Origin of the sequence: Pantoea sp. BJFS-204 (assembly GCF_049310725.1) — a bacterium.
Classification (GTDB): domain Bacteria; phylum Pseudomonadota; class Gammaproteobacteria; order Enterobacterales; family Enterobacteriaceae; genus Pantoea; species Pantoea agglomerans.
Genome location: NZ_JBMOWE010000007.1, coordinates 57,672 through 173,014 on the forward strand (window position 1 = coordinate 57,672; position 115,343 = coordinate 173,014).

Here is a 115,343-nt window from a genome sequence, read left to right on the forward strand (position 1 = left end):
GTTGCAGGCGCTGCTGGCGGATCTGCCGTTTCAGCTGACGGTAGAAAACGACCAGACTGAGCATGGCCGACTGGCTCCGTCAGTCGCCTTTTTCACGGCGGTCAGGGAAGCGGATCTGCCGATCAGCATGACCTTTGATATGGGTAACTGGTGCTGGACCGGTGAGGATGCCGATCAGGCGGCGCAGCAGCTGGCTGCGCAGGTGGGCTATGTGCATGTCAAAGCCGCCGTGGCGCACCAGGATAGCTACCGCGCGATTGCGCTGGATGAGGCTGATGACCACTGGCGCACACTGCTGCAACAGTTGCCCGCACAGGCACCGCGCGGTATTGAATTTCCGCTGGAAGGCGACGATCTGACTGCGGTGACACGCCACTACGTGTCGCTGCTGCGTAACGTGTAAGGAGTGAAGATGACCACGCATCACACTATGCATCACAACGGTCCGCTTGATGTTGTCACTATCGGTGAAGCGATGGCGATGTTCATCGCCCGTGAAACCGGCGACCTGGCCGCAGCAGAGACCTTTGTTAAACGCGCGGCGGGCGCTGAACTCAATGTGGCGACCGGCCTGGCTCGTCTTGGCCTGAAAGTGGGCTGGGTCAGTCGTATTGGCGATGACGCTTTTGGCCGGTTTATCTGCCAGCAGCTGGAAAAAGAGGGTATCGACCACGCCCGGGTGACGGTCGATAAGCGCTATCCCACCGGTTTTCAGCTCAAGTCCAAAGTCGATGACGGCTCTGATCCACTGGTGGAATATTTTCGTAAAGGCTCGGCGGCCAGCCATCTGTCGGTCGACGATTTTGACGCGGACTATTTTGGTTCGGCGCGACATCTGCACCTGAGCGGTGTGGCGGCGGCGCTGTCAGAGAGTTCGCTGGAGTTGCTGAAGCACACCGCCAAAGAGATGCGTGCGCGCGGTAAAACTATCTCGTTTGACCCTAACCTGCGGCCGGTACTGTGGCGCAGCGAAGAGGAGATGCGTAAGCAGCTCAATCTGCTGGCGGAGTATGCCGACTGGGTACTGCCGGGCGAAAAAGAGGGGCTGATTCTGACCGGCTATCGTCAGCCAGAAGCGATCGCGGATTTCTATCTCGATAAGGGCGTGAAAGCGGTCGTGATTAAAACCGGTTGTGACGGTGCCTGGTATAAAACGGCGCAGGGCGAGCAGGGCCAGGTTGAGGCGATAAAAGTCGACAACGTGGTGGATACGGTAGGCGCCGGAGACGGCTTTGCCGTTGGCGTCATCAGCGCCCTGCTGGAAGGTCAGTCGCTGCCGCAGGCGATTCGTCGCGGCAACAAAATTGGTTCGATGGCGATTCAGGTCATTGGTGACAGCGAAGGTCTGCCGACGCGTCAGCAACTGGGCGACGTGTAGTTCGCGCCCCTCTACAGTCACAGGAGTTCCCGATGAAAAAGCAGACAATCGCGCCAAAACGCTGGTGGTTCATCATGCCCATCGTGTTTATCACCTACAGCCTGGCGTATCTCGATCGTGCAAATTTTAGCTTCGCTTCTGCTGCCGGGATTAATGACGATCTCGGCATCACCAAAGGCATGTCCTCGCTGCTGGGTGCGCTGTTCTTCCTGGGTTACTTCTTTTTCCAGATCCCGGGTGCAATTTACGCCGAACGCCGCAGCGTCAAGAAACTGATCTTCTGGTGCCTGATCCTGTGGGGCGGCTGTGCCTCACTGACCGGCGTGGTCAGCAACATTCCGATGCTGGCGGCCATTCGCTTTATTCTGGGCGTGGTGGAAGCCGCGGTGATGCCCGCGATGCTGATCTACATCAGCAACTGGTTTACCAGGTCGGAACGTTCACGCGCCAACACCTTCCTGATCCTGGGTAATCCGGTCACGGTGTTGTGGATGTCGGTCGTGTCAGGCTATCTGATCGAATCGTTTGGCTGGCGTGAGATGTTTATCTTCGAAGGGATTCCGGCGGTGGTCTGGGCGATCGCCTGGTGGTTCCTCGTGCAGGATAAGCCGGCGCAGGCGCGCTGGATGAGCGATGCCGAGAAAGCGGCATTGCAGGCTGAACTGCAGAAAGAGCAGGAAAATATTAAAGCGGTGCGCAACTACAGCGAAGCGTTCCGCAACCGCAACGTGATCATTCTCTGCCTGCAATATTTTGCCTGGAGCATCGGCGTCTATGGCTTTGTGCTGTGGCTGCCGTCGATTCTGCGTAACGGCACGCAGATGGGCATGGTAGAGGCGGGCTGGCTCTCCGCAGTGCCTTATCTGGCGGCGACCATTGCGATGGTGGTGGTCTCCTGGGCGTCGGATAAAACCCAGAACCGTAAGCTGTTCGTCTGGCCGCTGCTGCTGGTGGGCGCGCTGGCGTTCCTGGGCTCTTATCTGGTGGGATCGAACAATTTCTGGATGTCCTACACCCTGTTAGTGATTGCCGGTGCCGCGATGTATGCGCCTTACGGGCCGTTCTTCGCCATTATTCCTGAGATGCTGCCACGCAATGTCGCCGGTGGCGCAATGGCGCTGATCAACAGTATGGGTGCGCTGGGGTCGTTTATCGGTTCATGGATTGTCGGCTATCTTAATGGAGCCACCGGCAGCCCGTCCGCGTCCTACATCTTTATGGGATCGGCCCTGCTGGTTTCGGTGTGGCTGACGCTGATTGTGAAACCGGCGCAGAACAAAGCGCCGCCGCTGCAGGGTGCAAAACCCGCCTGAAAGCGTAAACGTTAGCCTCTATTTCTCCGGGCGGCCTGCAAGCCGCCCGCTACTTATTGACCGGGAGCCACCGAATGAAACCCGCTGTAATTCTCTATAAAAAACTGCCCGACGATCTCTATGCTCGCCTGGCTGAACAGTGTGACGTGACGGAAATCAGCGATCTCTCGCCGGAAAGCCAGCAGGAACATGCTACGGCGTTTCAGCAGGCAGAAGGTCTGCTGGGATCGGGCGGTAAAGTGAATGGTGAGCTGCTGGCGAAGATGCCCAATCTGCGCGTCTGCTCCAGCGTCTCTGTAGGCTATGACAATTTTGATGTGGATGCGCTGAATCAGCGTCACGTGGTGCTGATGCACACGCCGACCGTGCTGACCGAAACCGTGGCGGACACCATGATGGCGCTGGTACTGAGCACCGCGCGTCGGGTACCGGAACTGGATGCCTGGGTCAAAGCGGGCAACTGGCAGAAGAGCATCGGTCCGGCACAGTTCGGCATCGACGTGCATCATAAAACGCTGGGTATTCTCGGCATGGGACGTATCGGGATGGCGCTGGCGCAGCGCGCCCACTTTGGCTTCGGTATGAAAATCCTCTACAACGCCCGCCGCGAGCATGAAGAGGCGCAGTCGCGCTTTGGCGCACAGCGCTGTGAGCTGGAGGCGCTGCTGAAGCAGAGTGATTTCGTCTGCATCAGTTTGCCGCTGACTGAAGAGACGCACCATCTGATCGGTGCCGCCGAGCTTGAACTGATGAAGCCGGATGCGGTGCTGATCAACGCCGGTCGCGGGCCGGTGGTGGATGAGAATGCGCTGATCGCCGCATTGCAGGCGGGCAAACTGCATGCCGCCGGGCTGGATGTGTTTGAGCAGGAGCCGGTCTCTGCCGACTCTCCGCTGCTGTCGCTGCCCAATGTGGTGACGCTGCCGCATATCGGTTCTGCCACCCATGAAACCCGCTACGGCATGATGCAGGATGCGGTAGAGAATCTCCTCGCTGCACTCGGTGGAAGCGTCGAGAAAAACTGCGTGAACCCGCAGGCGCTGAAGTAATCCCCTCGCCTTTCCATTGCGCCCGCCCATGGCGGGCGTTATGGTGGACCCCCGATTCGCTATCACAAATATTTAACCGCTATGTCTTTTTCTCAGTTCGGCGACAAATTTACCCAACATTCCGGCATCTCACGTCTGATGGAAGATATGGGCGCGGGCCTGCGAACGCCCGGCACCATCATGCTGGGCGGCGGTAATCCGGCGCAGATCCCGGCCATGAACGACTACTTTCAGCAACTGCTCCAGCAGATGCATGAGGAAGGCAAACTCAGCGAGGCGCTGTGCAATTACGACGGCCCGCGCGGAAAAGCGACGCTGCTGGCGTCGCTGGCCGGGCTGCTGAGCGATCAGCTTGGCTGGCCCATCACCGCACAGAACATTGCGCTGACTAACGGCAGCCAGAGCGCCTTCTTCTATCTGTTCAATCTGTTCGCCGGTCGTCGGGCCGATGGCAGCAAAAAGCGGGTGCTGTTCCCGCTGGCGCCTGAGTATCTGGGCTATGCGGATGCCGGCCTGGAAGAGGGGCTGTTTGTGTCGGCGAAGCCGAACATTGAGCTGCTGCCGGAAGGTCAGTTTAAATATCATGTCGATTTTGAGCATCTGCCGATGAACGAAGAGGTCGGGCTGATCTGCGTATCGCGCCCGACCAACCCCACCGGCAACGTGATCACCGATGATGAACTGATGCAGCTCGATGCGCTGGCACAGCAGCATGACGTGCCGCTGCTGATCGACAATGCCTATGGCGTGCCGTTCCCCGGCATCATCTTCAGCGAGGTGCGCCCGCTGTGGAACCCCAACATCATTCTCTGCATGAGTCTGTCGAAGCTCGGCCTGCCGGGTGCGCGTTGCGGCATCATTATCGCTGACGAGAAGACCATCACCGCGCTGAGCAATATGAACGGCATCATCAGTCTGGCGCCCGGCAGTATCGGTCCGGCCATTGCCAATGAGATGATCCGTCGCGGCGATCTGTTACGGCTCTCCGAAGAGGTGATTAAGCCGTTCTATCAGCAGAAGGTGCAGCAGACCATTGCGATCCTGCGGCGCTATCTGCCGGAAGACCGCTGCCTGATCCACAAGCCGGAAGGGGCGATTTTCCTCTGGCTCTGGTTCCGCGATCTGCCGATCACCACCGAATTGCTTTATCAGCGGCTGAAAACGCGCGGCGTGTTGATGGTGCCGGGCCACTTCTTCTTCCCGGGACTGGAACAGGCGTGGCCGCACACCCATCAATGTATGCGGATGAATTACGTGCCGGATGCAGAGAACATTGAGCGGGCGGTGCAGATTCTGGCGGAAGAGGTTGAGAACGCCTGGCGCGACAGCTAATCCTGCGTATCGGTTAACGACAGCTGGCACCACTGTGCCAGCTGCTGAATTGCCTGTTCCACTTCCGCATTCCAGCCAAAACCGGCATTCAGCCGGAAACAGTGATCGTAGCGCTGGTCGGTGGCAAAAATGTGGCCCGGCGCAATGCCGATGCCCGCGTTGCGCGCTTTCAGAAACAGCTCGCGCACGTTCAGCGCCTGTCGGGGCATCTCAACCCACAGCACATAGCCTCCTTCCGGATCGGACACCCGGGTCCCCGCCGGAAATTCCCGCAGCACTGACTGACGCATTTCACGGATTTGTCGTGCCAGCTCACGCCGCAGCTTACGCAGGTGAGCATCATAGCCGCCGCTGCGCAGCAGCTCCGCCACCGCCGCCTGCGACAGCACCGAGGTGCCCATGGTTGAGGTATATTTCAGTGAGGCGATTTTGCGCATGTAGTTGACGCTGTGAACCCAGCCGATACGAATGCCTGGCGCCACGGTTTTAGAGAAGCCGCTGCAGAGAATGGCGTTGGGGCTGAAGGCGCGCATCGGGAAAGGGCGGCGTTCACCAAAGGCAGTATCGCCAAAAATATCATCCTCAATAATCACCACGTCGTTTTCATCCGCCTGCCGCGCAATATAGGCCTTATGCTCGTTGGGAATGCTTTTTCCCAGCGGATTGTTGACGTTGCACAGGGTGAGAAAGACCCGCACCGCCTTGCGCTGAAACAGCCCGGTGAGCTTCGCGACATCGACATACCCTTCCGGCCCGGCTTCCACTTCAATCACCCGTAAATTGAGGTTATGCAGCATCTGCAGCAGCACGAAATAGCAGGGTGATTCCACGGCGACCACATCGCCCGGCTGGGTCGTGGCGCGCAGCGACAGCGAGATCGCCTCAATGCAGCCGTTGGTGATCAGAATATCGTCAGCGCTGATATTGCAGCCGTAACCCACTGCCCGGCGGGCAATCTCTGTTTTCAGCGGCGCATAGCCGGTGCCCTTCACCGTATTCCCGAGCAGGGCCGGTTTGCTGTAGCCCATCTGACGCATCAGCAGGCCGATGCGCTTGACCGGATAGAGTGCACTGTCACCGTTGGCCAGATCGAGACGCACCCGGCAGTCTGAGCCAAGCATCGCCAGATGGAGTTCTGTCTGCTCATCAAGCGGCGCGATGGCGCGCGGCTGTTCACTGACGGCGGGCAGCTGACGCGAAGAGGGCCGCTGCGGGGCAACAAAAAAGCCCGATTTGGGGCGGGCAACGGCGTAGCGCTCATCTTCCAGCGTGCGCAGTGTCTTCAGAGCGGTGGTGAGGCTGACATTGTACTGCGTCGCCAGCGTGCGCACCGACGGCAGACGGCTGTCAGGTGCCAGCGAACCGGCATGAATGGCCTGCTTGATCTGTTCTGCGATCTGGCGGTAACGACTGTTCTGACTCTCCTGTTCCCCGATAATATCGGCCATCTGTTCCACCCCATATCGCGCTGATCTGTGCATATTCAACAGAGTACATTCAAAGTACTTTAGGCTGCATCTCTTAATTATTCATAACGCTAAACGGCCCGGCGACCCCGTCAGCCCCGGGCTTCAGACCATAAAGTGATTCTGTTCACCTGAGGAAAACGTGAGAAATGAATAATCTGCCCGCCATGATGAAGGAGATGGAAGCGTATCTGTCACCCGCCATCATTGAGTCCGCTCAGCGCTGCTCTCTTCGCCTGCTGGCAGCGTTGCCGGATCAGCAGCAGCTGGAGAATAACCGTGTGCTGCTCGCCTATGGCGGGGGAAAAGACAGCAGCTACATGGTGGCTTACGTGCGTTACATTCAGGGACTGATCTGGCAGCAGCAGGGCAGCACCTTTCATCTGCGGATCAGCACCAATCGCCATGCGGCGATGAATCAGAGCGTAATGGAGAATATCCACCGCGTTTATCAGTCGCTGGCGATGCATGACGATGAACGGGTGGAGTGCCTGGTGGTGGATGGCCTGCTTATCCGGCCGTTTGACCGCGACCTGCCGATGCCGGAGAGCGTGCGGCAGCAGAACCGTAATGATGTGCTGATGAATGGCCACCGGTTTCGCGCCGACGCGCGCTCGACCTTCTGCAACGCCTGTAATCTCAGCATGGTGAACTCCTTTGGCCTGGCGGCAGACTACAACGGTGGCGTGGATCTGATTGTTACCGGCGACTCGCCACAGGAGCAGGCCGCCTATGTCGCCTGGGCGCGGCACCTCTCACGGCTGTTTGATGCGCCAGTGGCGGACAAAACCCGGGGCTTCAGCGGGTTTCTGCAGACGCTGGATGGCGTGGCAGAGCGCTACTTCAGCGATGTTTATGGCGCCGATCAGCTGACGCCTGCGCACCGCATCACCCACCAGCTGGCGCGCAATCCACTGTTCTTCAACATCTATCAGGACACCGCCTATGAAGCGGGCGCGCACTGGGCACTGCTCAGCGAATTTATGCGCTTCCGTTTTGATGCGCTGATGTTCAGTTTTTCCGAATCCGACTGCGGTAATCCGACGCTGATGGCGCACCTGCGCGGATTGCGGGCAGAAACGCTGCTGCAGCGCCACTATGCCGAAGGGATCCGCGAATATGTGCGCTTTGCGCTGGGACTGATGGTGAAGAAAGATTTTCCGCCCGCGCTAATCGATGAGATGGCAGCACGCTATCAGGATGACGCCGCGATCCAGCGGCAGCGGCAGCGCGCGGCGGACTTCGCCATACAGGCGTTTGACCTCAGTGAAGATCAGCTGATCTGCATGATCTACTCCCCGTTCCTGGCGCAGGGAGAGCAGCTCGGACACTGGCTGATGCAGCAGCAGATTACGCTGGATGAGGCGGCCATCCGCGATCTGCTTGAGCAACGCAGTGAAGATCGCGCGCTGGCACAGCAGTTAACCCGGCTCTCCGGCATGACGCTGACGCAGATGCGACACTGCTGGCAGAGCAAGCCGGTCAGTTCGCTGCTGGAGGGCAAAAGCGCCGATCCGCTGTCGCGCGTGCTGCGTTTTGATCCCCACAAAGCGGTGATTCAGGTCAATAACGGTGTGCTCAATGACATCGTGACAGAAATCATTTCCGGGCGATAACCCGGTAAGGCGAGGCGATGAAAAAGATTTTTCTGCAAATTGGCGCCACCCGCGACGGGCAAAATCCTTACTGCGCGGTGGCGAAGCGCGACGGCTATTTTACCGTGCTGGCTGAAATGGGTGATTTCGTCGATTACCAGTCGTTAAGCCTGGCTCTGCCGTTTGATCTGATCATTCGCCTCGATCGCCCTGAGAATCCCTGGGAGGTGATGCAGGCCTATCTGCACGCCGGTTTACTGGCGCATCCGCTGGTGGTGCTGGCGGGCTTTGAAGCCTACAACGCCAGCGCCGGACGACTGCGCGAGATGCTGGCCGGGCCGGATGCGCCCGCCGCCTTTATTCCGCTGGATAAATATGCGCAGCGCATGGCGCTGAAAAAAGCGTGGCCGCGCTTCCCGCAGCCGGAGTTCCGCTTTTTCGCCTCGCCGCTCAGCATTCTGGATGCCGGACAGGCGCTGATCTATCCCTGCGTCGTGAAGCCGGTGGATGGCGGCGGCGGCCTGGGCATCTGGCTGATTGAGCATGCCGATCAGCTGCATAGCGTAGTGAAACAGCTGGTGCAGACCATGAATTACGGCGGACGCGGCTTCAGCGGCTTTATTGTGGAAAGCGCGCTGATCGGCGATGAGTTTTCATTACAGGGCGTGGTGCATCAGGGACATCCCCAGGCGCTGACCTGCTGCCAGAAGGTGATTGAGCAGCACCGGGATGCTGAGGGCTGCGTCAGCTTTTATGAGTCGGGGCATGTGGCGATGGCGGCAGCGGCCCTGCCGGTCTCGTTCAGCAGCCTGATGACCTTCTGTTGCGAAACCTTTGGCTACCGTCAGGGTGCATTTCATATCGATTTTATTGTGGTCAACGGCGTGCCGCATTTCCTGGAGATGGGGTTCCGGCTCTCCGGCATGGGTGTGGCGACGCTGGTGCAGGAGGCGACCGGCATCAACTGGGCGGAAGTCACCTTCCGGCTGGAGGCGGGTGGCGCATTGCCCGCGTTTGCCTTCACCACACCCGGTGCGGTCGGCCAGCTGCGGTTACGGCAACCGGCGCAGCTGCAGGCTGCCGAACGCTGGATCGATCAGCATCAGCAGGGCGCGCTGTTACCGCCACTCAGATTGCCTGCGTTACAGGTTTCGTCACGCTCATCGCTCTATGCCGACCTGACGCGTCACGCGGGCATTCTGGCCACTTTCAGCCTGACGGCCACAGCGCGTGAGCCGATTATGACCACTTTTCAGCAGGTGATTACCGCGCAGCCGGTGGCGGCCGGGAGAGATAAAGTATGTGCAGGATGATTCTGGCGCATGGCCGGTTCGACAGCGCAGAGATTCTGGAGGCGGCGCGCGCCATGAGCTGCGGTGAAAGCGCCGAACACGATGGCCCGATCAAATCACACCCTAACGGCTGGGGCTGTCTGTGGCTCGAAGAGGGTGAGATTCGTACCCTGCACGGCACCGGCGCGTTCGCAGAAGCGCTGCCCGGTATCGATGTAGATCGCCTGCGCAGCCGGTTTCTGGCGGTGCATGTGCGGCACGCCACGCTGAGTAAAAATCAGGGACTGGCGTTTTCTCATCCGCTGTGGCGCAACAGCGCCGGACATCAGTGGTACATGATGCATAACGGCTTTCTGCCGACGATTTACCGCCAGCTCGGTCTGGCCGAATCGCGCTTCGATTCAGAAGAGTATCTGCGTTATCTGGTGGATCAGACCACGCCTGCCGATTTCACCCGCGACTATCTGCGCGCAAAGATGGCGCAGGTAGAGCCGGGCGGCAGCGCAGGGAATGCCATTTTCGTCACCCGTGACAAAGCCTGGGCGTGGCAGTGGTATCCGCACGACACGCCCTGGCCCGACTATTTTACGATGCATTTTCAGCAACAGGATGGTTGCACGCTGATCGCCTCTGAACCCGTGGCAATACCAGGCAGCGCTGGCAACTGGCGGCGAATGAACAATCATGAACTCTATGAAATACCGTTTAGGGAGTGATAAACATGGCAATTTTCAATCAGTTCCGCGTGATTAATCCCAACATGTTTGTGGAATCGACCTGGCTGGATGACATCGTTACCGCACGGGTGCCGCTGCTGGTGCTGCGTAATTTCCTGACGCCAGAGGTGCGGGAAGCGGTGGTGACTGACCTGCAGAGCTGCCGGGAAAAGATCCGTGTCTCCCACTATCCCAATGGCGCGCTGACCACGCTCGGCCCCTATCTGGCGCGTCATACTGCGGCTCCCGATAACTACTTTACCGAGCTGCGCGATATCCAGCCGGCGTTGCCGCCCTCACTGAATACGCTGCGCGAACAGATTTACCGCTGGGTTCAGCATGCGCTGCGGCTGGAAAGCTTACGCATCGCCCACGAACCGGGTTGTGGAGACTACGCCGGTTCTATCGTGCGCTTTCATGCCATTGGCGTCGCGAACCCGCTGCACAACGACAATATCGTGCGCGACGCCGCAGAGACTTCGCTGGTGGTGACGCAAATCCTGCATCAGCTCAGCTGCGTGGTCTGCCTGCAGGAGTGCAACGCGGGTGGGGCACTGCGCATCTACAACAAAAAGTGGTCGCCAGAGGATGAGCAGTTCAAAACCGCCGGGGAGCTGGGTTATCGCAGTGGGGTGATTGAAAACAGCGAGATCTGCGAATTTTCACCACGCAGTGGCGATATCTATCTGTTTAATCCTGCGTTTTATCATGAGATCGATCGGGTCGAAGGCGATACCCGTATCACCATGGGTTTCTTTTTCGGGCTGACCGATAAAAAAATGAAACACGCTATCGCCTGGAGTTAAGCCGGGCTGTGCCAGAACAGGAGAAGGGAATGACGACGTTTGAAAAAATCACTGCGCTGCTGGATCAGCAGCAGGCCAGCTACCGCGTGGTGGAACATGAGGCGATAGGGCAGACCGAACAGATCAGCCAGATACGCGGTAACCTGCTGGGTCAGGCGGCCAAAGCGATGGTGCTGGAGGTCAGCATGCCGGACGGTGCGCCATCGCGTCAGCTGCTGGCGATAGTGCCGGGCGACTGCCGGATCAATTTCAAAAGTGCGGCGCGCGCCATCGGCGGCAAAAAATCCTCTTTTGCTGCTCCGGAGCTGGCGCAGGCGCTGACGGGCTGTGTGATGGGCGCGGTACCGCCGTTTAGTTTTGATGACCGGCTGGCGCTGCGGGTGGATACCCGACTGCAACAGGTCGGAACGTTATGGTTTAACGCGGGCGAACTGGATAAGTCGATCGCGCTGGCTGTAGATGATTATTTTCGCATCGTGGGTGAAGGCTGCTGTGCCGATATCGCGACCCCGATTGCGGTCACCGCCTGACGGCAGGACAAGGAGTTTCTGATGTCGGTAAAAGATATGCTGTTAGCGCTGTGCGTGGTGGTGGCGTGGGGCGTCAATTTTGTGGTGATCAAGCTGGGACTGCAGGGTATGCCGCCTTTTTTGCTCGCCGGGCTGCGTTTTACCCTGGTCGCCTTTCCCGCCATTTTCTTTGTGCGTCGCCCGCCGATTCCGCTGCGCTGGCTGGTGGTTTATGGCATGACCATCAGTTTTGGTCAGTTCGCCTTTCTGTTCCTGGCGATCAAGCTCGGCATGCCTGCCGGTCTGGCCTCGCTGGTGCTGCAGGCGCAGGCATTCTTTACCCTGTTGCTGGGCGCGCTGTTGCTGGCGGAGAGGCTGCGCTGGAATCATATTGTCGGGATTATCATCGCTACGCTGGGGATGTTTTTGCTGGCGACGGCAGGCATGGAAGGGCAGACCAGCGCCGGTATCACGCTGACCACCATGATGCTGACGCTGTCGGCGGCGCTCTCCTGGGGACTGGGTAATATCACCAATAAGATTATTATGCGGAACCGCAGCGTGCCGATCATGTCACTGGTGGTCTGGAGTGCGCTGGTGCCGATCGTTCCTTTCTTTGCCTGTTCGCTGCTGTTTGATGGTCAGGCCGCCATCGTTTACAGCCTGCTGCATATCGGCCTGCAGACCGTGCTGGCGCTGTTCTATCTGGCGTTTGTCGCCACCATTGTGGGTTACGCTATCTGGGGGAATCTGCTGAGTCGCTACGAAACCTGGCGCGTCGCGCCGCTGTCGCTGCTGGTGCCGGTGGTGGGGATTATTACCGCCGCGCTGGTGCTGGATGAGCATCTCTCCGGGCAGCAGATGCTGGGTGCGGTGGTGATTATACTGGGGCTGCTGGTCAATGTGTTTGGTGGCGTGCTGGGTCAGCGTTTAGCGATGCGAACGCAGCCGTAAGGACAAGTCTGCCTTCAGATATAAGGGCAAAAAAAACGCCGCTAACGCGGCGTTTGTCATGGTTACTTCAGAATCTCAATACGGCGTGGTTTCGCCTCTTCCGGCACCAGTCGTTCAAGATCGATGCTCAGCAGACCATTTTCGAGACGGGCATCGCGCACCACAATGTGGTCGGCGAGCTGGAATTTACGCTCGAAGTTACGCTCGGCGATACCCTGATACAGGTATTTACGCTCGGTCTGCTCTTCAGGATGGGCACCCCGCACGATCAGCACGTTATCGTGCGCCGTGATATCCAGTTCGCTCTGAGCAAAACCGGCCACCGCAATAGTAATGCGATAGTGATTTTCATCGACCAGTTCAACGTTATAGGGAGGATAGCCGCCATTGCTCTGATTCTGATTAGATTCGAGCAGGTTAAACAGGCGATCAAAACCGATAGCAGAGCGATAAAGTGGGGTGAGATCAAAATTACGCATATTAAGACTCCTGAATTTCAGCAAGTTTTGGCAACCTTCCACTACTGGACAGGCTGGATACGGCACCCCACTGTCCCTTGCGGCAACGGTGAGTGCGTCCGTAAACTAAAAATGGGTGCCACAAGACCATTTTCAAGAGGGTGAAATGCAATTTTTTTCGCCAATTTGAGGAAATGACATACACTCAGGACTACATTTGCCAGACCCAGACGGACTTCGCCCCAGAGTGTTGACGTTGTCTGGCAAGCAAACTCAGCCAGGCTTATGCCATGACTGAAGGGATGATGATGATGAAATTGATGAAGACCTTACCTCTGGCTGGAGTGGTGTGCTGCGCAATGGCAACAACCGGCTGTTCCAGCGTGATGTCTCACACAGGTGCGAGTCAGGGCTACTATCCAGGCACCCGTGCCAGCGCTGATATGCTGTCCGATGGTGATACCAGCTGGGCGCTGAAGCCGCTGGCGTTAATCGATCTTCCTTTCTCTGCCGTGCTGGATACGCTGCTGCTGCCGTGGGACTACTACCGCAGCGACAAAGATAAATCTCTCGACTCTCCACGTGAACGCATCCTGCAGAGCGAAAGGCTGGCGCATACGCAGGAAAGCCTGGCGCAGGCGCAGCCTATGCCTCCTATGCGGTCACTGCCGCAACCGTAAAGAGTTGCCGCCAGCCATTCACCTCACGCATATAAGCAATCTGTGTACCATCAGGTGACCAGACCACCGCGTCACCTGATGGCGCCTCTTCTGTTCTGCGGGTCAGACGCTGACACGCGCCGCTCTCAACGTCACATCGCATCACGCTGTTATCGCAGACAAAAGCGATCGCCTGGCCGTCAGGATGCCAGCTAAAGGCGGACTGAATGCTGTGGCTGAGTCGGGTGATCTGACGCGGTTCGCCGCCGTTGGGGGAGACCGTCCAGAGCTGGATCACCTCTGCGGCATCCGCCATCAGAAACGCTATCTGGCTGCCATCCGGTGCGGCGCGCAGCCAGTGGCGAGGTTGCAGAGCCACACCACGGCTGTGCGTCAGGCGACGCTGCTGCACGCCAGCCGGTGGCGCAGGTAACTGCTGGCTGCTGCCCTCCAGCGGCGTCTCTCCGGCGCGGGCGTAATCCTCCAGTGCATCAGGCAGATCAACAATAAAAACTTCAGGCCTTTTTTCGCCCTGCGCCGTCAGCGTGTCGCCAATAAAGGCGATCGCCCAGCGCTGCCAGCTGCCGTCCGGCTTCTGGTAGCCACGCTCACCGACCCAGCACTCCTCACAGGCACGATTAATCTGGTCACTGCCTGGCAGCGGTTCCGCATGCGTCTGGCTCACCAGCAGGCAAAAAAAGGTGCCGTCATATTCGCGCGGATGCTGCTTTTCGGGCGTTACAGCGCAAAGGGGCACCGCGATGCCGACGTTGCGCAGATCGAGCCGGCTATCCAGTTCGTGCATTACGTGGTCATTGTAGGTAAAGCTCAGGCGAGAACCGTCGGGACTGAAGACATGTACATGCGAGCCGCCACGCAGCGCGCCAGGAGTAAACGGTGGCGTGATATCGCAGGCATCCAGATTCACCGCCGCACCGTTCTGAACGATCACCCCGCGCCGGTGGTGGAAGTCATACTGCCAGCTGGCATCGGGATGTTCCGGGCCATGAATGCAGACGTAGCGCGGTGGCAGGTCGGGACTGACCGTCACGACGCCGACATGGGCACCATGCCGGGCCTGATAGAGCACCTCCACCTCACCGGTCATCACATTGACCCGCTCAATGGTCTGACTGGTAAACGATGCGCCCGATGGACGAACGTCAAACGCCAGCCACTGGCTATCGGCAGTCCAGACATTAATATTGGTGAGCTGATGCTGACGGGCAGCAAAGGTGATCTGTTTTTCTGACATGATGAAACCCACGGAGAAAGAGTTGCCCGACAAATTACGCGATTCTGTTTTGCGGTGCAGCAATTTTGCCGGGTTAGGGGATCCGGGCCGAAGTGGCCCGGCAGAGAACAGGCCGTTACAGCACTAACTCTTCGATGGCATGCGCGACGCCATCTTCCATATTGGTTTTGGTGATGAACTGAGCAATTTTCTTAACAGAGTCAATGGCATTCCCCATTGCGACACCCGTTCCTGCGTATTCGATCATCGCCAGGTCATTCTCCTGATCGCCAATCGCCATCACTTCTTCCTGCTTCAGGCCGAGCTTCTCAGCCAGCATTTTGACGCCCTGGCCTTTATTCACCCGACGATCGAGGATTTCGAGGTAATAAGGCGCGCTCTTCAGGATGGTGTAGGTCTGCTGAGCATGCCCGGGCAGGCGGGCAATCGCCGCGTCGAGAAGAGCGGGCCGGTCGATCATCATCAGTTTCGGGAAGCGCATGGCACGATCCATCTCCTCCACCGCGCGGTAGCGCACCGGAATGCCGGTCAGGCTCGCTTCATGGATGGTGTATTCGCTGATGTCTTTGTTAGGGGTATAGAGATGGGTTTTGTCGAATGCCTGGAAATGTACGCCAAGCTCACGTGCCAGGTTCTCAATGTAGAGGTAGTCGTCAAAGGTCAGCGTCACTTCCGCCACGCACTCACCATCTTCGGCCTGATGAACCAGCGCACCGTTGTTGCTGATCGCGTACTGGCCGGGCGTCTGCATATCCAGTTCCATGAGATAGCGCTGGATACCCACAAACGGCCGGCCGGTGGTCAGAACAATCGACACCCCTTGCTGACGGGCGCGATCCAGGGCGGATTTCACCGCCGGTGTGATCTCATGTTGCGGGTTGAGCAGGGTGCCATCCATGTCGATAGCGATCAATTTAATAGCCATAGAGTCCTCGTAGCGTCTGGGTTTTGTTCAATGCTAGCGCGATTCAGCGCACATTGACCAGTTTCATGGCAGGCGAGAACGGCCAGCTGACCGCCAGCTTCAGGCGGTAAAGAGATCGCGGTGGATTTTAATCACGGCTTTTCGGATTGTTGCGGGTTCGCCAGGGGCGCAGCAGGGACGATGAATATCGTGCGGGAAAAAGAGCGCGAACATGCCGGGCATCAGCGTAATCACAGACTCATTCAATATCTTCTGATAAAAAACGACGTCTCGCTGCTGGGCAAAATCTTCGGTGATGTGCTGGTCGGGATGGGCGCGGGCCACGCCAATATTTTCGGTGCCTGCCAGCAGATACTGAATATCGATGTAGTTGAAGTGGGACTCCGCTTTGCGTGCGCTGGCCGGTTCGGTCATCATCTCCTGCACCAGACAGAACATTTTGTTGTCGGGCAGGATCTCATATTTGCCGGTTTCCAGCTGGCTGAAATCTGTGCTGGCAATCCAGCTTATCGCCTGATCGACTACCGGATGAAAGGCGTGACGTTCTCTGTCCCAGTCGTGACGATCGCAAACAATCATGGTGTAACTCCCTGTGTGGAATAGTGCGCGGTAAATGCGCAAAGAGGGGCAAGAGTAAGGGAGCTGACCGGGTTAAAACGTGATCGGGATCGCAGCATGCGGGCAGGAAGGCACGCCCTGGCGGGTTTTCCGCCCGGACGGCACAAAAAAAAGGCCATCACCTGGGTGATGGCCTTTCATCTCTGATGCCGGTTAAATATCGATATTGGCGGCTTTCAGCGCATTTTCTTCGATGAAGGCGCGGCGCGGTTCAACCGCATCGCCCATCAGGGTAGTGAACAGCTGGTCAGCGCCAATCGCATCTTTAATGGTGACGCGCAGCATGCGACGGCTGTCTGGATCCATGGTGGTTTCCCACAGCTGCTCCGGGTTCATCTCGCCCAGACCTTTGTAGCGCTGGACCGAGAGGCCGCGACGCGACTCTTTAATCAGCCACTCAATCGCCTGTTCGAAGCTTGCCACTGGCTGACGACGCTCGCCACGTTCGATGTAAGCATCTTCTTCCAGCAGACCACGCAGTTTGCTGCCCAGGGCGCAGATTTTGCGATACTCAGGACCCTGAATGAAATCAGCATCCAGCGGATAGTCAGTATCTACACCGTGGGTACGGACGCGCAGTACCGGCTCGAACAGGTTTGATTCGCGGTTTTCACGCACCTGTGCCAGATAGGTGCTGCCGTGCGCTTCGCGTTCAGTCAGATAGCTCACCAGACCATTCAGCCAGGTTGTAACCTCTGCTTCGCTGGTCAGGTCGCTCAGCGTGTCGTGATAAATCATCGCACGCAGCATGGCCATCGGATAACGGCGCTCCATACGCTTGATCATCTTCTGGGTGCTGTTGAAGTCAGTGACCAGCGTCTCCAGCGGCTCACCGCCCAGCGCCGGCGCGCTGGCATTGGTGTGCAGCGTCGCGCCATCAAGCGCGATAGCGATCTGGTATTGATCCATCGCTTCATCATCTTTGATGTACTGCTCCTGCTTGCCTTTCTTCACTTTGTAGAGTGGCGGCTGGGCGATATAAACGTGGCCGCGCTCAATGATTTCAGGCATCTGACGATAGAAGAAGGTCAGCAGCAGGGTACGGATGTGCGAACCATCGACGTCGGCATCGGTCATGATGATGATGCTGTGATAGCGCAGCTTGTCCGGGTTGTACTCGTCGCGACCAATACCGCAGCCCAGCGCGGTGATCAGCGTGGCCACTTCCTGGGAGGCGAGCATCTTGTCGAAACGCGCTTTCTCAACGTTAAGAATCTTACCTTTCAGCGGCAGAATCGCCTGGTTTTTACGGTTACGGCCCTGTTTGGCCGAGCCGCCTGCGGAGTCACCCTCCACCAGGTAGATTTCAGACAGCGCCGGGTCGCGCTCCTGGCAATCCGCCAGTTTGCCTGGCAGACCCGCCAGGTCCAGCGCGCCTTTACGGCGAGTCATTTCACGGGCGCGGCGTGCCGCTTCACGGGCACGGGCAGCGTCAATAATTTTGCCGACTACAATTTTGGCGTCTGATGGATTTTCCAGCAGGTATTCAGCCAGCAGCTCATTCATCTGCTGCTCAACCGCTGTTTTCACCTCGGAGGAGACCAGTTTATCTTTGGTCTGCGAGGAGAATTTAGGATCCGGCACTTTCACCGAAACCACAGCGATCAGACCTTCACGGGCATCATCACCGGTGGCGCTGACTTTGGCCTTCTTGCTGTAACCCTCTTTTTCCATGTAGGCATTCAGGGTACGGGTCATCGCTGAACGGAAACCGGCGAGGTGTGTACCGCCGTCGCGCTGTGGGATGTTGTTGGTAAAGCAGTAGATATTTTCCTGGAAGCCGTCGTTCCACTGCAGCGCCACTTCCACACCAATGCCATCTTTCTCGGTAGAGAAATAGAACACGGTAGGGTGAATCGGGGTTTTGTTTTTGTTGAGGTACTCAACAAACGCCCGGATGCCGCCTTCATAGTGGAAGTGATCGCTTTTGCCATCACGCTTATCATCCAGACGAATCGACACGCCGGAGTTCAGGAATGAGAGTTCACGCAGGCGTTTCGCCAGGATGTCATACTCAAAATCGCGCACGTTGGTAAAGGTTTCGTGGCTCGGCCAGAAACGCACACGGGTCCCGGTAATGTCGGTCTCACCCGTCACCGCCAGCGGTGCCTGCGGTACGCCATGGACGTAAATCTGCTGATGCACTTTGCCTTCGCGACGGATGGTCAGCTCCAGCTTCTGCGACAGGGCGTTAACCACGGAGACGCCCACGCCGTGCAGGCCGCCGGAGACTTTATAGGAGTTATCATCGAACTTACCGCCAGCATGCAGCACGGTCATGATCACTTCAGCGGCAGAGATGCCCTCTTCTTCGTGAATACCGGTAGGAATGCCGCGTCCATCATCCTGCACCGATACGGAGTTATCGGCATGGATGGTGACCACAATGTCACTACAGTGACCAGCGAGCGCTTCGTCGATTGCGTTATCCACGACCTCGAATACCATGTGATGCAGACCGGTACCGTCATCGGTATCGCCGATATACATGCCCGGGCGTTTGCGTACCGCATCAAGTCCTTTCAGGACTTTAATACTTGAGGAGTCATAAGAATTCGACATCAACGTTTCTCGCTCATTTTAATCTTCAGGTTGAACCGCTATTTTACCCTGTTCCACGCGGAACATCTTGCCCTTTTCGTCGGTCATGTCGATTACATGTCCGGCAGAAATTGCGCTGACAAACACCTGAGCCTGAGTGGCTTTTAACCGTTCCGCCAACAGGCGTCGGCGGCTCTCATCCAGCTCAGAAGCAAAGTCATCAATGAGGTAAATACAGCGGCGTCCGCTCTGGCTTGTCAGGAACTCGCCCTGTGCCAGACGCAATGCACACATCAGCAGTTTTAACTGCCCGCGTGAGAGTAAATCTTCTACCGGCGTCCCTTCAGCCCGAATACGAAAATCCGCTTTATGGGGGCCGCTGGCGGTATAGGTCAGTGCGCGATCGCGCTCGAAGTTACGTTCCAGCAGTTCGGCGTAGTCGCTCTCTTTGTCCCAGCCACGCTGGAATGAGAAGCGCAGCTCAAATTCCGGCAGAAACTGGCCACAGGTGGCGGTGATCTCCGCTGAAATCGCCGCACTGTATTCCGCCCGCCACTGGCTGATCTGTTCAGCCAGCGGAACCAGCTCCTGATCCCAGGGACGAATCTGGCTGTAGCGTGAGACCTGGCGCAGCGCCGCGTTCCGCTGTTTAAGCAGGCGGCGCATGTTGTTCCAGGCGTTAAAAAAGCCGGGGGTGTTATGAAAGCAGCCCCAGTCGACATAGGCTCTGCGATATTTGGGGCCGCCATTCAGCAAACTAAAGCCTTCAGGGGTGATTAACTGCATCGGCAACAGCTGCGCCAGCTCCGCGACCTTGTGACCATCGCTGCCATCAATGCGCACTTTGCTGTCACCTGCACGGTTTTTGGTCAGCCCGACTGAAATTTCCCGCTCTTTGTTTTCCAGACGCCCATGCAGCACAAACGCCGCCTCGTCGTGACGAATCACGCGTCCCGCCTGCAGGCTGCGAAACGAACGGCCATGCCCCAGAGTATGAATCGCTTCTAAAACGCTGGTTTTACCACTGCCGTTGGCGCCGACCAGGAAATTAAAGCCGGGTGCCAGCTGCAGGTCAGCCTGCTCAATATTACGAAAATCTTTGATAAGAAGGCGGGTTAAAGCCATGAATCAGTCCAGCGTGAAGGGCAATAAAATTTTGGGCCTGGCGATCCAGGGCGTCAACGGCAAAGCAGGTTTGCCCGATACCTCAGTCACCAGGCCGTCGGCGTCGCAGCTACGTTGCGCCCCGCCAGCGCACAGCCACCGGAGCGTACTGAAGTACGTGAGGATGGCGAGCACTGCCGGGGCACAACGTAGCAAGTAAGCCAGGCCGATATATTCTACAAGAAGCGCGCAGGCCCTGGGAGCATACTGAAGTATGTGACCAGGGGCGAGCACTGCCCGGAATCAGAATGGCAAGTAAGCCAGGCCGATATATTCTACAAGCGCATGGGCATCACGACATAGGCCGCTGCCGGACTCGCCACATCCTCAATCTGCACGCTCGACACCGAATCGGTCAGCAGCAGACGGACGTTTTCGCACTTCAGCGCATTCAGCACATCCAGCACGTAACTGACGTTGAAGCCAATCTCCAGTTCCGTGCCGTTATAGCTGACATCCAGCATCTCTTCCGCTTCTTCCTGTTCAGGGTTATTGGCGGTGATCTTCAGCTGATTTTCGGTGATATAGAGGCGAACACCGCGGAACTTCTCGTTAGAGAGGATAGCGGCGCGGGCAAAGGCCTGTTTGAGCAGATCGCAGCCCGCTTCCAGTGCTTTGTCCGGATTCTTCGGCAATACGCGACGATAATCGGGGAAACGGCCATCAACCAGCTTAGAGGTAAAGATGTAGTCGCCGACATGCGCACGGATATTGCTGCCGCCAATCTGAACCTGCAGAGGTGTATCGCCGCCATCCAACAGACGCAGCAGTTCAATCACGCCTTTACGCGGCACAATCACCGAATGACTCGGCAGCGCCTGACCAATCGGCATGGAGCAGACGGCCAGACGGTGACCGTCAGTGGCCACGGTGCGCAGCTCTTCCCCTTCGGTTTCAAACATCATGCCGTTGAGGTAGTAACGCACATCCTGATGCGCCATCGAAAACTGAGTCGCTTCAATCAGCCGTTTCAGCGTTGCCTGCGGCAGGGTAAATTCAACTTCACTCTGCCAGTCGTCAAGATTCGGGAAGTCACTGGCGGGCAGGGTCGACAGCGAAAAACGGCTGCGGCCAGAGCGCACCAGCATGCGATCGCCTTCCAGTGCCAGAGTAATTTCTGCGCCATCCGGCAATCCGCGACAGATATCGAGGAATTTACGCGCCGGAACGGTGGTGGATCCAGGCTCATGTGCCTGAGTCAGCGCCACGCGTGCGACCATCTCCATTTCCAGATCGGTACCGGTCAGCAACAGCGAACCTTCAGTTACCTGCAGCAGCAGGTTTCCGAGGATCGGCAGCGTCGGACGACCACCCAGGGGGCCACTTACTTGTTGCAGCGGCTTCAGCAACTGCTCACGTTCAACAATAAATTTCATAGCGTCAGGAAGATAATGTTCTGATGAGATTAGAGAAATCTTCTTTGATATCGTGGCTCTCTTCACGCAGCTGCTCAATCTTGCGGCAGGCATGAAGCACCGTTGTATGGTCGCGCCCCCCAAAAGCATCGCCAATTTCTGGCAAGCTATGGTTGGTTAACTCTTTCGCCATCGCCATCGCCATCTGGCGCGGACGTGCCACCGAGCGCGAACGGCGCTTGGAAAGCAGATCCGCCACCTTAATTTTGTAGTACTCAGCCACGGTCTTCTGAATATTATCAATGGTGACCAGCTTTTCCTGCAGCGCCAGCAGATCGCGCAGCGCTTCGCGCACGAAGTCGATGGTAATCGCCCGGCCAGTGAAGTTGGCATTGGCGATCACGCGATTCAGCGCGCCTTCCAGCTCACGCACGTTAGAGCGTAACCGCTTGGCAATAAAGAAGGCGACTTCACCAGGCAGACGGATGTCGTTCTCATCCGCTTTTTTCATCAGGATCGCCACACGCGTTTCCAGCTCAGGCGGCTCGATCGCCACCGTTAAACCCCAGCCGAAACGTGATTTAAGACGATCTTCCACCCCGTTGATCTCTTTTGGATAGCGATCCGAGGTGAGGATGATCTGCTGATTGCCCTCTAATAAGGCATTAAAGGTGTGGAAGAACTCTTCCTGCGATCGCTCTTTATTAGCAAAGAACTGAATGTCATCGATCAGCAGCGCATCTACCGAACGGTAGTAGCGTTTGAACTCTTCAATCGCATTGTTCTGTAGTGCTTTAACCATGTCCTGCACGAAGCGCTCGGAGTGCATATAAACCACTTTTGCATTGGGTTTTCGGGCAATGATGCCGTTGCCCACCGCATGCAACAGGTGCGTTTTACCGAGACCGGTGCCGCCATACAGAAACAGCGGGTTGTAAGCGCCGCCTGGATTATCCGCCACCTGACGTGCCGCCGCGCGCGCCAGCTGGTTAGATTTACCCTCGACGAAGTTATCGAAGTTATGACGGTTGTTCACATTTGAGCGATAGGTGACGTCGGCCGGAGCCGGGACATTATCCCAGCTGGGACGCATGATCTGCGTCGGGGCCGGACGAATATGGCTCTGTACGGGCATCACGGGCGCGCTGACGCTGGCCATTACAGGCTGGCTGACCGCTGCCGCCTGCTGCTGAACCGGGCGCGTTCCCACTTCAAAACGCAGCGTGGGCACGTTTGGACCGCAGAATTCATTCAGCAGTGCATTGATACTATTAAGGTATTTGTCCCGAACCCAGTCGAGTACGAAGCGATTTGGAGCATACAAGGCAAGCGTATTGTCGTTTAACTCAGCCTGCAGTGGACGGATCCACATGCTGAATTCGGTGGCAGGAAGCTCATCCTGCAAACGGGCAAGACACTGTTGCCAAAGCGTAAGTGACACGGCGGACTCCACTCGTACAAATTCGAAAAGAATAGTAGGCGTTACTCTAAGAAACGTTCATTTTTGACACAGACGCTAAGAAAGCGCCTGCGACCGCTATCAGCGGTTTTCCGTCCTGCAATCACCGGAGGATCGTCAGCGGAAGGGCGGATCATAGCGCAAAGCGAGGCAGAGATCTTCCCTTTCTACACAGTTTTGATCCTTTTTATCCACAGGCCAGAGGCGCGCAAAGAAGTTTACGCCAGTTGCGGGAAAAACCAGCAGGGATCTGACGCAATCCATTAAAATTTCGGGCGACATCTCATTTTATCCCCAGGATCCGGCAAGCCGATCGCAATAAGATCCCGTGCGATCCTTGCGCTTTAGTGCGGAGCCCGTATAATTCTCCACCCGACATTGAGCCATCAGGCGCAAAGTCGGGACTCTGCGGGCTGTATGCGGGTTTTCAGGCACTATGACACGCGAAGTAAATTGACTCGGGACTGTACAATTATTACAATCCCGCCTCTTTATTAAAGACACATTGAGGCGTAGGTCGATTTTCTGGCCCGAAACGCGTCACCCAGTGAAAATTTTCAAGTTTAGGTAGAAACCGCCATGAAACGCACTTTTCAACCGTCCGTACTGAAGCGCAACCGTTCACACGGTTTCCGTGCTCGTATGGCAACAAAAAATGGTCGTCAGGTTCTGGCACGTCGTCGTGCTAAAGGCCGTTCTCGTCTGACCGTTTCTAAGTAATAAAGCAAGCCCTGATGGGTAAGCTCGCATTTCCCAGGGAGTTACGTTTGTTAACTCCCACTCATTTCACTTTCGTCTTCCAGCAGCCACAACGGGCTGGCACGCCGCAAATTACTATTCTCGGCCGCCTTAACGCGCTGGGGCATCCCCGCATCGGTCTCACCGTCGCTAAAAAACATGTGAAACGCGCTCATGAACGCAACCGGATCAAGCGATTGACCCGCGAAAGCTTTCGTCTGCGTCAACATGAACTGCCGTCGATGGACTTCGTGGTGGTCGCGAAGAAGGGGGTTGCCGATCTGGATAACCGTATGCTGGCGGAAGCGTTGGAGAAATTATGGCGTCGTCACTGTCGCCTGGCGCGCGGCTCCTGATCGTCCTGATACGCGTCTATCAACGCGGCATCAGTCCATTACTGGGACCACACTGTCGGTTTCACCCGACCTGCTCTCATTACGGAATTGAGGCATTACGCAGGTTCGGCCTGATAAAAGGCAGTTGGTTGACATTAAAACGCGTATTAAAATGCCACCCCTTGAACCCGGGTGGTGACGATCCTGTGCCGCCAAAAACCTTTGATACCAGAGAACATTAACGATGGATTCGCAACGCAATCTCTTTCTCATCGCTTTTCTGTTCGTGACCTTTATGATCTGGCAAGCCTGGCAGACGGACCACGCTCCGCAGCCACAGCAGACGCAGACCACACAAGGCACAAACAGCGTAGCGGGTGATACCGCCAGTCAGGGTGTACCGGCCAGCGGTCAGGGCCAGACGATCACCGTTAAGACTGATGTCCTGTCATTGAATATCAACACCCGAGGCGGTGATGTTGAACAAGCACAGCTGCTGACTTTCCCGGACAAACTGGGTTCTAACCAGCCGTTCCAGCTGCTTGAAACAACGCCAGCGTTCCTTTATCAGGCACAGAGTGGTTTGACCGGTCGTAATGGCCCGGATAACCCGAACAACGGCGCGCGTCCGCTGTTCAACGCTGCGCAGGATCACTTCGAGATGGCTGATGGCCAGTCCGAACTGCGTGTGCCGATGACCTACACCGCTGAAAATGGCGTGGTTTACACCAAAACCTTCATCTTCAAGCGTGGCGAATATGCCGTTAATGTCGATTATCATGTCAACAACACCACCCAGCAGCCGCTGGAAGTGTCGCTGTTTGGCCAGCTGAAGCAGACCATCGATCTGCCTAAGCATCGTGATACCGGCAGCAACAACTTTGCTCTGCACACCTTCCGTGGCGCGGCCTACTCCACCAGCGAGTCGAAATATGAGAAGTATAAATTCGACACCATCGCGGATAACGAGAACCTGAACGCCACCACCAGCAATGGCTGGGTTGCGATGCTGCAGCAGTACTTTGCAACGGCATGGGTTCCGCGTACTGAAGGCACCAACACCCTTTACACCAGCAACCTGGGTAATGGCGTGGCGGCGATTGGCTATAAATCTGCACCGGTCACCATTGCCGCGGGCGCACAGCAGAATCTGGGTGCAACGCTGTGGGTCGGCCCGGAAATTCAGGACAAGATGGCAGCGATTGCGCCGCACCTTGATCTGACCGTAGATTACGGCTGGTTGTGGTTTATCTCTCAGCCGCTGTTCAAACTGCTGAAATTTATCCACAGCTTCATCGGTAACTGGGGCTTCTCCATTATCGTGATCACCTTCATCGTGCGCGGCATTATGTACCCGCTGACCAAAGCGCAGTACACCTCGATGGCGAAGATGCGCATGCTGCAGCCGAAAATTCAGGCGATGCGTGAGCGTCTGGGTGATGACAAGCAGAAGCAGAGCCAGGAAATGATGGCGCTGTATAAAGCAGAGAAAGTGAATCCGCTGGGTGGCTGTCTGCCGCTGGTGATTCAGATGCCAATCTTCCTGGCGCTTTACTACATGCTGTCAGGCTCGGTTGAACTGCGTCATGCGCCATTTATTCTGTGGATCCATGACCTGTCAGCGCAGGACCCGTACTACATCCTGCCGATTCTGATGGGCATCACCATGTTCTTCATTCAGAAGATGTCACCGACCACCGTGACCGATCCGATGCAGCAGAAGATCATGACGTACATGCCGGTGATTTTCACCGTGTTCTTCCTGTGGTTCCCGTCAGGTCTGGTGCTGTACTACATCGTCAGCAACCTGGTCACCATTCTCCAGCAGCAGCTGATTTATCGCGGCCTGGAAAAACGTGGTCTGCATAGCCGCGACAAGAAGAAAGCGTAAGCGATCCAGAGCGGGAGCAATCCCGCCCTAAAATAGTCTATTCTCAGGCGGTCAAAGCGACCGCCTGTGTTTTTTGTAGCGAGAGAAAATTTATGAGCCACAGCGATACCATTGTTGCCCAGGCGACGCCGCCCGGACGCGGCGGCGTAGGCATTCTGCGCGTCTCTGGCGCGCAGGCGGCAGAGGTCGCCCGCCAGCTGCTGGGCAAACTGCCTAAGCCGCGTTACGCCGATTATCTGCCGTTCACCGATAGCGATGGCCGCGTGCTGGATCAGGGCATTGCGCTGTGGTTTCCTGGTCCTAACTCCTTTACTGGTGAAGATGTGCTGGAGCTGCAGGGCCACGGCGGCCCGGTGATCCTCGACCTGCTGCTGAAGCGCATCGTGGCGCTGCCTGGCGTGCGTATCGCTCAGCCGGGTGAGTTTTCAGAGCGTGCGTTTCTGAATGACAAGCTCGATCTGGCGCAGGCCGAAGCGATTGCTGACCTGATTGATGCCAGCTCTGAGCAGGCGGCGCGTTCGGCCGTGAACTCCCTGCAGGGCGTTTTCTCCACCCGTATCAATCATCTTGTGGAAGCACTCACTCACCTGCGGATCTATGTCGAAGCCGCTATCGACTTCCCGGATGAGGAGATCGATTTCCTCTCTGACGGCAGAATCGAAGCGCAGCTGAATACGGTGATCGGCGACCTGGATGCCGTCCGTGCCGAAGCGCGTCAGGGCAGCCTGCTGCGTGAAGGGATGAAAGTGGTGATTGCGGGCCGGCCTAATGCGGGCAAATCGAGCCTGCTGAATGCGCTGGCGGGCCGTGACGCCGCCATCGTCACGGATATCGCAGGCACCACCCGTGACGTACTGCGTGAGCATATTCATATTGATGGCATGCCGCTGCATATCATCGACACCGCCGGTCTGCGTGAAGCCAGCGACGAAGTGGAGCGCATCGGGATTGAGCGCGCCTGGCAGGAGATCGAACAGGCTGACCGCGTGCTGTTTATGGTGGACGGCACGACGACCGATGCCACCGAAGCGGCGGCGATCTGGCCCGATTTCGTCTCCCGTCTGCCGCCCGTACTGCCGATTACCGTGGTCCGCAACAAGGCGGATGTCACCGGGGAGTCTCTCGGTCTGACAGAAGTAAATGGTCACTCACTGATTCGCCTGTCGGCACGCACCAGCGCGGGCGTGGACGAGCTGCGCGATCACCTGAAGCAGAGCATGGGCTTCGCCGGCAATATGGAAGGCGGCTTCCTGGCGCGTCGCCGTCATCTGCAGGCGCTGGAGCTGGCGGCAACGCACTTACAGCAGGGTAAAGCGCAGCTGCTCGGTGCCTGGGCCGGTGAGCTACTGGCGGAAGAGTTACGTCTTGCCCAGCAGGCGTTGAGCGAGATCACCGGCGAGTTCACTTCTGACGATTTGCTGGGTCGCATCTTCTCCAGCTTCTGTATCGGTAAATAACCTTACAGGAGCGCTAACTGCGGAGGAGAGCGTCATCCTGCTACGTGTTATCTACATTCCAATATGAACCGCGCCACAATCTGCATCTACTGATTGTGTGCGTAATACGTAAATCAGAGATGATTGAAGCGGCATGAGAGGTTAACTTCAAAGTGCTGTAATGGCATATATACGGCGAAAAAAATGAAGGTGGCTAATCCACATCTTGTTCCGTCGTCATAGCAGATACTAGCAATGGTCAGGCAGCTAAAATTCTTTGTTTACAATCAGTATGTTACTTTTTGTAAAAGTTTTATAGTCCAGACTGAGTGAAAAAATGCTAATTGCATAAGATAGGCAACCTTTGAGATTTCTACAATCGATGTGGAGTGCCTGCATAGCGCCAAGATGCATCAATTAGGGACAGATTTATCTATGCTTAGATTGAGGCTGAAAGAAAGGTGATCATCGGAAACTTTGAGAAGGCCTACGAGGTTAAATAAAGAATAAACGTTGATTATAATGGGATGTAAGTAGTTTAATACCCTACTCTCCGCACTGGTTTTTCTGAATAAAACTGCAATAAATCAAATGGTTATAGTGTATTTCTTATGAGCAAAGTTGAACAATAATGTGACATGAGCAGGCTAATAAGTTACTATCATATTTGTTATATAACTCACTGAAAGTAACTAAGAATATGAGAGATAGTTACTATTAAGTATAGATATTGTCAGGATACATGTGATGAATCCTACGCAACTCTCAGCGCTATCAAGGATGTTTTCTCCATCAGTAATTTCCGAGATAGCCAAAAAAGGTCAGTCACCGCTATTTTCAAGGTTGCTGTCTGAGACATCTGTTTTTGAAATTGATGATCCGGCCGACGTGACTATTGGTGATGCCTTTGATAGAGCATTTTCTTTACTCAGACGCTCAGGTTTGAGAAATGAGTATGTTTATCGTTCTGCATTAATTCGAAATGTATTGTTAGGCCGTCATTCTTTGCGCACCGCTAGTATGCTTACCGAATTCAGAATTAGCTCCAGCAAAGCAGATATGGTTATTCTCAACGGTTATGGAACTGTATACGAAATAAAATCAGATAGAGATTCTTTGGCTAGACTTGAGAGTCAAATAGAAAATTATAGAAAAGCATTTAGTAAAATATACGTCGTTGCAGGGACTGGGCATATTCAAGATGTTTTAGACAAAACATCTGAAGATGTAGGAGTAATGAATTTAATACGCTGGAATAGAATTAGCATTGTAAGAGAGGCAAAAGAGAATTTTGATTATATTTGCCCTGCAACTATCTTTGATTCATTAAGACTTGGTGAAGCGATAGATATTTTAAAAGATCTAAATGTCGATATTCCAGACTTACCTAATACATTAATGCGTAATGCACTAAGGAGTATTTTTATTGAGCTAGATCCAATTGATGTACAATACTGCATGATTAAAACTTTAAAAAGGACGCGTAACCTTGCGCCATTGAGCACTTTAATTGCAAATTTACCCTATGCATTGCAAAGTATAGCCCTAATGGTTCAGTTACGTAATAAGGATCACGATCGCTTAGTTGAGACGTTGAATAAACCTCTAAACGAAGCATTTAAATGGGTTTAATAAATTATGTACTATCCATATTTTAGAGGTAAGCAGTTTGAATTAATAGCAATTCGAGAAACAGCATATACAATGGCTCAGGCTGGTTTCGTGCCAATCATTGAACCGGTTAAAGAAACTTTGAATGGATTGGAGAAAACATTAAAGGCTATCTGTGAAGCCCAGGGTAAAGCTATTGTAATAGTAAATCCTTCATACGGTGACCATTCAGCGAATGGACATAATATTTCTCAACTATTGAAAGATAGTTTTCAAGAACATAAAAATGTTTTTGCAGGGATATTATTGAAAGAAGGAATGGATGAAGAAGATATAATAGAATTGCTTGATGAACATGCCCAACACCAACCGTGTTTCATTCATTGTGGTTTTTCTGAACCCCGTTCTTTATCACAAAAAACAAACGGACGAGTATCCAAACATATTTTCTTGGAACTTTACTGCGGTAAACTGTACCGGAAACATTTCAGTGACTGTGAAAAGATATTAATACGCGATGGTTTTAAAAAGAGAAAAAATGCTGATTATCCTCCTATTGAAGAATTTTCTGATCTTCATATAACCTTTGGAGAAGAAGGTATGGACGGATTTGGCGATTTTTTAATCGTTGGGGACGATTACACTGAAGGGGGCGGTCCAGCATATGCAGTAGCTATACATCTCACGTTCTTAGATTCTAAAAAAGAAAATGTAATGTATATTTATCACTTTGTTTCAACAACAAGAGATACTCCAACGGATCCAGCTGGAAAATTCGGTCAAGCACTCGAAAAAGTCATTACAACAATTAATAAGAGTGACTCTCCTGTATTGGAAACCTCAGCTATTGCAGAACTTAGAGCTTTGCATACTAAAGGTCATTTTCCAGGATTGGGAACAGTTAAGAAAATATCATTGAGGCATCATGTTGAAACATTAGCTAATTATTTTAGGGGCTAAAAATGATTAGAATGTGTTGTACAGAATGTTTCGACGATAACGGATTAAAAAATAATATAATCCCCACATTGATGCCTCAAAAAGGAAATTGTTCATTTTGTAATAGTCAGAATATTGATATTATCGAACCTAAGTTTCTATTAGACTATTTTGAATTACTTATAAATATATATGAAATAGATCCTGACGGGAAAAGTCTTGTTGAATGGTTAAAAGAAGATTGGTGTTTGTTTTCTAATCCGACAATGGATAATGCGCATGCTAAAGATTTATTAGGTGAGATTCTCGATGATGGAGATATAGTGCGCAGGAATTTTTCGCCATCTGAAAATTACAAAAGTACTGGCCTTGCTCAGTGGGATACGTTACGAGATGAAATTCTTCACAAAAACAGGTACTTTCTTGATGAGAAAATCGATACTGAAAGGTTACAGGAACTATTAAATCATCTTAAAGCCTTCAATTTTCCTAGCCAATGGTTTAGAGCTAGGATAAATCAAACCGATACTCCATATGATATTAAAGATATGGGGGCTCCGCCAAGTCAATATGCCAGTCATGGGCGAGCAAACCCTACAGGTATTCCCTATTTATACTTAGGTTCACTACCAGATACAGCAATCTCTGAAATCAGACCTCATACGGGAGAGACAGTAACCGTAGCTGAGTTTAAAATACCTGAAAACCTTGTAATTGCTGATTTAAGGGAGCCTAGAAAACATGTATCCCCTTTTGTTCTGTCCGATGCGCAAGAGATAGGAAAAATGAGAGCAGATATACCTTTCTTGGAAAAATTAGGTGAGGAGTTGACTCGTCCTGTGTTGCCAAGGAGTGCTGCCATTGATTATATTCCCAGCCAGTATTTATGCGAGTTTATTAAAAAGATTGGTTTTCATGGTGTAATTTACAGGAGTTCTGTAAGTGAAGGAATAAATCTAGCCTTATTTAATCCAACGTTAGCAAACCCTATTTCAACAACCCAGTATGAAGTTTCTCGCGTAAGTGTTGTAGTACAACCAAAGTAGTGATAATGGATTTTAAAAACTGGCGCCAGTAACATCAACTTTAAATTTTTGTTCCTGGAATCAATATGGTAGACAATTTCTACATAAAAAATAAACCACACTGAGATATTGAAAATATTTATATCTCCATAAAAATCCAAAGCTTTCGTCTTTACCAACCTTGACTCATCTAAAATTCATAGAAGTATTTCGATAAGCTTTTTGTTCTCAGACGAACTGCGACCCGTTAGACGCACCTTTAACCGACAGCTTCCCGTCAACCAAACAAAGCTGCGTATTAGACACTTATCGCTAATAGTTGATACTTACGACCACATTATTTATCAATTCTTTGTTGCTGGCAACGTTAGAGGTAAACGACTGTAGATAAGACGTATGACATTAATGAAGACTATGCGTTCGAAATCGCTTCTTGCAGCGTAGAGCTAACAATGAGCTCAAGAGATTTAAACTGTACGTAGCATCACAGACTAATAGATTAGTAAATTCCGGTGCGGGTAAGCTGTTATTGCCAATTTGGAATACAGACATGCAACTGATAGGTGAACAGTTCATTTATCTGGGTGATTTGAAAGTACCTGCTGCTTGATAATCGGACGATTCTTGCTGATATGTTATTTTGCGGCGGCACGGCATTGCCGTATAACGGTTGAAGCGCCGATATGACATGCGGCGACGGATTGCGGTGAATAATCCCCGCCTCATCCCGCCGCGCCGGACCGGACGCAAACCCACTACGTGAACACCGTTGGGCGAATCTTTTCGCCTGAAACAGGAGAGTTGCATGAGTACACCGCTCGACACTGCCGCACTGGACACGCTGTTTAATGATGCCCGCACCCACAGTTACTGGCAGGCTAAGCCCGTCGATAACGCCCTGCTGGAGCAGCTCTATGCCCTGACGGCACTGGGCCCGACCTCGGCAAACTGCTCGCCTGCGCGATTTGTTTTCGTGACCTCGGCGGAAGGCAAAGAGAAGCTGAAACCGGCACTCTCTTCCGGCAATCTGGAAAAAACCATGAGCGCGCCGGTCACGGTGATTGTGGCCTGGGACCGCGAGTTCTATGAGCAGCTGCCCGCCCTGTTCCCGCATGCTGATGCGCGCAGCTGGTTTACCGGCAGCCCGGAAGCGGCAAAAGAGACCGCTTTCCGTAACAGCAGCCTGCAGGCGGGCTACCTGATTCTGGCGGCTCGTTCGCTGGGTCTGGATGCCGGTCCGATGTCCGGGTTTGATCCGGCCAAAATCAATGACGCCTTTTTCCCCGACGGTCAGTATCAGGTTAACCTGCTGATTAACCTCGGCTACGGTGATGCATCAAAACTGCATCCGCGCCTGCCGCGACTGAGCTTTGAGCAGGCGAGCCGTTTCGCCTGATGCTGCCCGCGTCGCGAGTCGAATCGCGACGCGGATGACCTTAAACAGCGTGTCACCCTCCGAACCGTTCAGCGGCGCAGCATTTTTTGCAGGCGCTTTTGCTGCCAGCGCTGCGTCAGGCCATGAAAAACAAAGGTCCTCAATGCCCGGACAAACAGCACCGCTCCCCAGATCGCTGCGACCCAGAGCGACCAGTGATCATCCGGTGCCGTCACATGATTAAGCACAAACAGCAGTCCGCAAACCACTACTGCGGTAATCAGTGAACGGTAAAAGCGCGCCTCACCGAGGAGCCTGCTGCGTGCATCAACAATCCGCTGATCCAGCGCCTGATCCTCCCCGTTCTGTGGACCGGTCAGATCAGCAACGTTCACTTCAAAGACGGCAGCCAGCGCACTCAGTGTTTCCAGCCCCGGTCGCTCGCCATTTTCAATCCGCTGCACGGTGCGGGTGCTCAGTCCCGCCATTTCTGCCAGTTGTTCCTGTGACCACGCCCGGGCCAGTCGATGTTCTTTGAATCTGTTGATGCTGCTCATTCGTATTCTCCGTAGTAACAGACAGGAAGGAAAAGTGTGCGGCGAAACGTCCGGCAGTAACACGATCCTGACCCGACAGCAGCCTGACACTCGCATGACAGCAGTGTCACAGCCTGCTCGTTGTCAGTAATGAGGCTCGCGGATAAAACCCGGTTCCGCTGCAGGCGTCCCCTGATGAAACACCATTCGCCAGTTCTGATCCTCGCACAGCCAGTGTGAGGCGCGCAGTGCGGCCCGACTGCCATCGGCGTCACAGCTCTGGTAGTGCAGTATCAGACTCATCTCGCCCGTGCTCACCAGCTGAAAGTTACTACTAAGCATATCGGGCATCGCATCTTCTTTTATCAGCGCCGCGATGGTCTGCGCGCGAGTCACAAAGCGTCCTGAACGGGTTATCTCACAAAAGTCAGGATGGAGTATCTGCTCCAGCCACGCCAGTTCCCGTCGCCTGGCACTGTGCAGGCTGCGCTCTCGTTTCACCATTTCGTCCAGCAACATGGCTGACCCTCCTGTTATTCTGTGCTGACAGGCAGCGGCAATAATTCTTTTAAGCTGTTGAAGGTGGGCCTCGTGACGTTCCTGGCCGGTCAGCTCTCCCTCGCGACTCTGCTCATCCTAATCCGAATTTACCCCAATCTGTGCGTTGCCAGGTGCATTAAGGTAAGAAAATTCCTACAATGCTTCTGATGATTATCTGACCATTTTCACGGAGCGACAGATGGCTGGTCATTTTGTACGCTGGACGGGCGATCCCGGCTTCCCGGCTAATGATTTACGCATTCCCCAGGCTATCACCGACACGGCACAGCAGTTTGCTGACAAACGCCGTGGGCGATTTCTTGCCGCCCGTACCCTGCTGGCACAACTGATGCTACGGGTTTATGGCATTGGTGAGCTGCCGCGCCTGCTTATCCAGAGCAACGGACGCCCCGTTTTTGCTGACAGCGATCTGCCCGATTTCAGCATCGCCTATGCGGGCAATACGGTGGGTGTGCTGCTGGCCGAAGAGGGTGGACGTGCCGGTCTGGATATGGAGATTGTGCATGCCAGAAGCCGTCAGACTCAGGAGCAGCTGATTCAGGGATTAACCTCGGGCGAGATCGCCTGGATCAATGCCCAGCAGGATGCCATGGAGGCGGTGACGCAGATCTGGACATTACGCCAGAGCATTCTCAAGCTGACGGGAGAGGGCGATCGGGGACTGGATTCGCTGCGCCTGTTGCCCGGTGCGGGTCGGCTGCGATCTTCACTCTATCCCGATATTCAGGTGGTGTGTGATGCGGAGCCCATGCTGGTCTGGTCGTGTGCGCTGTCGTCTGCGACTCAGCGTCTGCATCTGTGGGAGATGGATAACGCCTTTCAGTGGCACGCATTACGCGAAATAGAGATGGGTAAGCCCAACATCGGGCCTCATGCTCTGCGGCTGACCAGCCTGCCCAGCGAGCGCAGCCTGCATCCTGAAATGTAAAAAGCCGCAACCCGGAGGTTGCGGCCCTGAATGCGCTTAGTGCGCGTCTACAAAGACAATCTTCAGCACAAACAGCAGAGCAACAATTACTACGCAGGGGCTGATTTCACGCCAGCGGCCAGTACCCAGCTTCATGACGCAGTAAGCGATGAATCCCAGCGCAATGCCTTCGGTGATGGAAAAACTAAAGGGCATCATGGCGGCGGTCACAAACGCCGGAACGGCTTCGGTCAAATCATCCCAGCGTACGCGCGACAGGCTGGCGGTCATTAACACCCCAACGTAAATCAGCGCGCCCGCAGCGGCGTAGGATGGCACCATCGCGGCCAGCGGTGACAGGAAGGTCACCAGCAGGAACAGCAGGCCGGTCACCACTGCCATCAGGCCGGTACGACCACCAATCGCCACGCCCGAGGTGCTTTCGATATAGGCGGTCACGGATGAGGTGCCCGCCAGCGCACCACTCACTGAACTGATGCTGTCGACATAGAGCGCCTGCTGCATGCGCGGGAAAGTGCCGGTTTCATCGGTCAGTCCCGCTTTGTCGGTGACGCCGATCAGCGTGCCGGAGGAGTCGAACAGATTGACCAGCATAAAGGAGAAGATTACGCCTGCCATGCCGATGTTGAAGGCGCCTTTGATATCCACCTGGCCAACCACAGAAGTAATGGAAGGCGGCGCAGAAAACAGGCCGACAAACTTCACGTCGCCCAGCATCCAGCCGATAGCGGTGGTAACCACCATCGAGATCAGCACTGCCGCGTGGATATTGCGTGATGCCAGAATAGCGATGATAAAGAAGCCCAGCGCGCCCAGCAGTACGCTGTGCGAGGTCAGGTTCCCCACGGCCACCAGGGTATCGGGATTCGGCACGATAATACCGGCATTCTTCAGCCCCATCATGGCGATAAACAGGCCGATACCGGCGGTAATGCCGACGCGCAGGCTCAGCGGGATATTGGCAATCATCCAGTAGCGAACCCGCAGCAGCGTCAGGATCAGCAGGCCGACCGCACCCCAGAAGATCGCGCCCATACCCACCTGCCACGAATAGCCCATCGCACCGACCACCACAAAGGCGAAAAAGGCGTTCAGCCCCATTGCGGGCGCCAGCGCCACCGGCAGATTGGCAAACAGTCCCATCAGAATGCTGCCGAAAGCGGCAATCAGACAGGTGGTCACAAACACCGCCTGGGTATCCATGCCGGCGACGCCGAGGATCTGCGGATTGACGAAGACGATGTAGACCATCGTCAGAAAGGTGGTGATACCCGCGATCACTTCGGTGCGCACCGTGGTGCCATGTTCCTGCAGCCTGAAGATGCGCTGCAAAACGCCTTGCTTGCTCATGCCATCCATCCAGAAGAAAAAATCATCGGCGCGTATCCTGGCGATTTTACCGGGGCAATACAATGATTTTTCGCAACCGATTGCCAGTCTCGCAATCTGCGCTGAGTGCGGTAGAGTGTGGAGCACACCCCTGAATCGAAGGATAGAGTCTGATGTCAGTAGAATGCGTCTTTTTTGATTGCGATGGCACGCTGGTGGACAGTGAGTTGCTCTGTACCCAGGCCTACGTCAACACCTTTGCCCGTTACGGCCTGGAACTGTCGCTGCAGCAGATGTTTGAAAAGTATAAGGGCGTCAAACTCTACGACATTATTCGTGACGTCGGCGACGCGCATCAGGTGACGCTGCCGATGGAAGAGGTGGAGACCGCCTATCGCGCAGAGGTCGCGCGGCTGTTTGATCAGCAACTGCAGCCCATCCCGGGCGCGAAAGCGCTGGTTGAGCAGATCAAGGTGCCGATGTGCGTGGTTTCAAACGGGACGGTAAAAAAGATGCAGCACTCGCTGGGCTTAACCGGCATGCTGCCGCTGTTTGCGGAGCACCTCTACAGCGGCTATGACATTCTGCACTGGAAGCCCGATCCGGAACTGATGTACCACGCTGCGGAACAGATGCAGGTGCCGATTGAGCGCTGCATTCTGGTGGATGACTCCGAAGCGGGCGCCCGCGCCGGTATCGCTGCCGGCATTCCGGTCTACTACTACTGCGCTGACCCGCACAACCCTGAACTGGATCACCCGCTGGTGACGCGCTTCGACGATATGGCGCAACTGCCTGCGCTGTGGCGCGCCCGTGGCTGGGATCTGGTGTAGCGCGGGCCAGCATGACACACACCGTCTGTTTTTTAACCCTGCCCGGCGTGATGGCGCTGGATCTCACCGGCCCGGCCGAGACGCTGAAGCTGGCGGGCGAGCACTTTACGCTGCGCTACATCGGCCCGCAGCCGGAGGTGGTCTGCTCCACCGGCATGACCATTGGCGGCATCGAACCGTTACCTGATCAGTTGCCCGCCGGGAGTCTGCTGGTGGTGCCTGGCGTCTATGACTCGCAGGTCTGTTACGCCACGCCGCAGGCCGGAGAGGCTCGCGACTGGCTGATGCGCCAGCACGCCGCGCTGCGCGCGCAGACCTTTATGCTGGTCTGCGTCTGCTCGGGTGCGCTGCTGGCGGCGCAGGCAGGCATGCTGGATGACGTGCTCTGCACCACCCATCACGATGTAATTGCCCGCCTGAAAGCCGCGGCCCCGCGCGCACGGGTGCAGGAGAACCGGGTGTTTGTCGGGCATGAGAATATCTGGACCAGCGCAGGCATCACGGCGGGAATCGATCTGGCGCTGCATCTGATTAATCAGCTCTGCGATACGCAAACCGCGCTGGCGGTAGCGCGGGAGATGGTGGTCTGGTTCCGCCGTGCCGGTGACGATCCGCAACTTTCGCCGTGGCTGCGTTACCGCAACCACATGCATCCGGCCATTCACCGGGCGCAGGATCTGATGATTGCCCATCCTGAGCACGGCTGGACCCTGACCGAGCTGGCTGGACGCACGCATGTCAGCAGCCGCCATCTGGCGCGGCTGTTTCGCCAGCATCTGGGGATTAGCGTGCGTGAATACCATGAGCAGCTGCGGGTTGGCGTGGCGCGCCAGCGTCAGCAGCAGGGTGAATCTGCCGAAAAAGCGGCGCTGGCGGCGGGGTTTTCATCGGCGCGCCAGCTACGGCGCGCCCGCCAGCGTGAAGCCAATCAGCTGACAAAGTGACGGGTATCGACGCGTTTCAATGCCATACCCAGCAGCAGGCTGCCGCCCAGCGTCAGCCCGAACACCCAGGGCAGGTCGAGCCACGGACGCGACATATCATCGTAATGATGCGTTCGCAGGTAGTGAATGAACAGCGCATGAAAGCCGTAGATCGGCAGTGAATAGCGCGCAATCACCGTTAAACCGGGCAGGGTGCGCTGGTTCAGGCTGTTTTTAAACACGATCAGCAGGCTGATCGCGGCGATAAACACCAGCGGTCCGCAGTAGAGATACCAGGTGTCATTAAACGCCCCGTTAACGATCAGCGCCTGTTTCGTCCCTAACGTAATGCCAATCACACAGGCGATAAACAGCCCGGCAGCCAGCGGCGTCAGGCCGCGCCGGGTCGTTTCCATCGTGCCGATAGCCCGTCCCAGCAGCGCATAGAGCAGGTAGTAGATACTGTCACCGCTGACATAGAGATTAACCGGCAGAAAGTGAAATGGCCCCAGCGACTGGCTGACCGTATTGGGATTGGCGAGCACCGCCAGCACCAGCACCAGCAGCGCCACGTAGCGCGCCTGCACGGTTTTTACCTGGATCAGGGGCGACAGCAGATAGATGCCGATCAGCGCAAAGAAGAACCACAGGTGATAAAACACCGGCTTCTGCAGCATCTTCAGGATTGATCGCCCTTCGCTGATGGGGGTCAGCCAGGTGATATAGGCCAGCGATACCGCGCTGTAGAACAACAGACAGAGCACCAGCCGGAGCATATGGCGCGGCTGGGCGCTGCGTTCGCCGAAAAACAGATAGCCGGAGATCATAAAGAACAGCGGAACACAGACGCGTGATGCTGAGTTCAGCAGATTAGCCGCATCCCAGGTGATGCCAGTCACCGCCATCGGCCCGGTGATATACCAGGTGGTGGTATGAATCACGATCACCATCAGACAGGCAACCGCGCGTAAATTATCGATCCAGTAAATCTTCTGCGGCATGGCATCCTCTTGCGCATCGCGTCCGTGCGCAAAAGGGTAGCCAAATGCGACCAGAGCAACAACTGCTGCCAGCAGGATTCGGAGCCATCTGTATGCCAGCGCCCTGAATCACCGCGAAAACGCGCCGGTAGCGCCTGGGATTTACGGCTGCACATCGCGCGGTCAAAGGGTATACTGTCGGCCTCTTTTTTTAATCTAACCGAAGCGCGTGCACACTCAACATGCAAAAGTTTGATACCAAAACCTTTCAGGGGCTGATCCTGACCTTGCAGGATTACTGGGCGCGTCAGGGCTGCACCATTGTCCAACCGCTGGACATGGAAGTGGGCGCTGGCACTTCACACCCGATGACCTGCCTGCGCGCACTCGGCCCGGAGCCGATCGCCGCCGCTTACGTGCAGCCATCACGCCGTCCTACCGATGGCCGCTACGGTGAAAACCCGAACCGCCTGCAACACTATTACCAGTTCCAGGTGATCATCAAACCCTCACCGGACAACATTCAGGAGCTCTATCTTGGCTCGCTGAAAGAGCTGGGTATGGACCCGACGGTGCATGACATTCGCTTCGTGGAAGATAACTGGGAAAACCCGACGCTGGGTGCCTGGGGACTCGGCTGGGAAGTGTGGCTCAACGGCATGGAAGTGACGCAGTTCACCTACTTCCAGCAGGTTGGCGGCATGGAGTGTAAGCCGGTGACCGGCGAGATCACCTACGGTCTGGAGCGTCTGGCGATGTACATCCAGGGCGTCGACAGCGTTTACGATCTGGTGTGGAGCGACGGTCCGCTGGGCAAAACCACCTACGGCGACGTGTTCCATCAGAACGAAGTGGAGCAATCCACCTATAACTTCGAATACGCCGACGTTGATTTCCTCTTTACCTGCTTCGAGCAGTATGAGAAAGAGGCGCAGCATCTGCTGGCGCTGGAAAAACCGCTGCCACTGCCCGCCTACGAACGCATTCTTAAAGCGGCACACAGCTTCAACCTGCTGGATGCCCGCAAAGCGATCTCGGTAACAGAGCGTCAGCGCTATATTCTGCGCATTCGTACCCTGACCAAAGCCGTGGCTGAAGCTTACTACGCCTCTCGCGAGGCAATGGGCTTCCCGATGTGCAATAACAAAAAGTAAGAGGCAGCCATGACTGAACAAACCTTCCTGGTGGAGATCGGCACCGAAGAGCTGCCACCAAAAGCCCTGCGCAGCCTGGCAGAAGCCTTTGCCGCGCAGGTCACTGCTGAACTGGATGCCGCTAACCTGAGCCACGGCGAGGTCAGCTGGTTTGCTGCGCCGCGTCGTCTGGCGCTGAAAGTCGCAAACCTGAGCGCCTCACAACCCGATCGGGAAGTAGAGAAGCGTGGACCGGCGATCTCTGCTGCGTTTGACGCTGACGGCAACGCCACCAAAGCCGCCGAAGGCTGGGCGCGTGGCAACGGCATTACCGTCGATCAGGCTGAACGTCTCGCCACCGATAAAGGCGAATGGCTGGTTTATCGCGCTCAGGTCAAAGGCGAAGCGGCCCAGGCGCTGCTGCCCGCAATGATCGCTACCGCGCTCAGCAAGCTGCCGGTGCCAAAACTGATGCGCTGGGGCAACAGCGATGTGCAGTTCGTTCGTCCGGTTCACACCGTGACGATGCTGCTGGGCGATGAGCTGATCCCAGGCACCATTCTGGGCATTAAGTCAGATCGGGTTATTCGTGGTCACCGCTTTATGGGTGAAAGCGAAATCACGCTCGACAACGCCGATCAGTACCCTGATGTGCTGGAAAAACGCGGCCAGGTCATTGCCGACTATCAGGTCCGCAAAGCGATGATTAAAGCCGATGCTGAAGCAGCAGCACGCCGTTTAGGCGGCAACGCTGATATCAGCGACAGCCTGCTGGAAGAGGTGACATCGCTGGTGGAGTGGCCGGTGGTCCTGACCGCGACCTTTGAAGAGAAATTCCTCAAGGTACCTGCGGAAGCGCTGGTCTACACCATGAAAGGCGATCAGAAGTATTTCCCGGTGTATGACAATGACGGCAACCTGATGCCGAACTTCATTTTCGTCACCAACATCGAATCCAGCGATCCGCGCCAGATTATCTCCGGCAACGAAAAAGTGGTACGTCCACGCCTGGCCGATGCGGAGTTCTTCTTTAATACCGACCGCAAAAAGCGTCTGGAAGATCACCTGCCGCGTCTGGAGACGGTGCTGTTCCAGAAAGAGCTGGGCACGCTGCGCGATAAAACCGATCGCATTCAGGCCCTGGCGGGCTGGATTGCCGGTGAAATTGGCGCAGATGTGAATCACGCCACCCGCGCGGGCCTGCTGTCGAAGTGTGACCTGATGACCAACATGGTCTTCGAGTTCACCGACACCCAGGGCGTGATGGGCATGCACTACGCGCGTCACGACGGCGAAGCCGAAGATGTGGCGGTGGCGCTGAATGAGCAGTATCAGCCGCGCTTTGCCGGTGACGATCTGCCGTCCAGCCCTGTCGCCTGTGCACTGGCGATTGCCGATAAAATGGATACGCTGGCCGGTATTTTCGGCATTGGTCAGCATCCAAAAGGCGACAAAGATCCGTTCGCACTGCGTCGTGCGGCGCTGGGCGTGCTGCGTATCATCGTTGAGAAGAACCTGCCGCTTGACCTGCAGACTCTGACCGAAGAAGCGGTGCGCCTGTATGGCAGCAAGCTGAGCAACGCCCGCGTGGTGGATGATGTGATCGACTTTATGCTGGGTCGCTTCCGCGCCTGGTATCAGGAAGAGGGTCACAGCATCGACACGCTGCAGGCGGTTCTGGCGCGTCGTCCGACCCGTCCGGCTGACTTTGATGCACGCATGAAAGCGGTGTCGCACTTCCGTACGCTGGAAGCAGCCGCAGCACTGGCGGCGGCGAACAAGCGCGTCTCTAACATTCTGGCAAAATCGACTGAAACGCTGAATGAGAGCGTGCAGGCGTCGCTGCTGAAAGAGAATGAAGAGATCCAGCTGGCGACCTTTGTCACTGCGCTGAGCAGCAAGCTGCAGCCTTACTTCGCTGAAGGTCGTTATCAGGATGCGCTGGTCGAACTGGCACAGCTGCGTACTGCGGTAGACAACTTCTTCGATAAAGTGATGGTTAACGCCGACGATCAGGCGGTGCGGGTTAATCGCCTGACGCTGCTGTCAAAACTGCGTGAGCTGTTCCTGCAGGTCGCGGATATCTCACTGCTACAGTAATGCTATTTGTTGTGCGGAAAAGGGACGAGCAATCGTCCCTTTTTTTATGGGATTTTTTGGCCTGATGTTTTCAACTCATACCTGAGTGTGACCGCTATAGCGGCCATTTTTTAGGATGCAAATGAATACGCTAAAGTGCCTAAACTGCCATTGCCGGTCATCAGAAATCGGCTGTGGTGATGCGCCAGGTTATAAATATTATGTCTATATATCAAAAGTTTAATTGTTAATTTTTCTCCTGTCATACTCTAAGGTTTTTCATCAATGCGGAGGTTAAGAAACCGCCCTAAAAATAGCCAGCCCTCTTGTTTTTCCCCTCTCCTGATGGATAATTCGCCAGAATTTACACCCGGTTACATTTAGTGAAATGGAATTTTCATGAAAAGGATTTGTTTATCGCTCTGGCATCCGCCAGTGCGTCTGCTCACCATGGTGGCAGGCGCGCTGCTCTGCTCTGCTTCCCCGCTGATGGCAGCCCCGCCAGCCGATAATCCCCGCGAAGAAGGCCAGGCGATTGATGCCCGCGAGCAACTGCGTCAGCAGATGCGCGAGCGCGTGCTGCAACAGCAGAATGCGCCGCAGGCGAATGAACATCTTCCCCGTCCTGATAGTCGTCTGCCCGGTTATCCTGCCGGTGAGCAACCCTGCTTTACCATCAATCAGATCGCCCTGACTGGCGATGAAGCCAGCCGTTTTCAGTGGGCGCTCGACGCCGCCGCGGATGCCACCGGCCGCTGCCTGGGCGGACAGGGCATCGTGCTGGTCATTAACAAAGTGCAGAATGCAATTCTCGCCAAAGGCTATGTCACCACCCGCGTCATGGCACAGGAGCAGGATCTGACTAAAGGCGTATTAACGCTGACGTTACAGCCGGGCCGTATCAGCAGGATCCGTTTTGATGAACCGGTTTCCTGGCGTGGACGGCTGTGGAATGCGATTCCGGCGTCATCGGGCGAGATATTAAATCTGCGGGATATTGAGCAGGGGCTGGAGAACTTCAAGCGGGTGCCCAGTGCCAGTGCCGACATTAAAATCGTGCCGGGCGAGCAGGAAGCCACCAGCGATCTGCAGGTCAACTGGCGCGAAGGCAGACCGGTGCGGCTCAGTCTGGGACTGGATGACAGCGGCTCCAGAAGTACCGGGCGCTACCTCGGTTCCGCCACCCTCGCAGTGGATGCGCCCTTTGCGCAGAACGATCTGTTTTACGCCAATATTGGCAAAAATCTGTTTGAGCATGGGCCGTTCGGTAACCGCTCGCACACCCTGAATTACTTTTTCCCGATAGGCTACTGGGCCGTTTCCGCCAACTACAACGACTACACCTATCACCAGAACATCCCCAATGCCAATGAGGTGCTGCGCTACAGCGGCAAGAGCGATAATTTCCAGCTCACGGTCTCCCGGTTGCTCTACCGCGATCAGTCGAACAAAACCACGCTTAATCTGCGTGGCTACCGCAAACATTCCACCAACGCCGTCAACGATATCGACATTGTGCAGCAAAAGCGGCGCACCGCGGGCTGGGAACTGGGCCTGAATCAGCATAGCTATCTGGGCAGCAGCACGCTGGACGCCAGTATCGCCTGGCGGCGCGGTACTGGTGCGTTTAATGCGCTTCCTGCACCAGAAGAGTCGCGTCATCAGGGCAGCGCGCGTACCGGCATATTGCTGGGCGACCTCGGCATCAACCATCCTTTCGCTGTGGGCGAGCAGCCCTGGCGGGTCTACAGCAGTGTGCGGGGCCAATGGAGTCCGAATGCCCTGACGCCACAGGAGCGCATGGCGATTGCCGGCCGTTATACGGTACGCGGCTTCGACGGTGAACAGATGTTGTCGGGGGAAAAAGGACTGCTGTGGCGCAACGAAATTGGCTGGAATCTTTTCTCGCGCGGACATGAGCTCTATCTGGCTGCCGATTATGGCCGGGTGGCCGGAGCCTCGGGCGCGGTGATGGGCGAGTACATCGCGCAGCAGCTGTATCCGGGGGTTAAGCGCAGTGACCTGTCTGAGGAGCAGCGGCAGACGATAAGCGCGCTGGGTACGCTGGCGGCGGGTCTTGCGGGCGGCGTTGTGGGTGACAGCACGGCGGATGCGGTGGCGGGGGCGCAGGCGGGGAAAACGTCGCTGGAAAATAACGCACTGAGTGATATTGCGCAGGCGCAGTCTGAAGGTAAGACGCCGGAACAGAAGGCCGGTGAGTACGTTGAGGCGGAAAACGAACGCTATAAGAAGGCAAACTGCGGCGGCATGAGCGCCGAAGCCTGCTCGGTGAAGATGTATGAAGAGCGGCGTGAAGCGCTGAAAGATATGGCTTCGCTGGGTGCTGACTTCGTACCTGTTGTGGGTGATATCAAAAGCTTTGCGGAAGCGCAGTCGGCGCTTGATTATCTTGTGACTGCAATCGGTATCATTCCTGGCGCGGGAGATGCGGCAGGCAAGGTCATCAGGGCAGCAGAAACGGCGCTGAAGAAAGGGGACGTGGCTGAAGCGTCGAAGCTGATTAATAAAGCAAGTGATGAAATATCGGCCTATAGTTCAGCTACCTATCCAAAACTGAAAGAAGATCTGATCCAGCAAAATCTGAATAATATCGCGAAGCAGGATCCCAGACTGGCGGCGGTTGTCAAAGGTGACAATGGAAAGCTGAACTATGGTGTTGGTACTGGCACTAAAGAGGAAGCTGATCGGCTGGGTAAAATTTGGGTGGGAGACGGAGCCAGACCAACAAGTGATGGCACAGGATTAGTCAGTGCTGATGGAACCAGAATTTATAGATCCCCTAAAGAAAAGCCAAATGCTCCGGATTCATTAAATCCAACGGGAACTCAGGCTAACTTTGAAAGTTATACAAAAAATATTGAAACAGGAAAAATGGATAAAACTGGTAACGGTCACTTGAATATTTCAGGGGAAAATAAATGAAAGCATCTCTGAGAAGTATTGGTTGTGATTGGTTTGATTTATCAAGTTATGAACCTGAAGAAGATGATTGTTTTCAATTTTTAGCCCATTTATGTATAGGGCCATCAGAAGAAAAAGGAATAAATCATTTTGAGGTTTATGTCTGTACCCCAGAATGGCTCTGCAAACACCACTGGCTACCAGAATTGATGCGCCATACGCTTCTGGTGCGTAAATACGATCTGGATGAGATCACCAAAACCATTACGGATTATATCGACCAGTGCGAAGGGAGAGACTGGATGGAGATAGCGCATAAACTCTCCCGCGTATTTGCCTGGGAATATGAAGATTATCAGCCTTAAACGTTAAATCCCGGCCAGTGAGCCGGGATTTTGCTTTTAATCCCTAAATCCTTCCCGCTTACCGCCGCTGCAACCGAATCACACCGGGTTCAGCGGTAATCTCCAGCTGTTCCACCTCAGTGATATCAAAGCCGGTCAGCCAGTCGCCGCCGATAACCAGCTCACCGTTCTCCCGCACCCATTCTGCACCTAAATCCTGCCTCTGCTGGCTGGCTTCACAGAGTACTTTCCACTCAGCTTCATCGATCACGGTTGTTACCGAAATCTTGTTATCGCGCAGCACCAGACGGATCGGCGTGTCGGTGGTGAAGCCGAGCGCGTCAAGCTGAGTGCCCGCGATGTTCAGCTCCGGCACCGACCCTTGGATAAGGCTGTTATTCATAAATCATCCTCCCTGACGGTCGCGATGCGGATAATCAGCTGGCCCTTTTCGGCGATGATGCTGACCGGCTGGCCTTTGATAAATCCCCACTGTTCCAGCCATCGTCCTTTGATGGTCAGTTGGGGTAATGGATTCGGTCTGCCACCGTTGGGGCGGTAACCAACGATGCTTTTGCGTGCTTGGGGTACAGCGGGTTCTGACGTAGAATCAGCTCTAGCCATAATTAACTCCAGTTCAGTTAGTTGTGGTCAGCGGGCTGTTGGTGTTCCACCACCTTCAGCTCGCGCTAAAAATCTCTCGTTACGTTCTTCCTTTTCTGTTTTCTCCTGTTCAAATATACACCGCCCGCTTTGTAAACTCGCTGAAAGCTAAGTAATAAACTGCGAGTCGTCTCTGAAAAACGGATTGTTTTTTCCATTTACTATTTCGTTTACATCCTCTTCCCAATACTCTCTTCAGCATCTGCAGCCGGCCATTTGTTTATATGGGTATGGCGATTTCCGGCATCGCATAAGAGTGAAATGATGATGACAGGGAAAAGGATGACAGGCATGATGACACCACAAATGACACCACGCGAGAGTCAGGTTATGAGTACTATCCACTTCAGGATTGATGAGGACGTTAAACGGCTGGCGATGCGGGCAGCAGAGCGCCAGAAGATGACGCTGACAGAGGTTATGCGTCAGCGAGCGGAAGAGCTGGCTGCTGAAGAGCGGCAATATCAGGATGGCCAACATGATGCATGGCTGGAAGAGCAAATCACGGCGGCATTCAGTCGTTATGAAGCCGGTGATAGCGAGTTCATCAGTAACGATGAAATGAATGCCCGCATGGAAGAACTGAAAGCGCAGGCCGCGCGGGGAACGTTGTGATATCAGCCGTTCAATGGGAAAAACAGGCGCAGGCAGACAGGGAGACGATATTTCGTTATCTGTATCGTGAGGCTGGCCTGCTGGTAGCCAGTGCAACAGACGATAAGTTTACCCATATGGCCAGTCTGCTTAGCGAAAACCCGCGGGCCGGAACAAAAGTCGGCACAGAAAAACAATATAAACTGGTGGTGCCACGCTTTCCGTTCATCATCATCTATGTTGCCGAAACAGATGGCGTTTGCATCCTGCGAGTACTTCATACATCCCGGAAAATATCAGGCCGCTATCAAAGATAGTTAGCCTGTTCATCCAGCATCAGATTGTCAGGCATAAGAACGTCGTCAGACAGAACGGCACGCTTCAGAGCTGAATTAGACAATTAGCCCCCAAACCGCACCTTTTAATTTTTCACCTGCCATCTACAGCACACCATCACGCCGCAGGCGGCGTCGTCCTTGCAAAGCTTTCACGCTGAAACAGTGTTTCCGCCAGACGGTGTCGGTGAAGGGGCTGACGGGTAAGAACCTGGCGCAGGTGGTAAGCGATACGGATGCAGTTTGCTTGGCAACGCAGATAAATAAGCTGACGGAAGACTATTCGGAAGTACAGGCGATAGGGGCGCGTTGCTGGGTACGGTAACCTCTTATGCTTCTTGCAACTCGGCGCTGACAGGCGTACCGGACGGTGTGAGTGACGAAGTATAATAAAAATACGCTCTAAAACCTATAGTCAACTAGCAAAGTGAAAGTGAGTTTTCGCTAATTCCATTAGCAAATTGAATTGTTTGAAAGTATATTTATGAGAAGATAGCTCACTAACAACCAGAAGTTAAAATAAGTTTTAGTGTTATATAAGGAAAGATTAAAATGCATGGAAGCCGTTTTTTTTCTGGCTATGAAAAAGGCAATGTTAAACGCTATTTATTACTCTCCGTTTTTTTCATCATATTCGCAGCATGGCTATGGTATCTGATGTGGTCAACTGGCGTCGCAAGTCGTGTTGTATTAATGAAGAGTGTTCCCGAGTGGACAACATACATTACTGTTGCATCAATAGTAGGTCTTGTTTTTTCGGGGCGAGTTGTTTATTTTAGACCAGTTGGTGAATCAGCTATCTATGTACTGAAAGCTTTTGGATGTGGCTTTTCTATTGGTCTTATATGCATTCTAAATTGTTACAGTGTCTATGTTTATATCGCTCCTGGTAACATTGTTCAGTATGAGTCTGAATACGAGGTTACGTTTCCAGGTCCGGCAGTTGGGAAATATAGCCATTGTGAAGCTGGTTTGTGGATTAAAGATGCTCACACAAAAAGATGGCTTCAACTTTGTACAAATCGTACGAATTTATACAATGACAGGAAGCAAGGTATGACTAAAGTATGGGTGACGGCTCATACTAATAAAATAGGGTCTTACATTATAAATTATAAGTTCACTTATGATTAATTTTAAAACAACTATACGCATTAATTATTATTTTTATAAATCCGGGTTAACTGAGTGATAGTTAAAATTTCCGAGCGGAAAGTCCAGAGGCAGGAATGAAGATAATCCAGTAAAATTAATATTCGTGGGCTTTTACTGATCTATAGCCTGGCTCCAGATTTCTGCTGCTCTTAATGAAGTCATTACCTTGAAATGGAGCCAGACACCATTGTCCTTCTTAATGGTTCTGGCTCAGCACACCATCACGCCGCAGGCGGCGTCGTCCTTGCAAAGCTCTCACGCTGAAACAGCGTTTCCGCCAGTTTCACCAGCGCCGGTCGTTCGACACACCAGTTCGGCACTACGCGACGGAAATTGAGGTAGCCGATCATGCAACCGGTGGCGATATCCGCCAGATTGAGCTGGCCGTTGTTAAGCCATTTCCCCTCTGCCGCCTTCGCTTCCAGCATGTCGAGGCTGCGCTGAATCTTTTCACGATTGCGCAACAGCACCTCTTCCGACTGCAAATCCCCCGGACGCATCTGCTCGCGCACGATCACCAGCGCGGCATCGCTGACGCCATCCGCCAGCTTCTCCAGCTGACGGATGTTAAGCGATTCAAGCGGATCGGCAGGCAGCAGAGCAGGCTCCACGCCACGCAGTTCCAGAAACTCCGCAATGATGCTGGAATCGAACCAGATTTGCTTATCGTCAGCGACCAGCGCCGGAACTTTGCCCAGCGGATTGTAGTGCGGCACGTGGCTGTCATCGCTGTAAGGCGATGCGTTAACGAATTCAAAAGTAATGCCTTTTTCCAGCATGATAATCGAAATCTTACGCACAAACGGGCTGGTATAGCTGCCAATCAGTTTCATCGGGTTCTCCAGAGTCAGTGACTATTCGCCAGGAAACATAAAGGGATTGAGACTGCTGCGTGCGAAGCCTTCCTGCTCCATTTTGGCATCCAGTATCAGCGATGCCAGGTCATCTGCCACCGGTTCAATGGCCGGATCTTTCTCCTGATAGAGCATCTTCAGGTAAGTGCCGCAGTCGCCACAGCTCTCTGCTTTCACCGCCGCCCGTTCGCTGTCGATCGACCAGTAATGCAGATCACGGGACTGTTCGCACTGGGTACATTTGCTGCGCACCACATGCCATTCACTTTCGCACAGATTACAGTGCAGATAGCGCGCGCCTTCATGACTGCCCATATGCACCACGCTGGCGACCGGCATACTGGCGCAGACCGGACAGAACTGACGCTGATCACCCATCTCAGCGCGTGCTTTGCCTGGGATCAGGGCCGCCATCTGCGCCCAGTAGAGCGAAAGCGCCGCCCAGATAAAGGGTGCTTTGTCGCTGCTGACCAGCGCATACTCGCCGGTAAAGAGCGCGCTGGCCAGCGTTTCCAGCTCGGTGGCGGACGCCTTCTCCAGATTCTCCAGCACCGCCAGTGCCTGACCGCTCATCTCTGGTTTCAGCTCGGCAATCAGTGAATGCAGCAGTCGCTGCCAGTGGGGATCGCGCGGCAGGGTATGAATATTCAGCGGCGGCTTGCCCTCGCTGGCGCTCTGCGTCAGGCGGGCATGCAGGTCGATGTGCAGCGGATGGTCATACAGCACAATCTCCTGCGCTTCAGCGATCACCGCCGCAAAGCGCAGGTAGTCGCCGAGTGGGTTTTTCGCCGCCAGGTCACGCAGTCGCGCAGCACGACGGCTGTATAAATTTTTCAGCCGTGGAAAAAGTAACGGCGGAATCATCTCCGCCGTTGTCTTTTCGCCTTTCTCCAGCTGATCTTGCGGGATTATGCGAATACTCATCAGGGGCGTTTTTCCTGTTTTATTGGCGGATTACGCTGCTCGCGATACCAGCGAGGATGGTGCTGCCTGGCCCATTCGGCGCTGACCCAGCCTTCCACCATCGCGGTCAGTGTGCCTTTGACCCACAACGCAGCATAAATGTGCACCATAATGACGATGATTAGCGCCACCGCTGACACCGAATGTACCACCAACGCCAGACGAATCAGCGGAATGGCGAAGGCATCGGCAAAGTAAGGTCGCCAGATCACGATGCCACTGGCAAGCAGCAACACTAAGCTGATAATAGCAGCCCAGAACACACACTTCTGACCAAAGTTATATTTACCGGTATCACCCACCTCTTCATTCAGCGCAATCCGGTGAATGTTTCTGGCCCAGTAAAGGTCATCGCGATTAATCAGGTTGTGTTTCCAGTAACGCAAAAACATCAGCATAAAAGCAACGAACATCACCACGCCGACAAAAGGATGCAGAATACGCGCCAGCTGTGGTGTGCCAAATATCTGCATCAGCCAGTTGAACGACGGAAAGAAAAACCCTAATCCGCTTAACGCGGCCATGACAAAGCAAATCGCGACAATCCAGTGATTGATGCGTTCGGGTGCGCGGTAACGCACCAGATGATCGGGCTTTTTCATTATTTGCGCTCCTCAGGATGATCGTCGTTGTCGTCGTGCTCTTCAGTGACGCGATTCGGGCCAACGCCAACATAGTGAAAAATAGAGGCGGCGAACGTAGCGGCAAAACCCACCGCCGCCAGCGGTTTCCAGATCCCTTTCCAGAAGGTCACCGTCGGGCTGATGCCCGGGTTAGCAGGCAGCCCGTGGTAGAGCTGAGGCTTGTCGGCATGATGCAGCACATACATTACATGGGTGCCGCCCACGCCTTCCGGGTTGTAGAGGCCAGCCTGCGCAAAGCCGCGCGACTTCAGCTCCGCTACACGTTCCTCCGCCAGCGTCAGCATGTCGCTTTTGCTGCCGAAATGAATGGCACCGGTCGGACAGGTCTTCACACAGGCAGGCTCCTGGCCGACGCTGACGCGATCCACGCACAGGGTGCATTTGTAGGCGCGGTTATCCTCTTTGTTGAGCCGCGGCACGTTGAACGGGCAACCCGCAATGCAGTAGCCGCAGCCGATACACTGCTCAGACTGGAAATCGACGATGCCGTTGGCGTACTGAATAATGGCACCTGCCGACGGACAGGCTTTCAGGCAGCCGGGATCGGCGCAGTGCATGCAGCCATCTTTGCGAATCAGCCAGGCCAGCTTGCCGTTCTCTTCAACTTCCGAGAAGCGCATCACCGTCCAGGATTTGGCGGTCAAATCGGTAGGGTTGTCATAGACCCCGATGTTATGACCGACTTCATCGCGGATGTCGTTCCATTCGGAGCAGGCGACCTGACAGCCTTTGCAGCCAATACAGGTGGTGACGTCAATGAGCTTCGCGACTTCACGCTGGTGATCGCGCGCCTGTGGCGGTGGGGTGAAGCCGTTGGTCGCTGAGCGACGGATAATATCTTGTGATTGATAAGCCATTGTCATCTACCGTTACGCTTTTTCCACTTTCACTAAAAATCCCTTGTACTCCGGGGTCTGCGAGTTGGCATCGCCAACCGACGGCGTCAGCGTATTGGCGAGGAAGCCTTTACGCGTGGTGCCTTCAAAGCCCCAGTGACAGGGAATACCCACGGTATCAACCGGCTTGCCGTCAATCATCAGACGCTGCAGACGACGTGTTACCACCGCTTTGGCTTTGATATAGCCACGGCGCGACGAGACTTTGACGCTGTCTCCGGCCTTGATGCCTTTCTCCTCTGCCAGTTCGGTGCCGATTTCAACAAACTGCTCCGGCTGCGCAATCGCGTTCAGCAGGGCATGTTTGGTCCAGTGGCGGAACAGTTCGGTGATGGAATAGGTGGTGGCGACGCAGGGATAGTCAGCGGCCTCGCCCAGTTGCGCGGCGTCGCTGCTGAACAGTCGAACGACCGGACTATGACGCTGCTGCGGATTCATAGGATTGTCGGCGAGCGGGCTTTCCATCGGTTCGTAATGTTCCGGGAAGGGGCCGTCGGCCATCTTATCGAGCGCAAACAGGTGGCCAAGACCATCGGGCTGCATGATAAACGGACCGGCCTGCTGCTGCGGCGACAGCGTTACCGGATAATCCGGCACGTCAATGCCGTGCCAGCGAGTGCCATCCCACTCAATCAGGCGGCGATTCGGATCCCAGGCTTTACCCTGCGCATCCGCGGAGGCGCGGTTATAGAGAATGCGGCGGTTAGCCGGCCACGCCCAGGCCCAGCCGGAGACCGCGCCCAGCCCCGATGGGTCGGCGTTGTCGCGTCGTGCCATCTGGTTGCCTTCCGGCGTCCAGCTGCCGCTGTAGATCCAGCAGGCGCTGGCGGTGGTGCCGTCGTTACGCAGCTCTGAGAAGCCGTTGAGCTGCTGGCCTTTTTTCAGCAACAGCTTGCCGCTGGCGTCGTAAATGTCGGCCAGCGCCTGACCGTTGTTCTCCTGCGCCACCTCTTCCGGCTCAGGATTCGACGGATCGCGGTAGTCCCAGCGCATTGCCATCAGCGGTTCAGGGTTTGCTCCGCCTTCCAGGCGATAGAGCGCGCGCAGACGCATGAACAGATTGCCGAGGATTTTACCGTCGTGCAGCGCTTCAGCGGGCGGCTCCGCAGCCGCCCAGTGCCACTGCAGCCAGCGCGACGAGTTGGCCACCGATCCCGACTCTTCAGCGAAGCAGGAAGAGGGCAGACGGAACACTTCGGTCTGGATTTTCGAGGGATCGACATCGTTGAACTCGTCGTGATGCTGCCAGAAGCTGGCGGTTTCGGTGCGAAGCGGATCGATCACCACCATATATTTGAGGCGGGACAGTGCCCGGACCGCTTTATTTTTGTCCGGGAAGGCGGCCAGCAGGTTGAAGCCCTGAATCAGGCAACCATTGAGCGCGCCCTGTTCCATCATCTCCGCCTGCGCCATGCAGTCGTAGCTCTTATCCCACTTCGGCAGCCAGTCGTAGCCCCACTGGTTTTCTGCGGTGGCTTTATCGCCATAGAAACTCTTCATCAGGCTGACGAAAAATTTGTCGGTGTTCTGCCAGTAGTTGACCTGATCCGGCAGTGTCGCAACCGGCGTGGCCTGCTGCAGGTAGGTTGCCAGGGTCGTCATCTTCTCTGAGGGCAATGGCAGATAGCCCGGCAGACTCTGCGCCAGCAGGCCGAGATCGGTGTAGCCCTGCACGTTGGAGTGGCCGCGCAGCGCGTTAATACCGCCGCCTGGCATCCCGATATTACCCAGCAGCAGCTGAATCATCGCCGCCGTGCGGATAATCTGCGAACCGTTGGTGTGGTGAGTCCAGCCCAGCGCATAGAGAATAGTCGCGGTGCGATTCGGCACACAGGTGGAGGCCAGCTGCCTGCACACCGCAATAAAGGATTCCTGCGAAGTGCCGCACAGGCGCGTCACCATTTCCGGGGTGTAACGGCTGGCATGGGTTTTCAGCAGATTCAGCACGCAGCGTGGGTGAGTGAAGCTCTCATCGCGTTTCGCATGGCCGTTTTCATCCAGCTCATAGTGCCAGCTGGTTCGATCGTACTGACGGGTTTCAGCATCGTAACCGCTGAACAATCCGTCGCTGAAGCTGAAGCCTTCGCTGACAATCAGGGCGGCATTGGTGAAGGCGCGAACATACTCCTGCTGAATCTGATTGTGTTGCAGCAGATAGTTGATCACCCCCATCAGGAAAACCACATCGCTGCCGGCACGCAGTGGCGCGTAGAGATCGGCGACCGCCGCAGAGCGGTTAAAGCGTGGATCGACCACGATGACCTGCGCATTGTTATGAGTTTTGGCTTCAATCACCCATTTAAAGCCAACCGGATGCGCCTCGGCGGGGTTGCCGCCCATGATCATCACCACATTGGCGTTTTTGATGTCGTTCCAGTTATTGGTCATTGCACCACGACCAAAGCTGGGGGCCAGCGCGGCCACGGTCGGGCCGTGACACAGGCGCGCCTGATTTTCCAGCGCCAGAATACCCAGCGAGCGGGCAAATTTCTGATCGAGCAGGCCGGTTTCATTACTGGCGGCGGAAGAGCAGAGCATGGCGGTAGTCGGCCAGCGGTTTACCGTGACGCCAGCGGCATTGGTGGCCTGGAAATTGGCATCGCGATCCTGCTTCATCAGGCGGGCTATGCGGTCAAATGCCTCATCCCAGCTGATGCGCTGCCATTTATCCGAGCCTGGCGCGCGGTATTCCGGGTATTTCAGGCGCTGTTCACTGTGAATAAAGTCGAGCACGCCCGCGCCTTTGGGGCAGAGCGATCCACGACTGACCGGATGGTCAGGATCGCCTTCAATATGGTAAATCGAGGCGCGGGCATTTTTAGCGCCATCACCCAGGCTGTAAATCAGCATGCCGCAGCCGACTGAGCAGTAGGTGCAGTTATTACGCGTCTCTCTGGCGCGAATGAGTTTGAACTCTCTGACGCTGGCTAAGGCTGTGGTGGGGGCAAAACCGAGTAACGCCGCTCTGGTGCCCGCCAACCCGCCAGCACAGATTTTGAAAAAACTCCGTCTGTTAATTTGCATTTTATCGTTCTTCTTTATTGGCTCCATTGCGAAGCCTTGCAAAATAGCAGCCCTATCTGCCTGTAAGTTGACCAGGGTCAACAGGTTAGTCATTAGTAATTCTTTTTCTTAATTTTGTTAAAAATCCTCGGCAACCAATCCCCGGCGCAAGCAGATTTCCCGTAGCGGCAGATAATTACTGTTGTTTTATGCTTACCGATGTTAAAGCCTGAAAGATACCCATTCTCATTCTGCCCGCCAGCAGGCGTGGCTGCGCCTTTCCCGGTGAGAAAACCGCATGAATTGCCCCGCTGTTTATTTGCGCCGCACCGGGCCAGAAGGCAAAATTAGTCTGCGTCTGATCACCGCTGTGCAGCCGTACTGACTGTCGCATTTCATTATTTATTAACAACAGGTCGTACTTTTTGAAAGCTATCCAGCCTGACTCAGGCGAAGATTTAACAATTCAGGCCGGCGTCAGCAGAACGCAGGTATGGCAGCGTGCCGATTTGACCGCAGCAGAGTCTGACTGGCTGGCGGACGAGGTGCCGGTGGCGCTGGTTTACAACGGCATCTCTCACGTGGTGATGATGACCACGCCCAAAGATCTGGAGGCGTTTGCGCTGGGTTTTTCGCTGTCAGAGGGCATTATCGACGCGCCAGGCGACATTTTCGGCATGGACATCGTGCCGGGCTGTCACGGCATTGAGGTTCAGATTGAGCTTTCCAGCCGCCGTTTTATGGCGCTGAAAGAGCAGCGTCGTGCGCTGGCAGGCCGTACCGGCTGCGGCGTTTGTGGCGTTGAACAGCTGGACCAGATTGGCAAGCCGCTCTCTCCGCTGCCGTTTACCCAGACCTTTGCGCTGGATCAGCTGGATCGGGCGCTGGGCCAGCTGAAAGCGTATCAGCCGGTCGGACAGAAAACCGGCTGCACCCATGCTGCCGCGTGGATCCAGCCCGATGGTCAGCTGGCCGGTGGCTGCGAAGATGTGGGTCGCCATGTGGCACTGGATAAGCTGCTGGGCTATCGCAGCCAGGCTGAGTGGGGGCCAGGCGCGGTGCTGGTCTCCAGCCGTGCCAGCTATGAGATGGTGCAGAAGTCCGCCATGTGCGGGGTTGAGATCCTGTTCGCAGTCTCGGCAGCAACCCGCCTGGCGGTTGAGGTGGCTGAGCGCTGCAATCTGACGCTGGTCGGGTTCAGTAAACCTGGACGCGCCACGGTTTACAGCCATCCTCAGCGACTGCGTTAAACCACCATCACCTCTGGCAGCGTCTGCTGCAACGCCTCAAGGGCGGCACTGTTGTCGCCGCCACTATCCGTAATCAGCAGGTTGATCGCCGGTGACGGCGCGTAAACCGTGCGGCTGACTACGCCCAGTTTAGTGTGATCGGCCAGCAGATAGCAGGAAGTGGATTGCTGCACCATCGCCCTGGCGATGGCCGCTTCGTGCGGATGAAAACTGCTGGCACCACAACCCGCCTCAATGCCGACCGGTGACAGCAGCGCCACATCGGCGCGATAGCGGATAATCTCACCTACAGTGATTTCGCCACGCGTCTGTTGCGCACCCGCCGACATCATCCCGCCCAGCAAAATGATCTGATTATTCAGCGGCTGATCTTCTTCTCCGGCGCTCAGCGCCAGCGCGGCCTGCAGGCTGTTGGTCACAATCGTCAGGCCGGAAAGGGCGTGCAACTCCTCTGCCAGCAGCGTGGTGGTGCTGCCCGCATCCAGAAACAGCGTTTGTCCGGGCTGCAGCAACTGCGCAGCGGCGCGGGCGATGGCGCGCTTCTCCCGGGTCTGGGTACTGCGGCGTTCCGTCAGCGGCGGTTCAGCCCGCGTTTCAATCGCCACCAGCCCGCCGTGAACGCGGCGCGCCAGACCCAGCGCTTCCAGCTCAATGATATCGCGGCGCGCGGTTTCGCGTGAGACCCCCAGCTCCCTGATAATGCGCTCGGTACTCACCTGGTTAAGCCGGGTCAGTAAGGCACGGATGCGATGAAGGCGCGTTTCCTGCAGCATAGAGGTTTCCTTTTAAAGCGCGAAGATCACGGATGATACGCCAGTGAAGCGAAAGATTCCGTCTGAATCAGGGAGCAAGCTTAGCGTGGCGATCTGCCTGCGTCATGTGTATTTTATTGCATTTGTGTATTTGGTTGCATTTTAGATTCAGGCAGGCATGATAAAGGCGTCAGCTCTTCCTCCTTCATCCTTGTAACGGGAGTCATTATGGCCACGCGTTCCACTATTATGGATACCAACAGTTTCCGCGCCGAACATGCCGATGCGCTCGACAGCGATACGCGCAAACTGACCGATAAACGCAGCAAAGTGCTTGGCGAATCTTATCGCCTGTTCTATCGCAAACCGGTGCATCTGGTGCGGGGTGAAGGGCAATATCTGTGGGATGCGGCGGGCGATAAATATCTCGACGTCTACAACAACGTGGCGAGCATCGGGCACTGTCATCCGGCCGTGACTGAGGCGGTGACTCAGCAGATGAAAATGCTGAACACCCACACCCGTTATCTGCATGAAAATATTCTGGACTACAGTGAAGCGCTGCTGGCGACTACGCCTGAGGCGATCGATCGCGCGATGTATATGTGCACCGGATCGGAAGCTAACGACCTGGCGATTCGCGTGGCGCGCGCCTTTAGCGGCGGCAGCGGAATTATTGTCAGTAAAGAGGCCTATCACGGCACCAGTGAGCTGACATCCGGCGCTTCTCCGGCGCTGGGCAGTGGACAGCCGCTGGCGCCCACCACGCGGCTGGTGATGCCACCGGATGCGTATCGTGTGGACGCGCCTGACCTGGGCGACTGGTTCGCTGACCAGATTCAGCAGCAGATTGATGATATGGCGGCGCACGGCATTAAATTTGCCGGATTCCTGGCGGACTCAATCTTCTCCTCGGACGGCGTGTTGCCCGATCCGCGCGGCTTCCTGAAAAAAGCGGTCGAGGTGGTGCATGCCAACGGCGGCATCTTTATTGCCGATGAAGTGCAGCCTGGTTTTGGCCGTACCGGCGACGCGTTCTGGGGCTTTGGCCGCCACGATGTGGTGCCTGACATCATTACCACCGGCAAGCCAATGGGCAACGGCATTCCGGTTTCCGGCCTGCTGGCAAAAAGTGAAGTGCTGGCCGCCTTCAGCGACTCAATTCCCTACTTCAATACCTTTGGTGGTAACCCGGTCGCGATGGCGGCGGCGCAGGCGGTACTGAAAGTGATCACCGAAGAGGGGTTACAGGAACACAGCCGCGTGGTCGGCGCGAAGCTGCTGGCGGAGCTGCGAACCCTGATGGATCGCTATGAGTGCGTGGGGGATGTGCGCGGTGCCGGACTGTTTATCGGTTTTGAGCTGGTCACCGATCGTCACAGCAAAACGCCGGACAAAACGCTGGCGCTGGATTTAATCGAGAAGCTGCGTGAACATCGCGTGCTGACCTCGGTCGCCGGCCCGTATGGGAATGTGCTGAAACTGCGTCCGCCACTGGCGTTCCAGGAAGGGGATATCGACTGGCTGGTCGGCGCGCTCGACAGCGGGCTGCGCGAACTGGGCAGGTAACGCGCAGGGCAGGGCAGATGCGGCGTTCGGGCGGGATGAGTGCCTGCTGGTGGTGCTGGCAGAGTGCTTCGCTCTCCCTGTCTGATAAAGCTGAAAAGGCGGAGTCAGCAGCAGCATGCTGTAAAAACAACGGGTTGCTTTTGCCAGATTTCTCAAATCCTTATGGTTAATAGGGCATTGATTACCCTTTTACGCTACATGAATTTAACTATAATGATTCGACTGCTTACGCGGCACGTCCCGAATTCGTCGTGCTGCTCAAACTAAATGGAGAGGAAGAACATGAGTTATTCACTGCCATCCCTGCCTTACGCATACGACGCACTGGAACCGCATTTCGACAAGCAGACGATGGAAATCCATCACACCAAACATCACCAGACCTACGTGAACAACGCTAACGCGGCGCTGGAAGGCACTGAATTTGCCAATCTGCCGGTAGAAGAGCTGATCACCAAACTGGATCAGCTGCCAGCAGACAAAAAAGGCCCACTGCGTAATAACGCAGGCGGCCACGCTAACCACAGCCTGTTCTGGAAAGGCCTGAAAACCGGCACCACGCTGCAGGGCGACCTGAAAGCGGCTATCGAGAAAGATTTCGGTAGCGTGGAAAAATTTCAGGAAGAGTTCGAGAAAGCGGCTGCGACCCGTTTCGGCTCAGGCTGGGCGTGGCTGGTTAAAAAAGGCGACAAACTGGCTGTGGTATCTACCGCAAACCAGGACAACCCGCTGATGGGTGAAGCGGTTGCTGGCGTTTCTGGCTTCCCAATCATCGGTCTGGACGTGTGGGAACACGCCTACTACCTGAAGTATCAGAACAAACGTCCTGACTACATCAAAGCATTCTGGAACGTGGTCAACTGGGACGAAGCAGCAGCCCGCTTCGCAGCTGCCCAGTAAGTTAACTCAGTGTTAACGTGATAACGATAAACCGGTGGAATTTATTTCGCCGGTTTTTTTTATCTTTAAATTCTGTCGTCCCAGATTAAACCAAAAATAAACGGATCTCGCTTTTTAACCTCCGCGCTTTTAACCTTCGGCCACATTAACACGCCGTTGATACTCGTTGTCTTATGCTCAGTGACATTCCTGCTCACTGTGTGTCGATGACTATGTCAATTATAACTACTCACGAAACTACGACCGATTCTTCTGCATCGCTTTTTTTTCAGTTAATTAGCGGAAAATACGTTCCGAATAAACTCTGGATAAGTAAACGTTTCCGGCTGAAATTTGTGTTAAGAACCTTAATATCGCCGCTGACTACGCTGCGTTATCTGGATGAGCTGTCGCATTTACCGCAACTCCCTCTGTTGATGAGTACTCAGGGATTGCTGCCAGCCAAGCTGCACCGGCCCTATCTGCGCTCAGGGTTGAGCATTGCTGCGCGCGCGCAGGCGATACTTGATCATTACAGTCTGATGAATAATCTGGAAAACCCTGCGCTGCGTCAGCTGCTGCAAAGCGCCACGGATAATCCGCTGGCTACGCTGACCGGTAAAAATGGCGAATCCTTTTTACTTTCCTGCAGTTCCGGTTATTTCGATCGGGAAGGGGAAGTGACGCTGGTATTACGTTATAACGACGAAATTATTGCTTCACTTTCATTTTCAATTCTCAATGAAAATAACCAGCGCACATTATTAATTGGCGGATTACAGGGTCCGCGGAAACATATCAATAATGAGGTTATCCGCGAGGCGACCAAAGCAGCGCAGGGTCTCTTTCCGAAACGCCTGTTAATGGAAGCGGTATTTATTGTGGCAAAGCAGTGCGGCGTGGAGAATATTCTGGCGGTAGGCGATGAGACTCATGTCTTCCGCAGCCTGCGCTATCGCCACAGCAAAGGGGATAAGTTCTTTGCCAGCTACAGTGAATTCTGGTTGTCGCTGAGTGGCGAGGCGCGCAGGGATGGGATGTTTATCCTGCCGCTGAGCCTGCCGCGCAAAACGCTGGAGGAGATTGCCAGTAAGAAGCGGGCTGAATATCGTCGCCGCTATGAACTGCTGGATGCGCTGGCGGAGCAGGTCTATGCCGCCGCCGGCGAACGCAAAGCCGATGTCGATCAGGCTGCTGCCTGATCGACCCGTCAGAATGCGGTTTTGGCGAAGCCGGTCATTGCTGTCAGCCCCATCTCACGTCCCAGCGCGGTCATTGGATGCACCACGACCAGGCCGCGCACGCTTTTCTTCAGCGCGCCCAGATTTGCCTGCTCTTTCTTGGTAATTTCGCGGCTGAAGCCCATTTTTTGCAGCTTCTGCGCCTCGGCACTGAGTTTTTCTACCCGCTGACCGCGCAGACGCTCAATCTCAATGACCAGCGCTTCTTTCTCTTTCAGCAACGCGCCCAGTTTCTCGACATCACCCGATTCCAGTAACTGCGGCTCTTTGCGGTTCAATGCGTCCAGCTTATCGCTGAGAAGTTTGATTTCGTTCTTTTCTTGCTCTTTCATGACAACAACTCGTTGAGGAAAACAGGCCAAGGATACACCAAATCTGGCGCATATTCCCGCTCAGGTTAAGACGAAAAAGGCGCCGTGATGGCGCCTGACAGGATTAGCTGCCGGACTTTTTAAACGCCTGCTTCATACTGATGCGGGCGATCAGCTCGGTTAGCGACAGGACCATGGTGGATCGCACCATCTGCAGATAGCGCTGCTGCTGCATGCTGCGCAGCTCTGCATCTTCGGTGTGAAACACCGGCGCGGGCGGCCAGGCGGTGACGCAGTGCAGTTCACCAAACGGGCCAAGGATCTCATCGTCGGTAAAACGATAATCACCGCTATCGTGATTCAGCTCTTCGCGCAGCGCCAGCAGCAGTTCACCATCTTCATATTCGTGGCGGCTGATAACGCCAAGACCGTAAATCAGCTTCAGACGAACCGAGAGTTCACCCAAAGGACCATCGCCCAGCAGCAGCGGTTCTACGGCATATTTCACCGCGTAGTCATCTTTGCGGAAGACCTGCAGCACCAGCAGATTGACGGCTTCAGCCAATAGCTCAACGGCGGCGATCAGAAAGCTTCTCACCGAACGACCGGCGTTCAGGCGCTCAAGCACCCGGTTTTCAAAAGCCTGCTTCTCTTCCATTATTGCCTGCATGGGTTCAATACCGCCGTTGGGCGCAGGCGAACTACGCCCGGCTTGCGTCACTAACACGCGCGCATTATGCCATAGCGTGCCAGGCGCTCACCACCGAAGCCACCACTTCGCTGTCAGCATCCAGACCTGAAACCTCAGCCAGTGTCGCCTGTGGGCCTTTTTCTGCCAGCAGCGTGGCCAGCTCCTGCGCCTGTTGGTCCTGGTCGCTGCGATAGTGCATCGCGGCGGCAATGCCCTGCACCAGGCTGGCGTGCGGTAAACCATACTCCAGCGTGCCCAGCGTCGGCTTGATCAGGCGATCGCCCGCGCTGAGTTTACGCAGCGGCTGACGACCCACACGCTCAACATCATCTTTCAGATAAGGGTTCTCAAAACGGCCAAGAATTTTCTGGATGTAGGCCGCATGTTTATCCGCCTCAAAACCGTAGCGCTTAATCAGCACCGCGCCGCTCTCTTCCATCGCCCCTTTCACCACGGCCCGGATTTTTTCATCGAGGATGGCGTCACGAATGGTCTGGTGACCGGCCAGCTGGCCGAGATAGGCGGTAATCGCGTGACCGGTGTTCAGTGTGAAGAGTTTACGCTCAACAAATGCCATCAGGTTATCGGTCAGTTCCATACCCGGAATCGCAGGCAGGTCGCCTTTAAACTGAGTTTTATCGACGATCCATTCGCTGAAGGTTTCAACGGTCACTTCCAGCGGATCGGTGCTGCCCGCTTCAGACGGTGGCACGATGCGATCGACAGCGGAATCCACAAAGCCGACATGCTGCTCAAGCCAGGCGTGATACTGCTCCGGCAGCGCCTTCAGCACATGCTGTTTCAGCTGGCTGGTGCCGCGCACCATATTCTCACAGGCGATAATATTTAGCGGGCGGGTATTGCCGTTGTCGCTGCGTTTTGCCAGGCCTTTAGCCACACTGCCGGCAATACGCTCCAGAATCTGCGGGCCCACGGCGGTGGTAACGAGATCGACTTCAGAAACCAGGGTGATGATCTCATCGCTGGTGCTGTTTACCGCGCTGACGCCTTTAACGGTTTCTGTTTTGGCCTGCTCGCCAACTACATGAACGGGATACTCATGACGCGCGTTCAGTGCATCCAGCACCGTCTGATTCACATCAGCAAAAACCAGTTCGATACCTGCATCAGCCAGTAACTTGCCGATAAAGCCGCGACCAATGTTTCCTGCTCCGAAATGTAACGCTTTCATAATTTTTGACCCATATCAAATGACGATGGGGCGGGCAAACCCGCCCCAGGAAATCGGGACGGGCATGACCGCCCCAGGGAAAATAATTGCTATAAATTACGCGATTGCAGGCTTACCTGACAGCAGATCCAGCACTTCCTGCACGCTGGTGGTGTTCGCCAGCTTCTCAATCACGCTGTCATCATCCAGCGCATTGGTCAGGCTGGTGATCACCTGGATGTGCTCGTTGTTACGGGCAGCAATACCAATCACCAGGCGCGCCACATCGTCCGGCTCTTCACCGAACAGGACGCCTGCCGGATACTGACAGAACACCACGCCGGTTTTCAGCACGCGATCTTTCGCTTCGACCGTACCGTGCGGCACGGCAATCGACTCACCGAGATAGGTCGGCGTCAGTTTTTCACGCGCCAGCATCGCCTCAACGTATTCAGGCTCAACGTAACCGCCTTTCACCAGCTGTTCGCCCGCAAAGCGGATCGCCTGCTCTTTGTTACTGGCGGTCAGGCCGAGGAAGACGTTATCCGCACCCAGTTTAAACAGGTGTGCGTTGCCTTCATCGTAGCTGTCAGAGAGCGCGGTATTCACCGTTTGACGATGCACGTCGCTGCGGTTAGCCGCCACCAGACGCTCGGTCAGAGTGCTGTAGAGCGCGCTGTCGAGGAAGTTGTTCAGCGAGATATGCTGCGCATGCGGAGCCTGGCGGATGGCGCGTTCAGTCAGATCACGATGGGTAATCACCAGATCGACATCACCCGGCAGGGCGTTGATCGCGGTATTGGTCACCGACACATTGCTCAGCCCGGCGTCCTGCACTTTCTTACGCAGTACGCCTGCACCCATCGCGCTGGAACCCATACCGGCATCACAGGCGACGATGATTTTACGCACGTGATGCAGTTCAACGCTCATGGCATCGCTGGCGACTGGGGCACCCGCGCCGCTCTGGCCTTTAGACTGCGCTTTCATCTCATGCATGCGCTGGGTCGCGGCTTCGATATCGTCATCTTCTTTGACTTTGCTGGTTTTCAGCAGGATAGCGGACACTACGAAGGAGACGGCGAAGGCCGCAGCGATAGCGGCGATGTTCGCGAAGTAGGCCCCTTTTGGCGTCATTGCCAGTACCGCCAGGATTGAACCCGGTGAGGCAGGAGAGACCAGGCCACCGTTCAGCACAGTCAGCGTGAAGACGCCGGTCATACCGCCAAGGATAACCGCCAGCAGCAGGCGAGGAGCCATCAGCACATACGGGAAGTAGATCTCATGAATGCCGCCAAGGAAGTGGATGATTGCCGCACCGCCCGCAGACTGTTTAGCACTGCCACGACCAAAGAACATATAGGCCATCAGCACGCCCATACCCGGACCCGGGTTGGCTTCGATCAGGAAGAAAATGGATTTGCCGGCTTCACTAGCCTGCTGGATACCAAGCGGCGAGAAGATACCGTGGTTAATGGCGTTGTTCAGGAACAGGATTTTCGCGGGTTCGACGAAGATCGAGGTCAGTGGCAGCAGGTTGTTCTGCACCATCAGATTCACGCCCGCGGCGAGAATGTGTGACAGACCTTCTACCAGCGGACCGATCGCCAGGAACGCCAGCAGTGCCAGTATCATCCCGATAATACCGGCCGAGAAGTTGTTGACCAGCATCTCGAAGCCGCTTTTGATTTTGCCGTCAATCGCCCGGTCAAACGACTTGATTGCCCAGCCGCCCAGCGGACCGGCAATCATTGCGCCGAGGAACATCGGCATATCCGCACCGACAATCACACCCATGGTGGTAATGGCACCGACCACGCCGCCGCGATCGCCGCCCACCAGACGCCCACCGGTGAAACCGATCAGCAGTGGCAGCAGGTAGGTGATCATCGGGCCAACCAGTTTGGCCAGCGTTTCGTTAGGGATCCAGCCAGTTGGAATAAACAGTGCGGTGATGATACCCCAGGCGATAAACGCCCCGATGTTTGGCATCACCATATTACTCAGAAAGCGACCAAAGCTTTGTACTTTGACCTTCACTGATGAGGACATAAACCCACCCCTTATTGAGACGCGCTGCAATAGGAGAGCGCGCTTGTTTTTGTTTAGCCACCCCGACCCAAAGCCGGTGGTATTACTGTATGCACGCGGACTCTATCACGCGAATTTGACGCTGCGTAGCGTGCGGGGTAAGTGTGATCTACATCACTGATTAAGGGTGGTGGCAGGGGTGATTAGCGTGATTTTGATCACACTTTAAAGCGTAGCTCAGGCTCATTTGGCTGATTTTTAGACGGGGTGGCCGGTTATCTGTGAGGTGGATCACACTTGTTTGACGTTGATTTGTTATATATCTGTGACTTAGATCACAAACTATTTTTGGTCGAAAATGCGCCAGATCACACTTCATTCAGCGGGTGATTGGGTGGGAAGAGAAAAGGAAGTGTAACGGGCAGACAATTAGCGTCTGCCCGTAAGGCGGGTTTACTGCAGACCACCCTGGACGGCAGCCTGTGCCTGAGGAAGCGCCTGCGAATTGGCGGATAAAGTGCTCATCAGCGCGTTATATTGCGAAGCCTGATCCTGAGTCGGGAACTGCACGCCGCCATCATTGAAGCTGACACGGGTTCCCTGCGTTTGCAGGAAATCGCCGGTCTGCACTGCACCCTGACTCAGCGCCTGGAGTTTTGGCAGCAGAGGAATCAGCTGATTGGCGGGCACCGTCACCACTTTGTTATAGGCGGTGTCGTAGACTTTTTTCAGGTCATCCGGCTGTTTCAGGGTCGCCTTGCTGCTGTCCGCCTGCATTTTGGCGCTTTCAATCTGCTGGGTGACGATCACCAGTGCGCTGGTCGCCTGACGCAGGGAATCACGACGGCTGAGATAATCCTGCGGAACGCGAATAGCAGAAAGCTCATCCACCACCGGACGCATACCCTGTTCAACCGCTTTGTTCGCCTGCTGCGAGAAGCCATACATAATGGCGTAATCGCTGGCGAAGTTGCCAAAGCTCTGCTTCTGGTTTTCGCTGAGGCTGGGCAGATGCTCGCCGCTGCGCATCACAGTGTTCTGGAGAAAATCGATAAATGCTTTGCGCTGCTCGCCTTCTTTATCACCGCATGCGGTGAGTTGCAGCACGATCAGCGCGCCAGCGAGCATAATGCCGCCACGTGCCATAAGGCGTGTAAGTCCTGAAGCCATAGGGTCAACTCCTGTCGGTGATACTGTCAGATGTCCAGGTAGGAATGGCCTAAAGAATAGAACAAACCCGAGCCACGGCACAACGTGAAACCACCTGTGAAACAGATGCTTTCTGAAACGCCGGTTACAGAATGGGACCGCCTGCGCCTCAGGGCGTGCTGCATTCCCTGCCATCGCAGGCTTCAGCGCGCAGAGATGAAGGAGGGGCTGAGCAGTCTGACGCTCACTGCCGCGACCTTAAAACACCACCGCCTGACCATCTTTGCGACTCTCACTGGCCGCAATGTAGAAGCCCTGCGGATCGCGCACTATCGCCTGCGCGCCACCAAAATTGTAATTACTCAGGGGATCTTCCAGTACCACGTTGTGGCCCATACGGCGCAGTGTGCTCAGGGTATTGCGATCGAGGGTTGATTCAAATACCACCTCGCGTCCCTGCACCACGCGCCAGCGCGGCGCATCAATCGCGGCCTGCGGATTCTGCTGGTGCAGCATAATGCGCAGCGCCAGCTGGAGGTGCCCCTGCGCCTGCATCGGGCCGCCCATCACGCCAAATGCCATCAGCGGCTGGCCCTGCTGATCCCGCGCAAAGGCTGGAATGATGGTATGAAACGGCCGCTTACCGCCTGCCACGACGTTGGGATGGTCTGGATCGAGTGAAAAGCCCGCGCCCCGGTTCTGCAGGCTGATGCCGGTATCGGGTATCACCACGCCGGAGCCAAATCCCATGTAGTTAGACTGAATGAATGAGACCATCATGCCGCTGGCATCACCGGCGGTGACATACACTGTGCCGCTCTGCTGCGGTGATCCAAAGCGGAAATCTCCCGCCTTGTCAGGATCAATTAACGCTGCCCGCTGGCGAATATAGTCGTTGCTGAGCAGGTGTTCCGCCGGAAATTCGAGATGATCTTCATCGGTGACATAACGGTCCAGATCAACCAGCGCCAGTTTCATCGCCTCGATGGAGAGATGCAGCCACTGCGGCGAATCCGGTGCATAGCGGTTGATTTCCCACTCTTCCAGAATGCCAAGTGCAATTAAGGTCGCAATGCCCTGACCATTCGGCGGCAGCTCCTGCACCGATCCTCCGGCAAACGGACGCGACAGCAGGGTAACCCAGTCGGCACGATGGTTTTTCAAATCCTCCAGCGTCAGGGCCGCGCCATGCTCACGGGCGAAGGCTGTCATCTTTTGCGCCAGTGCGCCGCGGTAAAAGCTTTCGCCCTGAGTCTCAGCGATTTCCTGCAAGGTGCGGGCCTGAGCCGGGTTGCGGAATAGCTCGCCAGCACGCGGCGGACGACCCTGCGGCGCAAAGCAGTCGCTAAAGCCAGGTTGATCCCGCAGCTTGTCATAGCCGCGCTGCCACAGCTGACCAATCAGCGGTGAAACCGGAAAGCCGTGGCGCGCATAGTCAATTGCCGGTTGTGCCAGGGTGGTCAGCGGTAAGGTGCCAAAGCGCTGTGCCAGTGTGACCCATGCCGAGACGGCCCCTGGCACAGTGACGGATTCCCAGCCGGTTTCAGGCATCGCACTAAAATCGGCAAAGCGTTCGGGATGCCACGCGGCTGGCGATCGGCCTGAGGCGTTTAACCCATGCAGCTCGCTGCCATCCCAGACAATGGCAAACGCATCGCTGCCGATGCCGTTTCCGGTTGGCTCCAGCACGGTTAAGGCGATGGCGGTGGCGATAGCCGCATCCACGGCGTTTCCACCCTGTTGCAGCATCCGTAAACCCGCCTGCGCCGCCAGCGGTTGAGAGGTTGCGACGGCATTACGACCCATCATCGGTACACGATGAGAAGGGTATCCGACGTTAAAATCTGTTTCTCGCATCGCTTTTCCTTACAGAGGTCAGGTATGGGTTTTGCCCGTCGTCAGTGCGTTATCACGGGGCTGCACTTTTACCGCGCATCAGGTTGATAGTTGCCGGGTAACTGCACCGGCATGAGGCGCCAGCCGTTTCGTTAAGACGACTGTTGATTAATCTGGCGACAGAGCGCCGTTAAGAATAAAAGATTTACCCGCTCTGCACTGTGAGCCGCCGCGCGCCAGGCCTCAGGCCCCAACCAGGACTATTCTTAATTTAATAAGATCAGTGAATATATGTGTTCAGGAAGTAAACCATTGGCGTATATTTTGCAATCACTACCTGAAGAGGTGTATTGCCTCACAGAAATGAGAATATGCCAGCAAAAAGCTTGATGGCATCCACATAAATAGCAAACACCATTTGATTTTTTTGCCCACACCGAAGGCACAAAACTCAACTGCCTCAGCGGGTTAGAGGCGCTGGAACTTTTCCGGCAAACCATAGTTAAAAAAATAATTATAAATTGCGCGGCAAATAGTCAGGTCTCTATCCATACTTAGTCTCCCGGCATTTGTTGCATTGACCTGACATCTTTAAAGCAGTGCACCGCAGGCTGTGTCCCGTAATGGTTTCTCTCATAACAAAAATAAACCCTTGCGGGATCCAGCCTGAAACAGGCCCGGTTTCAGAGTCCTGACTTCAGGCTCGTACCTCTCTACTTTCACGTGCTTCATAGCGAGTTTTTAAGGAGTTCTCTATGGAATTAAAAGACCCGATGTTTGAATTGCTCAGCAGCCTTGAGCAGATTGTTTTGACACGTGATGATCGCGCCGCCGAGTTACTTATTCAGCGTCAGCAACCCGCCCAGCCAGAGCCGCAGCGTCTGCGTGAAATGACCGGCATGCAGGTTGATGAGTTTGCAAAAGTAATGGGCGTGAGCGTTTCTTCCGTGAAAAGCTGGGAAGCCCGGCGTACCCGTCCTTCCGCGACGGCGCAGAAATTGATGAAGTTATTACATGCCAATCCCTATCTGGGACGGCAGTTGCTTGAATAAACTGATATCACGAAAAGAACCCGCCGCTGGCGGGTTTTTTATTAGCGTAATTCGCTGTATTTAGCCGCCTGTCTGGCAAACCAGCTCTCCGGCACGCTATAGGGCGGCTCCCGCAACTGTGCGAGTCCGCTTTCGATAATCATTGAAGCCTGCTGCCATAACTGCGCATCTCCCTGCTTCAGCAACTCAATCTGTATCTGCTTTTCAACCAGGTAGACCCGCGCAAAGTCGGGATCGAAACGCACAATCGCGCGTGTGTTATCGATGATGTCAGCCAGTTTGATGGTTTGTGCCTCAGGACTGGCGCTGGCTGTATGGCGGAAGTGCGCCAGTTTACGGGCCGTCCGATTTTTTGCCCCAGCGGGTGCGCTGTTGGTCAGCATCTCTACCAGGCTTGCCACGCGCGTACCAAAGTGCGTTTCGATATCGCTCTGTGTGGTTGCGGTATCTTCCACGGTATCGTGCAGCCAGGCCGCCGCTAACAACGCGTCGTCATGGCTGACGCTGCGCACCAGTTCCACCACCGCTGCCGGATGAACAATATAAGGCTCATCGGTATATTTGCGGCGCTGACCGGCACTGGCATGTGCCTCGGTGGCGAAGCGACGCGCCTGTTCTTCCAGTGAATCCTGCATGCCTTTCCCCCTGACAAAAAGTTTGCTTGCAATTATCTAGCGCGCTATCTATATTATTAACCATGAACTGTGATCAAGATGACAAAAAAGTGAAAACGATGCCACTGTTGGTCGATCAGCACCTCTGCTTTGCGCTTTATTCTGCCAACCTGGCGATGAATAAAGTCTATCGTCAGTTGCTGAGCCAGCTCGACATCACCTATCCTCAATATCTGGTCATGCTGGTGTTGTGGCAGAAAGATGATGTCACGGTGTCAGAGATTGGCGAGCAGCTTTTTTTAGACTCGGCAACATTAACGCCACTTCTGAAGCGACTGGAAAGTGCAGGCCTGATTAACCGGCAGCGAACCCGTCAGGATGAACGCCAGGTTGCGGTGACGCTGACCGAAGCCGGGCAGGCGTTACGGGCCAGGGCTGAAGCCATTCCTGAAGCGGTCAAGTGTGCCACAGCCTGTGATGATGACGCTTTGCTGGCGCTGAAATTACAGCTGGATGGGTTGCGAGATAACCTGAATAAGTCACGATAAATATTGCTGACGGGTGCGCGGCACCCGTTAAACCTCACCGCCTGATTACGGCTGTATAAGTAGTGGGCGATTAAATAGCGTAATGGAGAAATGTCATGTCTTTAGAACAAGTGGTTTACCGCGCCAAAGCCAAAGCAACCGGTGGTCGTGATGGTCGTGCAACCTCTTCTGACGGTGTACTGGACGTGAAACTGGGTGTGCCAAAAGAGATGGGCGGTGCAGGCGGCGAAGTGACTAACCCGGAGCAGCTCTTTGCTGCGGGCTATTCTGCCTGCTTCCTGGGCGCGATGAAGTTTGTGGCAGGCCGTGACAAAATCACCATGCCAAAAGACGCCTGGATCGAAGGTGAAGTGGGTATCGGCCCTATCCCTGATGGTTTTGGTATTGAAGCGACCCTGAACATTCATCTGCCAGAGATGGATGAAGCAGAAGCGCAGAAGCTGGTTGATGCGGCACACATCGTTTGTCCTTACTCAAACGCCACCCGCAACAACATCGATGTCACGCTGAACATTATTCGCTAAGCGTGCTGCGGGCCTGAAACTATCAGGCCCGCACTTTTCTTACTCTGTCATTTTCTCTCTCCTGCTGCTGTCTGCGACAGCCCACCTGGCCGTTCCTGTCCGCTGTGTACAAAAAATGTGCTAATCAGGTCGACAACGATTATTTTCTGGTCTATCAAACGCGACCATGTTTTACTGAGCCACCTCGCGTTATAGCCTGTAAATCCGTTCAGAATTTTCCTTCATCTTGTCCGGTCCGCTTATTCAGCGAACTCTGCCGCGTTTCGGCAGTCACATAAAAGATTTGGTCAAGCGCTTCACACCGGAGAAACACCTTTTTTCATGAATTACATTAAAACCCTGACTCAGCAGAAGTTATCGCTCTTGCTGGCGCTCTATCTCGGTATCTTATTGAATTTGCCGATTTTCTATCGTCGTTTTGACGGTTTTCTCAGGCACTCTACGGTTACGAACTGGCTGACTGCCGTCACCGAGGTAGTGGCCATTGTGGTGCTGACTTTCTTCCTGATGCGTCTGCTGTCGCTGGGAGGAAAGTGGTTTTATCGCGTGCTGGCCACGCTGATTGTTCTGATTTCGGTTGCCGCCGCCTATTACATGGCGTTTTTTAACGTGGTGATTGGCTACGGCATTGTGGCTTCGGTGATGACGACTGACACCGATCTCTCTAAAGAGGTGATTGGTTACCATTTCATCCTGTGGATGGTGCTGGTCAGCGCGCTGCCACTGCTGATGATCTGGCGCAATAAGCTGAGCATGACGCTGAATGAACAGCTGCGTACGCCGGGACAGCGCCTGAAACCTACCCTAATCATGCTGCTCTGCGTGGCACTGGTCTGGCTGCCGATTCGTTTTTTCGACAAGCTGCAGAAGCATAACGAAGAGATCACCAACATCGATCTGCCGAGTTACGGCGGTGTGGTGGCGCACTCTTATCTTCCTTCGAACTGGCTGGCGGCTGTGGGCCTGTTTGCCTGGACCCGTGTGGATGAGTCGCTGAACAGCCAGGAACTGCTGGATCCGGCGAAGAAGTTTACCTACGTCGCGCCTGCCGGGCTTGATGATACCTATGTGGTGTTTGTGATTGGCGAAACCACGCGCTGGGATCACATGGGGATGCTGGGCTATGAGCGTGACACTACGCCGAAGCTGTCGAAAGAGAAGAACCTGGTGGCATTCCGGGGCGAGTCCTGTGATACCGCGACCAAGCTGTCACTGCGCTGCATGTTCGTGCGCGAAGGCGGCACTATGGATAATCCGGGCCGCACGCTGAAAGAGCAGAATGTGTTTGCGGTGATGAAAGAGCTGGGCTTCACCTCTGAGCTGTTTGCGATGCAGAGCGAAGTCTGGTTCTACGACAACATCAATGCCAACAATTTTGCCTTCCGTGAGCAGATTGGTTCAGAGAAGCGTAATCAGGGCAAAGCGGTGGATGACATGCTGCTGGTGCCGGAGATGAAAGCGTCACTGGATCGTTTCCCGAAAGGTAAGCATCTGATTGTGTTGCACACCAAAGGTTCGCACTACCTCTATTCACAGCGTTATCCGCGCAGCTTCGCGAAATATCAGCCGGAGTGTATGGGCGTGGATGAGACCTGCAGCAAAGCGCAGTTGATCAACGCTTATGACAACTCGGTGCTGTATGTCGATAGCATGCTGGATAGCGTGCTGGATCAGCTGCGTGATAAGAAGGCGATCGTCTTCTATGCCGCCGACCATGGTGAGTCGATTAGCGAGAATATGCACCTGCACGGCACGCCGCGTGAGATGGCTCCGCCTGAGCAGTTCCGTGTGCCGATGATGGTCTGGGCGTCAGATAAGTATCTGGAAGACAGTCAGAACCGCAGCAACTTTGAGCGTCTGCAGGCGCAGCAGCGTGTGGGCCGGACCCATCGCCACGTTGAGCTGTTCGATACCATCCTGGGTTGTCTGGGTTACACCTCGCCAGATGGCGGTATTAACCCGGCCAACAACTGGTGTCAGGCACCGGGTAATGGTCAGGCTAAACCGCTGTAATAGTGGTCGAAAAGGGTAAAGCAGGCGGCTGATTCCCGGTAACCGCGTGCTTTCCAGGCGATTGGCGGCAAAAGCATAAAAAGCGGTTGACGCTGATCGGGGGTAGCAGTAACATGCGCCCCCATCGGCGAGTAGCGCAGCTTGGTAGCGCAACTGGTTTGGGACCAGTGGGTCGGAGGTTCGAATCCTCTCTCGCCGACCATATTTAAGAAACCTGTCTGAAAAGACAGGTTTTTTTTCGTCTGAAGAAAAGAGGATGAGAACCTCCGAAGGAGGTTTGAGCCGAGCGTAGCGAGACAACGTTGCTTCAGCAACGGCCCGAAGGGCGCTGCTCGCAGAGCAGAGTCATCCTCTCTCGCCGACCATATTTAAGAAACCTGTCTGAAAAGAAAGGTTTTTTTTCGTCTGTATAAAAGTGGATGAAAGGTACGGATTTACCGTTGAGCGGGCTTTAGGGAGCATACGTCTGGCAGACGCATCAGGTACTTACAGAAGCATCTCAGACAACTGACAGATCCAAACCCGAGTGACGCTGACAGCAATGAACAATCTCAAGGCGAAGGGAACACGGGCAGAGGAGGAAAGCGTCCCACGCCATGGACGGCGTGGGCCGAGCGTCCATGGATGGTTTAAGCGCCTTTCCGATCTGACCGTGTTCCCGAAGCAGTCTCGATCTGACCGCTAAGCATTCACATTAATACCGCTGAGCGTCCAGGGATGGTTTAAGCGCCTTTCCGATCTGCCCGTGTTCCCAAAGCAATCTCGATCTTAACGCCACTCCCGCTTGCCATCTTCGCTATCTTCCAGAAAGTTCCAGTAAACCCCATCCACCGCGCATTCTGTTTACCAGCCGTTGTTATCATCACTTACCCGCTGGCAGGCCTTGCCATATAAGAGATGCGATCATAATTCGCGACACATTCTTCTTATGACCGAAAGCGGCAACATGCTGATTTCTTATGCTTCTTTACCAGCATATTCCGCTGGATGAACGTCATAACGCACGGTGAATCGTTCAGTTATTCAACATTTGCCGGTAAAAGTTTTAAGTTTTTTAGCGGTGAGAATCACTAGCGATAGAACAACCATCCAGCACAATGCACGGAAATCAGACCAGCAGCGCTGTGCATTGTATGGCTTTTAGGCCGAAAGGGTTTTTATTACCGTTGCATGCTATCCCTCACACTCTGTGTAAATAAGTAACCGTTGTATTGACGTTCTTTGCAACTGTTGACAAATTGATGCGTCAATAAACGCGCAGTTACGGAATTTTCTGAATGCACCATCTGCATAAGAAAAAACAAAAAAAACGTAGCGTGCTTTAACCACCTGTTCGGTGGTACGCCTGAACCGCATAAAAAAATCAGAGGTCGGGCAATACACACAACATCACATCACAATGGAGCAAAAGCATGATCAACTCCCTGGCTAAATCCGGGATGCTGAAGGTCGGTCTGAGCCTGATTGCTATGACTGTCGCCGCCGGTGTTCAGGCAAAAACCCTGGTTTACTGTTCTGAAGGTTCTCCGGAAGGCTTTAACCCGCAGTTGTTCACCTCGGGCACCACCTACGATGCCAGCTCACGTCAGATCTACAACCGACTGGTTGAGTTCACTATTGGCACCACCGAACTGCACGCTGCGCTGGCAGAGAAGTGGGATGTCAGTGAAGACGGTAAAACTTACACCTTCCACCTGCGCAAAGGCGTGAAGTGGCAGACCACCAAAGATTTCAAACCGACGCGCGACTTCAATGCGGATGATGTGGTGTTCACCTTTGAACGCCAGCTGGATAAAAACAACGCCTATCACGGCGTATCCGGCGGCAGCTACGAATATTTCGAAGGCATGGACATGCCGAAGCTGATCAGCAAAATTGAAAAAGTGGACGAGAACACCGTGCGCTTTGTGCTGACGCGTCCTGAATCGCCGTTCCTTGCTGACCTTGGCATGGACTTCGCCTCGATTCTGTCGAAAGAGTACGCTGACAACATGCTGAAAGCGGGCACCCCGCAAAATGTCGACCTGAATCCGGTCGGTACCGGTCCGTTCCAGCTGCTGCAGTACCAGAAAGATTCGCGCATCCTTTACAAAGCTAACCCGGATTACTGGGGCACCAAGCCGAAAATCGATCGCTTAGTCTTCTCCATTACCCCGGATGCTTCAGTGCGTTACGCCAAGCTGCAGAAGGGCGAATGTCAGGTCATGCCCTATCCAAACCCGGCTGACATCGCGCGTATGAAGCAGGACAAAAACATCAACCTGTATGAGCAGGCTGGCCTGAACGTCGGCTATCTGTCGTACAACGTTGAGAAAAAACCGCTGGATAACCTGAAAGTGCGTCAGGCACTGACCATGGCGGTCAACAAAAAGGCGATTATCGAAGCCGTTTATCAGGGTGCAGGTCAGCCTGCTAAAAACCTGATCCCACCAACGATGTGGGGCTATAACGACGACGTGAAAGATTACGCCTACGATCCTGAGAAAGCCAAAGCGCTGCTGAAAGAAGCGGGCATGGCAGACGGCTTCTCAATCGACCTGTGGGCAATGCCGGTTCAGCGTCCGTACAACCCGAATGCACGCCGCATGGCTGAGATGATCCAGAGCGACTGGGCGAAGATTGGCGTCAAAGCCAAAATCGTCACCTACGAGTGGGGCGAATATCTGAAGCGCGCCAAAGCAGGTGAGCACCAGACCGTCATGATGGGCTGGACCGGTGACAATGGGGATCCGGATAACTTCCTGGCCACCCTGTTCAGCTGTTCAGCGGCAAAAGATGGCTCTAACTACTCGCGCTGGTGTGATAAATCCTTTGAGGATCAGATTCAGCCAGCTCGTGCCACCGCCGATCAGGCGAAGCGCATCGAGTACTACAAGCAGGCACAGGTTGTGATGCATGACCAGGTACCGGCGCTGATGATCGCGCACTCAACGGTATACGAACCGGTCAGCAAGAAAGTCTCCGGGTACAAAGTCGATCCGCTGGGCGGACACTACTTTGCTCAGGTAGACATTAAAGAATAATTGTCGCCTTTTCCGGGGCGGCTGCGCGTCGCCCCGGCTTTATCTCCCTGTTTTACTGGAAACGGTAGAGGCGCAGCCTGTCTGCGTCGCGGTCGGGCCTACCCGATCGTCAGATGTAAGCAATAACTACCCTCGCGGCGACGGTCGCGCGGACAAGAGAGAACCCGGATTATGCTGCAGTTCATACTCCGACGTCTGGGCCTTGTCATCCCAACGTTTATCGGTATTACATTACTCACCTTCGCATTTGTTCACATGATCCCCGGCGATCCGGTACTCATCATGGCGGGCGAACGCGGTATTTCTCCTGAACGCCATGCACAGTTAATGGCGCTGTTAGGTCTGGATCAGCCGCTGTGGAAACAGTACCTGAACTACATTAACGGCGTATTACATGGTGACCTGGGCATTTCACTTAAGAGCCGCATCCCGGTCTGGGATGAGTTTGTTCCGCGCTTCAAAGCGACGCTGGAACTCGGCATCTGCGCCATGATATTTGCCGTGGCCATTGGTATCCCGGTTGGGGTCATGGCCGCCGTGAAGCGGGGGTCGATTTTCGATCACACCGCCGTGGGGATCTCACTGACCGGCTACTCCATGCCGATCTTCTGGTGGGGCATCATGCTGATCATGCTGGTCTCGGTACAGCTCAACCTGACGCCGGTTTCCGGGCGGGTCGGCGACACCGTCTTCCTGGATGACACCATGCCGCTGACCGGCTTTATGCTGATCGATACCTTCTTCTGGGGTGAGCCGGGCGACTTCCACGATGCGGTGATGCACATGATTCTGCCTGCCATCGTGCTCGGCACCATTCCGCTGGCGGTGATTGTGCGAATGACGCGATCGGCGATGCTCGAAGTGCTGGGTGAAGATTACATCCGTACTGCGCGTGCCAAAGGCCTGACGCGGATGCGCGTGATCGTAGTGCATGCGCTGCGAAACGCCATGCTGCCGGTGGTTACGGTGATCGGCCTGCAGGTCGGCACCTTGCTGGCCGGGGCGATTCTGACCGAAACCATCTTCTCGTGGCCGGGCCTGGGTCGCTGGCTGATTGAAGCGTTGCAGCGCCGTGACTATCCGGTGGTGCAGGGCGGGGTGCTGCTGACAGCAGTACTGATTATTGTGGTCAACCTGCTGGTTGATCTGCTGTATGGCGTGGTTAACCCGCGCATACGTCATAAGAAATAAGGGGGCATCATGTCTGTTGTTGATCCCGGCAGCGTTACCGTTGCACCCAAGCCGATGACCCCGTTTCAGGAATTCTGGCACTACTTTAAACGTAACAAGGGCGCCGTTGTGGGCCTGGTCTACATCATCATTGTGTTGCTGTGCGCCATTTTTGCCGATGTGCTGGCCCCGCATGCCCCTGCTGAGCAGTTCCGCGATGCGCTGCTGCATCCGCCGGTCTGGCAGGAAGGTGGCAGCTGGAGCTACATTCTGGGCACCGACGATGTAGGCCGCGATGTGCTGTCGCGTCTGATGTACGGCGCGCGGCTGTCGCTGCTGGTTGGCTGCCTGGTGGTGGTGCTGTCACTGATTTTCGGCGTGATATTTGGCCTGCTGGCCGGTTATCTCGGCGGCGTGGTCGATGCCATCATCATGCGTGTCGTTGATATCATGCTGGCGCTGCCCAGCCTGCTGCTGGCGCTGGTGCTGGTCGCCATCTTTGGCCCCTCGATCGTTAACGCCTCCATCGCGCTGACCTTTGTGGCGCTGCCGCACTATATCCGTCTGACCCGCGCGGCGGTGCTGGTGGAAGTGAACCGCGACTATGTGACCGCCTCAGGCGTGGCCGGTGCCGGTATGCTGCGCCAGATGTTTGTGAATATTCTGCCTAACTGCCTTGCACCGCTGATCGTGCAGGCTTCATTAGGTTTCTCCAACGCCATTCTCGATATGGCGGCGTTGGGCTTTCTCGGTATGGGTGCGCAACCGCCAACGCCGGAGTGGGGCACGATGCTCTCCGACGTCCTGCAGTATGCGCAAAGTGCCTGGTGGGTAGTGACCTTCCCTGGATTGGTCATTCTGCTTACCGTGCTGGCATTTAACCTGATGGGCGATGGTTTGCGTGATGCACTCGACCCGAAACTCAAGCAGTAAAGAGGCACCGAGATGGCGTTATTAAATGTAGACAAACTATCGGTGCATTTCGGCGACGATAAAGCACCGTTCCGCGCGGTTGACCGCATCAGTTATCAGGTTGAGCAGGGCCAGGTCGTGGGTATCGTGGGCGAGTCCGGCTCTGGTAAATCGGTGAGTTCCCTGGCGATCATGGGGCTGATCGATTTCCCCGGCAAGGTGATGGCTGAGAAGCTGGAGTTCAACCAGCGCGACCTGCAGAACATCTCCGAACGTGAGCGCCGCCAGCTGGTGGGCGCCGAAGTGGCGATGATTTTTCAGGACCCGATGACCAGCCTGAATCCCTGCTACACCGTAGGTTTCCAGATCATGGAAGCGATCAAGGTGCATCAGGGCGGCAATAAACGCACCCGGCGTCAGCGGGCGATCGACCTGCTGAATCAGGTTGGTATTCCCGATCCCGCGTCACGGCTCGATGTCTATCCGCACCAGCTGTCGGGCGGCATGAGCCAGCGTGTGATGATTGCCATGGCGATCGCCTGTCGGCCTAAGCTGTTAATCGCCGATGAGCCGACCACGGCGCTCGACGTGACCATTCAGGCGCAGATCATCGAACTGCTGCTGGAGTTGCAGCGGCAGGAGAACATGGCGCTGATCCTGATTACTCACGATCTGGCGTTAGTGGCAGAAGCGGCGCACCACATTATCGTGATGTATGCCGGTCAGGTGGTGGAGAGCGGGAAAGCGACCGATATCTTTAAGGCGCCGCGCCATCCTTATACGCAGGCGCTGCTGCGTGCGCTGCCAGAGTTTGCGGCCGATAAAGCACGCCTGGCCTCGCTGCCTGGCGTGGTACCGGGCAAGTATGACCGCCCGATTGGCTGTCTGCTTAATCCACGCTGCCCCTATGCGACTGACCTTTGTCGTCAGGAAGAACCTGAACTGCGCACCATTCCAGGACGCCAGTCCAAGTGTCACTATCCGCTGGACGATGCCGGGAGACCAACTTATGAGTCATGAAACCACTAAAGATCAGTTCCTGCTGCAGGCGATTGATCTGAAGAAGCACTACCCGGTGAAGAAGGGGCTGTTTGGTCAGGAGCGTCTGGTCAAAGCGCTGGATGGCGTCTCTTTTAATCTGGAACGCGGCAAAACGCTGGCGGTGGTAGGCGAGTCAGGCTGTGGTAAATCCACGCTGGGCCGCCTGCTGACGATGATTGAAACCCCGACCGAAGGGCAGCTTTACTGGCACGGTCAGGATCTGCTGAAACATGATCCCCAGGCGCAGAAGCTGCGTCGCCAGAAAATCCAGATCGTGTTCCAGAACCCGTACGGCTCACTCAATCCACGCAAAAAAGTAAGCCAGATTCTGGAAGAGCCGCTGGTGATTAATACCCAGCTGACCCGCGCGGAACGTCGCGAGAAGACGCTGGAGATGATGGCAAAAGTCGGCCTGAAAACCGAGCACTACGACCGCTACCCGCACATGTTCTCAGGCGGGCAGCGTCAGCGTATCGCCATCGCACGTGGGCTGATGCTCGATCCGGACGTCCTGATTGCCGATGAGCCGGTTTCGGCGCTCGACGTGTCGGTGCGTGCCCAGGTGCTTAACCTGATGATGGATCTGCAGCAGGATATGGGGCTTTCTTATGTCTTTATCTCGCACGATTTGTCGGTGGTGGAACACATTGCCGATGAGGTGATGGTGATGTATCTCGGCCGGTGCGTTGAGAAGGGCAGCAAAGAGGCAATTTTTGCCAACCCGCGCCATCCTTATACTCAGGCTTTGCTGTCAGCGACGCCGCGGCTTAATCCAGACGACCGTCGTGAGCGCATTAAGCTGACCGGCGAGCTGCCGAGCCCGCTCAATCCACCGCCGGGCTGCGCCTTTAATGCGCGCTGCCACCGACGTTTTGGCACCTGCGTGCAGCTGCAACCGAAGCTGAAAAACTATGGCGGACAGGAGATTGCCTGCTTCGCGGTTGATCAGGATGAGAATCAACCGGTCGGCGTGGCAGAAAAGGTCGGTTAAACGTGATAAGGCTCCTGCGGGAGCCTTTTTTAATGGGCTTTCCCTTTCTCACGGTGCCGCCTGCGCGACGGCAAACGCATCGCGCCCGGCTTCTCCTTTTGGCATTATCAGGCATCATTGGTGGGGCGAGTGCAGCTGTTGCCGACACCCGATTCCCTTCTCGCTGCGATGTTTTGCGGCAGGGGTGCAGTAAAAACAGCGCCGGCTAAAACCCTGGTGCAGAATAGACACGGAGTAAAAGTGTGCTCGATAGCCGTCTGCCCGGCTATCGCACCGTTGATGACTACAATGAAAGCAGCGAGCTGATAGAGGATACGATTGCCCATGCCGGTCAATTACAGGCGGAATGGCTGTGTTGTAACAAGCAGGAATAACAATGAGGCCGCTGTCGTCGGGCGCGATTTGCTGGCGGCTGGCATGCGAAATGCAGGACCGTGGGGCATGTCTGAACTGAATGATAGCAGTACACAATATCATCAATATCTATAGGATGCGGGAATGAACATTAAGCCACTCTGGCTGGGATGGATCTGCGCTATTTTATTGCTGGCTGGCAGCGCGCAGGCTACGACCAGCGGCTGGGACAACTTTAAAAGTCGCTTTGTGACGGCTGAAGGGCGGGTCATCGACAATGCCAACAATAATGTCAGTCACACTGAGGGCCAGGGCTACGGCATGCTGCTGGCGGTGGCGAATGACGATCGCGCCACCTTTGATCGGCTGTGGCAGTGGACGCGCAGCCAGTTAGGTAACCCTCAAAACGATCTGTTTTACTGGCGCTATACGCCAGATACCGACAATCCGGTCGAGGATAAAAATAACGCCTCCGATGGTGATGTACTGCTGGCCTGGGCGTTGCAGCGGGCCGCGCAGAAGTGGCAGGTGGAGAGTTATCAGCAGGCGTCTGACCGCATTCAGCGGGCGATCGTCAGGCTGGATGTGATGAAGTTTGGCGGCTATACCGTGCTGTTGCCGGGCGCGCAGGGCTTCAATAAAACCAGCCAGGTAGTGCTCAATCCCTCTTACTTCCTGTTTCAGGCGTGGCGCGAGTTTGGTGAACACAGCCATCTTCAGGTCTGGGATAAGCTGATTAACGATGGCTTTGATCTGCTGGGTAAGCTGAGCTTTGGCAAAACCGGGCTGCCAATGGACTGGGTCGCACTGAATGCCGACGGTTCGGTTGCCCCGGCCGTCGGCTACTCGAACCGCTTCAGTTACGATGCGATTCGCGTGCCGCTGAACATCTGGTGGTATGACCCGCACAGTCTGGCACTGGTGCCGTTTCAGCGCGTCTGGCAGGGTTACAGCCGCATGCTGACACCCGCCTGGTTCGACGTGCTGGCGAACGCCCCTGCACCTTACCATCTTGAGGGCGGACTGCTGGCGGTACGTGACCTGACGCTGAATGAAACCGGCTATCTGAGCGATAAGCTGGCTGCGGATCAGAACTACTTTTCTGCCAGTCTGCAGTTGCTGACCTGGCAGGCGTTTCAGGAGAAGCGCTGATAACTGGCAGAATGGCGGCACTGGCCGCTATTCTGCCATCGACAGCCACGCGCTCAACAGGGAGCAGGCGCCGCGCCTGACCCGCCTTTAACTGCCGGGTCACGGCTCTGCAACCCGGCGGTTACGCGTTACTGCGGATAGGCGACCCAGTCGCCGCCGTTCAGCCTGATCCAGGGTTTGCCCTGATACATCATCACCACTGCACCGTCATTTTCCGACACCACCGGCGTCTGTGGCAGCTTGTCAGTCAGCACCGACATATTCACATTCGGGGCATTAAATACCTGCCCATCTACGACGCGCGACACAATCTCTGACAAGGCCAGCAGGCTGGTCGGCGCATCAATGTTCAATGGCTGAGCCTGATGCGGCGCCTTCATTCCGACGAATTTAATGCCCACCGGTACGTGAGTAATATCCGGGCTGGGAATATCGCGCAGTCCGGACATCTGCATTTTGTCTCCCTGCAGCGCGGCACCATGCTCGGGCACCACCAGTACCATAACGCGGCGGCCCGACTTCTCCAGTTGCGTCATAAAGGCATCAAGCTGATCGAATAGTAGTTGCGCGCGCGGTTTCCACGGTGCCGTTTTGGTGCTGCCGAGTTCGCGGGTGCCGTCGTGCAGCGGGATCAGATTGTAGAAAGTGGCGCTGCGTGCATCGCTGCTTTTGCTGCGGTCGTCCAGCCAGCGCTGCATCAGTTGCGCATCGTTGAATACCGGCGAGCCGTCGAATGATGTCAGTTCTGGTGCGATACCCGCCTGTGACATCAGCGGTGCCTGAATATCGCCGCCCTCGCGCACCTCCTTCAGATAGTTACCGAATACGCCGGTGTGATCCATCATCAACTGCTCTTTAAAGCCCAGCTTCGCCAGATTGTCGAACAGATAGCAACGCGGATCGGCAGGTTTATAGAGATCGCTATGCGAGGTCTGGCCACAACTGGCACGCAGCAGTCGGATACCCGCCGGTCCGCTGTAGCTGGTCGCGGCGTTGTAATTGCTCAGCATGATGTCGAAATGCTGCCACAGCGGATGGTTACGCAGCTGAGAAGCATCCATATCAGACCAGGCGAGCGAACAGATATTGATCACCAGGATGTCGAAAGGCTGCGAATCGGCAGGCAGATTGTCGGGAAAATGCGTCACGCGCTGGCGTTCACTTTCATGAAAGCGGTTCAGCCAGGCGGTGAGATTTGCGCTGGTCGGCGGCGCAGACTGCTCCAGTCCATCCGGCGTGGCGGCTGGCTGGCCGCCGCTGGGTGTCTGATTCAATACGACCTGTGGCGTGGCCGTCCGGGTCGGCAGCAGCGACATCGCCGGGCCAGCAATCGTCAGCACGTTAAGCCAGATCAGCATCAGGGAAACCAGCACCGTGATGCGAATCCATTGTGAAACAAACAGATAGAGAACCAGCAGCACAAAGGCGGCTCCCACCATTTGCCAGTTAATAAAGCGATCGGCCAGGTCGAGCAGATAGGCCGCAGAGAAGCCCGCCAGCTGATCGCCCTGGCTGAGTATGCTGCTGAGCCCTGGCAGCCAGGTGTCGTGCCAGAACAGCGCGATACCAACCGGAATCGAGATCAACTGGCGGATGCGATGCAGGCGCGCCGAGGGTAACGGAAAAAGCAGCCAGGCGAGAAACACCAGATTGCTCAGGGCGTGAAAATTGAGATAGCCATACCACAGCAGGCCGAACTTCAGTAAAAAGTAGAAATTCCAGCCGCCCAGTCCGCGCCAGGAGGACCAGAAGCGGGAAGAGGAGGCCGCCGCAGGTTGATCAGTATTCATTAATTTTTTCTATCCGTTTCAGAGGATTGACGCTGCCAGTGACCTTCCGATTTAAGCGCGCGCGCTGGCAACAAACGATTCATGATGCCGTTCCAGCGATGGGGTAGCCATTTTTGATATAACGGCTTTAAAAACAGCAGGATAACCAGAATAAGTAGCGCAATTTGTACCCAGTCCATCAGATTCATCAGGCTTTGTTCTCCGGCAGTAAAGTGATGGGCTGCGGTGCAGAGCGTTCATGTGTTTCAGGCCGGCTCTCAACGGCGGCGCGGGCCGTCTCTGATACCGGAGCCAGATCCTGAATTGCCATCGGCGTCAGTTTCTTAATATTGCTGACTTCCGCGAGGATCTGATTATCTTCAAACCAGACCATCCGGTTAGCAAACAGCTCGTCGTGAGGCAGAGAAAAAATATATTTCAATGCCTTATCAAGGTCGTTATAGCGGCAGGAAGAGAGGAAAAGGATGACACGATCTTCCAGTACCGTGACCAGGTCGCCAAAGCGGCGCGGTTTACAGAGCGTCAGGATTTGCTGAGGCTTAAGCTGTGGCACAGGCCGCAACGCGACCAGCAGGCCCTTATCATTTTCCGGCAGCAGGGTATTGCTGATCAACTGGCCGACTGACTGACAGAAGGCATCGAGACGCAGGTAGCCTTTCTCATGCAGAGGCTGCAACGAAGCGGTTAACGCCTCAAGACTGGCGGGAACGCGACGGTTAAACACCTGTCCCTGAAGGCCCTCCAGCGTGGTCAGAAAGCGCGACATTGTGGCGTTGGTCGGGACGATGGCGTTTACACCGCAGGCCAGCAGCAGACGTTCGTCGCTATAACGCAGGCTGGCACCCATCTCGCGCACCACAATTTTCAGGCCGTTGCCGCGTGTACGACGCAGGCTGTGCACCATCTTCGCCAGTTCGTTGATATATTCGCTGCGGGTCAGGCTGAAAATCACCGTTGCGGCATTGGCCTGCTGCGCCCGCAACCAGACCTGTTCATTATCCTCGAACAGTTGCCACTGGCGTGAAAGCGGCGGCGCGCCTTCGAGCACGATGTTGTCCGCAAGATAATGCTGCTCGTCGTTGAGGCTCAGTGGTTCCTGCTTTTCATTTAAGGTAAAAAAGCGTTCATTTTCACAGCCCAGACGTATTGCCCGATCGGCAAGCAGGCGTTCCGCGGCATACCACCAGTTAATTCGATACTGCCAGCTATCCTGCTGAAAGCTCAAATGCGCAACGCCATCCAGCTGACGAAAATAACGCTGAAGATGATTACTCAGATTTATTATTGTGGTGCCGGAGGTCACGATTAAAAGGGTGAGCTTTCTTTTATGCAGCGTCTGACGCATGCCCTTTATCCAGCGGGATAATTCTGCGTCATCAAGCTTATCCCATTGCGCTGCGTTGCTATTAAATATCACTAACCCATTTTTACTGCCGAGCGTGCGCAGAAAATCACTTTCCAGCTGCAACAAACTGCCTTTGCTTTTGGAAAGAGAAAACAGCGGAATACGATCGGGTCCGCCAGGTGGGTCGGGCGTCAGCAAATCACGCGGCGGCTGGTCAGCGCTGATCAGCGTTACGGCCTGCTGATGTGAAATTACCTGTCGAATAAAAGTGCGGGCGTCATCCTGCCGCGCACAGGTCACCCAATAACAGCCGGGCGTTTGCAATGCCGTTAATTCAGGCTGAACATGCAACAGCCCCAGCGAAAAAGAATTTTTCATATTGAATTCGTTATTTTTCCAGTCCAGGCTAGCTTATTATAGACAGGCCGGGATGTAACCTGAGAAATTTAAACATTGCTAATCACAGGCCGGCTCACATTGTTCTGCAATTGCCGCGTTTCTGGAAATATTTTTCAACTTTCCTTTACGCGTACGCGCAGTCGGTCATCCTGAGTGTGACGTTGTTTTATTTTTGGCGAACAGTAATGAAAAACCACAATCTCTATAACCCTGTTGCCGCTGATGGCGATCGTCAGGATGATATTAGTGCGTTGCGTGATGCGTTTTCTTTGCACTCTTTCCGCTATGTCGACATTGCGCGTGAAGAGCGCCTGAAAGCGATCGTGTCGCGCTGGCCGCTATTAGCGGAAACCCTTGCCAGCCAGTCTGAGACCGATCGCTGATGCCGCAGATCGCGCTTCAGGGCGTACGGGGCGGCGTCGGCACGACTTCTCTTTGTGCCGGATTAGGCTGGGCGCTGGCGGCACTCGGCGAACGAGTATTGTTGATCGATGGCTCCCCGGTCAGCCAGCTCGGCGTGCATTTTAATCTGCCCGCTCAGCAGGATAATGGCTGGATGAAAGCACTGTGTGAGGGCGGTGACTGGCAGCACAGCGGGCTTCGCTATCCCGATGGTCCTGATTTGCTGCCTCACGGGGTGCTGTCCCATCAGCATGCTTTGACTATTGCCAGACAGAATGAGGCGATCGCCGCGCCGCTGCTCCAGGCATTACCGGACCTGCGGGCGCGCTATCAGTGGATTATTTTCGATCTGCCTGCCGATACCCTGCCCTGGCATGAAACGCTCTATCCGACGCTGGACAGCCTGTTGTGTGTCACTCAGCCAGACGCGAATTGCCATTTACGGCTTAGCCAGCGCCAGTTTCCGGCGCGCACCCGGTTTATTATCAATCAGTTTAATGCCAACAGTCGTCTGCAGCAGGATCTGCATCAGCTCTGGATGGCCTCGCTGAATCCGCTGATACCGCTGCTGATCCACCGGGATGAGGCGCTGGCAGAAGCGCTGATGATGAAGCAGCCGGTCGGTGAATACCGGCCACATGCGTTGGTCAGTGAAGAGATCATCACGCTGGCAAGCTGGCTGCTGCTCAATCTGAATGGAGTGAGCTCTTGAATCCGTTGTGCTGGCTGTTAACAGCGCCCGCCTGGCAATCGCTGCACAGGGGCTATACCACCGCGCGAGGCAATGGCGCGTCCCGCTTCGCCAGTGCACTCCATCTGTTCTGGTCGGTGCTGGGCCTGATGCTGCTTCGCTTCGAAACGCCGGGCTGGCAGCGGATTATTCAGCAGCGCCGCCGGCTCTATCCGCACATTTCGCCGGAGCGGCCACGACCGCTGGATATCCTGCGTTATCTGATCCAGACGCTGTGGCTTTTGGTGATCCTGCCGCAGAGCGATCGCGATCGCGGCGGTTTCCGTGGCCTCGGTGCGCTGTCTGGCTGGCGCCACCATGGCTACCGCTGGCTGGACAAGGCCGTTGCCCACTCACAGACCCAGGGAATCGATGTGCGCATCGAACACTGGCTGAAGCGGCTGTCGCCGCTGGTGCGACGCAGCCTCTTCGCCGTCACTGCCCTGTTTGCCACGTTGCTGGCGCTGCTCTGTATCAGCCAGCCGTTTGGCCTGATGACGCAGTTTATCTTTGTGGTACTGCTCTGGAGTCTGGCGATGCTGGTACGACGCGTCCCGGGGCGTTTCCCGACCATGATGCTGATTGTGCTGTCGCTGACCGTATCGTGCCGCTACCTCTGGTGGCGCTATACCTCGACGCTGAACTGGGACGATCCGCTGAGTCTGGTGTTTGGTCTGCTGCTTATTGCGGCAGAGACCTACGCCTGGGTGGTGCTGGTGCTGGGCTATTTTCAGACGCTCTGGCCGCTTAACCGTCAGCCGGTGTCGATGCCTGTCGATCGGGATCAGTGGCCAGGCATCGATCTGCTGGTGCCAACCTACAACGAACCGCTCAGCGTGGTCAGACCCACCATCTACGCTGCCATGGGCATCGACTGGCCGAAAGACCGCCTGAATATCTATCTGCTCGACGACGGCGACCGGCCGGAATTCCGCGACTTTGCCGCCAGCGTGGGTATCAACTATGTCGTCCGTCCCACCCATGAGCACGCCAAGGCCGGCAATATCAATCACGCGCTGAAAAAGTACTGCCGCAGCGAATTTGTGGTGATTTTCGACTGTGACCATGTGCCGACGCGCGCCTTTTTGCAGATGACCATGGGCTGGTTTATTAAAGATCCCCGGCTGGCGATGATGCAGACGCCGCATCACTTCTTCTCGCCTGATCCGTTTGAGCGCAATCTCGGGCGGTTTCGTCGTACGCCCAATGAGGGTTCGCTCTTTTATGGGCTGGTGCAGGACGGTAATGATACCTGGGATGCCACCTTTTTCTGCGGCTCCTGCGCCGTGCTGCGCCGCAGCGCGCTGGATGAAATTGGCGGTATTGCGGTGGAAACCGTTACCGAAGATGCCCATACCTCGCTGCGGCTGCACCGGCGCGGCTACACCTCGGCCTACATCCGCATTCCTCAGGCGGCCGGACTGGCGACCGAAAGTCTGTCAGCGCATATCGGACAGCGTATCCGCTGGGCACGCGGTATGGTGCAGATCTTCCGCCTTGATAACCCGCTGTTTGGTAAGGGGCTGAAGTGGGTACAGCGGCTCTGTTATGCCAACGCCATGCTGCACTTTCTCTCTGGCATTCCGCGGCTGGTCTTCCTGCTGGCGCCGCTGGCGTTTCTGCTCTGTCATGCCTACATCATCTACGCACCTGCGCTGGCGATCGCCATTTATGTTTTGCCCCATATGCTGCATACCAGCCTCACCAACTCGCGTATTCAGGGACGCTGGCGACACTCTTTCTGGAGCGAGGTCTACGAGACGGTGCTGGCCTGGTATATCGCCCGGCCTACCACCGTGGCGCTGTTCAATCCTCATAAAGGGAAGTTTAACGTCACCGCAAAAGGCGGGCTGGTAGAGGAGGAGCATCTGGACTGGGTGATAACCAAGCCCTATATGCTGCTGGTGCTGCTCAACCTCGCAGGGGTTTTGATGGCGTTCTGGCGCATGCAGCACGGTCCGGCCAATGAGGTACTGACGGTATGGGTGAGCCTGATTTGGGTGCTCTACAACATGATTATTCTTGGCGGTGCGGTAGCGGTTTCGGTTGAAGCACGGCAGATCCGTGAGGCGCACCGGGTGGAGATCGCCATGCCGGCCGCCATTGCACGCGAAGATGGTCATATGCTGCCCTGTACGCTGCGTGACTACTCTGACGGCGGCGTCGGGCTGGAGATGCGCGAGCCGGATGCGCTGCGGGAGAATGAAAAAGTGTGGCTGCTGCTGCGTCGTGGACAGCAGGAGTTCAGCTTCCCGTGCCAGGTGCAGCGTGTCTTTGGCCACCGGGCTGGCGTGCGTCTCCATCAACTGACCACTCAGCAGCATATTGAATTTATCCAGTGTACCTTCGCCCGCGCCGATACCTGGGCGCTGTGGCAGGACGGTTTTCCGGAAGATAAACCGGTCCAGAGCCTCGCCGATATCATGATCCTCGGTTTCAAAGGTTACCTGCGCCTGGCGGAATATGGCCCGCCGCAGTTACGTCGGCTGTTTAACCTGCTTACCGTTGGGGTGAGCTGGCTGGCTTCGCTGTTGCCGCAAGGCATCGGACGTGTGCCAGCTTCAAAAAACGCATTGAGTTGATGATATGACGATACCGAGAGTAAACAGGTGGTTTGCCGCTCTGCTGCTGGGCAGTGCAACGTTAAGCTGTGCCGCCGCGCAGGAGGACGCGCCCGCAAACATCAATGGTGTAACGCCTGTGCAATCTTTACCGCAGGATAGCGGCGCGCCGCTGCGGAACAGCCAGCTGAGCTTTGCCCAGCTGGCACCGCCGCCTGGCAGCATGACGCTGCGTGGCACCCGCACCACCGGACAGATTGAGTTCGGTGTGCGCAGCGATGAGGTGGTGACGCGCGCGTTACTGAACCTCAGCTTTCGGCCTTCGCCCGCACTGCTGCCGACGCTGTCGCAGCTGAAGGTTTATCTCAATGATGAGCTGGTCGGTCTGATTACCCTGACGCCGGAACAGCTGGGTAAAGAGATCCAGACGCAGCTGTCGATCGATCCGCGTTACATCGCCGACTTTAACCGCGTGCGTTTCGAGCTGGTGGGCCACTACGCCAACGTCTGTGAAAATCCTGCCAATAGCGCAATCTGGCTCGATATCGGCAAACAGAGCGGCATCGATCTGACGCTGCAAAAACTGCCGCTGAAAAATGACCTCTCCCACTTCCCGGAACCCTTTTTTGATTCGCGGGATACGCGACCGCTGACCCTGCCGATGGTGTTCAGCGCCCAGCCGGATGTCACGCAGCAGCGGGCGGCCGCCATTCTTGCTTCCTGGTTTGGCAGCAAAACGGGCTGGCGCGGGCAGCGTTTCCCGGTGCTGTATAACCAGCTGCCGCAACAGCAGCATGCGGTGGTGTTTGCCACCAACGATGCGCGCCCGGATTTCCTGAAAGATCTGCCGCCGGTGACAAAACCCACAGTAGAGATTGTCAGCCAGCCCGATAATCCGTATGAAAAAATGCTGCTGATTCTGGGACGCAACGATGAGGACCTGCTGACGGCGGTTCAGGGTATCGCCCAGGGTGAGCTGCTGCTGCGCGGCGATACCTCAACCATCGACAGCGTGAAGCTGCTCTCCCCACGCCAGGCTTATGACGCCCCTAACTGGGTGCGGACCGATCGCCGCACCACTTTCGCCGAACTGACGCAATATGAGAATCAGTTGCAGTCTGATGGGGTGCAGCCTAATCCCGTCAGCCTGACCCTCAATCTGCCGCCCGATCTCTTCCTGGTTCGCGCGCGCGGTATCGACATGGATCTGAGCTATCGCTATACCGCGCCTTTCCAGTCGGATGGCTCACGGCTGGCGGTCAACCTGAATAATCAGTTCATTCAGGATTATCCGCTGCCGCCGAAAAATACGACGGGTCAGCAGCTGCTGCATATTCCGCTGATTCAGGGAATGCTGGACAAGAGCCATGAGCTGCTGATTCCGGCGCTGCGCCTCGGGGTGGTGAATCAGCTGCGCTTTGATTTTGATTACGCCAACATCACCATCAGCGGCAACGCGGATGGACGCTGTGAAACCGCAACGCCGATAACGCATCATGTGGTGGTGGACGACAATTCCAGCATCGATTTTTCCGGCTATCGCCACTACATCGAAATGCCGTCGCTGCGCGCCTGGGCGAATGCGGGCTTTCCGTTCAGCCGCTACGCCGATCTGGCGCAAACCCTGGTACTGATGCCGCCAAAACCCGATGCAGAGCAGGTCAGCACGCTGCTGAATACGTTGGGCAATATGGGTGCGCAAACCGGCTATCCGGCGCTGCGCGTTCAGTTGACCGATGACTGGGCCACGGCGAAGAAGCAGGATGTGGATCTGCTGATGATCGGTGTCATCCCCAAAGATCTTCAGGATGACCAGCGGATCCCGGCGCTGGTCGACGCCACCGCCAGCTGGCTGAAAGAGCCTGTGCGACAAATCACTCCGGAAGTGAACCCGCAAAGTCAGCGCGAGCAGGCGGCAGAAAGCACGACGACTATCAGCTCCCGCGGCCCGCTGGCAACGGTGATTGGCTTCCAGTCACCTTTTTACGATCAGCGCAGCGTTGTCGCGTTGCTCGCCGATGGCACGCCGCGCAGCTGGCAGTTGCTCAACGAGGCGATGGGTGACAGCGGCAAGCGTGGCACGATGTCTGGCTCCACCGTGGTGATCCGCGAGTCAGGGGTTAACAGTCTGCGCGTGGGAGAGAGCTACTACGTTGGTCATCTGCCGTGGTGGGAGCGTCTCTGGTCGCTACTCTCCGTCCATCCCTTCTGGCTGGCATTCTGCGCACTCTTTGTGGTGGTGCTGTTCGCGCTGATGACCTGGCGTCTGATGCGAATTATTACCCGTCGTCGTTTACTGGATGAAGATGAATAACGCACAGGTGCTGCGGGCAGGCATGCTGCTCGGCGCACTGAGTGCGCTGCCGGGGCTGGCTGCACCGGTCGACGGATCGGAGGTGTCGCCGGTCGAATGGTTGCTGTCACAGGTACGCACCGGCGAGTCGACCAACAAATACGATCTGGTGCAGCAATCGCTCTACCGGCTTGAGAAGATCGATCCCGATAATCCGCAGGTGCTGGCGGCTCGCCTGCGGCTGGCGCTGCGTCAGGGCGATATCCCTAAAGCGCAGATGCTGCTGGAGCAGCTGAAAAAGGTTGCGCCCGACTCCGCCGCGACGCGTGAATCCGCCGTCGGCCTGACGCTGATATCGTCGGATGGGCGTCAGCAGTTGCAGCAGGCGCGCCTGCTCGCCACCTCGGGGCGCCTGGCGGAGGCGAAAAGTGCTTACGATGCATTGTTCGGAGGGGTTTTTCCGGATGCGAACACGGCGCTGGAATACTGGCGGCTGCTGGCACGCATTCCCGGTCAGGAGAGCGTCGCTTACCAGCAGCTGCAGGCGCTGGAGCAGCGCTACCCGGGCAATATCGGGGTTGAGTTGCAAATTGCACGCATGGCATTTGATCAACAGCAGCCGGAGCAGGCGATAGCGCAGTTGAAAAAGCTGGCAAACAGCAACGGCGGACGCGCCGCCGCCGCCGATCTCTGGCTGCAGCAGATCAACGATCAGCCGGTCAGCGACAGCAGCGTGGCGCAGTTAAACGCCTACCTGGCTGTTTTTACCGACGGCGACGCACACCAGCAGGGCGCGGATGTGCTGGCGAAGCAGCAGGCGCAGCTCGCCGATCCCGCCTATCGCGAGCGGATGCGTGGCCTGGCGCTGGTCGAGGCGGGCGATGTGAATAATGCGATGGCAGCGCTTAGCCGGGCACTGAAGGATAACCCCAACGACGCCGAATTGATGGGTGCAATGGGGCAGACTCAGGCACGTGCCGGCCATCGTGATGTGGCGGTGCTCTGGCTGGAACGCGCCGTTGAGGCGGGCAAGCAGAGCACGTTGATCGGCAAATGGCAGTCACTGCTGCAGACTAACCGTTACTGGCTGGCGGTCGAACAGGGCGACAAGGCGCTGGCGCAGCATGACGTTGAGGGAGCCGAACGCGCCTACCGCGCCGCACAGAAAATTGATAGCACCGACAACTATGCCCTGATTGGCCTGGGCGATGTGGCGATGGCGCGCAAAGATGCGGCAGGTGCCGAACTGTTCTGGCAGCATGCGCTGCGGCTGGACGCGACCAACACCACCACCGTGCGTCGCCTGGCCGGGCTTTATCAGGCCGAGTCGCCTGCCCGCGTCATGCAGTTTATCAGTACGCTACCCGCCGGGCAGCAGCGCGAGATGGCGGGAACGTTGCGCGCGCTGCGCAGTGACAGCCTGCGCGCCGAGGCCGATGCGCTCGCCCGGCAGAATAAATGGCCGCAGGCGGCAGAGAAGTATCGGGCGGCGCTGGCGCTGCAGCCGGATGACGTCTGGCTCAGTTATCGGCTGGCGAGCGCGCTACGCGACGGTGGGGCCATCCAACAGGCGGATGCGCAGATCGCGACGCTGCAACAGCAGCATCCCGGCGATGCGACCGCGCTCTACGCCGCCGCGCTCTACCTTTCCAGCCGGGATAATGATGACGCCGCACTGGCAACGCTGCATCGCCTGCCTGAAACGCAGTGGAACAGCAATATGCATGAGCTGGCTGACCGGCTCGGGCAGGATAAAATTTTTGCCAGCGCCGAAGCGCTTCGTGCGGCAGGGCAGGAGCGGGCAGCGGTGACGCTGCTTTACCAGCAGCCGGTTTCCAGCCGACGCGACCTGACGCTGGCCGACTGGGCGCTGGCTCGCGGGGACGCGCAGCAGGCACTGGAGACCTATCAGCAGGTGCTATCGCGCGAGCCGGATAGCGGCGATGCGGCGCTGGGACGAATCGAAGCGCTGGTCGCGCTCCAGCGCAACAGCGAAGCACGACAGGCACTTGAGCAGCAGCCAGCCCAGCCCAACACTCTTAATGCCGATCGCCGCGCCGCGCTGGCATGGCAGGCGGTGGGCGAAACCACGCAGGCTGCCGTGCGCTTTGCCAGCCTGAAGCAGCGCGCTGCGTCACTGCCGCCATCACAGGATAAGGCACTGGTGTTTCGTGATGCGGCACGGCTGGAGCGCACACAGCAGCAGCCAGAGATCGCGCTGGCGGATTATCGTCAGGCGATGACGGCCAGCGGTATCGGCAGCGGCGAAAGTATCAGCCGCGCGACACGCTCTCAGGAACAGGATGACTGGCTGAAGCGCAGTATTCGCAGCGACACCGCAGATCTCTATCGTCAGCGTGAGACCACGCTGACGGTGCAGCAGGATTATTCGCGCAATAAGGGTACGGCTGGGGTCTCCGACTTTACTGCCCATACCACCATGCTGCAGGCGGAAAGTCCGTTTGCCGACGGACGCGGCTTTTTCCGTCTCGACCAGGTGGACGTCTCGGCAGGAAGTTTTACCACCCGCAACGGCAGCTTCGACGAGCAGTTTGGTAGCTGCGACGACGCCAGTTCCGGCGGATGCAGCCGCGATGCCAGTCAGCGCGCCGAGGGCACTGCGCTGGGCGTCGGCTGGCATAATGACCGCTGGTCAGCGGATCTGGGTACCACGCCGCTGGGCTTTGAGGTGACCAACTGGACCGGCGGCCTGAGCTGGAAAACTGACGTCAGGGATCTTGGCGTGACGCTGACCGCCTCGCGACGGCCGATCGCCAGTTCGCTGCTTTCCTACGCGGGCGCGCGCGATCCATCAGCCAACGGTGGAAAAAGCTGGGGCGGCGTAGTGGCAACGGGTGGCAGCATCGGGCTGAGTTACGATCAGGGCGGCGCACACGGCGTCTGGGGCGACATCAGCGCGCATCAGATCACCGGTAAAAACGTTGCGGATAACAGTCGCGAGCGCTTAATGGCCGGCTACTACTACAAGCTCATTAATAGCGATAATCGCCGGGCCACCGTCGGGCTGAACAGTATGCTCTGGCACTATCAGAAGGATCTCAGCGATTACACCTTCGGTCAGGGCGGCTACTACAGTCCGCAGCAGTATCTCTCCTTTTCCGTGCCGGTCACCTGGCGACAGCGGACAGAAAACTGGTCGTTCGACCTGGGCGGCTCGGTTTCCTGGTCACATTCGAAAACGGATGCGCAGCAGCGCTATCCGGTCAATCCCGGCTTTACCCTGGCCAGCAATCCCGTTTCCGCCAGCAGCACCGGCAGCGGCACGGGGTATACGCTGCAGGGCGTGGTTGAACGTCGTATCACGCCCGACTGGTTTATCGGGGTGGGCGTCGATATTCAACAGGCGAAAGACTATACCCCAAGTCACGGGCTTATCTACGTGCGTTACTCTGCCGCAGGCTGGGAAGGGGATCTGGATATGCCGCCACAGCCGCTGACCCCTTACGCGGATTTCAAATAATCCCGACCAGGAAAAAGCCGGACTTTTCAGACGGTAAAAAAGTCAGTTTATGGGATATACTGGCCGGCATTGTACTGTCTGCTATCTGGGCTTTTTTCATCGACAGGAGAATATTTTTGCGCGTAAGCCGGTCACTTACGATAAAGCAGATGGCGACAGTTTCGCTGGTTGCGGTTATCACCATCAGCATCTTTATCGTCATCCAACTGTTTCATTTTGTGCAGCAGCGCAGGATTGACTACGCCCAGCAGATGGAGAATATCGCACACACCGTCCGCCAGCCGCTGTCGGAAGCGGTACTGCGCGCCGATATTTCTCAGGCCGAACGCATTCTCCATTCACTGAAACCTGCCGGTATTTTATCGCGCGCCGATGTGGTGCTGCCGAATGCGTTTCAGGCTCTGCATGCCGACTTCGAAACGGAGAAACCGGTGCCGCGTCTGGTGGCGCGACTGTTTGAGCTGCCGGTGCAGATTACCCTGCCGCTCTATTCAGTGGAAAATACCGGGATGCCGAAACCGCTGGCCTATCTGGTGCTGCAGGCTAACTCGACGCGCGTCTACCAGTTTATTCTCAGCACGCTCTCGACCATGATTATTACCTATCTGCTGCTGGCACTGATCCTGTCAGTGGCGATCAGCTGGTGTATCAACCGGCTGGTGGTGCATCCGCTGCGCAATCTCTCGCGGGAGCTGCAGGAACTGCCGCCGCAGTCGATTCTGACGCATAAGCTGTCACTGCCGCAGAGCCACCGCGATGATGAAATCGGCATGCTGATCCGCAGCTACAACCGCAATCAGCAGGTGCTGGAGTCGATACATGATGAGATGAGCCGGCTGACCACCCATTTTCCCGTGACCGATCTGCCCAACCGTACCCTGTTTCTGGCGCTGGTCGAGCAGTTCATGAGCAGCCCGGAACAGCCGCTGGGGCTGATGGTGATCCGCATTGAAACCCTGCAGGAAGCCAACGGCGTATTGAGCGATGAGCAGCGCGATACGCTGATGCTGACGCTGGTGGAGAAGATCCGTAATACGCTGGATGACCATACTCTGCTGGCGCAGACCGGGACCAGCGACTTTGTTCTGTTAATGAAGCGTGCCAGCAATCCGTTCCGCGCCCTGCGTCTGGCCCGTAACCTGATGATTCGCCTTAATCAGCCGGTCAACCTTTATCAGCTGCAGCTGCGTCCTAACGTCAGCATTGGTCTGGCGCTGCGCGATGATCAGCCGCTGAGCGCCAGTGATCTGCTTGGCCGCGCGACCTCAGCGATGATGTCGGCCCGTCATCAGGGCAAAAATCAGATCCTGTTCTTTGACGCCGCGTTAACCGAGCGCGCGCAAAAACGTCTGACCCAGGAGCATGATATTCTGCAGGGGTTGCACAATGAGCAGTTCGCCCTCTATCTGCAACCGCAGGTCGATATGCGCACCGGCACGTTAGTCGGCGCGGAAGCGCTGCTGCGTATGCGCCAGCCCGACGGCAGCTACGGTCTGACCGAAGAGTTTATTGCCAGTGCCGAAGAGATTGGTGTGATTAGCGCGATTGGCCGCTGGGTGTTTGAAGAGGCGTGCCGCATTCTGGCAGGCTGGCAGCGACAGGGCATTATGTTGCCGCTGAGTGTGAATATTTCCGCTGTGCAACTGCGTGACTCGGGCGTGGTCTCTCATCTGCAATCCCTGCTGACGCGCCACCGCATCGCACCTGGCACCTTCGTGCTGGAAGTGACAGAAACGGCTCAGCTTGATGATGCTGAACAGGCGATATCGATGCTGCGGATGTTGCAGCAGACCGGCGTAGCCGTGGCTCTGGACGATTTCGGCATGGGCTACTCCAACCTTAACTACCTCCATCAGCTGAAAGCGTTGCCGGTTAACAAGCTGAAGATGGATCGCAGCTTCGTGGCGGCGCTGCCGCATGACGACACCATGGTCTGCATCGTGGCGGCCATCGCCGAGATTATCCATCTGGAGGTGATTGCCGAAGGCGTGGAGACAGCGGAACAACGTGACTGGCTGCTGGCGCGCGGCATCTCTATCGGACAGGGCTATCTGTATGCTGAAGCGCTGCCTCTGACCCGATTCAATCAGGCATGGATCGAAAACTCCTCACTACCGCAATAATTGCCTGATTCATTGATTTTGCGAGAATTTTAGTTACAAAACCCCCTGCTGAAGCGTTTCAGTTCAGAATTACGATCCCCGGGTTTCCTGGGCGTTTGTCACCCTGTATTAATCACGTAAACAGAGTGTTATTTTCGGGTTACTGTCAGGCGCCACCTCTGTTGCCCGCCAGTCACAATAACGAATCCGACAACATCACCTCACGGCGTTAGTGGACACCTGTTTATGAAAACCTCACTTTTTAAAAGCCTTTATTTCCAGGTGCTGATGGCGATTGGCATCGGCGTTTTGTTAGGCCATTTTTACCCGGAGTTAGGGACCCAGATGAAGCCGCTGGGAGATGCCTTTGTTAAGTTAATCAAGATGATTATCGCCCCGGTAATTTTCTGTACCGTGGTGACCGGCATCGCTGGCATGGAAAGCATGAAAGCGGTAGGACGGACCGGCGCGGTTGCACTGCTCTATTTTGAAATTGTCAGCACCATCGCGCTGATTATCGGCCTGATCGTGGTTAACGTGGTGCAGCCAGGTGCCGGGATGAACGTTGATCCTGCCACGCTGGATGCCAAAGCCGTGGCGATTTATGCGCAACAGGCAGAACAGCAGGGCATCGTCGCTTTCCTGCTGGATGTTATCCCCAACAGCGTGATTGGCGCCTTTGCCAGCGGCAATATTCTGCAGGTGCTGCTGTTTGCCATTCTGTTTGGTTTTGCCCTGCATCGTCTGGGTAACACTGGCACGCTGATTTTCAACGTGATTGAAAGCTTCTCAAAAGTGATTTTCGGCATCATCAACATGATCATGCGTCTGGCACCGATAGGGGCATTTGGCGCGATGGCGTTCACTATCGGCAAGTATGGCGTGGGCTCACTGGTGCAGCTCGGCCAGCTGATTATCTGCTTCTACATCACCTGTATTCTGTTTGTGGTGATCGTGCTGGGGCTGATTGCACGCCTGTTCGCCGGATTCAGCATCTTTAAGTTCATCGCCTATATCAAAGAAGAGCTGCTGATTGTGCTGGGTACTTCCTCTTCCGAGTCTGCGCTGCCGCGCATGCTGGATAAGATGGAGAAGCTGGGCTGCAAGAAATCGGTAGTAGGGCTGGTGATCCCCACCGGTTACTCCTTTAACCTGGACGGCACCTCGATTTACCTGACCATGGCGGCAGTATTTATCGCTCAGGCGACCAATGCGCACATGGACATTTTCCATCAGATTACGCTGCTGGTGGTGCTACTGCTCTCCTCCAAAGGAGCGGCGGGGGTAACCGGGAGCGGATTTATCGTGCTGGCGGCGACGCTCTCTGCGGTGGGACATCTGCCGGTGGCGGGTCTGGCGCTCATTCTCGGTATCGACCGCTTTATGTCCGAAGCCCGTGCGCTGACCAACCTGATCGGTAACGGTGTGGCGACTGTGGTGGTGGCGAAGTGGGTCGATCAGCTGGATCATAAACAGCTGACCGACACGCTGGCAGGCCGGAATAAGGAGAATAAAGCGTCTGAATCTTCAATTTAATCATTGAATTTCACTTAAATCCCCACAAATGCCCGCTGTCGCTTGCCCTGACAGCGGGCATTTGCATAATAAACCCCACTTGTTTTTTTTGACGTTTTTCACTTCGTTACGCGACATCCTGAGCTTCCTGTGGTCAAACACTTTGTTGTTGGATAACAGCGCGATTCGGCGCCAGCCGATTCGTTAATAACAGCGGCAATATGCGCCAGTGATAACGATATTTGAATTATTTGAGTAGGGGTTCACATGCAGGGCACCAGAATTCGGCTTTTGGTTGGTGGATTAGTGCTGGCAAGCAGCTTTGGTCTCCAGGCAGAAACGCTGCAACCGGATCCGGCCTGGCAGGAAGGCAAGCTGGATAATGGATTTAACTGGCAGTTACTGGCCACACCGCAACGCCCCAGTGACCGTATTGAACTGCGGCTGGTGGTGAATACCGGCTCGCTGGTGGAAAGTGCGCAACAGGCCGGCTTCAGTCATCTGCTGCCGCGTCTGGCGATGGTGCACAACACCGCGCTTGATAACCATCAGCAGCGCGCGCTATGGCAACAGGCGATGGATCCTCAGCATCCGCTGCCACCTGTGATCACCTCCTATGATTCCACCCAATATAATCTGAGCCTGCCGAATAACCGCCCCGAGTTGCTGAAAGAAGCGCTGAACTGGCTGGCGGCCACGGCGGGCAATATGGCCATCACCGAACAGGTGGTTAATACCGCGCTGGCGGCATCGGATCCGGTGGCGACCTGGCCGAAAGATACCCAGGATGTCTGGTGGCGCTACCGCCTGAAAGGCTCCGCGCTGCTGGCGCATGACCCCGCAGCGCAACCACGCGCGCCGGTTGATTTAACCCAGCTCAATGATTTTTATCATCAGTGGTACACCCCGGATGCGATGACGCTCTACGTGGTGGGGAATGTTGACAGCCGCAACCTCTCTGAGCAGATCAATAAAACCTTCTCGGCGTTAACCGGTAAACGTGAAACGCCTGCGCCACTGCCCACCCTGTCGCCGCTGCCGCACGAGCCGGTAAATCTGGTCAGCAGCAACATGACGCAGGATCGTCTCTCGCTGGTGTGGGATACGCCGTGGCAACCGATTCGTGACTCCCAGAATCTGCAGCGTTACTGGCAGGGCGATCTGGCACGTGAAGCGCTGTTCTGGCATGTCCAGCGTGCGCTCAGTGACAGCAAGGCACAGGGCATCCAGGTGGGATTTGATTGCCGTGTGCTTTATCAGCGTGCGCAGTGCTCCATCAACCTGGATGGACGCAACGAAAATCTGGCGCAGAATATGAATCTGGTGGCGCGTGAGCTGGCAAACGTGCGTGACAAAGGCTTGCCGCAGGAGGAGTTTGATGCGCTGATGGCGCAGAAGCTGCTGGAGCTGAACAAGCTGTTTACCACCTATGCCCGCACCGATACGGATGTGCTGATGAGCCAGCGTCTGCGCTCCCAGCAGAACGCCGTAGTCGATATCGCACCTGAGCAGTATCAGAAGCTGCGTCAGACTTTCCTGGCCGGCCTGACCCGCGAACAGTTAAACCAGGAGCTGCGTCAGCAGCTGACGCAGGAACTGATGATGGTACTGATTCAGCCGGAAGGCGAAGCGGAAACCAACGTGAAGAGCCTGCAAAACAACTGGGACAAAGTGATGGCACCACCAGCGGCACCGGCGACCAGCAATGAAGCCAGTCCGCCGGATAGCAACGTCAAAGACGTTCCGCCAGCCGCATAAAGTCAGGTTTTTGCCCTGAGCCACTCGGTCACTAACATCGGCCAGCTGGCGAGGGGCAAATCTGCCACGCCGCGGATACCAAATCCGTGCCCGCCTTTCTGATAGAAATGCACCTCTGCCGGGACCTTATGCTCACGCAGCGCGCCAAAAAACGCCATGCTGTGATTCACTGATACATCATCATCGTCGGCTGCGTGGATCAACAGCGTCGGCGGCACCAGCGGATGAACCCGGGTTTCCATTGAATATGCGTCAATGGTTTTCTGATCGGGCCAGGCACCCAGCAGGCGGGTTCTGGCACCTTCATGGGCGATGCCGTCCCGCATGCTGATTATCGGATAGACCAGTACCATCGCATCCGGGCGCGGCGAGAAGTTTTCTGCGCCATCCTGCACCGGATAGAGTTTCTCTGCGAAACGCGTACCCAGACTGGCAGCCACGTGACCACCCGCCGAAAAGCCCATCATGACGATATATTTACCATTCAGGCCGCGCTGCGCGCGTTCACGCAGGACGCGTACCGCGCGCTGAGCATCGGCCAGCGGCGCGTCGGGACCTTCGTGATGTCCATCATAGGGCAGGCGATAAGTCATCACCGCCAGGGTGTAACCCATTGAGGTAAAGAATGTCGCCAGGGCGCTGCCTTCACGATCGATCATCACGCGCTGATAGCCACCGCCCGGTGCGACCAGCAGGGTAATCCCGTTTGATTCGACCGGATGCCAGATCGCCATCTCCGGGCAACGTACGCCTGTAGCGGCCCGATCGTAAGGCTCATACTCTTTTGCCATGTCGACAATCTGCGGCTGTGCGCGCGAATCGCTGGCGCCTGGCGCATCACCGTGTGGCCAGATATTAATAATTTCTGTGTGCATAAATAGATCCTGATGCGGGGAATATTTTAATTGTTTTGTTCGCGGCCGGAGAGAACAGCGTCCTGCTGTCTTTTGATTAAAAGATGGTCTTTTTTCAGGCAGTCGTCCATCTGAAAAGGGGGGATCTGACCAGATTCGGACTATGCCTGGTGGTGGATCTGTTTGTTTAACTTATTAATTTTAATCAATAAATTATAAGAGAGATTGAAGGGGGAGACCGCAGGGGATCTGTTATTAACCACAATTTTTCCGCTTAAGGTAAATAGCTGGCACGGCCCGCTTTATTAGCCGCAATTTACCGGATATCACGCTGTGCGTTCTTAAGGCGACATAATGATTTTAGCGTCAGGATCACACCGCCACGCTGCAGGGGCTAACGTGCCAGTCTCATCTGGGAACGGATAGCATCGGTTACAGTCACGCAGCCAGACGTTACCAGCAGCCTAAAAAAATGCGCCCTCGGGCGCATTTTCTGGCATCGGCACGATCAGTACCTGTATCAACGACGCTGGCTGCCGCTCTGTCAGTCAGGCATCGCCTCAGCCGGAATAATCGCGCCGCGATGCTGAATCACGGTGCTGGCAGTCAGGTGTCCGCGCTGCGCGGCGACCTCTGCAGAGGCGCCGGTCAGACGGCGAGCCAGATAACCGGCACTGAACGAATCACCGGCTGCGGTGGTATCGATCACTTTCTCTTTCGCCAGACGTACCGCAGGTACATCAATCAGCGGTGCGTCGCCGGTGACCACCAGGCAGGAGTCTGCACCGCGCTTAATCACGATTTCGCTGGCACCCGCCTGACGGGCACGCGCGATAACATCATCCAGCGGTTCTTCGCCCCAGAGCAGATGTTCATCATCCAGTGTCAGGAAGGCGATATCGGTGCAGTTGAGCATGGCGCGATAAGCGGCCTGCGTGCTGGCCCGATCGGCCCATAAACGCGGGCGGTAGTTGTTATCGAAAATCACCTTGCCGCCATTAGCCCGGCAGCGCGCCAGCAGCACCATCAGCTTTTCACGACTGGCAGGCGGCAGAATCGCCAGGCTGATGCCGCTGAGGTAGAGATAATCGTAGTGCGACAGCTGTTCAGCTATCTCTGCTGATTGCGGGCTGTCGAGCCAGTAACGCGCGGCGGCATCACTGCGCCAGTACCAGAAGGTGCGCTCACCGTCGGCATCGGTTTCAATGAAATACAGGCCCGGCATTTTATTATCGAGCCGCTGAATCAGGTCAGTATTGACCCTCTCCTGCTGCCAGGCCGCGATCATTTGATCGCTGAACGAATCCGTACCCAGCGCAGTGACATAATCGACCCGTAACTGCTGCTCATCAACCTGGCGGGCGAGATAAACGGCCGTATTGAGCGTATCGCCGCCAAAGCCACGTTTAATGTTCTCACCCTTTTCGGACAGCTCAATCATGCATTCGCCGATGATGGCGATTTTTTTCTGCGTCATGGTTTCAGACCTGTAGTGAAATATCGCCTTAGTCTCGCGTCTGGTATGGCAGACGTCAATGGTTTTAAAACGGTGTTTTAATTTACCTTTAAAGGCGGCCATTAGCCCTGGTCTCGGGGATAACCGCCGGGAATGTCGGCTTTTTTTACCGCTTATGCTAACGAAATGGCTGAGAAACCCCTTTTTCCGAATTGAATCATCTTACTATCCCGCTTCCCTGATGCTGTTGCCCGCGGTCTCGACTATCTTTAACGCAGACCGTGAATGTGCAAGGAGAAAGCGTAATGTCGCGTACCGGGAAAATAGTCAGCTGGGTAGCAGGAATTCTGGTGTTGTTGATCGTGGTGATTATCGTCGTCATCGCGACCTTTGACTGGAATCGCCTGAAGCCCACCATCAATCAAAAAGTTTCAACCGAGTTAAACCGTCCCTTTGCGATACGCGGGGATCTGGGTATCGACTGGGCACGAAATCGCGACGAAGCAGGCTGGCGGCGGTGGGTGCCGTGGCCGCAGATCCATGCAGAAGATATCATGCTGGGGAATCCGCCTGACATTGCCGACGTCACCATGGTACATCTGCAGCGGGTCGATGCCACATTGTCACCGCTGTCGCTGCTGCACAAAGAACTGTTCATCCCTTGGATTAAATTGCAGCGGCCGGATGCGCGTCTGATCCAGACCGCGGATAAAAAGAACAACTGGACCTTTACCCTTGCCAATAGCGGCAAGGATGAGAAGAGTGCTGCGCCATCGGCCTGGTCATTCCGTCTGGATAATATTCTGTTCGATCAGGGCCAGATTCGTTATCGCGACGCCATTAACCGCGCAGATGTCACGGTGCAGGTTAATCCGCTGGGTAAACCGGTGCCGTATACGCAGATTGCCGGAGGCAATGACCAGCAGAAGGGCGCCGGCGACTTCGTCTTTGGCTGGCAGGCGAAGGGCTCTTATAACAATGAGTCACTCAGCGGCGACGGTAAGATTGGCGGCATGCTGTCACTGCGCAGTCAGAACACCCCGTTCCCGATTCAGGCCGATCTGCGCAACGGCACCACCCGCGTTCAGGTGACCGGCGGTCTGCAGGATCCGATGAACCTCGGCGGGCTTAACGTGCGACTGCGCTTCTCGGGCGATACGCTGGCCAATCTCTATGGCCTGACCGGCGTTCTGCTGCCTGACACGCCACCTTATGAAACCGACGGCCATCTGATTGCTAAATTCAGCGGCGAAAAGGGCGCGGTCTACCGCTATGAGAAATTCAACGGACATATTGGCGACAGCGATATTCATGGGTCGCTGATCTACAGTCAGGTTAAACCCCGCCCGACACTCAGCGGCGAGCTGACCTCTGAGCAATTGCGCATGGCCGATCTGGGGCCGCTGATTGGCGTCGACTCTGGCAAAGGTAGTGAAAAAACGGCGCAGGCCAAAGCCCGGCGCGGGGAGAAATCGAATCAGCCCGCAGACCGCGTGCTGCCACACGATAAATTCGAAACCAAAAACTGGGACGTGATGGATGCCGACGTGAAGTTCAGCGGCAAACGGATCGAACACAGCAATTCACTGCCGTTAAGCGATCTCTATACCCATTTACAGCTCAAAAACGGTGATCTGCTGCTGGACCCGCTGCGCTTTGGTGTGGCGGGCGGCAATCTCAACAGCACTATCCGGCTGGAGGGCGATCACTCGCCGATGCGTGGCCGGGTTGATCTTCATGTCCGTAAGCTGCAGCTGCGTCAGCTCTTCCCGAATGTGGAGGCGATGAAGAACAGCCGTGGCCAGCTCAATGGCGATGCCAGCTTTACTGGCACCGGTAACTCCGTAGCCGATCTGCTGGCGACCAGCAACGGGCAACTTAAGCTGCTGATGAATGATGGTCTGATCAGCCGCAGCCTGATGGAAATTGCCGGACTCAACGTCGGTAACTACGTGGTGGGCAAACTGTTTGGCGATGACCAGGTGCGCATCAACTGCGCCGCCACCGATCTCAAACTGCAGAATGGTGTGGCGACGCCTAACCTGTTTGTGTTTGATACCGAGAACGCGATTATCAATGTTTCAGGCAACGCGAACTTCGCCAGTGAGCGGCTGGATCTGTCGGTGAATCCGGAGAGTAAGGGCGTCCGCATCGTAACGCTGCGCTCCCCGCTCTACGTGCGCGGCACCTTTAAAAATCCTGATGCGGGCGTGAAAACGGGGCCACTGCTGGCACGTGGTGCCGCTGCCGTGGCACTGGGCGCAGTAGTGGGCCCGGCGGCGGCGCTGCTGGCACTGATCTCTCCTAGTGATAACGAAGACAACCAGTGCAGCACCGTCCTGCAGCAGATGAAGCAGAAGAAGTAACTAGTTGCGATAGAGTACTTTGATAATGTGATAACCAAAGCCGGTCTTTACCGGCCCGTAAGGCGTCAGCAGCGGGCAGGTAAAGACCGCTTTATCAAAGGCCGGCACCATCTGTCCCTGCCGGAACTCGCCCAGATCGCCGCCATTCCGGCCGGAAGGACAGGTTGAGTGCTTCTTTGCCAGCTGCTGGAAATTGCCACCCTTCGCCAGTTTCGCCAGAATCTCTTTTGCCTGCGCTTCCTCTTTGACCAGGATGTGTAAAGCCGCCGCGGTTTTCGCCATGTTGGTATCTCGGTTGTGTATAATTGCCGCCCAGTATAAACCCCTTTCTTTTGATTCAATCAGGCGATTTCTCCTATGCGTTTAAACCCCAGCCAACAACGTGCCGTCGAATTTGTTACCGGTCCCTGTCTGGTGCTGGCGGGCGCGGGATCGGGCAAAACCCGCGTGATTACCAATAAAATCGCCCATCTGATCCGTGAATGCGGCTATCAGGCGCGCCACATCGCCGCGGTGACCTTTACCAATAAAGCTTCGCGCGAAATGAAAGAGCGTGTGGCGCAGACGCTGGGCCGCAAAGAGGCGCGCGGTCTGCTGATCTCCACCTTCCATACGCTGGGGCTGGAGATCATCAAACGCGAAACCGCGGCGCTGGGCATGAAGTCAAACTTCTCGCTGTTCGACGATCAGGATCAGCTCGCCCTGCTGAAAGAGCTGACAAAAGAGTGGCTGGAAGAGGATAAGACGCTGCTACAGCAGCTCATCTCCACCATCTCGAACTGGAAAAATGATCTGATCGATCCGCAGGGCGCCGCCGCGCTGGCGCGATCACAGCAGGATAATATTTTTGCTCACTGCTACGCCCTCTACAGCCAGCATCTTAAGTCGTGCAACGTGCTCGATTTCGACGATTTGATTCTGCTGCCGACGCTGCTGCTGCAGCGTAATCAGGAGGTGCGTGAACGCTGGCAGCAGCGTATCCGCTATCTGCTGGTGGATGAGTATCAGGATACCAACACCAGCCAGTATGAACTGGTTAAGCTGCTGGTGGGCGCTCGGGCGCGCTTCACGGTGGTGGGCGATGATGATCAGTCTATCTACTCCTGGCGCGGCGCACGCCCGCAGAATCTGGTGCTGCTGAATCAGGATTTCCCGGCGCTGGAGGTAGTGAAGCTGGAGCAGAACTACCGCTCTTCGCAGCGCATACTGAAAGCGGCAAATATCCTGATTGCCAATAACCCGCACGTCTTTGAGAAGCGGCTCTTTTCGGAGCTCGGGCAGGGCAGCGAGCTGAAGGTGCTTACTGCCAACAGCGAAGAGCATGAAGCGGAGCGGGTCACCGGCGAGCTCATCGCGCATCACTTTATCAACCGGACGCAGTACAAAGATTACGCGATTCTTTATCGTGGTAACCATCAGTCCCGGACCTTTGAAAAGTTTCTGATGCAGAACCGCATCCCTTATCGCATCTCTGGCGGTACTTCGTTCTTCTCACGGCCCGAGATCAAAGATCTGCTCGCCTATCTGCGCGTGCTGACCAATCCTGAGGATGACAGCGCGTTTCTGCGCATCGTCAATACGCCGCGCCGTGAGATTGGCCCGGCCACGCTGCAGAAGCTCGGTGAGTGGGCCAACCTGCGCAGCAAGAGCCTGTTTAACGCCAGTTTTGATGTCGGTCTGGGGCAGACGCTGAGTGGCCGTGGTCTGGAGCATCTGCAGCGCTTCACCCACTGGCTGAATGAGATTATCCAGCTGACCGAACGTGAGCCGGTGAACGCGGTGCGTGATTTGATTCGCGGCATCGACTACGAAAGCTGGCTGTTCGAAACCTCCGGCAGCCCGAAAGCCGCAGAGATGCGGATGAAGAACGTCAACACGCTGTTTCAGTGGATGACCGAAATGCTGGAGGGCAGCGATATCGATGAGCCGATGACGCTGGCGCAGGTGGTGACGCGCTTTACCCTGCGCGACATGATGGAGCGCGGTGAAAGCGATGAAGAGCTGGATCAGGTGCAACTGATGACGCTGCACGCCTCCAAAGGGCTGGAGTTCCCCTATGTGTTCCTGGTGGGCATGGAGGAGGGGCTGTTACCGCATCAGAGCAGCATCGATGAGAATAATATCGAAGAGGAGCGTCGCCTGGCCTACGTGGGGATCACACGGGCGCAGAAAGAGCTGACCTTTACCCTGTGTCGCGAACGCCGGCAATATGGCGAATTAATCCGGCCGGAGCCGAGCCGTTTTCTGCTGGAACTGCCGCAGGACGATCTGCAATGGGAGACCGAGCGCAAAGTGGTCAGTGCGGAGGAGCGGATGAAAACCGGTCAGAGCCGGGTGGCCGGTCTGAGAGCGATGCTGGATAAGGCGAAAAAGAGTTAAACCAGTGCAGGAGGCGAAGGAGATTCGCCTCACGCGACGGCAATTACGACAGGGTTAATAACCAGTGGACGTAAGACTGATAATGGCTTTCCTGCTCCAGCAGCTCACTGCGCAACGGATGGGCCTCCAGCCAGCCCGCGGGCAGGGTCAGATGCAGGGCATCATCGTCTGCCTGTAGCCGCACCGCAGGCAGGGTGTCATCGCGACGGCGGGTGGAGAAAATAATCGCCAGCCGCAGCAGACGGCACATCCGTTCCGCCAGCCGCGGCGGCAGGGCGTTCTGCTGAGTCAGCAAAGCCAGATCGATGCTGCCGCTCTGGTTTTGCAGTAAACAGGCCAGTAGCTTCTTCTGTGCCGGTGTGAAACCAGGAAGATCGAGGTGACGCACCAGATACGCCGCATGCTGCGGCGCATGACGGAAGTCAACGCTCAGGCCGATTTCGTGGATCGCGCAGGCGCTGAGCAGCAACTCACGACAGCGCTGATCCAGCTTCCACAACGTGGAAACCTGACGGAAAAAGCTCTCCGCCAGCTGACGCACGCGATCCGCCTGCTCAACATCAATGCTGAAACGGCGCTGGACGTTGTGTAGCGTACGGGTACGGATATCCCGGTCGATGGGCAGATGCAGCATGCCGTAGACCAGTCCTTCACGCAGTGCGCCGCCCGCCAGCGTCATGCTATCGATACTGAGTTCCTGGAAGATGGCGATCAGAATCGACAGGCCGCTGGGGAACACCAGCGCCCGCTCCAGCGTCAGCCCTTCGATTTCCAGCTCTTCCAGTTTGCCGCACTGAATGGCGCGCTGCTTCAGCTGCTGCAGCTTATTCAGCGTGATGCGCTCATCCATGCCCTGCGCCACCATGATCTCCTGCAGCGCCTGAACCGTGCCTGAAGCACCAACACAGGCCTGCCAGCCCTGCTCACGCAGCTGCGCTGCAATGGGCTGGATCATCTCACGTGCCGCCAGCTCGGCCTGGTCAAAGTTCTCTTTTGCCAGATGACGATCGCTGAAGAATCGCTCCAGCCACGTCACACAGCCCATCGACAGACTGAACAACACCGACGCGTGCGATCCGTCGCCGGTGGCCAGCTCGGTGCTGCCGCCGCCGATATCGACCACTAAACGCTGGTCGGAACCGCCAGTAGTGTGGGCCACGCCCTGATAAATCAGGCGCGCCTCTTCTTCACCGCTGATGACGTTGATGGTACAGCCAAGGATCTGTTGGGCGGTGTCGAGGAAGGTCTGCGCATTGGCAGCCAGACGCAGCGTGGCGGTCGCCACCACGCGAATCTGATCGGGGGGAATATCCTGCAGTTGTTCAGAGAACAGTCTGAGGCATTGCCAGCCCCGCGACATCGCGTCGGCTGACAACAGGTTATTTTTATCCAGACCGGCAGCAAGGCGAACCTTGCGCTTAATTTTTGCAACGGTCTGGATACTGCCAGAGACCTCGCGCACCACCAACATATGAAAGCTGTTAGACCCTAAATCAATCGCTGCATAAAGTGACGATGCGCTTAGCATGGTGGCCTTAACCTGAACGTTTACGGTTGTTGTTGCGTGGAGCACCGCGACGATTGGCGTTATTCCCTCCGCGACGTGGGCCATTGCCGGAACGGCTGCGTTGCAGACGCTTAGGCGGCGGTAAATCCGTTAACAACGCTTCGCTGCTGTACTTGCTGACCGGGATGCTGTGGCCGATGTACTCTTCAATCGAAGGCAGATTCAGCGCGTACTCTTCACAGGCCAGGCTGATTGAATGACCGCTGGCGCCTGCACGACCGGTACGGCCAATACGGTGAACGTAATCTTCACAGTCGTCTGGCAGATCGTAGTTAAAGACGTGGGTAACAGCCGGGATGTGCAGACCGCGAGCAGCCACGTCAGTGGCGACCAGAATATCCACATCACCTTTGGTGAAGTCATCCAGAATGCGCAGGCGCTTCTTCTGAGCAACGTCGCCGGTCAGCAGGCCGACACGATGTCCATCGGCAGCCAGGTGGCCCCAGATATCTTCACAGCGGTGCTTGGTGTTGGCGAAAATAATGGCGCGATCGGGCCACTCTTCTTCCAGCAGGGTCTGCAACAGGCGCATTTTCTCTTCGTTAGACGGATAGAAAAGCTCTTCCTGAATGCGATGGCCGGTTTTCTGTTCCGGTTCCACTTCCACATATTCAGCACTGTTCATGTGCTCGAACGCCAGTTCACGGACGCGGTAGGAGAGGGTCGCCGAGAACAGCATGCTCAGACGCTGAGTGGCCGGCGGCATGCGACGGAACAGCCAGCGAATATCTTTAATAAAGCCCAGATCGAACATACGATCGGCTTCGTCCAGCACCATGACCTGAATAGCACCGAGGTTGACGTGATTCTGTTTCGCGTAGTCGATCAGGCGACCGGTGGTAGCCACCAGAATATCAACGCCCTGCTCCAGCACTTTAAGCTGTTTGTCATAACCGTCTCCGCCATAGGCGAGACCCAGTTTCAGGCCGGTTGAGGCGGTAAGGGGTTCTGCATCTGCATGAATCTGCACAGCAAGTTCACGCGTCGGCGCAAGAATTAATGCCCGTGGCTGGTTAACCTGACGACCTTCCGCCGCAGGATGAGAGAGAAGATGATGAAACGTTGACGTCAGAAACGCCATCGTTTTGCCGGTACCGGTTTGCGCCTGGCCTGCAACATCACGCCCTGAAAGCGTAAAAGGCAGAGCTAACGCCTGAATCGGCGTGCAGTATTGAAAGCCTTTAGTATCAAGGGCTTCCACCACTTTTGGGTGCAGGGCGAAGTCGGAAAACTTCTGTTCAGTTAAGTGTGTTTTGCTCATAGTGTGGTAGAATATCAGCTTACTATCGCTTTACGAAAGCGTATCCGATGAAATAAAGTCAACCAACATTGGTATATTTTACGCCAATTCGCCAGGCATAATCTTGTGGAGTAAAACATGAGCAGCGATAAAATCGTTCATCTGACTGATGACAGTTTCGACACCGACGTGCTGAAAGCCGACGGCGTTACACTGGTAGATTTCTGGGCTGAATGGTGCGGTCCTTGCAAAATGATCGCGCCAATCCTTGATGAAGTTGCAGAAGAGTATGATGGCAAGCTGACCATCGCTAAGCTGAATATTGATGATAACCCAGGCACGGCACCGAAGTATGGCATTCGTGGTATCCCGACGCTGCTGCTGTTTAAAAATGGCGAAGTCGCCGCGACCAAAGTGGGCGCGCTGTCTAAAGGCCAGCTGAAAGAGTTCCTGAACGCCAATCTGGCGTAATTCAGGGCTGAATGTCCGGCAGTGGTGAATTTATCTCCTGCTGCTGGACGTTCGCTTTCAGGCGTGCTAATTTACCAGCACTGCATTACGAACTTACCTTGTAGTTAGCATCTAAAAGTTTTCCCTTGTTGAACCCTGTCGCCCTGTACCTTATAAAGATAGAACGGTTCAGCAATCTTACGGTTAGCTCCAACTCTGGCATCACATTCGGACATCTCCCTGCATACCGATCGCCATTCCATACGATGATCGTCAGGAAGAGCCGAAAAGAGCCATTAACGGCATGGATTAGTTGCCATACCATTCACGACAAACATTCCGAGTATTACCCCGAGTTTAAGAACCCATCACTATGAATCTTACCGAATTAAAGAATACGCCGGTTGCTGAGCTGGTTACTCTCGGCGAAAATATGGGACTGGAAAACCAGGCTCGTATGCGCAAGCAGGACATTATCTTTTCAATCCTGAAGCAGCACGCGAAAAGCGGCGAAGACATCTTCGGTGATGGCGTGCTGGAGATCCTTCAGGATGGATTTGGATTCCTCCGTTCCGGAGACAGCTCCTACCTCGCCGGCCCTGATGATATCTACGTTTCCCCTAGTCAAATCCGCCGCTTCAACCTCCGCACTGGTGACACCATCTCTGGCAAAATCCGTCCACCGAAAGAGGGTGAACGTTATTTTGCGCTGCTGAAAGTTAACGAAGTTAACTACGACAAGCCGGAAAATGCGCGTAATAAGATTCTGTTCGAAAACCTCACGCCGCTGCACGCAAATAAACGTCTGCGTATGGAGCGGGGTAATGGCTCAACGGAAGATTTAACCGCTCGCGTACTGGATCTGGCATCGCCAATTGGTCGTGGCCAGCGTGGTCTGATTGTTGCACCACCGAAAGCCGGTAAAACCATGCTGCTGCAGAACATCGCGCAGAGCCTGGCGCACAACTATCCGGACTGTACCCTGATGGTACTGCTGATCGATGAGCGCCCGGAAGAAGTCACCGAGATGCAGCGTCTGGTGAAAGGCGAAGTTATCGCCTCAACCTTCGATGAGCCAGCTTCACGCCACGTTCAGGTTGCTGAAATGGTGATCGAGAAGGCCAAGCGTCTGGTTGAACACAAAAAAGATGTCATCATCCTGCTCGACTCCATTACACGTCTGGCACGTGCTTACAACACCGTGGTTCCTGCTTCAGGTAAAGTCCTGACCGGTGGTGTGGATGCCAACGCCCTGCATCGTCCAAAGCGTTTCTTTGGTGCTGCACGTAACGTGGAAGAGGGCGGCAGCCTGACCATCATCGCGACCGCGCTGGTTGATACCGGTTCGAAGATGGATGAAGTGATTTACGAAGAGTTTAAAGGTACCGGTAACATGGAACTGCATCTCGCCCGTAAAATCGCTGAAAAACGCGTCTTCCCGGCGATTGATTACAACCGCTCTGGTACGCGTAAAGAAGAGCTGCTCACCTCTCAGGAAGAGCTGCAGAAGATGTGGATCCTGCGTAAGATTATTCACCCGATGGGCGAAATCGACGCAATGGAATTCCTCATCAACAAGCTGGCGATGACCAAAACTAATGATGAATTCTTCGATATGATGAAGCGTTCTTAATCCGATACTGCCTGGCCGAACCACAGATTCGGCTTTTTTAGTCCAGATGCGCAGAAAATCGACCTCACGCCACGTCTCAACGTGGCGTTTTTCATTTGTGAGCTATAGGATTGAACACTGGCAGGAGCATTTATAATGACTGTGGTAGCGATGGCGAACTTTTGACCGTTCGTCTGTCTCTTTATGCAGAATTCGGAATCCGACACAGCGATAGGCGCGTTTTTTCGCGTATTGTTGTGCGGGATGTTAGCTGAGAGCGTTTAACGTGAATTTACTCACTATGAGTACTGAGCTTGGTTTAATTTTTCTCTTTTCCCTGGCTTTCCTCTTTTTTGCTCGAAAAGCAGCTAAAAAAATTGGTTTAGTTGATAAGCCTAACTCACGTAAACGCCATCATGGCGCGATTCCGTTGGTGGGCGGCATTTCTGTGTTCGCAGGTATCTGCTTCACGTTTGCCATTACCAACTACTATCTGCCTCACGCGCTGCTCTATCTGGGCTGCGCCGGTGTTCTGGTGCTGGTTGGCGCACTGGATGACCGTTTCGATATCAGCGTCAAGATCCGCGCGGTGGTGCAGGCGATTGTCGCACTGGTGATGATGTTTGGCGCAAAACTCTATCTGCTTAGCCTGGGCTTTATCGTCGGCCCGTTCGAGCTTATCGTGGGGCCCTTCGGTTATGTGCTGACGCTGTTTGCCGTCTGGGCCGCGATCAACGCCTTTAATATGGTGGATGGGATCGATGGTCTGCTGGGCGGACTCTCCTCGGTCACTTTTGCCGCCATGGGGATTATCCTCTACTTCGACGGCCAGACCAGCCTCGCGATGTGGTGTTTTGCGATGATTGCCGCCACGCTGCCCTATATCCTGCTTAACCTCGGCTTCCTTGGCCGTCGCTTCAAAGTCTTTATGGGCGATGCCGGCAGCACCATGATCGGGTTCACCATTATCTGGATTCTGCTGGAAACGACGCAGGGTCTTAGCCATCCCATCACGCCCGTTACCGCACTGTGGCTTATTGCCATTCCTCTGATGGATATGGTGGCGATTATGTATCGTCGCCTGCGTAAAGGCATGAGTCCGTTCTCGGCTGACCGTCAGCACATCCACCATCTGATTATGCGTGCCGGCTTTACCTCCCGTCAGGCCTTTGTGCTGATTACCGTTGCGGCGGCTATTCTCGCCGGTATCGGTGTGCTGGGCGAATATCTGGCATTTATCCCGGAGTGGGTGATGCTGCTGCTATTCCTGGGCGCGTTTATGGTTTACGGCTACTGCCTCAAACATGCATGGCGCGTGGCGCGACGTGTCCGCCGCATTAAGCGCCGTCTGAGCCATCATCGCGAAGCAAAAAACAAATTACCCTGAAAAGAGCTGATAAAGGATACCTCTGCCATGCCTTCTGACGTTGTGGACAACGAACTGGATATTCGCAGCTTTTGCTGCCGTTTATGGCGTGGCAAGCGCTGGATTATCGGGCTGGCGCTGCTGTTTGCTCTGGTCGCCTGGCTGGCCACGCTGCTGCTGAAACAGGTCTGGAGCACCACGGCGATCACCGATCGTCCGACGGTGAACATGCTGGGTTCTTACTATGCACAGCAGCAATTTCTGACCAATCTGGATGCGCGCAACAACGCCTTAACCCTGGCCGCACCTTCACCTACGGTGATGGATCAGGTTTATCAGGAGTTCACCATGCAACTCGCCTCCTGGGATACGCGTCGTGAGTTCTGGCAGCAAACGGATTATTACAAGAGTCGTAAAACCGGCAATGCGCATAATGATGCCGCGCTGCTCGACGATATGATCGGCAATATCCTGTTCACGCCCGCTGACGCGGCACATAACCTGCCCGATAACGTCAAACTGAAAGCGGAAACCGCTGGCGACGCCAATAATCTGCTGCGTCAGTACATCGCCTATGCCAGTGAGCGCGCCGCGCGTCATCTGAATGATGAGCTAAAAGGTGCCTGGCGGGCGCGTACCGACCAGTTGCAGGCGCAGGTGAAACGTCAGGAAGATGTGGCTAATGCGGTGTTTCAGCGCCAGCAGCATCGGCTGGAGCAGGCGCTGAAGATCGCCAGCCAGCAGGGCATCAATGAGAAACAGACGCGTGAAGCGGGTGAAAATCTGGCAGACAGCGACCTGTTCCTGCTGGGCCAGCCCGTTTTACAGGGACAGCTGGATACGCTGCGCGCTACCGGTCCGGAGTTTGATATCAGCTATGATCAGAACAGAGCAATGCTGACCACGCTGCAGACCGGGCCAAAACTGAACAGCCAGTTCCAGACCTACCGTTATCTGCGTACGCCGGAAGAGCCGGTATCACGTGACAGTCCGCGACGTCTGTTCATGATGATTATGTGGGGTGCCATTGGGGCATTAACAGGCGCGGGAGTGGCGCTGGCACGTCGTCCGCGTCTGATGTCAGACACGCATGAGTGAGAGAAACAGTGTGAAAGTTCTGACGGTATTTGGTACTCGTCCCGAAGCGATCAAAATGGCACCGCTGGTTCAGGCGCTGGCGCAGGATCCCGCTTTCGAATCGCGACTGTGCGTCACCGCACAGCATCGCGAAATGCTCGATCAGGTGCTGCGCCTGTTCAAGCTGCAGCCGGACTATGATCTCAATATTATGCGTCCCGAGCAGGGGCTGACCGAGATCACCTGCCGCATTTTAGAGGGCATGAAAACCGTCCTGCTCGACTTCAAACCGGACATCGTGCTGGTGCATGGTGACACCACCACCACACTGGCGGCGAGCCTGGCGGCATTTTATCATCAGATTCCGGTCGGGCATGTGGAGGCCGGTCTGCGTACCGGCGATCTCGCCTCGCCATGGCCGGAAGAGGGTAACCGTAAACTTACCGGTCATCTTGCCCATCTGCATTTCACCCCCACCTCCCGATCGCGTCAGAATCTGTTGCAGGAAAATCTGCCCGATGCGCGCATTATCGTGACCGGCAATACGGTCATTGATGCGCTGCTGTGGGTTCGCGACAGGGTACTGGATGACAGCAATCTGAATGCACAACTGGCGGCGCGCTATCCGTTTCTCGACCCGGATAAGAAACTGGTGCTGGTCACCGGACATCGTCGCGAAAGCTTTGGTGGCGGCTTTGAACGTATCTGCAGCGCGCTGGCGCAGATTGCCCGCCAGCATCCCGAGGCGCAGATTGTCTATCCGGTGCACCTTAATCCCAATGTCAGCGAGCCGGTAAACCGGATTCTCAGCGGCATTGAGAATATCATTCTGATTGAACCGCAGGAGTATCTGCCTTTTGTCTGGCTGATGAACCGCGCCTGGCTCATCCTCACTGACTCCGGTGGCATTCAGGAGGAAGCGCCTTCGCTGGGTAAACCGGTGCTGGTGATGCGTGACACCACCGAGCGGCCTGAAGCGGTCGACGCCGGCACCGTCAAACTGGTGGGGACCGATATCGCCCGAATCGTGGCGGAGGTCAGCAGCTTGCTGACTGACGACGCTGCCTGGCAGGCGATGAGCCACGCCCATAATCCGTATGGCGATGGCAAAGCCTGTGGTCGTATTTTACAAGCCTTAAAAGATAACCGAGCCGAATTATGAGTTTTGAAACCATCTCCGTGATTGGACTGGGATACATTGGGCTGCCGACGGCAGCCGTTTTTGCCTCAAAGGGAAAAAAAGTGGTGGGCGTGGATATCAACGCGCGTGCCGTTGAAACCATCAATCGTGGCGCGATCCATATTGTGGAGCCCGATTTAGATCAGGTGGTGCATGCGGCCGTTACGCGTGGCGATCTGCGCGCCACCACGCAGCCGGAAGCCGCCGACGCTTTTCTTATCGCCGTACCGACCCCTTTTAAAGATGAGCATCAGCCCGATCTGCGCTTTGTGAAAGCCGCGGCGGAGTCGATTGCGCCGGTACTGAAAAAGGGCGACCTGGTGATTCTGGAGTCGACCTCACCGGTGGGCAGCACCGAACAGATGGCCGACTGGCTGGCGGCGGCGCGTCCCGACCTGCGCTTTCCTCAGCACGGTGATACGCCCGATATTTTTGTGGCCTACTGTCCGGAGCGCGTGCTGCCTGGTCAGGTGATGGTTGAGCTGATTAACAACGACCGGGTGATTGGCGGCATGACGCCAGCCTGTTCCGCCCGCGCCAGCGAGCTTTATCGGCTGTTTTTAAAAGGCGAATGCGTTGAAACCAACGCCCGAACCGCCGAGATGTGTAAGCTGACAGAAAACAGCTTCCGTGACGTGAATATCGCCTTTGCCAATGAGCTGTCGCTGATTTGTGCCGATCAGGGGATTAACGTCTGGGAGCTGATTGCGCTGGCGAATCGCCATCCGCGCGTCAACATTCTGCAGCCGGGCCCAGGCGTCGGCGGTCACTGTATCGCCGTCGATCCCTGGTTCATCGTGGCGCAGAATCCTGAATTAGCCCGCCTGATCCGCACCGCGCGCGAGGTCAATGACGCCAAGCCTCAGTGGGTGCTGGACCAGGTGAAAACCGCGCTGGCGGACTGCCTGACACAGACCGGCAAGCGCGCCAGCGATATCACCATCGCCTGCTTTGGCCTGGCCTTTAAACCCAATATTGACGACCTGCGCGAAAGCCCGGCGGTGGGCGTGGCACAGAAAATTGCAGAGTGGCACAGCGGCACCACTTGGGTGGTTGAACCCCATATTGAGCAGCTTGCTGACGCACTGGCCGACAAAGCCGTGCTGGTCTCTGCCGGGCAGGCGCTGGAACAGGCCGATATTCTGGTGATGCTGGTCGATCACCGCGCCTTCCGCGCCATTGATGGCGCCAGCGTTCAGCAGAACTGGATTGTCGACACCAAAGGTGTGTGGCGATGAGGCGTTTTCTGATCACGGGCGGTGCCGGGTTTATCGGTT

At 55.7% G+C, this 115,343-nt stretch carries 99 protein-coding genes, 1 tRNA gene, 1 other RNA gene and 1 pseudogene (2 of these 102 cut by a window edge); 66 read left to right on the top strand and 36 right to left on the bottom strand.

Annotation, left to right across the window (positions count from 1 at the left end; genetic code table 11):
• From ACO6VX_RS17900 to ACO6VX_RS17920, 5 genes are all read left to right on the top strand, one after another.
• Nucleotides 1-403, top strand: partial view of a hypothetical protein gene (locus tag ACO6VX_RS17900; RefSeq protein ID WP_010258907.1) — the 3' portion only. The gene continues 347 nt to the left of window position 1, outside the view; 403 of the gene's 750 nt are visible here — the last part of the coding sequence; the start codon falls outside the window, past its left edge; its stop codon occupies nucleotides 401-403.
• A 9-nt stretch (nucleotides 404-412) separates the two neighbouring features.
• Nucleotides 413-1,378, top strand: a complete 966-nt coding sequence (locus tag ACO6VX_RS17905; protein WP_010671602.1) for a sugar kinase — start codon at nucleotides 413-415, stop codon at nucleotides 1,376-1,378.
• A gap of 32 nt (nucleotides 1,379-1,410) precedes the next feature.
• Complete coding sequence (locus tag ACO6VX_RS17910) at nucleotides 1,411-2,691, top strand: MFS transporter (RefSeq protein WP_022624800.1); 1,281 nt, start codon at nucleotides 1,411-1,413, stop codon at nucleotides 2,689-2,691.
• Between the two features lie 74 nt (nucleotides 2,692-2,765).
• Nucleotides 2,766-3,740, top strand: a complete 975-nt coding sequence (gene ghrB, locus ACO6VX_RS17915) for a glyoxylate/hydroxypyruvate reductase GhrB (protein WP_263054530.1) — start codon at nucleotides 2,766-2,768, stop codon at nucleotides 3,738-3,740.
• 81 nt (nucleotides 3,741-3,821) lie between these two features.
• The gene (locus ACO6VX_RS17920) at nucleotides 3,822-5,072 is read left to right on the top strand and encodes a valine--pyruvate transaminase (protein WP_052270965.1); all 1,251 of its coding nucleotides are present in this window, start codon (nucleotides 3,822-3,824) and stop codon (nucleotides 5,070-5,072) included.
• Here the strand turns inward: ACO6VX_RS17920 and ACO6VX_RS17925 are convergent.
• On the bottom strand, nucleotides 5,069-6,520 hold the full coding sequence (locus ACO6VX_RS17925; protein WP_342606205.1) for a PLP-dependent aminotransferase family protein: 1,452 nt from the start codon (nucleotides 6,518-6,520) through the stop codon (nucleotides 5,069-5,071). The genes ACO6VX_RS17920 and ACO6VX_RS17925 overlap by 4 nt on opposite strands.
• A gap of 167 nt (nucleotides 6,521-6,687) precedes the next feature.
• On the opposite strand from ACO6VX_RS17925, the gene ACO6VX_RS17930 reads away from it, so the two are divergent.
• Genes ACO6VX_RS17930 through ACO6VX_RS17955 form a run of 6 tightly spaced genes read left to right on the top strand, consistent with a single transcriptional unit; the run spans nucleotide 6,688 to nucleotide 12,410 of the window.
• A complete protein-coding gene (locus ACO6VX_RS17930) occupies nucleotides 6,688-8,154 on the top strand; it encodes a hypothetical protein (RefSeq protein ID WP_033785854.1) in 1,467 nt (488 codons plus the stop codon).
• Between the two features lie 17 nt (nucleotides 8,155-8,171).
• On the top strand, nucleotides 8,172-9,446 hold the full coding sequence (locus ACO6VX_RS17935) for an ATP-grasp domain-containing protein (protein WP_266094413.1): 1,275 nt from the start codon (nucleotides 8,172-8,174) through the stop codon (nucleotides 9,444-9,446).
• Nucleotides 9,434-10,141 (top strand): class II glutamine amidotransferase, encoded by a 708-nt coding sequence (locus ACO6VX_RS17940; RefSeq protein ID WP_022624802.1) that lies wholly within the window; start codon nucleotides 9,434-9,436, stop codon nucleotides 10,139-10,141. Before ACO6VX_RS17935 ends, ACO6VX_RS17940 begins: the two co-directional genes overlap by 13 nt.
• Nucleotides 10,142-10,146: 5 nt before the next feature.
• The gene (locus ACO6VX_RS17945; protein WP_422458246.1) at nucleotides 10,147-10,947 is read left to right on the top strand and encodes a hypothetical protein; all 801 of its coding nucleotides are present in this window, start codon (nucleotides 10,147-10,149) and stop codon (nucleotides 10,945-10,947) included.
• Nucleotides 10,948-10,976: 29 nt separating this feature from the next.
• Nucleotides 10,977-11,477 (top strand): YbaK/EbsC family protein, encoded by a 501-nt coding sequence (locus tag ACO6VX_RS17950; protein WP_010258916.1) that lies wholly within the window; start codon nucleotides 10,977-10,979, stop codon nucleotides 11,475-11,477.
• 21 nt (nucleotides 11,478-11,498) lie between these two features.
• The gene (locus ACO6VX_RS17955) at nucleotides 11,499-12,410 is read left to right on the top strand and encodes an EamA family transporter (protein ID WP_033768428.1); all 912 of its coding nucleotides are present in this window, start codon (nucleotides 11,499-11,501) and stop codon (nucleotides 12,408-12,410) included.
• Nucleotides 12,411-12,472: 62 nt separating this feature from the next.
• Here the strand turns inward: ACO6VX_RS17955 and ibpA are convergent, their stop codons facing one another.
• Nucleotides 12,473-12,889 carry a small heat shock chaperone IbpA gene (gene ibpA, locus ACO6VX_RS17960; RefSeq protein ID WP_010258920.1) on the bottom strand — a complete coding sequence of 139 codons (417 nt, stop codon included), beginning with the start codon at nucleotides 12,887-12,889 and terminating at the stop codon, nucleotides 12,473-12,475.
• Nucleotides 12,890-13,179: 290 nt separating this feature from the next.
• On the opposite strand from ibpA, the gene ACO6VX_RS17965 reads away from it, so the two are divergent.
• Nucleotides 13,180-13,548 (top strand): YceK/YidQ family lipoprotein, encoded by a 369-nt coding sequence (locus ACO6VX_RS17965; protein ID WP_223564587.1) that lies wholly within the window; start codon nucleotides 13,180-13,182, stop codon nucleotides 13,546-13,548.
• Here the strand turns inward: ACO6VX_RS17965 and ACO6VX_RS17970 are convergent.
• The 7 genes from ACO6VX_RS17970 to dnaA form a co-directional block, all read right to left on the bottom strand.
• Nucleotides 13,523-14,782, bottom strand: coding sequence for a DUF3748 domain-containing protein (locus ACO6VX_RS17970; RefSeq protein ID WP_422458247.1), 1,260 nt, complete (start codon nucleotides 14,780-14,782; stop codon nucleotides 13,523-13,525). The genes ACO6VX_RS17965 and ACO6VX_RS17970 overlap by 26 nt on opposite strands.
• A gap of 115 nt (nucleotides 14,783-14,897) precedes the next feature.
• Entirely contained in the window at nucleotides 14,898-15,707 is an 810-nt protein-coding gene (gene yidA / locus ACO6VX_RS17975) for a sugar-phosphatase (RefSeq protein WP_010258924.1), read from the bottom strand.
• 99 nt (nucleotides 15,708-15,806) lie between these two features.
• Nucleotides 15,807-16,286, bottom strand: coding sequence for a YhcH/YjgK/YiaL family protein (locus tag ACO6VX_RS17980; RefSeq protein ID WP_010258925.1), 480 nt, complete (start codon nucleotides 16,284-16,286; stop codon nucleotides 15,807-15,809).
• Nucleotides 16,287-16,478: 192 nt separating this feature from the next.
• Nucleotides 16,479-18,887 carry a DNA topoisomerase (ATP-hydrolyzing) subunit B gene (gene gyrB, locus ACO6VX_RS17985; RefSeq protein WP_010258926.1) on the bottom strand — a complete coding sequence of 803 codons (2,409 nt, stop codon included), beginning with the start codon at nucleotides 18,885-18,887 and terminating at the stop codon, nucleotides 16,479-16,481.
• A gap of 18 nt (nucleotides 18,888-18,905) precedes the next feature.
• Nucleotides 18,906-19,991, bottom strand: a complete 1,086-nt coding sequence (gene recF / locus ACO6VX_RS17990) for a DNA replication/repair protein RecF (RefSeq protein WP_010258927.1) — start codon at nucleotides 19,989-19,991, stop codon at nucleotides 18,906-18,908.
• A 314-nt stretch (nucleotides 19,992-20,305) separates the two neighbouring features.
• Nucleotides 20,306-21,406 carry a DNA polymerase III subunit beta gene (dnaN, locus tag ACO6VX_RS17995; RefSeq protein WP_010258930.1) on the bottom strand — a complete coding sequence of 367 codons (1,101 nt, stop codon included), beginning with the start codon at nucleotides 21,404-21,406 and terminating at the stop codon, nucleotides 20,306-20,308.
• A 4-nt stretch (nucleotides 21,407-21,410) separates the two neighbouring features.
• Nucleotides 21,411-22,826: a chromosomal replication initiator protein DnaA gene (dnaA, locus tag ACO6VX_RS18000; RefSeq protein WP_010671615.1), complete on the bottom strand. Its 1,416-nt coding sequence runs from the start codon at nucleotides 22,824-22,826 to the stop codon at nucleotides 21,411-21,413.
• Between the two features lie 597 nt (nucleotides 22,827-23,423).
• On the opposite strand from dnaA, the gene rpmH reads away from it, so the two are divergent.
• The 9 genes from rpmH to ACO6VX_RS18045 all read left to right on the top strand — a co-directional run bounded on the left by rpmH (nucleotide 23,424) and on the right by ACO6VX_RS18045 (nucleotide 32,215).
• A complete protein-coding gene (rpmH, locus tag ACO6VX_RS18005; protein ID WP_003849659.1) occupies nucleotides 23,424-23,564 on the top strand; it encodes a 50S ribosomal protein L34 in 141 nt (46 codons plus the stop codon).
• A 14-nt stretch (nucleotides 23,565-23,578) separates the two neighbouring features.
• Nucleotides 23,579-23,938, top strand: coding sequence for a ribonuclease P protein component (rnpA, locus tag ACO6VX_RS18010; protein ID WP_008926396.1), 360 nt, complete (start codon nucleotides 23,579-23,581; stop codon nucleotides 23,936-23,938).
• The gene (gene yidD, locus ACO6VX_RS18015) at nucleotides 23,902-24,159 is read left to right on the top strand and encodes a membrane protein insertion efficiency factor YidD (RefSeq protein ID WP_008926397.1); all 258 of its coding nucleotides are present in this window, start codon (nucleotides 23,902-23,904) and stop codon (nucleotides 24,157-24,159) included. Before rnpA ends, yidD begins: the two co-directional genes overlap by 37 nt.
• 2 nt (nucleotides 24,160-24,161) lie before the next feature.
• Complete coding sequence (gene yidC / locus ACO6VX_RS18020; RefSeq protein WP_010258933.1) at nucleotides 24,162-25,808, top strand: membrane protein insertase YidC; 1,647 nt, start codon at nucleotides 24,162-24,164, stop codon at nucleotides 25,806-25,808.
• Nucleotides 25,809-25,900: 92 nt separating this feature from the next.
• A complete protein-coding gene (mnmE, locus tag ACO6VX_RS18025; RefSeq protein WP_422458248.1) occupies nucleotides 25,901-27,265 on the top strand; it encodes a tRNA uridine-5-carboxymethylaminomethyl(34) synthesis GTPase MnmE in 1,365 nt (454 codons plus the stop codon).
• A gap of 726 nt (nucleotides 27,266-27,991) precedes the next feature.
• Nucleotides 27,992-28,876, top strand: coding sequence for a sce7726 family protein (locus ACO6VX_RS18030; protein WP_242459373.1), 885 nt, complete (start codon nucleotides 27,992-27,994; stop codon nucleotides 28,874-28,876).
• Nucleotides 28,877-28,882: 6 nt separating this feature from the next.
• Nucleotides 28,883-29,815 carry a sce7725 family protein gene (locus ACO6VX_RS18035; protein ID WP_163762560.1) on the top strand — a complete coding sequence of 311 codons (933 nt, stop codon included), beginning with the start codon at nucleotides 28,883-28,885 and terminating at the stop codon, nucleotides 29,813-29,815.
• Between the two features lie 2 nt (nucleotides 29,816-29,817).
• Entirely contained in the window at nucleotides 29,818-30,840 is a 1,023-nt protein-coding gene (locus tag ACO6VX_RS18040) for an RES family NAD+ phosphorylase (protein ID WP_346547508.1), read from the top strand.
• Between the two features lie 784 nt (nucleotides 30,841-31,624).
• On the top strand, nucleotides 31,625-32,215 hold the full coding sequence (locus tag ACO6VX_RS18045; RefSeq protein ID WP_031591047.1) for a malonic semialdehyde reductase: 591 nt from the start codon (nucleotides 31,625-31,627) through the stop codon (nucleotides 32,213-32,215).
• Between the two features lie 68 nt (nucleotides 32,216-32,283).
• On the opposite strand, the gene ACO6VX_RS18050 is transcribed toward ACO6VX_RS18045, so the two are convergent.
• Both ACO6VX_RS18050 and ACO6VX_RS18055 read right to left on the bottom strand, forming a co-directional pair.
• Nucleotides 32,284-32,751, bottom strand: a complete 468-nt coding sequence (locus ACO6VX_RS18050) for a helix-turn-helix domain-containing protein (RefSeq protein WP_033759357.1) — start codon at nucleotides 32,749-32,751, stop codon at nucleotides 32,284-32,286.
• A gap of 123 nt (nucleotides 32,752-32,874) precedes the next feature.
• Nucleotides 32,875-33,249, bottom strand: coding sequence for a DUF4440 domain-containing protein (locus tag ACO6VX_RS18055; protein WP_163850906.1), 375 nt, complete (start codon nucleotides 33,247-33,249; stop codon nucleotides 32,875-32,877).
• Between the two features lie 220 nt (nucleotides 33,250-33,469).
• On the opposite strand from ACO6VX_RS18055, the gene ACO6VX_RS18060 reads away from it, so the two are divergent.
• Nucleotides 33,470-34,219: a 4'-phosphopantetheinyl transferase family protein gene (locus ACO6VX_RS18060; protein ID WP_010258937.1), complete on the top strand. Its 750-nt coding sequence runs from the start codon at nucleotides 33,470-33,472 to the stop codon at nucleotides 34,217-34,219.
• A gap of 36 nt (nucleotides 34,220-34,255) precedes the next feature.
• Here the strand turns inward: ACO6VX_RS18060 and ACO6VX_RS18065 are convergent, their stop codons facing one another.
• The gene (locus ACO6VX_RS18065; protein ID WP_010258938.1) at nucleotides 34,256-35,569 is read right to left on the bottom strand and encodes an NCS2 family permease; all 1,314 of its coding nucleotides are present in this window, start codon (nucleotides 35,567-35,569) and stop codon (nucleotides 34,256-34,258) included.
• Between the two features lie 152 nt (nucleotides 35,570-35,721).
• Between ACO6VX_RS18065 and yieH the strand changes: the two genes are divergently transcribed.
• Both yieH and ACO6VX_RS18075 read left to right on the top strand, forming a co-directional pair.
• Entirely contained in the window at nucleotides 35,722-36,381 is a 660-nt protein-coding gene (yieH, locus tag ACO6VX_RS18070) for a 6-phosphogluconate phosphatase (RefSeq protein ID WP_010258939.1), read from the top strand.
• A gap of 11 nt (nucleotides 36,382-36,392) precedes the next feature.
• Nucleotides 36,393-37,325 (top strand): GlxA family transcriptional regulator, encoded by a 933-nt coding sequence (locus ACO6VX_RS18075; RefSeq protein ID WP_159227232.1) that lies wholly within the window; start codon nucleotides 36,393-36,395, stop codon nucleotides 37,323-37,325.
• Here the strand turns inward: ACO6VX_RS18075 and ACO6VX_RS18080 are convergent.
• The gene (locus ACO6VX_RS18080; RefSeq protein WP_010671618.1) at nucleotides 37,310-38,305 is read right to left on the bottom strand and encodes an acyltransferase; all 996 of its coding nucleotides are present in this window, start codon (nucleotides 38,303-38,305) and stop codon (nucleotides 37,310-37,312) included. The two genes, ACO6VX_RS18075 and ACO6VX_RS18080, sit on opposite strands and share 16 nt — an antisense overlap.
• Before the next feature lie 221 nt (nucleotides 38,306-38,526).
• On the opposite strand from ACO6VX_RS18080, the gene glyQ reads away from it, so the two are divergent.
• The 5 genes and pseudogenes from glyQ to ACO6VX_RS18105 all read left to right on the top strand — a co-directional run bounded on the left by glyQ (nucleotide 38,527) and on the right by ACO6VX_RS18105 (nucleotide 44,783).
• Entirely contained in the window at nucleotides 38,527-39,438 is a 912-nt protein-coding gene (gene glyQ, locus ACO6VX_RS18085; RefSeq protein WP_010258942.1) for a glycine--tRNA ligase subunit alpha, read from the top strand.
• A 9-nt stretch (nucleotides 39,439-39,447) separates the two neighbouring features.
• A complete protein-coding gene (gene glyS, locus ACO6VX_RS18090; protein ID WP_010258943.1) occupies nucleotides 39,448-41,517 on the top strand; it encodes a glycine--tRNA ligase subunit beta in 2,070 nt (689 codons plus the stop codon).
• 378 nt (nucleotides 41,518-41,895) lie between these two features.
• A pseudogene (locus ACO6VX_RS18095) lies at nucleotides 41,896-43,452 on the top strand (ShlB/FhaC/HecB family hemolysin secretion/activation protein); the annotation flags it as partial.
• A 15-nt stretch (nucleotides 43,453-43,467) separates the two neighbouring features.
• Nucleotides 43,468-44,439, top strand: a complete 972-nt coding sequence (locus tag ACO6VX_RS18100; RefSeq protein ID WP_422458263.1) for a VENN motif pre-toxin domain-containing protein — start codon at nucleotides 43,468-43,470, stop codon at nucleotides 44,437-44,439.
• The gene (locus ACO6VX_RS18105; protein WP_029519699.1) at nucleotides 44,436-44,783 is read left to right on the top strand and encodes an immunity 8 family protein; all 348 of its coding nucleotides are present in this window, start codon (nucleotides 44,436-44,438) and stop codon (nucleotides 44,781-44,783) included. Before ACO6VX_RS18100 ends, ACO6VX_RS18105 begins: the two co-directional genes overlap by 4 nt.
• Before the next feature lie 58 nt (nucleotides 44,784-44,841).
• On the opposite strand, the gene ACO6VX_RS18110 is transcribed toward ACO6VX_RS18105, so the two are convergent.
• Together ACO6VX_RS18110 and ACO6VX_RS18115 are read right to left on the bottom strand one after the other, a co-directional pair.
• Nucleotides 44,842-45,165 carry a hypothetical protein gene (locus ACO6VX_RS18110; protein WP_010257495.1) on the bottom strand — a complete coding sequence of 108 codons (324 nt, stop codon included), beginning with the start codon at nucleotides 45,163-45,165 and terminating at the stop codon, nucleotides 44,842-44,844.
• A complete protein-coding gene (locus ACO6VX_RS18115; protein ID WP_010257490.1) occupies nucleotides 45,162-45,386 on the bottom strand; it encodes a SymE family type I addiction module toxin in 225 nt (74 codons plus the stop codon). Before ACO6VX_RS18115 ends, ACO6VX_RS18110 begins: the two co-directional genes overlap by 4 nt.
• 369 nt (nucleotides 45,387-45,755) lie before the next feature.
• Here ACO6VX_RS18115 and ACO6VX_RS18120 point away from each other — a divergent pair, with 369 nt between their 5' ends.
• The 3 genes from ACO6VX_RS18120 to ACO6VX_RS18130 all read left to right on the top strand — a co-directional run bounded on the left by ACO6VX_RS18120 (nucleotide 45,756) and on the right by ACO6VX_RS18130 (nucleotide 47,488).
• A complete protein-coding gene (locus tag ACO6VX_RS18120) occupies nucleotides 45,756-46,040 on the top strand; it encodes a DNA-damage-inducible protein J (RefSeq protein ID WP_010671631.1) in 285 nt (94 codons plus the stop codon).
• A complete protein-coding gene (locus ACO6VX_RS18125) occupies nucleotides 46,037-46,336 on the top strand; it encodes a type II toxin-antitoxin system RelE/ParE family toxin (RefSeq protein WP_010671632.1) in 300 nt (99 codons plus the stop codon). The genes ACO6VX_RS18120 and ACO6VX_RS18125 overlap by 4 nt, the downstream gene beginning before the upstream one ends.
• Nucleotides 46,337-46,906: 570 nt before the next feature.
• Nucleotides 46,907-47,488, top strand: a complete 582-nt coding sequence (locus tag ACO6VX_RS18130; protein ID WP_071785050.1) for a hypothetical protein — start codon at nucleotides 46,907-46,909, stop codon at nucleotides 47,486-47,488.
• A 242-nt stretch (nucleotides 47,489-47,730) separates the two neighbouring features.
• Here the strand turns inward: ACO6VX_RS18130 and ACO6VX_RS18135 are convergent, their stop codons facing one another.
• The 5 genes from ACO6VX_RS18135 to fdnG are packed head-to-tail and all read right to left on the bottom strand — an operon-like array spanning nucleotide 47,731 to nucleotide 53,890.
• Nucleotides 47,731-48,342 carry a glutathione S-transferase gene (locus ACO6VX_RS18135; RefSeq protein ID WP_010257484.1) on the bottom strand — a complete coding sequence of 204 codons (612 nt, stop codon included), beginning with the start codon at nucleotides 48,340-48,342 and terminating at the stop codon, nucleotides 47,731-47,733.
• 21 nt (nucleotides 48,343-48,363) lie between these two features.
• On the bottom strand, nucleotides 48,364-49,287 hold the full coding sequence (gene fdhE / locus ACO6VX_RS18140) for a formate dehydrogenase accessory protein FdhE (protein ID WP_052270951.1): 924 nt from the start codon (nucleotides 49,285-49,287) through the stop codon (nucleotides 48,364-48,366).
• Complete coding sequence (gene fdoI, locus ACO6VX_RS18145; protein ID WP_010257478.1) at nucleotides 49,287-49,928, bottom strand: formate dehydrogenase cytochrome b556 subunit; 642 nt, start codon at nucleotides 49,926-49,928, stop codon at nucleotides 49,287-49,289. The genes fdhE and fdoI overlap by 1 nt, the downstream gene beginning before the upstream one ends.
• Complete coding sequence (gene fdxH, locus ACO6VX_RS18150; protein ID WP_010257476.1) at nucleotides 49,928-50,827, bottom strand: formate dehydrogenase subunit beta; 900 nt, start codon at nucleotides 50,825-50,827, stop codon at nucleotides 49,928-49,930. The genes fdoI and fdxH overlap by 1 nt, the downstream gene beginning before the upstream one ends.
• 12 nt (nucleotides 50,828-50,839) lie before the next feature.
• On the bottom strand, nucleotides 50,840-53,890 hold the full coding sequence (gene fdnG / locus ACO6VX_RS18155; protein WP_422458249.1) for a formate dehydrogenase-N subunit alpha: 3,051 nt from the start codon (nucleotides 53,888-53,890) through the stop codon (nucleotides 50,840-50,842).
• Nucleotides 53,891-54,294: 404 nt separating this feature from the next.
• Between fdnG and fdhD the strand changes: the two genes are divergently transcribed.
• Complete coding sequence (gene fdhD, locus ACO6VX_RS18160; protein WP_010257467.1) at nucleotides 54,295-55,119, top strand: formate dehydrogenase accessory sulfurtransferase FdhD; 825 nt, start codon at nucleotides 54,295-54,297, stop codon at nucleotides 55,117-55,119.
• Here the strand turns inward: fdhD and ACO6VX_RS18165 are convergent.
• On the bottom strand, nucleotides 55,116-55,892 hold the full coding sequence (locus ACO6VX_RS18165; protein ID WP_137229742.1) for a DeoR/GlpR family DNA-binding transcription regulator: 777 nt from the start codon (nucleotides 55,890-55,892) through the stop codon (nucleotides 55,116-55,118). The genes fdhD and ACO6VX_RS18165 overlap by 4 nt on opposite strands.
• A gap of 207 nt (nucleotides 55,893-56,099) precedes the next feature.
• Between ACO6VX_RS18165 and ACO6VX_RS18170 the strand changes: the two genes are divergently transcribed.
• The 3 genes from ACO6VX_RS18170 to ACO6VX_RS18180 all read left to right on the top strand — a co-directional run bounded on the left by ACO6VX_RS18170 (nucleotide 56,100) and on the right by ACO6VX_RS18180 (nucleotide 59,521).
• Nucleotides 56,100-57,440, top strand: a complete 1,341-nt coding sequence (locus ACO6VX_RS18170; RefSeq protein WP_010257460.1) for an aspartate aminotransferase family protein — start codon at nucleotides 56,100-56,102, stop codon at nucleotides 57,438-57,440.
• A 282-nt stretch (nucleotides 57,441-57,722) separates the two neighbouring features.
• The gene (gene sodA, locus ACO6VX_RS18175; RefSeq protein WP_008926407.1) at nucleotides 57,723-58,340 is read left to right on the top strand and encodes a superoxide dismutase [Mn]; all 618 of its coding nucleotides are present in this window, start codon (nucleotides 57,723-57,725) and stop codon (nucleotides 58,338-58,340) included.
• Nucleotides 58,341-58,552: 212 nt separating this feature from the next.
• The gene (locus tag ACO6VX_RS18180) at nucleotides 58,553-59,521 is read left to right on the top strand and encodes a VirK/YbjX family protein (RefSeq protein WP_022624830.1); all 969 of its coding nucleotides are present in this window, start codon (nucleotides 58,553-58,555) and stop codon (nucleotides 59,519-59,521) included.
• Nucleotides 59,522-59,529: 8 nt separating this feature from the next.
• Here ACO6VX_RS18180 and ACO6VX_RS18185 read toward each other — a convergent pair whose 3' ends face one another.
• From ACO6VX_RS18185 to ACO6VX_RS18210, 6 genes are all read right to left on the bottom strand, one after another.
• A complete protein-coding gene (locus ACO6VX_RS18185) occupies nucleotides 59,530-59,892 on the bottom strand; it encodes a YibL family ribosome-associated protein (RefSeq protein WP_003848030.1) in 363 nt (120 codons plus the stop codon).
• A 103-nt stretch (nucleotides 59,893-59,995) separates the two neighbouring features.
• Entirely contained in the window at nucleotides 59,996-60,541 is a 546-nt protein-coding gene (mtlR, locus tag ACO6VX_RS18190; RefSeq protein WP_171820345.1) for a mannitol operon repressor MtlR, read from the bottom strand.
• A 64-nt stretch (nucleotides 60,542-60,605) separates the two neighbouring features.
• Entirely contained in the window at nucleotides 60,606-61,754 is a 1,149-nt protein-coding gene (mtlD, locus tag ACO6VX_RS18195) for a mannitol-1-phosphate 5-dehydrogenase (protein ID WP_346555897.1), read from the bottom strand.
• A 96-nt stretch (nucleotides 61,755-61,850) separates the two neighbouring features.
• On the bottom strand, nucleotides 61,851-63,785 hold the full coding sequence (locus ACO6VX_RS18200) for a PTS mannitol transporter subunit IICBA (RefSeq protein ID WP_010257448.1): 1,935 nt from the start codon (nucleotides 63,783-63,785) through the stop codon (nucleotides 61,851-61,853).
• Between the two features lie 432 nt (nucleotides 63,786-64,217).
• Nucleotides 64,218-64,934, bottom strand: coding sequence for a DUF3053 domain-containing protein (locus ACO6VX_RS18205; RefSeq protein WP_010671639.1), 717 nt, complete (start codon nucleotides 64,932-64,934; stop codon nucleotides 64,218-64,220).
• 237 nt (nucleotides 64,935-65,171) lie between these two features.
• The gene (locus ACO6VX_RS18210; protein ID WP_045140907.1) at nucleotides 65,172-66,770 is read right to left on the bottom strand and encodes a gamma-glutamyltransferase family protein; all 1,599 of its coding nucleotides are present in this window, start codon (nucleotides 66,768-66,770) and stop codon (nucleotides 65,172-65,174) included.
• Nucleotides 66,771-67,504: 734 nt separating this feature from the next.
• On the opposite strand from ACO6VX_RS18210, the gene ACO6VX_RS18215 reads away from it, so the two are divergent.
• On the top strand, nucleotides 67,505-67,801 hold the full coding sequence (locus tag ACO6VX_RS18215) for an HTH-type transcriptional regulator (protein WP_010257438.1): 297 nt from the start codon (nucleotides 67,505-67,507) through the stop codon (nucleotides 67,799-67,801).
• A gap of 41 nt (nucleotides 67,802-67,842) precedes the next feature.
• On the opposite strand, the gene ACO6VX_RS18220 is transcribed toward ACO6VX_RS18215, so the two are convergent.
• Nucleotides 67,843-68,436 carry an HD domain-containing protein gene (locus ACO6VX_RS18220; protein WP_010257434.1) on the bottom strand — a complete coding sequence of 198 codons (594 nt, stop codon included), beginning with the start codon at nucleotides 68,434-68,436 and terminating at the stop codon, nucleotides 67,843-67,845.
• Between the two features lie 62 nt (nucleotides 68,437-68,498).
• Here ACO6VX_RS18220 and ACO6VX_RS18225 point away from each other — a divergent pair, with 62 nt between their 5' ends.
• The 12 genes from ACO6VX_RS18225 (at nucleotide 68,499) to ACO6VX_RS18280 (ending at nucleotide 80,143) form a co-directional block, all read left to right on the top strand.
• A complete protein-coding gene (locus tag ACO6VX_RS18225) occupies nucleotides 68,499-68,963 on the top strand; it encodes a MarR family winged helix-turn-helix transcriptional regulator (RefSeq protein ID WP_010671641.1) in 465 nt (154 codons plus the stop codon).
• 95 nt (nucleotides 68,964-69,058) lie between these two features.
• A complete protein-coding gene (locus tag ACO6VX_RS18230) occupies nucleotides 69,059-69,487 on the top strand; it encodes an organic hydroperoxide resistance protein (protein WP_010257431.1) in 429 nt (142 codons plus the stop codon).
• Between the two features lie 321 nt (nucleotides 69,488-69,808).
• Nucleotides 69,809-71,500 (top strand): kdo(2)-lipid A phosphoethanolamine 7''-transferase, encoded by a 1,692-nt coding sequence (gene eptB, locus ACO6VX_RS18235; protein ID WP_010257429.1) that lies wholly within the window; start codon nucleotides 69,809-69,811, stop codon nucleotides 71,498-71,500.
• Between the two features lie 125 nt (nucleotides 71,501-71,625).
• Nucleotides 71,626-71,702, top strand: a tRNA-Pro gene (locus ACO6VX_RS18240).
• A gap of 33 nt (nucleotides 71,703-71,735) precedes the next feature.
• Nucleotides 71,736-71,865, top strand: a non-coding RNA gene (locus tag ACO6VX_RS18245) — RtT sRNA.
• Between the two features lie 1,047 nt (nucleotides 71,866-72,912).
• Complete coding sequence (gene dppA, locus ACO6VX_RS18250) at nucleotides 72,913-74,523, top strand: dipeptide ABC transporter periplasmic-binding protein DppA (protein WP_010671642.1); 1,611 nt, start codon at nucleotides 72,913-72,915, stop codon at nucleotides 74,521-74,523.
• A gap of 171 nt (nucleotides 74,524-74,694) precedes the next feature.
• Nucleotides 74,695-75,714 (top strand): dipeptide ABC transporter permease DppB, encoded by a 1,020-nt coding sequence (dppB, locus tag ACO6VX_RS18255; RefSeq protein WP_010257427.1) that lies wholly within the window; start codon nucleotides 74,695-74,697, stop codon nucleotides 75,712-75,714.
• Between the two features lie 9 nt (nucleotides 75,715-75,723).
• Nucleotides 75,724-76,626, top strand: a complete 903-nt coding sequence (gene dppC, locus ACO6VX_RS18260) for a dipeptide ABC transporter permease DppC (RefSeq protein ID WP_010671643.1) — start codon at nucleotides 75,724-75,726, stop codon at nucleotides 76,624-76,626.
• 12 nt (nucleotides 76,627-76,638) lie between these two features.
• The gene (gene dppD, locus ACO6VX_RS18265; RefSeq protein WP_010257423.1) at nucleotides 76,639-77,625 is read left to right on the top strand and encodes a dipeptide ABC transporter ATP-binding protein; all 987 of its coding nucleotides are present in this window, start codon (nucleotides 76,639-76,641) and stop codon (nucleotides 77,623-77,625) included.
• Nucleotides 77,615-78,637: a dipeptide ABC transporter ATP-binding subunit DppF gene (gene dppF, locus ACO6VX_RS18270; RefSeq protein WP_010257422.1), complete on the top strand. Its 1,023-nt coding sequence runs from the start codon at nucleotides 77,615-77,617 to the stop codon at nucleotides 78,635-78,637. The genes dppD and dppF overlap by 11 nt, the downstream gene beginning before the upstream one ends.
• Nucleotides 78,638-78,879: 242 nt before the next feature.
• Complete coding sequence (locus ACO6VX_RS18275) at nucleotides 78,880-79,011, top strand: hypothetical protein (protein WP_256378170.1); 132 nt, start codon at nucleotides 78,880-78,882, stop codon at nucleotides 79,009-79,011.
• 124 nt (nucleotides 79,012-79,135) lie between these two features.
• On the top strand, nucleotides 79,136-80,143 hold the full coding sequence (locus tag ACO6VX_RS18280; protein WP_010257420.1) for a glycosyl hydrolase family 8: 1,008 nt from the start codon (nucleotides 79,136-79,138) through the stop codon (nucleotides 80,141-80,143).
• A gap of 128 nt (nucleotides 80,144-80,271) precedes the next feature.
• Here ACO6VX_RS18280 and bcsG read toward each other — a convergent pair whose 3' ends face one another.
• The 3 genes from bcsG to bcsE are packed head-to-tail and all read right to left on the bottom strand — an operon-like array spanning nucleotide 80,272 to nucleotide 83,656.
• The gene (bcsG, locus tag ACO6VX_RS18285) at nucleotides 80,272-81,933 is read right to left on the bottom strand and encodes a cellulose biosynthesis protein BcsG (RefSeq protein ID WP_022624842.1); all 1,662 of its coding nucleotides are present in this window, start codon (nucleotides 81,931-81,933) and stop codon (nucleotides 80,272-80,274) included.
• Complete coding sequence (gene bcsF / locus ACO6VX_RS18290) at nucleotides 81,933-82,121, bottom strand: cellulose biosynthesis protein BcsF (RefSeq protein ID WP_033767599.1); 189 nt, start codon at nucleotides 82,119-82,121, stop codon at nucleotides 81,933-81,935. The genes bcsG and bcsF overlap by 1 nt, the downstream gene beginning before the upstream one ends.
• A complete protein-coding gene (bcsE, locus tag ACO6VX_RS18295; protein WP_033767597.1) occupies nucleotides 82,121-83,656 on the bottom strand; it encodes a cellulose biosynthesis protein BcsE in 1,536 nt (511 codons plus the stop codon). The genes bcsF and bcsE overlap by 1 nt, the downstream gene beginning before the upstream one ends.
• A 206-nt stretch (nucleotides 83,657-83,862) precedes the next feature.
• Here bcsE and bcsR point away from each other — a divergent pair, with 206 nt between their 5' ends.
• From bcsR to ACO6VX_RS18335, 8 genes are all read left to right on the top strand, one after another.
• The gene (gene bcsR, locus ACO6VX_RS18300) at nucleotides 83,863-84,060 is read left to right on the top strand and encodes a cellulose biosynthesis protein BcsR (RefSeq protein ID WP_010257416.1); all 198 of its coding nucleotides are present in this window, start codon (nucleotides 83,863-83,865) and stop codon (nucleotides 84,058-84,060) included.
• Nucleotides 84,060-84,791, top strand: coding sequence for a cellulose biosynthesis protein BcsQ (bcsQ, locus tag ACO6VX_RS18305; RefSeq protein ID WP_010257415.1), 732 nt, complete (start codon nucleotides 84,060-84,062; stop codon nucleotides 84,789-84,791). The genes bcsR and bcsQ overlap by 1 nt, the downstream gene beginning before the upstream one ends.
• A complete protein-coding gene (gene bcsA, locus ACO6VX_RS18310; RefSeq protein WP_060681443.1) occupies nucleotides 84,788-87,391 on the top strand; it encodes a UDP-forming cellulose synthase catalytic subunit in 2,604 nt (867 codons plus the stop codon). Before bcsQ ends, bcsA begins: the two co-directional genes overlap by 4 nt.
• Nucleotides 87,392-87,395: 4 nt before the next feature.
• Nucleotides 87,396-89,684 (top strand): cellulose biosynthesis cyclic di-GMP-binding regulatory protein BcsB, encoded by a 2,289-nt coding sequence (gene bcsB, locus ACO6VX_RS18315; RefSeq protein ID WP_422458250.1) that lies wholly within the window; start codon nucleotides 87,396-87,398, stop codon nucleotides 89,682-89,684.
• Nucleotides 89,677-93,144 carry a cellulose synthase complex outer membrane protein BcsC gene (gene bcsC, locus ACO6VX_RS18320; RefSeq protein ID WP_422458251.1) on the top strand — a complete coding sequence of 1,156 codons (3,468 nt, stop codon included), beginning with the start codon at nucleotides 89,677-89,679 and terminating at the stop codon, nucleotides 93,142-93,144. Before bcsB ends, bcsC begins: the two co-directional genes overlap by 8 nt.
• Nucleotides 93,145-93,260: 116 nt before the next feature.
• On the top strand, nucleotides 93,261-95,267 hold the full coding sequence (gene hmsP, locus ACO6VX_RS18325; RefSeq protein ID WP_074399317.1) for a biofilm formation regulator HmsP: 2,007 nt from the start codon (nucleotides 93,261-93,263) through the stop codon (nucleotides 95,265-95,267).
• Nucleotides 95,268-95,492: 225 nt separating this feature from the next.
• Nucleotides 95,493-96,782 carry a dicarboxylate/amino acid:cation symporter gene (locus ACO6VX_RS18330; RefSeq protein ID WP_172608417.1) on the top strand — a complete coding sequence of 430 codons (1,290 nt, stop codon included), beginning with the start codon at nucleotides 95,493-95,495 and terminating at the stop codon, nucleotides 96,780-96,782.
• A gap of 246 nt (nucleotides 96,783-97,028) precedes the next feature.
• Nucleotides 97,029-98,519 (top strand): M16 family metallopeptidase, encoded by a 1,491-nt coding sequence (locus ACO6VX_RS18335; protein ID WP_010257399.1) that lies wholly within the window; start codon nucleotides 97,029-97,031, stop codon nucleotides 98,517-98,519.
• A 2-nt stretch (nucleotides 98,520-98,521) separates the two neighbouring features.
• Here ACO6VX_RS18335 and ACO6VX_RS18340 read toward each other — a convergent pair whose 3' ends face one another.
• Entirely contained in the window at nucleotides 98,522-99,394 is an 873-nt protein-coding gene (locus ACO6VX_RS18340) for an alpha/beta hydrolase (RefSeq protein ID WP_033767590.1), read from the bottom strand.
• Between the two features lie 523 nt (nucleotides 99,395-99,917).
• A complete protein-coding gene (locus ACO6VX_RS18345) occupies nucleotides 99,918-100,850 on the bottom strand; it encodes a sugar kinase (protein WP_031292606.1) in 933 nt (310 codons plus the stop codon).
• Nucleotides 100,851-101,134: 284 nt separating this feature from the next.
• Between ACO6VX_RS18345 and ACO6VX_RS18350 the strand changes: the two genes are divergently transcribed.
• Nucleotides 101,135-103,195, top strand: coding sequence for an AsmA family protein (locus ACO6VX_RS18350; protein WP_422458252.1), 2,061 nt, complete (start codon nucleotides 101,135-101,137; stop codon nucleotides 103,193-103,195).
• Here ACO6VX_RS18350 and ppiC read toward each other — a convergent pair whose 3' ends face one another.
• Nucleotides 103,196-103,477 (bottom strand): peptidylprolyl isomerase PpiC, encoded by a 282-nt coding sequence (gene ppiC / locus ACO6VX_RS18355; protein ID WP_010671663.1) that lies wholly within the window; start codon nucleotides 103,475-103,477, stop codon nucleotides 103,196-103,198.
• Between the two features lie 75 nt (nucleotides 103,478-103,552).
• Here ppiC and rep point away from each other — a divergent pair, with 75 nt between their 5' ends.
• Nucleotides 103,553-105,574: a DNA helicase Rep gene (rep, locus tag ACO6VX_RS18360; RefSeq protein ID WP_010257384.1), complete on the top strand. Its 2,022-nt coding sequence runs from the start codon at nucleotides 103,553-103,555 to the stop codon at nucleotides 105,572-105,574.
• Between the two features lie 43 nt (nucleotides 105,575-105,617).
• Here rep and gppA read toward each other — a convergent pair whose 3' ends face one another.
• Together gppA and rhlB are read right to left on the bottom strand one after the other, a co-directional pair.
• Nucleotides 105,618-107,102: a guanosine-5'-triphosphate,3'-diphosphate diphosphatase gene (gppA, locus tag ACO6VX_RS18365; RefSeq protein ID WP_010671664.1), complete on the bottom strand. Its 1,485-nt coding sequence runs from the start codon at nucleotides 107,100-107,102 to the stop codon at nucleotides 105,618-105,620.
• Nucleotides 107,103-107,109: 7 nt separating this feature from the next.
• Nucleotides 107,110-108,402 carry an ATP-dependent RNA helicase RhlB gene (gene rhlB / locus ACO6VX_RS18370; protein ID WP_022624852.1) on the bottom strand — a complete coding sequence of 431 codons (1,293 nt, stop codon included), beginning with the start codon at nucleotides 108,400-108,402 and terminating at the stop codon, nucleotides 107,110-107,112.
• 117 nt (nucleotides 108,403-108,519) lie between these two features.
• Between rhlB and trxA the strand changes: the two genes are divergently transcribed.
• The 7 genes from trxA to rfbB all read left to right on the top strand — a co-directional run.
• Nucleotides 108,520-108,852: a thioredoxin TrxA gene (gene trxA, locus ACO6VX_RS18375; RefSeq protein ID WP_003851963.1), complete on the top strand. Its 333-nt coding sequence runs from the start codon at nucleotides 108,520-108,522 to the stop codon at nucleotides 108,850-108,852.
• A 352-nt stretch (nucleotides 108,853-109,204) separates the two neighbouring features.
• Nucleotides 109,205-110,464: a transcription termination factor Rho gene (gene rho / locus ACO6VX_RS18380; RefSeq protein ID WP_010257369.1), complete on the top strand. Its 1,260-nt coding sequence runs from the start codon at nucleotides 109,205-109,207 to the stop codon at nucleotides 110,462-110,464.
• 280 nt (nucleotides 110,465-110,744) lie between these two features.
• Entirely contained in the window at nucleotides 110,745-111,830 is a 1,086-nt protein-coding gene (gene wecA / locus ACO6VX_RS18385) for a UDP-N-acetylglucosamine--undecaprenyl-phosphate N-acetylglucosaminephosphotransferase (RefSeq protein ID WP_022624853.1), read from the top strand.
• A 27-nt stretch (nucleotides 111,831-111,857) separates the two neighbouring features.
• Nucleotides 111,858-112,907, top strand: coding sequence for an ECA polysaccharide chain length modulation protein (gene wzzE, locus ACO6VX_RS18390; protein ID WP_192073330.1), 1,050 nt, complete (start codon nucleotides 111,858-111,860; stop codon nucleotides 112,905-112,907).
• Between the two features lie 10 nt (nucleotides 112,908-112,917).
• A complete protein-coding gene (gene wecB, locus ACO6VX_RS18395; protein WP_010257363.1) occupies nucleotides 112,918-114,048 on the top strand; it encodes a non-hydrolyzing UDP-N-acetylglucosamine 2-epimerase in 1,131 nt (376 codons plus the stop codon).
• Nucleotides 114,045-115,304 carry a UDP-N-acetyl-D-mannosamine dehydrogenase gene (gene wecC, locus ACO6VX_RS18400; RefSeq protein WP_010257361.1) on the top strand — a complete coding sequence of 420 codons (1,260 nt, stop codon included), beginning with the start codon at nucleotides 114,045-114,047 and terminating at the stop codon, nucleotides 115,302-115,304. Before wecB ends, wecC begins: the two co-directional genes overlap by 4 nt.
• Nucleotides 115,301-115,343 carry the 5' end (the start) of a dTDP-glucose 4,6-dehydratase gene (rfbB, locus tag ACO6VX_RS18405; protein ID WP_167433275.1) on the top strand. 1,028 nt of this gene lie beyond the right edge of the window, so the window shows 43 of its 1,071 coding nt (coding positions 1-43); it begins with the start codon at nucleotides 115,301-115,303; its stop codon lies off the right edge, out of view. The genes wecC and rfbB overlap by 4 nt, the downstream gene beginning before the upstream one ends.

Coding starts and splice junctions, on each gene's coding strand:
- ACO6VX_RS17905 (WP_010671602.1), top strand. CDS start 413: ATGACCACGCATCACACTATGCATCACAACGGTCCGCTTGATGTTGTC.
- ACO6VX_RS17910 (WP_022624800.1), top strand. CDS start 1,411: ATGAAAAAGCAGACAATCGCGCCAAAACGCTGGTGGTTCATCATGCCC.
- ghrB (WP_263054530.1), top strand. CDS start 2,766: ATGAAACCCGCTGTAATTCTCTATAAAAAACTGCCCGACGATCTCTAT.
- ACO6VX_RS17920 (WP_052270965.1), top strand. CDS start 3,822: ATGTCTTTTTCTCAGTTCGGCGACAAATTTACCCAACATTCCGGCATC.
- ACO6VX_RS17925 (WP_342606205.1), bottom strand. CDS start 6,520: ATGGCCGATATTATCGGGGAACAGGAGAGTCAGAACAGTCGTTACCGC.
- ACO6VX_RS17930 (WP_033785854.1), top strand. CDS start 6,688: ATGAATAATCTGCCCGCCATGATGAAGGAGATGGAAGCGTATCTGTCA.
- ACO6VX_RS17935 (WP_266094413.1), top strand. CDS start 8,172: ATGAAAAAGATTTTTCTGCAAATTGGCGCCACCCGCGACGGGCAAAAT.
- ACO6VX_RS17940 (WP_022624802.1), top strand. CDS start 9,434: ATGTGCAGGATGATTCTGGCGCATGGCCGGTTCGACAGCGCAGAGATT.
- ACO6VX_RS17945 (WP_422458246.1), top strand. CDS start 10,147: ATGGCAATTTTCAATCAGTTCCGCGTGATTAATCCCAACATGTTTGTG.
- ACO6VX_RS17950 (WP_010258916.1), top strand. CDS start 10,977: ATGACGACGTTTGAAAAAATCACTGCGCTGCTGGATCAGCAGCAGGCC.
- ACO6VX_RS17955 (WP_033768428.1), top strand. CDS start 11,499: ATGTCGGTAAAAGATATGCTGTTAGCGCTGTGCGTGGTGGTGGCGTGG.
- ibpA (WP_010258920.1), bottom strand. CDS start 12,889: ATGCGTAATTTTGATCTCACCCCACTTTATCGCTCTGCTATCGGTTTT.
- ACO6VX_RS17965 (WP_223564587.1), top strand. CDS start 13,180: ATGAAATTGATGAAGACCTTACCTCTGGCTGGAGTGGTGTGCTGCGCA.
- ACO6VX_RS17970 (WP_422458247.1), bottom strand. CDS start 14,782: ATGTCAGAAAAACAGATCACCTTTGCTGCCCGTCAGCATCAGCTCACC.
- yidA (WP_010258924.1), bottom strand. CDS start 15,707: ATGGCTATTAAATTGATCGCTATCGACATGGATGGCACCCTGCTCAAC.
- ACO6VX_RS17980 (WP_010258925.1), bottom strand. CDS start 16,286: ATGATTGTTTGCGATCGTCACGACTGGGACAGAGAACGTCACGCCTTT.
- gyrB (WP_010258926.1), bottom strand. CDS start 18,887: ATGTCGAATTCTTATGACTCCTCAAGTATTAAAGTCCTGAAAGGACTT.
- recF (WP_010258927.1), bottom strand. CDS start 19,991: ATGGCTTTAACCCGCCTTCTTATCAAAGATTTTCGTAATATTGAGCAG.
- dnaN (WP_010258930.1), bottom strand. CDS start 21,406: ATGAAATTTATTGTTGAACGTGAGCAGTTGCTGAAGCCGCTGCAACAA.
- rpmH (WP_003849659.1), top strand. CDS start 23,424: ATGAAACGCACTTTTCAACCGTCCGTACTGAAGCGCAACCGTTCACAC.
- rnpA (WP_008926396.1), top strand. CDS start 23,579: ATGGGTAAGCTCGCATTTCCCAGGGAGTTACGTTTGTTAACTCCCACT.
- yidD (WP_008926397.1), top strand. CDS start 23,902: ATGGCGTCGTCACTGTCGCCTGGCGCGCGGCTCCTGATCGTCCTGATA.
- yidC (WP_010258933.1), top strand. CDS start 24,162: ATGGATTCGCAACGCAATCTCTTTCTCATCGCTTTTCTGTTCGTGACC.
- mnmE (WP_422458248.1), top strand. CDS start 25,901: ATGAGCCACAGCGATACCATTGTTGCCCAGGCGACGCCGCCCGGACGC.
- ACO6VX_RS18030 (WP_242459373.1), top strand. CDS start 27,992: ATGAATCCTACGCAACTCTCAGCGCTATCAAGGATGTTTTCTCCATCA.
- ACO6VX_RS18035 (WP_163762560.1), top strand. CDS start 28,883: ATGTACTATCCATATTTTAGAGGTAAGCAGTTTGAATTAATAGCAATT.
- ACO6VX_RS18040 (WP_346547508.1), top strand. CDS start 29,818: ATGATTAGAATGTGTTGTACAGAATGTTTCGACGATAACGGATTAAAA.
- ACO6VX_RS18045 (WP_031591047.1), top strand. CDS start 31,625: ATGAGTACACCGCTCGACACTGCCGCACTGGACACGCTGTTTAATGAT.
- ACO6VX_RS18050 (WP_033759357.1), bottom strand. CDS start 32,751: ATGAGCAGCATCAACAGATTCAAAGAACATCGACTGGCCCGGGCGTGG.
- ACO6VX_RS18055 (WP_163850906.1), bottom strand. CDS start 33,249: ATGTTGCTGGACGAAATGGTGAAACGAGAGCGCAGCCTGCACAGTGCC.
- ACO6VX_RS18060 (WP_010258937.1), top strand. CDS start 33,470: ATGGCTGGTCATTTTGTACGCTGGACGGGCGATCCCGGCTTCCCGGCT.
- ACO6VX_RS18065 (WP_010258938.1), bottom strand. CDS start 35,569: ATGAGCAAGCAAGGCGTTTTGCAGCGCATCTTCAGGCTGCAGGAACAT.
- yieH (WP_010258939.1), top strand. CDS start 35,722: ATGTCAGTAGAATGCGTCTTTTTTGATTGCGATGGCACGCTGGTGGAC.
- ACO6VX_RS18075 (WP_159227232.1), top strand. CDS start 36,393: ATGACACACACCGTCTGTTTTTTAACCCTGCCCGGCGTGATGGCGCTG.
- ACO6VX_RS18080 (WP_010671618.1), bottom strand. CDS start 38,305: ATGCCGCAGAAGATTTACTGGATCGATAATTTACGCGCGGTTGCCTGT.
- glyQ (WP_010258942.1), top strand. CDS start 38,527: ATGCAAAAGTTTGATACCAAAACCTTTCAGGGGCTGATCCTGACCTTG.
- glyS (WP_010258943.1), top strand. CDS start 39,448: ATGACTGAACAAACCTTCCTGGTGGAGATCGGCACCGAAGAGCTGCCA.
- ACO6VX_RS18100 (WP_422458263.1), top strand. CDS start 43,468: ATGGGCGAGTACATCGCGCAGCAGCTGTATCCGGGGGTTAAGCGCAGT.
- ACO6VX_RS18105 (WP_029519699.1), top strand. CDS start 44,436: ATGAAAGCATCTCTGAGAAGTATTGGTTGTGATTGGTTTGATTTATCA.
- ACO6VX_RS18110 (WP_010257495.1), bottom strand. CDS start 45,165: ATGAATAACAGCCTTATCCAAGGGTCGGTGCCGGAGCTGAACATCGCG.
- ACO6VX_RS18115 (WP_010257490.1), bottom strand. CDS start 45,386: ATGGCTAGAGCTGATTCTACGTCAGAACCCGCTGTACCCCAAGCACGC.
- ACO6VX_RS18120 (WP_010671631.1), top strand. CDS start 45,756: ATGAGTACTATCCACTTCAGGATTGATGAGGACGTTAAACGGCTGGCG.
- ACO6VX_RS18130 (WP_071785050.1), top strand. CDS start 46,907: ATGCATGGAAGCCGTTTTTTTTCTGGCTATGAAAAAGGCAATGTTAAA.
- ACO6VX_RS18135 (WP_010257484.1), bottom strand. CDS start 48,342: ATGAAACTGATTGGCAGCTATACCAGCCCGTTTGTGCGTAAGATTTCG.
- fdhE (WP_052270951.1), bottom strand. CDS start 49,287: ATGAGTATTCGCATAATCCCGCAAGATCAGCTGGAGAAAGGCGAAAAG.
- fdoI (WP_010257478.1), bottom strand. CDS start 49,928: ATGAAAAAGCCCGATCATCTGGTGCGTTACCGCGCACCCGAACGCATC.
- fdxH (WP_010257476.1), bottom strand. CDS start 50,827: ATGGCTTATCAATCACAAGATATTATCCGTCGCTCAGCGACCAACGGC.
- fdnG (WP_422458249.1), bottom strand. CDS start 53,890: ATGCAAATTAACAGACGGAGTTTTTTCAAAATCTGTGCTGGCGGGTTG.
- ACO6VX_RS18165 (WP_137229742.1), bottom strand. CDS start 55,892: ATGCTGCAGGAAACGCGCCTTCATCGCATCCGTGCCTTACTGACCCGG.
- ACO6VX_RS18170 (WP_010257460.1), top strand. CDS start 56,100: ATGGCCACGCGTTCCACTATTATGGATACCAACAGTTTCCGCGCCGAA.
- sodA (WP_008926407.1), top strand. CDS start 57,723: ATGAGTTATTCACTGCCATCCCTGCCTTACGCATACGACGCACTGGAA.
- ACO6VX_RS18180 (WP_022624830.1), top strand. CDS start 58,553: ATGTCAATTATAACTACTCACGAAACTACGACCGATTCTTCTGCATCG.
- ACO6VX_RS18185 (WP_003848030.1), bottom strand. CDS start 59,892: ATGAAAGAGCAAGAAAAGAACGAAATCAAACTTCTCAGCGATAAGCTG.
- mtlR (WP_171820345.1), bottom strand. CDS start 60,541: ATGCAGGCAATAATGGAAGAGAAGCAGGCTTTTGAAAACCGGGTGCTT.
- mtlD (WP_346555897.1), bottom strand. CDS start 61,754: ATGAAAGCGTTACATTTCGGAGCAGGAAACATTGGTCGCGGCTTTATC.
- ACO6VX_RS18200 (WP_010257448.1), bottom strand. CDS start 63,785: ATGTCCTCATCAGTGAAGGTCAAAGTACAAAGCTTTGGTCGCTTTCTG.
- ACO6VX_RS18205 (WP_010671639.1), bottom strand. CDS start 64,934: ATGGCTTCAGGACTTACACGCCTTATGGCACGTGGCGGCATTATGCTC.
- ACO6VX_RS18210 (WP_045140907.1), bottom strand. CDS start 66,770: ATGCGAGAAACAGATTTTAACGTCGGATACCCTTCTCATCGTGTACCG.
- ACO6VX_RS18215 (WP_010257438.1), top strand. CDS start 67,505: ATGGAATTAAAAGACCCGATGTTTGAATTGCTCAGCAGCCTTGAGCAG.
- ACO6VX_RS18220 (WP_010257434.1), bottom strand. CDS start 68,436: ATGCAGGATTCACTGGAAGAACAGGCGCGTCGCTTCGCCACCGAGGCA.
- ACO6VX_RS18225 (WP_010671641.1), top strand. CDS start 68,499: ATGAACTGTGATCAAGATGACAAAAAAGTGAAAACGATGCCACTGTTG.
- ACO6VX_RS18230 (WP_010257431.1), top strand. CDS start 69,059: ATGTCTTTAGAACAAGTGGTTTACCGCGCCAAAGCCAAAGCAACCGGT.
- eptB (WP_010257429.1), top strand. CDS start 69,809: ATGAATTACATTAAAACCCTGACTCAGCAGAAGTTATCGCTCTTGCTG.
- dppA (WP_010671642.1), top strand. CDS start 72,913: ATGATCAACTCCCTGGCTAAATCCGGGATGCTGAAGGTCGGTCTGAGC.
- dppB (WP_010257427.1), top strand. CDS start 74,695: ATGCTGCAGTTCATACTCCGACGTCTGGGCCTTGTCATCCCAACGTTT.
- dppC (WP_010671643.1), top strand. CDS start 75,724: ATGTCTGTTGTTGATCCCGGCAGCGTTACCGTTGCACCCAAGCCGATG.
- dppD (WP_010257423.1), top strand. CDS start 76,639: ATGGCGTTATTAAATGTAGACAAACTATCGGTGCATTTCGGCGACGAT.
- dppF (WP_010257422.1), top strand. CDS start 77,615: ATGAGTCATGAAACCACTAAAGATCAGTTCCTGCTGCAGGCGATTGAT.
- ACO6VX_RS18280 (WP_010257420.1), top strand. CDS start 79,136: ATGAACATTAAGCCACTCTGGCTGGGATGGATCTGCGCTATTTTATTG.
- bcsG (WP_022624842.1), bottom strand. CDS start 81,933: ATGAATACTGATCAACCTGCGGCGGCCTCCTCTTCCCGCTTCTGGTCC.
- bcsF (WP_033767599.1), bottom strand. CDS start 82,121: ATGAATCTGATGGACTGGGTACAAATTGCGCTACTTATTCTGGTTATC.
- bcsE (WP_033767597.1), bottom strand. CDS start 83,656: ATGAAAAATTCTTTTTCGCTGGGGCTGTTGCATGTTCAGCCTGAATTA.
- bcsR (WP_010257416.1), top strand. CDS start 83,863: ATGAAAAACCACAATCTCTATAACCCTGTTGCCGCTGATGGCGATCGT.
- bcsQ (WP_010257415.1), top strand. CDS start 84,060: ATGCCGCAGATCGCGCTTCAGGGCGTACGGGGCGGCGTCGGCACGACT.
- bcsB (WP_422458250.1), top strand. CDS start 87,396: ATGACGATACCGAGAGTAAACAGGTGGTTTGCCGCTCTGCTGCTGGGC.
- bcsC (WP_422458251.1), top strand. CDS start 89,677: ATGAATAACGCACAGGTGCTGCGGGCAGGCATGCTGCTCGGCGCACTG.
- ACO6VX_RS18330 (WP_172608417.1), top strand. CDS start 95,493: ATGAAAACCTCACTTTTTAAAAGCCTTTATTTCCAGGTGCTGATGGCG.
- ACO6VX_RS18335 (WP_010257399.1), top strand. CDS start 97,029: ATGCAGGGCACCAGAATTCGGCTTTTGGTTGGTGGATTAGTGCTGGCA.
- ACO6VX_RS18340 (WP_033767590.1), bottom strand. CDS start 99,394: ATGCACACAGAAATTATTAATATCTGGCCACACGGTGATGCGCCAGGC.
- ACO6VX_RS18345 (WP_031292606.1), bottom strand. CDS start 100,850: ATGACGCAGAAAAAAATCGCCATCATCGGCGAATGCATGATTGAGCTG.
- ACO6VX_RS18350 (WP_422458252.1), top strand. CDS start 101,135: ATGTCGCGTACCGGGAAAATAGTCAGCTGGGTAGCAGGAATTCTGGTG.
- ppiC (WP_010671663.1), bottom strand. CDS start 103,477: ATGGCGAAAACCGCGGCGGCTTTACACATCCTGGTCAAAGAGGAAGCG.
- rep (WP_010257384.1), top strand. CDS start 103,553: ATGCGTTTAAACCCCAGCCAACAACGTGCCGTCGAATTTGTTACCGGT.
- gppA (WP_010671664.1), bottom strand. CDS start 107,102: ATGCTAAGCGCATCGTCACTTTATGCAGCGATTGATTTAGGGTCTAAC.
- rhlB (WP_022624852.1), bottom strand. CDS start 108,402: ATGAGCAAAACACACTTAACTGAACAGAAGTTTTCCGACTTCGCCCTG.
- trxA (WP_003851963.1), top strand. CDS start 108,520: ATGAGCAGCGATAAAATCGTTCATCTGACTGATGACAGTTTCGACACC.
- rho (WP_010257369.1), top strand. CDS start 109,205: ATGAATCTTACCGAATTAAAGAATACGCCGGTTGCTGAGCTGGTTACT.
- wecA (WP_022624853.1), top strand. CDS start 110,745: ATGAGTACTGAGCTTGGTTTAATTTTTCTCTTTTCCCTGGCTTTCCTC.
- wzzE (WP_192073330.1), top strand. CDS start 111,858: ATGCCTTCTGACGTTGTGGACAACGAACTGGATATTCGCAGCTTTTGC.
- wecC (WP_010257361.1), top strand. CDS start 114,045: ATGAGTTTTGAAACCATCTCCGTGATTGGACTGGGATACATTGGGCTG.